Consider the following 108,874-nt stretch of genomic DNA (forward strand, 5'->3'; position numbering starts at 1 on the left):
CGTTCGGCCTCGTCGGCCACGGCCAGCAGCATGTCGGCATTGGCCAGCACCTTGGCCCGGTTCGGCTCGAGCGCGTCAAACGCCCCGGCGGCGGCCAGCCCTTCCAGCTGGCGGCGGTTCATGCTGCCATAGGGGACGCGGCGGAACAGGTCTTCCAGGCTGGCGAAGCGGCCGTTCGCCTCGCGCTCGGCCACGATCGCGTCCATCGCCTTTTCGCCGACGTTGCGGATGCCGGCCAGGGCATAGCGCACCGCCAGCCCCTCGTTGGTGCGCTCGACCGAAAATTCGGCCTCGCTGTGGTTGATGTCCGGCCCGGCGAGCGCCAGCCCGGCGCGGCGCATATCGTCGACGAACACCGCCAGCTTTTCCGACTGGTGCATGTCGAAGCACATCGAGGCGGCATAGAATTCGTGCGGGTAATGCGTCTTCAGCCAGGCGGTCTGATAGGCGAGCAGCGCATAGGCGGCCGCGTGAGACTTGTTGAAGCCGTAGCCGGCGAACTTGTCGATCAAGTCGAACAGCTCGTTCGCCTTGGCCGCGTCGATCCCCGACACTTCGCGGCAGCCATCGACAAAGCGCTGGCGCTGCGCGTCCATTTCCGCCTGGACCTTCTTGCCCATCGCGCGGCGCAGCAAGTCCGCGTCGCCCAGCGAATAGCCGGCCAGAATCTGCGCGGCCTGCATCACCTGTTCCTGGTAAACGAAGATCCCGTAGGTTTCCGAGAGGATCCCTTCCAGCTTGGGATGGGGATATTCGATGCTTTCCAGCCCGTTCTTGCGCCGACCGAACAGCGGGATGTTGTCCATCGGGCCCGGACGGTAGAGCGAGACGAGCGCGATGATGTCGCCGAAATTGGTCGGCTTCACCGCCGCCAGAGTGCGCCGCATCCCTTCGGATTCCAGCTGGAACACCCCCACCGTGTCGCCGCGCTGGAGCAGCGCATAGACTTCCTGATCATCCCACGGCAGCGCCGACAGGTCGATCCGGATCTCGCGCCGCTGCATCAGCTGAAGCGCCTTCTTCAGCACCGACAGCGTCTTCAGACCCAGGAAGTCGAACTTGATCAGGCCCGTATCCTCGACATATTTCATGTCGAACTGGGTCACCGGCATGTCCGAACGCGGATCGCGGTAGAGCGGGATCAGCTGTTCCAGCGGGCGATCGCCGATCACCACGCCCGCCGCGTGGGTCGAGCTGTTGCGCGGCAGCCCTTCCAGCTGGACCGCTAGGTCGATCAGCCGCTTGACCTCGGGCTCGTTGTCATACTCGCGCTTCAGTTCCAGCACGCCGTTCAGCGCGCGCGGCAGGGTCCACGGGTCGGTCGGATGGTTGGGCACCATCTTGCACAGCCGGTCGACGTGGCCATAGCTCATTTGCAGGATGCGGCCGGTATCGCGCAGCACCGCGCGGGCCTTCAGCTTACCGAAGGTGATGATCTGCGCCACGTGGTCCGCGCCGTACTTGCGCTGGACATAGCGGATCACCTCGCCGCGGCGGGTTTCGCAGAAGTCGATATCGAAGTCGGGCATCGACACGCGTTCGGGGTTGAGGAAGCGTTCGAACAGCAGCCCCAGCCGGATCGGGTCGAGGTCGGTGATGGTCAACGCCCAGGCAACCAGCGAGCCCGCGCCCGAACCGCGCCCCGGCCCCACCGGAATGTCGTTCTGCTTGGCCCACTGGATGAAGTCGGCCACGATCAGGAAGTAGCCGCAGAACCCCATGCGGGTGATGATGCCCACTTCGAAATCGAGCCGGTCGAGATAGGGCTGGCGCTCCTCCTCGCTCATTTCGCCATAAGGGGCGAGCCGCGCTTCAAGCCCTTCGCGGGCAAGCTGCGCCATCATCGCCGCTTCGCCTTCCTTGTCGCCCGCCAGGCTGGGCAGCAGCGCCTTGCGCTTGGGCGGGCTGAAGGCGCAGCGCTGGGCGACGACCAGCGTGTTGGCCAGCGCTTCGGGCAGGTCGGCAAACAGCTCGGCCATCACTTCGGCCGGCTTGACCCAGCCTTGCGCGCCCGAACGCGGGCGCTCCGCCGCGTCGATGTGGGTCGAATTGGCAATGCACAGCATGGCATCGTGGGCGGCGTGAAAGCTGCTTTCGGCGAACTGCGCGGGGTTGGTGGCGACCAGCGGCAGATCGCGGGCATAGGCCAGGTCGATCAGCGCGTCTTCCGCCGCTTCCTCGACCGGGTCGTCGCGCCGGGCGATCTCGATGTAGAGGCGCTGGGGGAACAGTCGCTCCAGCCGCTCGCAATAGCCTTGCGCCTCGTCCCGCTTGCCATCGGCGAGCAGGCGGGCCAACGCCCCCTCGCCCGCGCCGGTCAGCGCGATCAGCCCTTCGGTGCCCGCTTCAAGATCGGCAAAAGTGACGTGCGGATCCAGTTCCAGCGGCCGTTCCAGGTGCGCGCGGCTGACCAGTCGGCACAGGTTGAGCCAGCCGGCATCGTTCTGCACCAAGAGGCCCAGCCAGTCGATCGGGCCATTGCCGTCCCGCCACAGCCCCAGGAACGTGCCGATCAGCGGCTGGATGCCCATGTCCTTGCAGGCCGAGGCAAAGGCCATCGCGCCGTACAGCCCGTTGCGATCGGTCATCGCAATGGCGGGAAAGTGCCGTTCCTTCGCCAGCTTGGCCATCGCCTTGGGGTCGATCGCCCCGTCCAGCATGGTGAAGCTGGAAAACACGCGCAGCGGAACGAAGGGAGCATGGGCCATCGGGCCAAACTAGGCATCGCGGCGGGATTCGCAAACCGGGGCGGCGCGCCTTTTCCACCAGTGCCCGCCGGGGCGCGATTGTGCTGGCCAAGCCGGGCCTGATATGATTGTCTGACAAGAAAAATAGGCCGGGTCGAATTCCGTTTCCGAGAGGGGAATTACGATGGACGACAATAGCAACGCCGCGGCGATGAATGGCCTGGTCCAACGGATCAAGGCACTGGTCACCAAACCCGCCGAAACCTGGCCCCTGATTGCCGCCGAACCCGACAGTCCGGGCGCGCTGATCCGGCGCATTGCCGTGCCGCTGGCCGCAATCGGCCCGGTGGCGACGCTGGTGCACGGCCAGCTGTTCGGCTTTGGCGCGCTGGGCTTCAACTACAAGCCGGGGCTGGCGATGGGGCTGACCACGGCGCTGGTCAGCTATCTGCTGGCGCTGCTGGGGGTGGCGGTGCTGGCGCTGATCGCCGATGCGCTGGCCCCGAAATTCGGCGGCACGGCGGACCGCACCAGCGCGTTCAAGCTGATCGTCTGGGGGGCGACCCCGGCCTGGGTGGTGGGGATTGCGCAAGCGATCCCGGGCCTCGGTATCCTTGGCTTGCTCGGCCTTTACAGCCTGTACCTGTTCTACACCGGCGCCGCGCCGCTGATGAAAGTGCCGCAGGACAAGGCCGCCGGTTATACCGCCGTCACGATCCTGGCGGCCATGGTGCTGTGGCTGGTGGTCGGCGCGCTATCCACGCCGATTGTCGCTCTGCTGGGCGGCGGCATGGCGGGCAGCACGATCAGCGGATCGGACGGCGGCGGCACGGTCACCCTGCCGGGTGGCGGCGCGCTGGACACTGGCAAACTCGAACAGGCCGGCAAGCAGTTGGAAGCCGCCGCCAACGGCCAGAAGGTCGCGGTCGACGCGGCCAGGCTGCAGGCGCTGCTGCCCGGCTCGATTGGCGGGTTTCAACGCACCGCGGTGGAAAGCCAGGCGCTGGGCGGCATGGGCAGCCAGGCCGAAGGCACCTATACCCAGGGCGAACGCAGCTTCCGGCTGAAAGTGGTCGACATGTCGGGCCTGGGCGCAATCGCCGGGATCGGCGCGGCGATGGGCGTGCAGGAAAGCCGCGAGGACGCCGATGGCTACAGCAAGACCAGCACGGTCAACGGCCAGATGCAGGTTGAGGAATGGAACAAGACCGACAGCAGCGGCAAGTTCGGCACGATGGTCGGCAGCCGCTTCATGGTCGAGGCGGAAGGCAATGCCGGCAGCATCGACGAGCTGAAAGCCGCCGTCGCCGCAATCGACGCGGGCGCGCTGGCGGGACTGGCGAACTAGGCCGCACGGCATCTCCCCCGGTTCGCCGGGGGAGAGCCGGCGTTTACAGCAGCGCCTGGATGTCCTTTTCCAGGCCTTCGGGCTTGTCGGTGGGGGCATAGCGGCGCACCACCTTGCCTTCGCGGTCGATCAGGAACTTGGTGAAGTTCCACTTGATCGACTTGGTCCCCATCAGCCCCGGGGCTTCGGCCTTGAGCCAGTCATAGAGCGGCGCGGCCTTGTCACCGTTGACATCGACCTTGGCCATCAGCGGAAAGGTCACGTCATACTTCAGGCTGCAGAAGTTGGCGATTTCCTCGGCATTGCCGGGTTCCTGCGCGCCGAACTGGTTGCAGGGAAAGGCAATCACTTCAAACCCCTGGTCGGCATACTTCTTGTAAAGCGCCTCCAGCCCTTCGTACTGCGGGGTGAAGCCGCACTTGCTGGCGGTGTTGACCACCAGCAGCACCTTGCCCAGCTTTTCGGCCAGGCTGATTTCTTCCCCGCCGGGCAGCTTCGCACTGAAATCGGCAATCGTCTTCATTCCAGGACTCCCTCGTGCAGCCGGACTACGCGGTCCATCGCGCGTGCCAGTCTTTCGTTATGGGTAGCGATCAGCGCCGCGCTGCCCTCGCCCCGCACCAGTTCGAGGAACTGGGCAAGCACGCGGTCGGCGGTTGCTTCATCCAGGTTGCCGGTCGGCTCGTCGGCCAGCACCAGCGCGGGCTTGTTGGCAAGCGCGCGGGCCACGGCGACGCGCTGCTGCTCCCCGCCCGAAAGCTGGCTTGGCCGGTGATCGAGCCGCGCGCCAACGCCCAGCGCGTCGAGCAGCTCACGCGCCCGTGCCTCGGCCTCGGCCCGCGCCCGGCCCGCCACCAGTTGCGGCAGGATGACGTTTTCCAGCGCGCTGAAATCGGGCAGCAGGTGGTGGAACTGGTAAACGAAACCGATCCGGTCGCGGCGCAAGGTGGTGCGCTCGTCCGCCGACAGGGCGCTCGCCTCGGTCCCGGCGATGGCGATGGAGCCGCCGAACCCGCCTTCGAGCAGGCCGACTGCCTGGAGCAGCGTGCTCTTGCCCGAACCCGAAGGCCCCAGCAGGGCGACGATTTCGCCCGGCGCGACAGTCAGGTTGACGCCGCGCAGCACGTCGATCCGCACCCCGCCCTGCTCGAAACTGCGGGTCACCCCGCTCAACCTGACGATCATGTCACTCATAGCGCAGCACCTGCACCGGATCTGTGCTCGCCGCGCGCCAGGCGGGGTACAGCGTGGCAAGGAAGCTGAACAGCATGGCCATGCCGCAGATCGCCGCCACCTCGACCGGGTCGGTGCGGCTGGGCAGCTCGGTCAGGAAGCGGATCTTGGGATCCCACAGGTTCTGCCCCGTGACGAATTCGATTCCGCGCACGATCGGCTGGCGCAGGAACAGCACGAGGAAGCCCAGCGCGAGACCCGAAAGCATCCCCGCCAGGCCGATGGCCGAGCCGGTCGTGACGAAGATCTTCAGGATCGAACGCCGCGTTGCCCCCATCGTGCGCAGGATCGCGATGTCGCGGGTTTTCGAGCGCACCAGCATGATCAGCGATGACAGGATGTTGAACGCGGCCACCAGCACGATGATGGACAGCGCGAAGAACATCGCCACGCGTTCCACCTGCAAGGCTTCGAACAGGCTGGAATTCATCTGCTTCCAGTCCACCACCACGGCCTGCCCGGACAGCTTCTGCGCCAGCGGGGCCATGGTGTCGCTCACCTTGTCGGGATCGGTCACCTGCACTTCGACCATGCCCACCGTATCGCCCAGCAGCAGCAGGGTCTGCGCATCCTGCATCGGCATGACGACGAAGCGTTCATCCAGGTCATAGACCCCGATTTCGAAGATCGCGCCCACCCGGTAGCCGATCTGCCGCGGCACCGTGCCGAACGGGGTGCTCTGCCCTTCGGGATTGATGATGGTGATCGTATCGCCCACCCGCGCGCCCAGATTCGAAGCCAGCTCGCTGCCCAGCGCCACCACGCCGGCATCGGGCTTGAGCCCGGACAGCGCGCCGGCCTGAACCTTGGGGGTCAGGCGGTTGATGTCTTCCTGAGTCTGGCCGCGGGCGAAGATCGCCTCGACCCGGCCGTTGAAGCTGGCCAGCAGCGGCTGTTCGATCAGCGGCGAGGCGCGGGTCACGCCCGGCACGGCGCGGGCCTCCTTCAGCACGTCGCGCCAGTTGTCGAGCCGCCCGCCATAGCCCTGGATGATCGCGTGGCCGTTCAGTCCCACGATCTTGTCGAACAGTTCGGCGCGAAAGCCGTTCATCACGCTCATCACGATCACCAGCATGGCGACCGAGAGCATGACCACGCCCACGCCGATCCCGGCGACCACGGCAATCACCGCCTCGCCGCGCCCGGGCAGCATGTAGCGCCTGGCGATGGTCCATTCGAAGGGAGAGAGGATCAAGCGGAACGTCCGGCAAACAGCGTCATCGCCGCAGGATGTAAGCTGCCCCCCGGCGCGTGGCAAGGCTTCCCGCGCCGCCCCGCCGGTGATGGCCAAGACGAATGGAAGGCCGTCCGGACGGGGGACCGGACGGCCTTCGCCTGGCCCATGCGCAAGGCTCGTTGGGGTTTAGTTGCGCACGGGTTTGGTTGTATCGGGTCCGCTTGCCGGCAGGATCGGCACCAGCACCTTGGGCTGATCGCCTTGCAGCGAACCAAGGAAGGCTGCGATCCTGTCGACTTCCTGGTTGCTCAGATCCTGGCCCAGCTGCGCCTTGCCCATGACCCGGATCGCCTCCTTCAGGTCCCAGGCGGAACCCGTGTGGAAATAGGGCGCGGTCAGCGTCACATTGCGCAGGGTCGGCACCTTGAAGCTGAATTCGTCAGCCGTATCCCCGGTTACCGCCATGCGGCCCTTGTCGGCTGCCGGCCGATACTTTTCGCCCGGATCGGTCGCCACGCCGAACTTGGCATACATGCCGCCGCCCACGTTGATGCCGCTGTGACAAGCGGCGCAGCCCTTGTCCATGAACAGCTTCAGGCCGTCCTTCTGCTCGGCCGTCAGGGCATCCGACTTGCCCTGGAGGAACTGGTCGAACGGCGCATTGGGCGTGATCAGGGTGGATTCGAACGCGGCGATCGCGGTCTGGACGTTTTCCAGCGTGATCGGGCTGGCCTGCCCTGGAAAGGCATCGGCAAACGGCCTGGCATAACCGGGGATCGAGCGCAGCTGCTCCGCCACGTGGTCCTTGGGCGAATTCATCTCGATCGGGTTGACCATCGGCCCGCCAGCCTGTTCGAACAGGTTCCTGGCGCGGCCATCCCAGAACTGGGCGAAGTTGAAGGTCGCGTTCAGCACGGTCGGCGCGTTGCGTCCGCCCTGCTGGAAATTGTGGCCAACGGAAGTGGACGCATCGTCACCCCCGCCAAGGCCGATGTTGTGGCACGAAGCGCAGCTCAGCGCGTGGCTGCCCGACAGGCGCGGATCATGGTACAGCATCGCCCCGAGCGCGACCTGCGCATCGCTGGCCTGGTTTCCGGGGATGTCCTTGTAGGACGCGGGGATTGCCTTGAACTGCTGCTGGGCAGAAATGACCAGCGGATCAGCGGAAACGGCAACCTTTCCCGCTCCATCCTTGTTGCAGGCAGTGGCCAGCAGCACGAGCGCCGTGACACCGATAAGTCGAAATCTGGACATTGGACCACCCCATCCGCCGAATCGTTCAATTCTAATATAATCGCAATCTAACATACCCCTGACGTTTGGACGGGCGCAGCGAATCGCCCAGGCATCGGGTGGTGCGGCAATAAGCGCCGCAAAACGCCGCGCGGCCGCTTGCTTTCCCGCGCGACTGGGGCCAAAGGCGCTGCACCACTGGCCCGGGTAAGCACCATGAACTTTACACACCCCTTCCTCGACGCGGACGGCGACAAGCTCCGCGAGGAATGCGGCATTTTCGGCGTGATCGGATCGCCCGAAGCTGCCGCGATGACGGCGCTGGGGCTGCATGCCCTGCAGCACCGCGGGCAGGAGGCCTGCGGCATCGTCAGCTGGAACGGCAGCGAATTCTTTGCCCGGCGCGGGCTTGGCCACGTCGCCCAGGTCTTTTCGGACGGGGCGATCCTGTCCGAACTGCCCGGCGCGATGGCATCGGGCCACGTGCGCTATTCCACCACCGGCGGCCAGGGGCTGCGCAATGTCCAGCCGCTGTTCGCGGACCTCGCGCGCGGCGGCTTCTCGATCGCGCACAACGGCAACATTTCCAACGCCATGCACCTCAAGCAGGAGCTGGTGAACAAGGGCGCGATCTTTCAGTCCACTTCGGACACCGAAGTGATCATCCACCTGATCGCGACCAGCCGCTATCCCACCCTGCTCGACCGCTTCGTCGATGCGCTGCGGATGGTCGAAGGCGCCTATTCGCTGATCTGCATGACCCCCAAGCGGATGATCGCCTGCCGCGATCCGCTGGGCATCCGCCCGCTGGTGATGGGCAAGATCGGCGACGCCACGATCTTCGCCAGCGAAACGGTCGCGCTCGACGTGGTCGGGGCCGAATTCGTGCGCGAGATCGAACCGGGTGAACTGGTCGAAGTGCGCCAGGACGGCCGCATTTCCAGCCACCGCCCGTTCGGCAACCTGCCGGCCCGGCCGTGCATTTTCGAACACGTTTACTTCAGCCGCCCGGATTCGGTGATGGGCGGGCGCTCGGTCTATGACGTGCGCCGCCGGATCGGCGCGGAACTGGCGCGCGAAGCCCCGATCGAGGCGGACCTGGTGGTTCCCGTGCCCGACAGCGGCGTGCCGGCGGCCATCGGCTATGCCCAGGAAAGCGGCATTCCGTTCGGCCTGGGGATCATCCGCTCGCACTATGTCGGGCGGACCTTCATCCAGCCGAGCGATGGCGCCCGCCATGCCGACGTTAAGCGCAAGCACAACGCCAACCGCGCGCTGGTGGAAGGCAAGCGGATCGTGCTGATCGACGATTCGATCGTGCGGGGCACCACCAGCATGAAGATCGTGCAGATGATGCGCGATGCCGGGGCGGCCGAAGTGCATTTCCGCGTCGCCAGCCCGCCGACCAGCCATTCGTGCTTCTACGGCGTCGATACGCCCGAACGGCACAAGCTGCTCGCCGCGCGGATGGACATCCAGGAGATGACCAAGTTCATCGTCGCCGATAGCCTGGCCTTCGTCTCGATCGACGGGCTCTACCGTGCGGTGGGCGAACAGCAGCGCAATGCCGGCTGCCCGCAGCACTGCGACGCCTGCTTCACGGGCGACTATCCCACCAGCCTGACCGACATGGCCGAGCGCGGGGCCGATGCGGACCAGCTGCCGCTCCCGGTCGGGACCGCGGCATGACCCGGTTTGCCGGACAGCTCGCGCTGGTCACCGGCGCCAGCCGGGGCATCGGCGCCGCCATTGCCGAAGCGCTGGCGGCCGAAGGCGCGCACGTGGTCCTGACGGCGCGCGACGTGAAGGCGCTGGAAGCGGTCGAGGAACGGATCTTCGCGGCTGGCGGCGCGGCCACCATCGCGCCCGTGGACCTGGGCGAAGGCGACGGCATTTCGCGGCTGGCCACGGCGCTGGCCGGGCGCTGGGCGGCGCTGGATATCCTGGTCCACAGCGCGGCGATCCTGCCGCAGCTGACGCCGGTGACCGACATCGACCAGACGGCCTTTTCCAAGGCGCTGACCACCAACACCCTGGCCGCCCAGGCCTTGATCGGGGCGTTCGATCCGCTGCTGCGCCGCAGCGCCGATCCGCGTTTCGTTTACCTTACCACCAGCGTCGCCACCGCGCCGCGCCCCTATTGGGGCGCCTATGCGGCCAGCAAGGCGGCGGGCGAAGTGCTGGTCGATTGCTACGCCCAGGAAGTGCGCAATATCAGCAAGGTGCGCGTCGCGATCGTCGATCCCGGCGCCACCCGCACGGCGATGCGCGCCAAGGCCTATCCGGGCGAGGATCCGAACACTGTGAAGCTGCCGCAAGTGGTCGCGGACAGTGTGGTTTCCCTGCTTGGTGAACAATTCGCCAGTCCGCACCGGCTGCGGGTTAACCAGCCCCGGTAAACCCCACGAAACCAGCGTCCGCCATTCTTTGCAAAGCCTGACCGGAAAGACTTCGGCAGGATTGGCATAGAGGGCAGCGGACCATGAGCGATTACCTGATCAACACCAGGGACCCCTATTTCGCGGCGGCGCAGGAAGATCGCTGCGCCCCGCGCACGCGCATTTCGATCCCGGCCACACTGCGGGTTTCGGGTGGACGCGGCTTTCAGACCGTGGTCCATGACCTGTCGCTGAGCGGGTTCTGCGCCGCGGCGGTCAACCGCCTGCAACCGGGCACGCTGTGCTGGCTGACCCTGCCCGGGCTCGAATCGCTGCAAAGCGAAGTGGTGTGGTGGGATAACAGCCTGACCGGCTGCGCCTTCGAGCAACTGCTCAGCCCGGTCGTCCACGACAATATCCTGGTCCGCTTCCGCAACGACCCGGTCTATCGCCCGCTGGCCTGATACCCGTCCCGTTACCTCGGTCCCGAGGTAGTTCCCGTCCGGAAGGTCCAGCGCGCACCTGCCCCTGTGCCCCCCAAGACAGGCGCCGCGCGCATGGTCCCTTCCGGGCGGGAACTCATTGCTTGACCAGGGTCACCTGGGCAACGGTGATCCCGCCGCCACGAAACCCGCCTTCGCAGTACATCAGGTAATAGCGCCACAGCCGCACGAAGCGTTCGTCGAACCCGGCGGGCAAACGCCCGGCCGCCACCGCCCCGTCGAAGGTTTCGCGCCACATTCGCAGCGTTTCGGCATAGTCCAGCCCGAAGTCGTGCTGTTCGCGCCAGTCCAGCCCGCGCGCGGCGGCCAGTTGGCGGAACTCCGCCTCGCTCACCAGCATGCCGCCGGGGAAGACATAGGCCTGGATGAAATCGGCGCTGGCGGCATAGGCGGGGAACAGCTCGTCGCGGATCGCGATGTACTGGATCGCGGCGCGCCCGCCCGGCTTGAGGTTGCGCGCCACGCAATCAAAGAATTCGCCCCAGTATTCGCGCCCCACCGCCTCGACCATCTCGACGCTGACGATGGCGTCGAACGGGCCGGTGACGTCGCGGTAATCCTGCTTGCGAAAGTCGATCGAGCGGTCCTGCCGCGCCCGCGCCCAGTCCAGCTGTTCGTCCGACAGGCTGATCGCGGTAACCCGCGCGCCCTGCTGCGCCAGCCGATTGGCCAGCGCGCCCCAGCCGCAGCCGATTTCCAGCACGCTTTGCGCCCCGGTCACGCGCGCGGCGATGGTGTCCAGTTTGGCCTGCTGGGCGGCGGCCAGGTCGGCCGCGCCGCTATCGAACCGCGCGCTGGAATAGACCATCGCCGGATCGAGCCACAGCGCGTAGAAATCGTTGCCCAGATCATAGTGGGCATGGATGTTGCGCCGTGCGCCGGCCTTGCTGTTGCGGTGCAGGCGGTGCAGCGCGCGGGCGACCAGGCGCCATGGCCCATGCGCCCGCGCCGTTCCGCCCAGGCTGGCCGCATTGGCCATGAACAGCGCGAACAGCGGCACCGGATCGGGGCTGGACCATTCGCCCGCCTCCCACGCCTGATACCAGCCGATCGACCCACCCGTGGCCAGGCGCAGCAGCGCCCGCCAATCATGCAGGTCAACCTGCGGTTCAAAGCCGGGCGCGCGGCCGCCAAGCACGCGGCTGGTGCCATCGGGCAAGCGCGCATGGATTGCCCCGGTGGCCAGGCCCCGGTCGATCCGGTCGAGCAATTTGTGAAAGCCGCCGGCCCAGAGGCGCGCAAGCCACTGCGGGCCAATGCCGAGTGGCTGACCCCCGGCGACCAGTTGCGCCCCCCTGCCGTGCTGCGGTTGTGCAGTCATGGGGGGCTTATGGCGCTACCTTGCCAAAGGGGCAACGCCGTTCAGCGCGATCAGTGCGCGCGGCGCATCAAGGCTTCGAGAATGACCGGGCTGAGCGGTTTGGCGAATTCGCAGCCGAATTCGAAATCGGTCACCCAGGCGACGCGCGCCTCGATCGATTCCAGTCCCGGCAGGGTCAGGAAGAACCGGTCATCGACATGGACCAGGTAAACACCCGATATCCGCGCGCCCAGGGGCGATATGTCGCGCACCCGCACGGCCGCCTTGCGGGTGCCGGCACGAAACGTGACGCTGGCTTCAAACGGCGCACGATCGGCCCGGCGTCCGCCGGTCGTCGTGAACTGTTGCTGGTCGGGCATTTCCATGGGGTCGCATCCGGAACTGCACTGGTTTTACCTGTCCGCAACCTGACAGATCAGAGTAAATCAGTCGTTAAGCACAATTTCCGTGGAATTTCATAAACATCGCAATTCCGGCACGAAAACGGGGGCGCAGCCGTGGCCGCGCCCCCGAATCAGTGCCGCCGAATCTGGCGTCAGAACTTCACTTCGGCCGAGACGGTGAAGCTGCGTCCGCGCGGGTCGGCCACGCGCGGCTCCCACGAGCTGCCCGCGCCGGTGTTGCCGTCATAGGTGATGGCGAACGGCGGCTCGGTGTTGAAGATGTTCTTCACCCCGGCGGTCAGCTTGAAGCCCTGGTCCATCAGACCCAGGTAGCTGACCTGGAAGTTGTAGGTGACGTAGTTATCGACCCGCGGATTGTAGTCGGGACGAGTGATCGTGCCCGCCGCGATGCCCGGCAGCGCCTGGTTCTGGTAGCCGTTGCGGAAGATCTGGGTCAGCGTGGCCGAAACCTTGTCGTTGCGATAGGTCAGCCAGGCGTTGTGCTTCCACTTGAGGCCGAGGTCGCCGGCAAAGCTGAACACGCCGATCTGGCTGGCGCTCCACGCGGCGGTCGGGGTCAGCTTTTCCTTCTTGCGCAGCAGCAGGGTGCCGTCGAAGCCCAGATCCAGCTTGGTCGCGCCCCATAGGTCGAACCCGCCGCGCACGGCGAATTCCATGCCCTGGGTATCGCGCGCACCGGCATTGGCCCAGGTGTTGTCGATGGCGATGACATTGCCCGCCCCGTCACGAACGAAGCGTTCGGGGAACAGGGCGGCATTGTCGATCAGCTGGCGCAGCGACAGCAGCTGGATCGTGTCCTTGACCTTGATCGACCACCAGTCGGCCGACAGCATCCAGCGGTTGGTCGGCCGCAGCACCACGCCCAGGCTGGCCATCTTCGACGTTTCGGGGCCGAGGTCCACCTTGCCGCCGGTGATCACGTCCGGGCGGATGAAGGCGCAGGACGGGTTGGACAGGTTCGGCACGCCGCCCGGACACTTCACCGGATCGGCGATATCGCTGCCCGAATAGGGCGAGACCGTCTGGCCGTTGAAGATCTGGTTGAAGCTGGGGACGCGGAAGCCGGTCGAATAGGAGCCGCGCAGCATGAAGAAATCGACCGGCTGGAACTTGGCCGTGACCTTGGGATTGGTGGTCGAACCGAAGCCCGAATAATCGTCGATGCGGACCGCGCCGGTCACTTCGAGCATGTCGAACACCGGCACGTTGACTTCGGCATAGGCCGCCTTGACCGTGCGGTTCTTGGGCAGCAGTGCGTTGACGTTGTCGAAGGCCGCGTTGAAGATCACCGGCGCGGTCGCCGCAGCGGCGGCCGATCCGTTGAATTCGTACGTTTCGCGGCGATAGTCGACCCCCACGGCCAGCTGCACATCGCCGCCCGGCAGCGCGAACAGCGGACCCGAGATCGAGGCGTCGGCCTGCAGCGTCTTGTAGCGGCCGCCGTACAGCGAGGTGCCATCAGCCGAAATCGCCGCGAGGCCAGCCAGCGCGGCCGGGGTCTGGGTCAGGCTGAAGGGGTTGAGGAGCCCGCTGTTGATCAGCCCGACGATGCCCGGGCTGGTGGCGCCCGGCGCGGTCGGCGCGTTGGGATCGTTCGCGCCGTTGGCCAGCGTGCCGCGATAGAAATAGCCGGTGCCCAGCACCGAAGTCACTTCCGAACGCGCCCACGACACCCCGGTGCGATAGTCCCAATTAGCCAGCGGCAGCGGCCCTTCGAGGCCGGCGGCGGCGCGCAGCGTCTTGGAATCGGTCACGTATTCACGCACGTCGCAGGGCATGCAGCGCCAACGGAAGGCGATCGGGCGGCCATAGCGGGCCTGCAGCGCGGCGGCCTGCGCGGCATTGCCGCTGAACGCCGACTTGATCGCGTTGAACACCGAATTGTAGGTATCGGTGGTCAGGCTGTTGAGCGGATAGGCCAACGGCAGGCTGGTGGCGTTGGCCGACAGCTGGTTGTGCGAAAAGCTCTTGGCCGAATGGGCGTCAGAGCCGGTCACTTCGGCGTAGAGCTCGCTTGCCCCCACTTCCACCGTCGCGCGGCCGTAATAGGTCAGCGTGCGGATCGGCTGCTGGAGCACCGCCGCGCGGCCCGTGTCCCAGGCGCAGGCGTAATAGTTGTTCGGCGCGTTCCACAGCGCATAGTCATAGGGCAGCCCGCCATCCATGCTGGTGCAGCCCGCCTGGCCCGGCAGCGCCAGGGTGTTGATCCCGCCCGCAGCGGCATTGCCGCCGTTCGGCGCGGTCAGCGTCAGGCCCTGGGTCAGCGTGCCCAGCGGGGTCTGAAAAGCGTTGGCGCCGATGTTGAACACGGTCGCGATCGGGGTGCCGCGGGTATCGACCGACAGGCCGCGACCCGGCTGGTTGGTGTTGACGAAGCCGCGGTCATCCCCGCGCAGCGCTTCGTTCCAGCGCATCGACACGGCAGCCATGACGTTGAAGCCCTGGCTCTTGAGGTCGCCATAACCGGCGATGCCCGACAGGTTGTAGATGTTGCCGCCCGACTGTTCGGTAAAGTCGGTGAAGCCCTGCAGGCCGATGCCGGTATAGTTCTTCTTGGTGATGTAGTTGATCACCCCGCCGATCGCGTCGGTGCCGTAGATGGCCGACGCACCGTCCTTGAGGATTTCTACCCGCTCGATCGCGGCGAAGGGGATCTGGTTGACGTCAACCGCGCTGCCCGACAGGCCGTGCGCGGCAACGCGGCGGCTGTTGAGCAGGACCAGCGTGGCGGCGCTGCCCTGCCCGCGCAGGTTCGCGCCCGACAGCCCGTTGGTGCCGCGCTGCGCGCCGGTGGTGACGTCCGCGTTGGATGCCAGGTTGTCCGCGCCCGTGCCGTTCGACGGCAGGAACATGGTCAGCTGTTCGGGGCTGGAAATGGCGTTCTGCTTCAGGTCATCGTTGGTGATGATCGTCAGCGGCAACGCGCTCTTGCCCGGGTCCTGCTTGATCCGCGAACCCGTGACGATGATCGCCTTGTCGCCGCCCTGATCCTGCGGGCCGTTGGCCGAAGTGATGTCGGGCGCGCTTTGCGCCATGGCCGGGGCGGCAAAGGCCCCCAGAGCGACACTGCAAGCCAGGATCGAGCGGGCGATAGAGCGTGAATTCATGGAATACCCCCAGGCAATAATTTGAATCGGCCCCCCCTTGGGCCAGCGCGGCGAGATTAGCGCAGGCGGGCCGATGCGCCAGAGTTGAAGCAAGTTTCAACTTGCTGGCCATGCGCGATTTTGCCGCAAGCGGGCCAATCTGTTGCCGCGCTGCAACAATCTTGCCGGAAGCGCTTTCAGTTCGCAGCCGCGATCACGCCCAGAGCAGCATCGATCACCGCGCTGGCGCCCTTGTCGCCGGGGACGTCGTTGGCGAAAGCGGCAAAGGTCAGCTCGCGCCCGCTGGCTGCGATCAAGTAGCCTGACAGCGCGTTGGTGGCATTGAGCGTGCCGGTCTTTGCCAGCAGCTTGCCCTGCAGCGGCGTGCCGGCAAACCGGCGCTTCAGCGTGCCGTCCACCCCGCCGACCGGCAGCGAGGCACGCCACTGGCCGCCCCACGGTTGCCCCGCCCCCCAGCGCAGCAAGCCCACGGCGGCGCGCGGCGAAACCCGGTTGTAGCTCGACATGCCCGAGCCATCGGCAAATTCGAACCCGCCCGGCGGCAGGCCCGCGCCTTCGAACAACTGGCGCGCGGCGAGCAGGCCATCGGCCAGCGATCCGGTGCCGGAAATCCGCCCGATCCGCCGCAGCAGCAGTTCGGCGTAAAGGTTCTGACTGTCCTTGTTAACGCGGGTCACCACCTGCGCCAGCGGGGCGGCGCCCTGCCCGCCCATGAAGGCGGCGCGCGGCATCCGCACGCGGGCATCACGCCCTTCGCGCATGGCCGGATCGTCGATCAGCGCCAGCGGGCGGTAGCGCGAGCGAACCTGCCCCGACACCTTGACCCCGGCGGCTTCCAGCTGGCGGCGCAGCTGCCAGGCGGCGTAGTGGGCCGGATCGTCGATCCCCAGCAGGTCCTTGAACGGCGCGGCATCGACGGCGATTTCGCCGTAGAGGCGCAATTCGTTGCCATGCGGTGCGCGTTCGAAGGCCAGCGTGGTCTTGCTGCCCGCCGCAATCGTCACGGCTTCGTTGCGCAGGGTGTAATAGGGCGGGATCTCGACCACGGGCGGCTGCCCCTCCGCACCCGGTGCAACCTTGACCGGCAGCTCGTTGTTGTCGAGCGAGAGCGCGGCGATCGCCGTGCCGGAATCGGTGCCGATGTTGTTCCAGCTCATCCCCGGGCTCCAGCGCTGGTCGGGGAACCAGCTGGCATCGCCAATCACATCGTGAACCTTGCGCGCCTTCTTCGCGACATAGCCGGCCAGTTCGGCCAGGCAGTCCGTCTTGCAGTCCGCCGCGCTCGACAAGGCGGCATCGCCCCGGCCCAGCAGCACCACGTCGCGCCCGCCGTCCTCGCGCTCGGCCAGGCCGATGAAGGCCCCCGGCGCATAGCGGCCGAAATCCTCGGTCCCCAGCTTTGCGCCCGCCTCCTTCGGGGCGAGCAGCGCCAGCGCGGCGGCGGTGGTGAACAGCTTGGTGTTGCTGGCCGGAATGAACCGCTGGTCGGGATTGATCGCCACCACCTCGCGGCCCTGGGCATCCACCACCAGCAGGCCAAAGCGCGTGCCGGCCGGGGCGGCAGAAAGGACTGCTTCCACCTGCTGGCGCAGCGCCGCGGGATCGGCGCTTTGCGCCGCAGCCGGCGCGGCAAGGGTCAGGGCGATGATGGCAAGGGTCTGGCGCATCGGCCAAACTTGCCGCGCGGCAGCGCTTATCGCAAGTCCACGAATTCCACTGGCGGCAGCGGCGCCGCGCCGGGCTGTTCGGCCCAGTGGCGCAGGTTCAGCACCCCGCCATCGGCGCGCAGGTCCGCGACCAGGGCCAGGTCAAGATCGGCAAAGACCCAGCCCGGCTGGTCCAGTTCGCCCACGGCCACCACGCCATCGGCCGGTACGCCGCGATCGGGCGGGCCATAGATGGCGGCCGCGCCCCGGTTGACATCGACCGCCGGGGACCACTCGGCCAGCCCCACGGTGGGGGAATGGACGGCAAAGCACTGCCCCTCCAGCGCGCGGGCCTGCGCGCCCAGCCGGACGCGCCAGTAGCCATGCAATGTATCGGTGCAGCTGGGCACCAGCAGCAGTTCCATCCCCGCTTCGCACAGCGCGCGGGCCAGCAGCGGGAATTCGCTGTCATAGCAGATGGTTATCCCAATCTTGCCAAGCGATGTCTCAAACAGGCGCAGCGGCGCGCCGGCGCTGACGTGCCATTGCTCGCGCTCGAACCGGGTCATCACCAGCTTGTCCTGCACGCCCACCTTGCCCCCCGGCGTGAACAGCCGCGCGCGGTTGACGTAAGCCCCGTCCGCCCGCCGGAACGGCGCGCTGGCGGCCAGGATGTGCAGGCCATGCCGCGCGGCCAGTTCGGCATGAAGCGCGTCCACCTGCTCCAGCAGTGCATCCACGCTGGCGAGCGATCCGGCCAGATCGCCCATGCTGGCCGGGTCGAGCGAGGCCAGCTCCATCGCCCCATATTCTGGAAACACCGCCAGATCCGCCCCGCCCACAGCGGCTTCGCCAACCCAGCGCGCCAGCTTGGCGGCATAGTGGTCCCAATCGCGCAATTGCTCGATCGGATATTGCGCAGCGGCGACACGCAGGGTCACAGCGCGTGCATCCAGTATTGCATCGGCTTCGCGCTTTCCCCGGCCTCGCCGTGTTCCTGCCAGTGGAACTCACCGGTCAGTCCCGGCACCGGGGCATAGCCGCGCCGCTGCCAGAACGCGTCGAGCGACACATAGTCCGCCGGGCGCTGGGGATGGTCAGCCTGGCGGACCACGGCGCAGAAGCTGGTGTGGGTCGCGCCGTAAGCACGCGCTGCCGCCTCGCGCTGGTCGAAGAAGGCGTGGCCGATCCCCTGCCCGCGGTATTCGGGCAGCAGCACGCTTTCGCCAAAGTAGAACACCGGGGCGGGATCGATCCCCAGCCGCTCGAACGGCGCGCAAATATAGTCGTCCTGCGCGATCAGCGGCGATGCGGTGGCCGCCCCGACGATCCGCTCCCCATCAAACGCGGCGACCAGCACCGCATCCGGCGCGGCGGTGAATTCGGCGAGGTATTCGCGCTCGTAGTCCTCGCTGCCGGAATATAGGTAGGGGAACGCGGCAAAGATCGCGATCCGCAGCCGCGCCAGATCGCCCAGCGCCGCGCGCAGTGCATCGCCGGTCAGCGGGCGGACCGCCAGGGTCACCCCGCCACCTGCGCGGTCCAGTCCGCCAGGTTGTAATAGACCGTCACCCGCACGATCTTGCCGCCCGCCATGCCGAAGAAGGCCCCGGCGGGCAGGACATAGGTCTGCCCCTTGGCTTCGGGCAGGCCTTCGTCGGTGGCGAGGTATTCGCCGTGGACGGTGAATTCCGCCGCGCCGCGCAGGCCGTCTTCGCTGGCCATCAGCACGATCCCGTCCAGCCGCTCACGATAGCAGCGCTCCATGTGCGCCAGGAACGCGGCGAAGGCGGCCTTGCCGTGCTGGCGCTCGCCCTGGTTGATGTCGTGGACCACCGCGTCATCCAGGCAGTCGAGCATGCCCTGCCAGTCGCCCGCGTTGAACGCAGCGTAGTAACGGGTCAGCAGGGCAAGGGCTTCGGCGCGGTCCATCGCAGTCTCCGGCGGCAGGAATTGCAGTTCGCCGGGCGGACTAGCCCGAAGCGCAGCGTGCCGCAACAGGCGCCACCTGTCGCTCGTCAGGCCGGGATCGGCCCCTGATCGAGAGGGCAGTTGATCGCGCCGCAGCGCCGCGCCAGACTGCCGCCAGCTCAAGCCCTTGCTCAAGGATAGCCCGATGCGCTCCACCCTGCTTGCCTTTACCGCCCTGACCCTGGCCGCCAGCCCGGCCCTGGCCGAGGATGCCCCCACCCCCATGCCCAAGCCCGCCGCGATCGAGGCGGACGGCGTGCCCCCCGTGCCGCAGGTGCTGGCCCAGGCGACGCGTCCCTACATGGAATTCCGCACCGCCGGTTTTCTGGATTGGGACCCGCAGAGCAAGGCCATGCTGGTCGCCACCCGGTTCGGCAATGTCAGCCAGCTGCACAGCGTGGCCGGGCCCCTGATGATGCGACGCCAGATCAGCTTCGAGGCTGAGCCGATGGGCGGCGCCTATGCCCCCAATGACGGCACGCTGGTGGTCAGCAAGGACCGCGGCGGGGACGAATTCTGGCAGCTTTACACGCTCAAGAACGGCCGGCTGACGCTGCTGACCGATGGCAAGAGCCGCAACGGGATGGGACCGTTCAGCAAGGACGGCAAATGGCTGGCCTACAGCTCGACCCGCCGCAACGGCACCGACAGCGACCTGTACGTGGTCGATCCGCGCGATCCTTCGACCACGCGCATGGTCGCGCAGGTCAAGGGCGGCGGCTGGGCGATCACCGGCTTCGCGCCCGATGGCAAGTCGGCGGTGGTCGTCAATTATGTCTCGGTCCAGAAAAGCGATCTCTACTCGCTCGATCTGGCCAGCGGGAAGCTGACCCCGATTGGCGATCACAAGCAGAAGATCGCGCACGGCGGCGCGAAATTCGCCCCCGATGGCACTCTGTGGGCGGCGAGCGACGCGGGGTCCGATTTCCAGCGGCTCGGCACGCTGGACCCGAAAACCGGCAAGTTCACCGCCCGTTCGCCCGAGGCGAAGTGGGACGTCGAAAGCTTCGACATTGCCGCCGATGGCAGCTTCATCGCCTATGTGGTGAACGAGGCGGGCGTATCGAAGCTGCGCCTGCTCGATCCGGCCAGCGGCACGGTGCGCGAAGTAACCGGCCTGCCCAAGGGCGTGATCGGCGGCGTCAGCATTGCGCCCTGGGGCACGATCGGGCTGACCGTCTCGTCCGCCCGCGTGCCGACCGATGCCTTCGCGGTCGATCCCAAGTCGCTGGCGGTGACCCGCTGGACCGAAAGCGAAACCGGCGGGCTGGACCCGGCGGCCAATGTCGATCCGGAACTGGTCGAAGTGAAAAGCTTCGATGGCGAGCCGGTGTCCGGTTTCCTCTATCGCCCCGATCCGGCGAAGTTCCCGGGCAAGCGGCCGCTGATCGTCAACATCCACGGCGGGCCGGAAGGGCAATCGCTCCCCGCGTTCCGGGGGCGGACCAATTACCTGATCAACGAGCTGGGGATCGCGGTGTTCTATCCCAACGTGCGCGGCTCGACCGGGTTCGGCAAGCGCTTCGTCGCCCTCGATAACGGCCCCTTCCTGCGCGAGAATTCGGTCAAGGACATCGGCGCGTTCCTCGATCGGCTGGCGGGCGATGCGGCGATCGATCCGGCGCGCATGGCGGTTCAGGGCGGATCCTATGGCGGCTACATGTGCTATGCCAGCGCGATCCGTTACGGCGACCGCTTCAAGGCAGCGGACTGCATCGTCGCGATCAGCAATTTCGTCACGTTCCTGGAAAACACGCAAAGCTATCGCCGCGACTTGCGCCGGGTCGAATATGGCGACGAGCGCGATCCGAAGCAGCGCGCCAAGCTGATGGAAATCTCGCCGCTGAGCAGCGTCGACAAGCTGTCGATCCCGCTGCTGGTGGTGACCGGCGGCAACGATCCGCGCGTGCCCAAGAGCGAGGCCGACCAGATGGTTGCCGCCGTGCGGGCCAAGGGCCGCACCGCCTGGCACCTCGTCGGGCTGAACGAAGGCCACGGCTTCGGGAAGAAGGAAAACCAGGACTACCAGTTCTGGACCGAGCTGCAGTTCTGGCAGCAGCACCTGCTGGGTGGGAAGTAACCCCCTTCCCGCGTCGCCCCGGACTTGATCCGGGGTGACGGGTTGGGTGAGATGGGAACAGGACCGGGGCGGATCACGCGATCCGCCCCGGCTTTGGTTTACCCGAACAACTTGTTCGCGGTTTCCGCAACACGGCGACCCAGGTGGCGCGCACCGTCGAGTTCGGTTTCGCTCGGCTGGCGGCTTCCGTCGCCGCCAGCAATGGTGGTCGCGCCATAGGGCGCGCCGCCAACCACTTCGTCATGCCGCATCTGCCCGGCGTGGGCATAGTCGAGCCCGACAATGGTCATGCCGAAGTGCAGCATGTTGGTGATCAGGTTGAACAGGGTGGTTTCCTGCCCGCCATGCTGCGTGGCCGAGGAGGTGAAGGCCGCGCCAACCTTGCCGATCAGCGCGCCGCGCGCCCACAGCCCGCCGGCCTGATCGAGGAACGCCGCCATCTGGCTGCTGATCCGGCCAAACCGGGTGCCGGTGCCCAGCACGATCGCGTCATAGCTTTCCAGTTCGGCGACAGTGGCGATCGGCGCCGCCTGGTCGAGCTTGAAGTGCGCGCCGCGCGCCACATCCTCGGGCACGGTTTCGGGAACGCGCTTCACGTCCACTTCGGCCCCGGCGGCGCGGGCGCCTTCGGCAATGGCGTGGGCCATGGTTTCGAGGTGACCATAGCTGGAATAGTACAGGACAAGGACCTTGCTCATCGCAATTCTCCGCTGCGGGGCGGCATGGAGAGGGGGAGCCGCCCGGGGTTGACGCAGCCGATATGGCACTGCTTCACATTTCTGTTCAGTCGGATAATATAGATCAGTCTTTTCTACAGAATCGAAATGTTCAAACCCGGCACCCCGACCATCGAACAGATCCGCACCTTCCTCGCCGTGGTCGAGGAAGGCAGCTTTGCCGCGGCCGGACGGCGGTTGCGGCGGGCAACTTCGGTGGTCAGCTACTCGGTCGCCAACCTAGAAAGCCTGCTCGGCGTCACTCTGTTCACGCGCGAGGGCACGAGGAAACCCCGGCTAACCCCGGCAGGCGAAGCCGTGCTGGAGGAACTGCGCCAGGTCGAACGCACTCTGGAATCGTTGCGCGCGCGGGTTGGCGGACTCGCTGCCGGGCTGGAACCGCGCGTTGCGCTGGTGGTGGACGTGATGTTCCCGATGCCGTGCCTCGCCGCCGCGCTGCGCGATTTCGCCCGCGAATACCCCAGCGTTGCGCTGGCACTGCGGATCGAGGCGCTGGGCGCGGTGGCCGACCTGGTGCTGCGCGATGAAAGCGGCCTCGGCGTGGCCGGGCCGCTGGCCGCCGAGCAGGCCGGGCTGGAGCGCAGCGTGCTTGGCCGGGTCGAATTGATCCCGGTGGCCGCGCCGCACCACCCCCTCGCCCACGGCGGACAGGTGCGCGACGAAGTGCAACTGGTCCTGTCGGACCGCTCGAACCTGTCCGCAGGGCAGGATTTCTCGGTCATGTCGCCGCGCACCTGGCGGCTGGGCGATCTTGGCGCGAAGCACGAATTGCTGCGCGAGGGCCTGGGCTGGGGCACCATGCCGCGCTGGATCGTGGCCGATGACCTCGCGCGTGGACGGCTGGTCCAGCTCGCCCTGCCCGAAGGCCCGGGCGGGGCCTATCCGCTCTATGCGATCCGCCGCGCCGACCGTCCGCTTGGCCCGGCGGCGCAGTGGCTGGTGGCCCGTTTGGGCGACCTGGCCGCCTCGTTTGCACCGGCGGGCATTTTGGCGTAGAGGCGCCCCAATTCGCCCCGGCAACGCTGTCAAGTCCGACTCGCCCTGGCCGAGGCCCGATTTTTCGAGGAACGTGATGATGTCTCGTCGCCGCCAGATCTACGAAGGCAAGGCCAAGATCCTGTACGAAGGCCCCGAACCGGGCACCCTAATCCAGTATTTCAAGGACGATGCCACCGCCTTCAACGCGCTCAAGAAGGGCACGATCAACGGCAAGGGCGTGATCAACAATCGCATCAGCGAATATGTCTTCACGCGGCTCAGCCACATCGGCATCCCCACCCACTTCATCAAGCGCCTGAACATGCGCGAACAGCTGGTGCGGCAGGTCGAAATCGTGCCGATCGAAGTGGTCGTGCGCAATGTCGCCGCCGGCTCGATCAGCAAGCGCCTCGGCATCCCCGAGGGTGAGCCGCTGCCCCACACCCTGATCGAATATTACTACAAGGACGATGCGCTGGGCGATCCGCTGATCGCGGAAGAACACATCGCCTGCTTCGGCTGGGCCAGCAACGAAGAGATGCAAGACATCTCGTCGATGGCGATCCGGGTGAACGATTTCATGTGCGGGATGTTCGCCGCGATCAACATCCGCCTGGTCGATTTCAAGCTGGAATTCGGCCGCATCTGGGACGGCGATTACAGCCGCGTGATCCTGGCTGACGAGATCAGCCCCGACGGCTGCCGCCTGTGGGACATGACCACCGGCGAAAAGCTCGACAAGGACCGCTTCCGCCGCGATCTGGGCGGTGAGGAAGAAGCCTACCAGGAAGTCGCGCGTCGGCTTGGCCTGCTCGATACCGACAGCGGGCCGAGCGAAGTGGCCGATCTGTCGGCCCACCGCAAGCTGCGCGGCAAGTAAGGGCGCGCGGGGCCATGGCCCTGCCCGCCGCGGCCGAGATCGTCGCTTTCTGGCGCGAGGCCGGCCTTCCCGCCTGGTTCGCCAAGGACGACGCCTTCGACGCCGCGCTTCGCACGCGGTTCGAAGCTGCGCATCACGCCGCCGCGCGCGGCGAGTTGAGCCACTGGGCACAGGACTGGCAGGGCGCGCTGGCGCTGCTGCTGCTGCTCGACCAGTTCCCGCGCAACCTGTTCCGCGGCTCGGCCCATGCCTTTGCCACCGACGGGCTGGCACTGCACCTTGCCCGGCAGGCGATTGCTGCCGGACTGGACCGGCAGGCCCCGATGGACCTCAGGGTGTTCTTCTACCTGCCGCTCGAACACAGCGAGGCGCTGGCCGATCAGGAAGACTGCGTTGGGCTGTGCGAGGCGCTTGATGCCGAAGGCGGCGACTGGACGCCATGGGCGCGGATGCACCGCGATATCATTGCCCGCTTCGGCCGCTTTCCGCACCGCAACGCCATGCTTGGCCGCGCCATGACCGACGAAGAACAGGCCTATATCGACGAAGGCGGCTTCACCGGCTGATCGCCCCCTTGCCGCCCGCGACGGTTTCTTGCACCAAGGCGCGATGCGCCGCGCCAAGTTCCTGATCGCCCTGCCCCTTTCCGCCCTTGCCCTTGGCGCCTGCGCTCCGCAGCAGCGCACGGTGGCGAGCGCCCCGCCCCCCGCCGCCAAGCCGGTCTGGGCGTTCGAGGCCAGCGACGTTCCGCTCGATCCGGCCTGGCGGTTCGGCCGGCTCGACAACGGCATGCGCTATGCCATCCGGCCCAACCAGACGCCCAAAGGCACGGTCATGGTGCGGATGCAAGTCGATGCCGCCTCGCTCGATGAAGGTGACAGCGAACGCGGCTTTGCCCACTTCGTCGAACACATGGCTTTCAACGGCAGCACCAACGTGCCCGAGGGCGAAATGGTCAAGCTGCTGGAACGCGACGGGCTGGCCTTCGGCGCGGACACCAACGCCAGCACCGGGTTCGACCGGACGACCTACATGCTCGACCTGCCGCGCAATGATCCCGCGCTGATCGGCACGGCGCTGATGCTGATGCGCGAAACCGCCAGCGAGCTGACCTTCTCGCCCGAGGCCGTTGCGCGCGAACGCGGCGTGATCCTCGCGGAAAAGCGCGATCGCAACAATTTCGGGCTGCGCAACTTCGTCGACCAGACCGAGTTCCTGTTCCCAGGCTCGCGCTTTTCGCAGCGCCTGCCGATCGGCACGGACGAAACGCTGAACGGCGCCACCGCCGATGCGCTGAAGGCCTTCTGGCAGCGCGAATACGTGCCCGCGCATACCACGCTGATCGTGGTCGGTGATGTCGATCCTGCGACCGTGGAAGCGGCGATCAAGGCGCGCTTTGCCGATTGGCGCCCTGCCCCGGCGGAAGACCAGCCCCGGCCCGGCCCGGTCGATGCGAAGCTGGCAGGCAAGATCGACATCCATATCGACCCAGCCCTGTCCGAACGGATCACCGCCACCCGTCATGGCAAGTACCAGGACGAACCCGACAGCCAGGCCGTGCGGCGCGAACAGCTGCTGCGCCAGATCGGCTATTCGATCATCAACCGCCGCCTGCTGCGCCTGACGCGCGAGGCCGATGCCCCGTTCCGCGCGGCGGGCCTGGTCACCAGCGACGTGTTCAAGGACGGTCGTTCGACCACGCTGTCGGTCGATACGGTCGATGGCAAGTGGTGGCGCGGGTTGGTCAGCGCGGGCAGCGAATACCGCCGCGCACTGAAATTCGGCTTCACCCCGGCGGAAGTGGCCGAACAGGTCGCCGCGATCCGCACCGCCGCCCGCAACGAAGCGCAGAGCGAGGCGACCCGCCCCAACGCCGCGCTGGTCGGCGCGGTGCTGGCGCTGATCAATGCCGACCGGGTGCCGGATACCCCCACTCGCTCGCTCGAACGGCTGGAAGCCTTCATTCCCGAAATCACGCCCGAACGGGTGCTGGCTGCGCTGAAGGTGGAACTGGTCCCGCTCGACCAGCCGCTGCTACGCTTCCAGGGGCGGCGCGAGCCGGCGGGCGGCGCGCGGGCCATCGCCGTCGCCTGGTCCCAGGCGCTGAGCGCGCCGATCAAGCCGCTGGACGCCAAGGCCGCCGGGCAGTTCGGCTATACCGAGTTCGGCCCGGCCGGCAGCGTGGTCAGCGATACCCGAGAAAGCGTGCTGGGCATTCGCCAGCTGCGCTTTGCCAATGGCGTGCGGCTCAACCTCAAGCGCACCGATCTCGACAAGGGCAAAGTGTTGGTCCAGCTGTCGGTCGATGGCGGGGACTTCCTGCAAACCAGGGACAATCCCGATGCGACCAAGCTGGTAGCCGTGCTGGCGCAGGGCGGCCTGGGCAAGCACAGCAAGGACGAATTGGACAGCCTGCTGGCCGGGCGCACCGTCTCGGCCAATTTCAATTCGACCGACGAGACCTTCGTGGCCACCGCCGCGACGACCTCGGCCGACCTTGAACTGCAATTGCAAGTGCTCGCCGCGCAGCTGACCGATCCCGGTTATCGCCCCGAAGGCGAAGTGCTGTTCCGCCAGACGATCAACAATTACTTCCAGTCGCTGCGCGCCACACCGGGATCATCGCTGGCGGCAGACCAGGGCCGGATCCTGTCCGGCGGCGACCCACGCTTCAGCCTGTCCGACGTCGAATCCTTCCGCAAGCTGACCTTCGCCAAGCTCAAGACCGACATTTCCGAGCGCCTGCAGAAGGGCGCAATCGAAATCGGCCTGGTCGGCGATTTCGACGAGGATCAGGCGATCGCGCTGGTCGCTCGCACCTTTGGCGCGCTGCCCGCGCGCGAGGCGGAGTTCCGCCCTTGGACCGAGCAGCGCCAGCGCCCCTTCACCGCCGACCGTGCCCCGCGCGTGCTGCGCCACACCGGGGCCAAGGACCAGGCGCTGGTTACTTTCACCTGGCCGACCCGCGACGGCGAGGATCCGGTGGCGGCGATGGAACTGCAACTGCTTGACCGCGTGTTGCAGATCGAACTGACCGACACGCTGCGCGAAAAGCTGGGCAAGGCCTACAGCCCCGGGGTGGGCAGCAACCTGTCGCGCACTTTCCGGGGCTACGGCGTGCTGATGATGCGCGCCTCGGTCGACGCCAAGGAAGTGGCCGCCACCCGCGCCGCGATCCTCGAAACGCTGGCCGAACTGCGCGACAAGCCGGTCAGCGCCGACGTGCTGCTGCGCGCCCGCGCGCCGATGCTGGAAAACTATGACAATGCGCTGAAAAGCAACGGCGGCTGGCTGGCCTTCGTCGACCGCGCCCAGACCGAAGCGGACCGGATCGAACGCTTCACCAAGGCCAAGGAACGACTGAACGCCGTGACGGCCGAACGGCTGCAGCAACTGGTGCGGCAATACCTGACCATGCCCGGCGGGCTGGAAATCACCGTCCTGCCCGAAGGGGTCGAGCCGGGCTGAGCCGGCTTACTTCTTCTCGGCCGCCAGCCCTGTCGCGCAGAGCGCGGCGCTGCTGGCGGTGACCTGCAGCGCCTCGGCATCGCCGACCCGGCGCACGGCGCTGACATAGTCCATTAGCCCGCGCTTCTCGCCCTTGAGCTGCTTGAGCTTGTTGAGCTGGCCCAGGGTCAGCCGGTCGGTCATGCGGGTGGCCATGCAGGCAGCGTTGGGCTCGCTCAACCCCGCGTCGATCATCGCGCTTTTCACCTGGCCATAGGCCAGTTTGCTGGGCGAACAGGCGGCCAGCGCCGCAATCAACAGGACAGGCACCAGGGGCTTCATCGCGATCCTCGTCAGCAAAGGAGGCGGGCCACTAGGCCCGCCCGCCTGAACGATCAATGAGCAAGCGACTTGTTGATGTCTTCGACCATCTTCTTTGCGTCGGCCAGCAGCATCATGGTCTGGTCCATGTAGAACACGTCGTTGTCGACCCCGGCATAGCCGACCCCGCCCATCGAGCGCTTGATGAAGAACACCTGCTTGGCCTTGTCGACGTCGAACACGGGCATGCCGTAGATCGGGCTGCTCTTGTCAGTCTTGGCCGCCGGATTGACCACGTCGTTCGCGCCGATGATGAAGGCGACGTCGGCGGTGGAGAATTCCGAATTGATGTCTTCCAGCTCGAACACCTCGTCATAGGGGACGTTGGCTTCGGCCAGCAGCACGTTCATGTGCCCGGGCATGCGCCCTGCCACGGGGTGGATCGCGTACTTCACCTCGACGCCCTTGGCCTTGAGCAAGTCGGCCATTTCGCGCAGCGCGTGCTGCGCCTGGCTGACCGCCATGCCGTAACCGGGGATGATGATGACCTTCTCCGCTTCGCCCAGCATGTAGGCCGCGTCTTCGGCGCTGCCGCGCTTCCACGGGCGCTGTTCGCGCGCTTCGCCGCCGCCCGCCGCCGCATCGGCGCCGAAGCCGCCGGCGATGACCGAGAAGAACCCGCGGTTCATCGCCTTGCACATGATGTACGACAGGATCGCGCCCGACGAGCCGACCAGTGCGCCGGTGATGATCATCGCGGTGTTGTGCAGCGTGAAACCCATCGCCGCCGCCGCCCAGCCCGAGTAGGAGTTGAGCATCGAGACGACCACCGGCATGTCCGCCCCGCCGATCGGGATGATCAGCAGGAAGCCGATCAGGAACGACAGCGCGGTGATCGTGGCGATCACCCACAGGCTCTGGTCCTGGGTGAACCAGGCGGTCAGCCCCAGGATTGCCAGCAGAGTGCCCAGGTTGATCACGTGGCGCAGCGGCAGCAGGATCGGCGCGCCGCTCATCTTGCCGGCCAGCTTGAGGAAAGCGATGACCGAGCCCGAGAAGGTGATCGCGCCGATGGCGATGCCCAGGCCCGCCTCGACCCGGCTGACCGGGTTGATCAGGCCGTCAGCCCCCAGGATCCCGAAGGCTTCGGGGTTGAGATAGGCCGCCCAGCCAACCAGCACGGCGGCAAGGCCAACGAGGCTGTGGAACGCGGCGACAAGCTGCGGCATGTCGGTCATCGCGATCTTGCGGGCAATCACCCAGCCGATCGCCCCGCCCAGCGCCAGCGCGGCGAGGATTTCGGGCAGGCTGGCGATTTCATGCGTGACCAGCGTCGTGACCACGGCAATGGTCATCCCGATCATGCCATAGCGGTTGCCCGCACGGCTGGTCGAAGGCGAGGACAGCCCGCGCAGCGCGAGGATAAACAGCACGCCCGAAGCGAGATAGGCCAGCATGGCCCAGGCCGGCACTGCGGCGTGCGCGGCGCCGGCCGCGGCGGAAAGCAGCGCAAGCGTCATCAGTTGCGCTCCTTCTTCTTGTACATTGCGAGCATGCGCGCGGTCACGGCAAAGCCGCCGAAGATGTTGACGCTGGCCAGCACCACCGCCAGCAGCCCCAGCCACTTCGACGAGGCCGAGCCCGCCGCCGCCGAAGCGATCAGCGCGCCGACCACGATCACCGAGGAAATCGCGTTGGTCACCGCCATCAGCGGCGTGTGCAGCGCCGGGGTAACCGACCACACCACGTAATAACCCACGAAGCAGGCCATCACGAAAATCGAGAGGATCGAGATAAAGTCCATCTTATGCCCCCAGCAGCCGCTCGTTGACCACCTTGCCCCCTTGGGTCAGGCGGATCGCATCGCCGATTTCCGCGTCCAGCACGGGCTTGCCCTGTTCCTTGTCCCAGAAGGCGGACAGGAGGTTGTAGAGATTGCGCGAGAACAGCGCCGAGGCATCGGCGGCCAGATGGGTCGCGGTGTTGGAAAAGCCGATGATCTTCACCCCGTGACTGACCACCACTTCATCCGGCTTGCTGCCTTCGACGTTCCCGCCCTGCGCCACGGCCAGGTCGAAAATCACGCTGCCCGGCTTCATCGTCGCAATCTGCGCATCTGTGATCAGGCGCGGCGCGGCGCGGCCCGGGATCAGCGCGGTGGTGATGACAATGTCCTGCTTGGCGATGTGGCTGCTGACCAGTTCGGCCTGGGCCTTCTGGTATTCCTCGGACATTTCCGTAGCATAGCCGCCCGCGCCCTCACCCTCGATCCCGGCGACGCTTTCGACGAAGATCGGCTTGGCGCCGAGCGACTGGATCTGTTCCTTGGTGGCCGAACGCACGTCGGTGGCCGACACCTGCGCGCCGAGCCGGCGGGCGGTGGCGATCGCCTGGAGTCCGGCAACGCCGACCCCCATGACGAAGCACTTGGCCGCGGCAACGGTGCCGGCGGCAGTCATCATCATCGGGAAGGCGCGGCCATACTGGCTGGCCGCCTCGATCACCGCCTTGTAACCGGCCAGGTTCGACTGGCTGGACAGGATGTCCATGCTTTGCGCGCGAGTGATGCGCGGCATGAATTCCATCGCCAGGGCTTCGAAACCCGCCTTGGCATATTCATCCACGCGGGCGCGCTGGCCGAACGGGTCAAGCCCGGCGACGATCCACGCGCCGTCGGCAGCGCCGCTCAACGCCTTGGGATCCGGGCCTTGCACCCCCAGCACGATCTGGGCGCCCTTGACCGCATCCGTGGTGACATCTGCCCCGACGGCGGCGTAGTCGGCGTCGGCAATCGACGCTCCCTCGCCAGCACCGGGCTGAACGGCAACAGTGGCACCCAAAGCGATGAATTTCTTCACCGTTTCGGGCGTAGCCGCGACACGGCTTTCCCCGCTCGCGGTTTCCTTGAGGACCGCGATCCGCATGGAGGCGCTCACCAGCCCGTCAGGCGATCAGGTACACGACCAGCGCGGTCACCAGCACGCATGCGATGGTGCCCCACTTGGCCAGACCGATGAAGCCTTCGTAGGTCGCGTTGTGTGCCTTCATGTCGTTGCCGCTGGCCATCGTCATTTCCCCGGTATTGTTGTGGATCAGGAAGCTCGTGGCGCTCCTCTATCGCCGCATTTCCCCTTGCTCAAGCGGCAAAGCCCGAAACCGGGGATAGAAAGGCTGCATGAGCCTTAATCCCGTCTTTACCGAACCTGGCTATGTCGGCTGCGAACCGAGGGGGCCACGTAGACGACAATGGCGGACATCGAACAGCGCCTGCTGATGCTGATCGACGATGAACCGGCGCAAAGCCGGCTGATCTCCGCGCTAGCCGCGCGGGACGGCTGGCGCACGCTGGTGGTGCGCGATTCCGAAACCGCGATTGCCACGCTGGGCACGCGCCAGGGCATGCAGCTCAGCGCGATAATCCTCGACCAGTGGGTGCCGGGCGACGATGCCTGCAACCTGATCGCGGAACTCAAGGCCCGCCGTCCCGCCCTGCCGATCCTGATGCTGACGCACAGCGCCTCGCCGCTCCTGGCGGTCGAAGCGATGCGCGCCGGGGCCACCGATTACCTGGTCAAGCCGGTCGCGCCTGATCGGCTGATGCACGCGCTGCGCATGGCCACCACGCGCGAGGCCCCGCGCGACGAATTGCAGCCGCTGACCGAAAAGATGCCCTCGACGCCCGATTTCGACGCGATGATCGGCGCGGCGCCCACCTTCCGCGCGGCGCTGGCCGTGGCGGCCAAGGCGGCGCGCGGGCACGGCCCGGTGCTGATCGAAGGCGAAAGCGGCACCGGCAAGGAAATGCTGGTCCGCGCGATCCAGGCAGCCAGCCCCCGCGCCAAGGCGCCGCTGCGCGTGCTCAACGTCGGCGGAATTCCGGCCAACTCGGTCGAAAGCGCGCTGTTCGGCCATGAAAAAGGCGCCTTTCCGGGCGCGTTCGACCGGCACATCGGCGCCTTGCAGCACGCCGATGGCGGCACCCTGGCGCTTGACGAGATCGACCGCCTGCCGATGGCGGTGCAGCACCGCCTGCTCGAATCGATCCAGCGCGGCGATGTCCGCCCGATCGGCGCGCGCCATTCCTTCCGGATCGACGTGCGGCTGATCGCGGCCAGCAACCTGCCGCTCAAGGACATGGTCGCCGCTGGGCACTTCCTGCCCGAGTTGCACCAGGCGATTGCCGGCACAGTCGTAACCGTGCCGCCGCTGCGCGCCCGCGCGGGTGACATTCCCGCCCTGTCGCGGCACTTCCTGGCCCGCATCGGCGAACAGCCGGGCCTGCGCGCGCTGGGCATCACCGATGGCGCGCTGGCGCTGCTGTCGGCCTATGACTGGCCGGGCAACGTCCGCCAGCTCCAGGCCGTCCTGTTCCGCGCCGCCGTGTTCTGCGACGGCGATGCCCTCACTGCCGACGATTTCCCGCAGCTGTCCGACATGCTGGGCAGCGAAGGCGCGCAGCAGCAGCCGGTGCAGGAAGGGGTCGGCGTGATGCTCTACACCCCCGATGGCAACCTGCGCCCGCTGGAAGACATCGAAGCCGACGTGATCCGCCTGGCCATCGGCCACTATCGCGGGCGGATGACCGAAGTCGCCCGCCGGCTCGGCATCGGCCGCTCGACGCTGTACCGCAAGCTCAGCGAACTGGGGATCGGCGACGCCGCCTGAGGCAGGCGCCCCGGCCTAACGCTTGCCCTTGGGCTTGCGGAATTTCAGCAGAAACTGGTCAGTCTTGCCGCGCACCGCGCCTTCGAACACTTTCTGGGTGTGGTCGTCGGCGGGATGGGCGAGCAGCGCGCTTTTCGCTTCCAGCTTGAACCCGGCCGCCTCGACCTCGCGGATCACGCTGGCCTCGTCGATGCGGTGCAGCGTGGAAGTGACATCGGCCGGCGCGCCCACTGCGGCGGCGTGGTCGCTGACGATATAGACCCCGCCCGGCTTCAAGGCGGCAAAGGCCTGGGCATTGGTCACTTCGGCCAGGTTCCGGTCGCCCACCTTGGCGTTCTTGAAATCGTGGTAGTTGAGCGTGGTCCAGACCACATTGACCGCTTCGGGCACGGCCAGCCCATCGGCGCTCGACAATGCCGGGCGGGTGTTGGGATGGCTCTTGGCCCACTCCTCCACCGCCGGGGAAATGCGGGCGCCGCGCGGATAGAGCGTGCCCTTCTGCCCCAGCGCCAGGCTGAGGACGCGGGTGTAATAGCCGCCACCGGGGGCCAGTTCGATCACCTTCATGCCCGGCTTGATCCTGGCAAAAGCCAGGACCGCGCCCGGCTTGCGGTCCGCATCGCGCACCTTGTCGGCCTCGGGGCGTTCGGCGCTGGCCAGCTGCGCGGCCTGGGCGGCGTCCGGCTTGGCGCCAAGCGGTGTCAGGGCGGCCGTGCCGATCAGCGCGGCAAGGATCAGGGGCATGGTTCGCTGCATGGTGCTCTCCCGGGGAATGAGCGGCGCAGACTAGGCCGCCTGCAGCGCTTGGCAAGCCGCGCTCGCCGCCGCCAGTCAGCCGTTCGTCGGCTGCTGCCCCTGCGCAATAGGCCCGATGGCATGGTTTGCGCGGCGTTAACCATGCCCGGCGATAGTGCGGCGCAGCGACAAGGAGGGCACATGGACAACCTGGCACTGGCAGACGAACGGCGCGGCGCGCAGCGGCATTCGCTGATGTTGCGGGCGGCGAAGGTGCTGGCCCCCACCGGCGAATTCGTGTGCAGCGTGCGCGAGGTTTCCGCCACCGGGCTGCGGCTGCGCTTCTATCATGCCCAGCCGCTCGATCCGTTCCTGCTGCTCGAACTGGGCAATGGCGAGCGCTATCCGCTCGAAGTGGTCTGGCGGCGCGACGACTTGCTGGGCGCGCGGTTTGGCGAGCCGATCGACGTCAGCGACTTCATGGCCGAACCCAGCCCGTTCGAGCGGCGCAAGCTGCGCGTGCGGCTCAACCGGGGCGCACTGCTGACGTCTGGCGGGCGCGATTACCGGGCGCGCTTGCTTGACCTGTCACAGCAGGGCGCGCGGATCGAACTGGGCAGCCAGATCGATCCGCTGGCCACGGTCCGGCTGGAAGTGCCCGGCATGCCGCTGCGCTTTGGCCACGTGCGCTGGCGCGATGGCTTTGCCCACGGGCTGTTCTTCGATCACGCCCTGCGGTTGGATGAATTTGCCCGGCACGTCTTCGCGCTGACCCAAGGCACCGCCCCCGATCCCGCCGGCGCGCCGGAGCGCCGCTACGCCTGATCAGGCCAGCTGGCTGAAATCGGTCAGCGCCGCATCGCGCAAGCCGCGCCAAACGCGCAGCGCCTGAACCGTTTCGGGCACGTCGTGGACGCGCAGCAACTGCACGCCGGCCTCCATGCCCTTCACTGCCAGCATCACCGAACCGCCCAGCCGCTGGTGCGCCGGCGCCTCGTTCGACAGCGCGCCGATCATGCGTTTGCGGCTGGCGCCCAGCAGCAGCGGCTGACCCAGCGCGTGGAACAGCGGCAGCGCGTTGAGCAGCGCGAGGTTGTCAGCCATCGACTTGCCAAAGCCGATCCCGGGATCGAGCACGATCCGGTCCTGCGCAATTCCCGCCGCCAGCGCCGCATCGCGCCGCGTCGCCAGCCAGTCGAACACGTCAAGCACGACATCGGCATAGTCGCCGCCGCCGTGCAGGTCCTCGCCTTCGCCCGGGGCGTGCATCAGCACCACTGGCGCGCCGCTGCGCGCGGCGAATTCCAGGCTGCGCGGATCGTGGCGCAGCGCCGAAACATCGTTGATGATGTGCGCGCCGGCGGCCAGCGCTGCTTCCATCACTGCCGGACGGCGGGTGTCGACGCTGATTGCCGCGCCCATCGCCGCCAGTCGTTCGACCGCCGGAATCACGCGCTTCAACTCGTCGCCTTCCCACACCGCGGCCGCGCCCGGACGGGTGCTTTCCCCGCCGACGTCGATCACGGCCGCACCGGCTTCGAGCATGGCGGCGGCGTGGGCGTTGGCCACGGCCGGATCGTCCATGAACTGGCCGCCATCCGAAAAGCTGTCAGGCGTAACGTTGAGAATGCCCATCACCTGCGGCTGATCCAGCCGCAGCGTGCGCGCGCCGCATTGCAGCGGCGCATGGCTGCGCTGCAGGTTGGCCCACTGCTGCCCGACCGCATCGGGCAAGCCCGGCAGTTCGCGGCGCAGTTCGGCCACGCCCAGCCGGCTGCGGGCGACCACTTGCGCCCCTTCCCGCTCGATCAGGGCAAAGCGGCTGGCATAGACCAGCCCCCCGCCCAGCCGCACCGCCTCGCCCTCTTCGCTTTGCGGGCTGTCGCACAGGGCAATCGGGCGCAGGTAGAAGGAGCGGGCCAAGGGTCAGTCCTCGGTGGCAAGGAGGTAGAGCTGGCGGATCGCGTCGATCGGCTTCAATTCGCCCTCGTGCTCGATATGCCAGAAGGTCCAGCCGTTGCAGCTGGGCGCACCTTGCAGCTTCGCCCCCAGTCCGTGGATCGAACCGGTATCCGTCCCCGCCACCAGCGAGCCATCGGCACGGACCGTCGCGCTCAGGCGGCGCTTCTTGTCCATCAGCATGGTGCCCGGCACGATCATGCCGGTTTCCACCAGCGCCCCGAACGCCACCTTGGGCGCGGCCTTGGGGCTTTGCATCGTGGTGATCGCGGATTCATCGAGCGGCAAGGCCAGTTCAATCCGCTCCAGCGCGGCTTCGCGGTAATTACTCTCGCGCTCGCAGCCAATCCATTCGCGGCCCAGGCGCTTGGCCACCGCTCCGGTCGTGCCGGTGCCGAAGAACGGGTCGAGCACCACGTCGCCCTTGTTGGTCGTCGCCAGCATCACGCGGTAGAGCAGCGCTTCGGGCTTTTGCGTCGGGTGGACCTTGTGCCCGCCCTTCTTGAGCCGTTCCTGCCCGGCACAGATCGGCAGGACCCAGTCCGAGCGCATCTGCAATTCGTCGTTCAGGGTTTTCATCGCGCGGTAGTTGAAAGTGTACTTCGCCTTTTCGCCCATCGAGCACCAGATCAGCGTTTCGTGCGCGTTGGTGAACCGGGTGCCCTTGAAGTTCGGCATCGGGTTGGATTTGCGCCAGACGATGTCGTTGAGGATCCAGAACCCCATGTCCTGCAACATCGCGCCCAGGCGGAAGATGTTGTGATAGCTGCCGATCACCCACAGCGAACCATTGGGCTTGAGCACGCGGCGCGCCTCGGTCAGCCATTCGCGGCTGAACTTGTCATAGGCGGCGAAGCTGTCGAACTGGTCCCAGTGGTCGGTCACCGCATCGACATGGCTGCCGTCCGGGCGCGACAGGTCGCCGCCCAGCTGCAGGTTGTAGGGCGGATCGGCGAAGATCATGTCGACGCTGGCCGAAGGGATGGTCCGCATCGCTTCCACGCAGTCACCATCGAGGATCCGCCCCAAGGGCAGATCCGGGCGCGCAACCTCTTTCACGGCGCGCAGCCGCGCCTTCTCACCAACCAGCATCTGACCCATAACGCGCGTTCAAACCCCCTGAAACTTATCCACAGGGTGAGTCATCCGGAGTCCCGCGTCAAGTCGCGACTCCGCAGGAATCCTTGCGATTCCGGGTTTTGATCGGGCCAATTAAGGCGGAACAGAACGAGTCCCCCACCAGATATTGAGTCCCCGCACCCTAGCGGGACTCGATATGTGGTGGTGTGGCGCGGCGGACTCGGGCCGCGAAAAAATTCGGCCTAGAGCAGCACCAGTTGCGCAACGGGGGCAAAACTGCGGCGGTGGATCGGGCTGGCACCATGCTCGCGCAGCGCCGCCAGATGCTCGGCCGTGCCATAGCCCATGTTGCGTTCCCACCCGTAATGCGGGTGCGCCAGGGCGTGATCGCGCATCACCCGGTCGCGGTGTTCCTTGGCCAGGATCGAGGCGGCTGAAATGCAGGGCTCCAGCGCGTCCCCGCCCACGATCGCGCGGGCCGGCCAGCGCCATTCCGGCACCCGGCCCTGCGGGGTCTTGTTGCCGTCGATCAGCACTTCGTCAGGTTCAGCCCTCAGCGCAGCAACCAATTCACCCACCGCGCGGGTCATCGCCAGCATGGTCGCGGCAAAGATGTTGATCCGGTCGATCTCGTCCGCCTCGACCACGCCCAGCGCCCAGTGACACGTTGCCTGGATTTGCGGTTCCAGTGCGGCGCGGCGCTTGGCCGACAGCTTCTTGGAATCGTCCAGCCCGCCCGGCGCATCCGGGCCCAGCAGGCAGGCGGCGGCGACCACCGGCCCGGCCAGCGGACCACGCCCAGCCTCGTCCACGCCAATTACCAGCGGCGCCCCCTTGGCAAGCCGATGTGCTGTCCCCACAATGCCAGCCATGCGCAAAAAACTCCTCACCGCCCTATTCCCGCTCGGCCTGTTCGCCGCAAGCTGCACTCCGTCCGCCGCTGGGGATAGCCCGACTGTCGCCGCGCCCGACGTCGCCGATGCTTTCGTCATCGCCGACGTGGCGAAGCTGGACGAGCCCTGGGCAATGGCCCTGCTCCCCGGCGGCCAGCAGGCGCTGGTTACCCAGAAGAGCGGCAAGCTGTGGCTGGTCGCGCTGCTCGACGGCAAGCTGACCGAAGTGAGCGGCGCGCCGCAGGTGGCCTATGGCGGCCAGGGCGGACTGGGCGATGTGCGCCTGGCCCCCGATTTCGCACAGTCGGGCAACGTCTACCTGACCTGGGCCGAAGCGGGCGCGGACGAAACGCGCGGCGCGGTGCTGGGCCGGGCCAAGCTGGTGATGGGGGCCGCCCCTCGCCTTGAAGGCCTGCAAGTGATCTGGCGGCAGACGCCGAAAGTTACCGGGCGCGGCCACTATTCGCACCGCATCGCCTTTTCGCCGGACGGCAAGTACCTGTTCCTCGCCTCGGGCGATCGGCAGAAGTTCACGCCCGCGCAGGACCTGACGGTCAACTTGGGCAAGGTGCTGCGGCTCAACCTCGATGGCACGCCGGCCTCGGGCAATCCCTTTGCCGACAAGGGCGGGGTGAGCGCGGAAATATGGTCCTATGGCCACCGCAACGTGCTCGGGCTGGCCTTTGACCGCCAGGGCCGGCTGTGGGACCTGGAACACGGCCCCGCCGGCGGGGACGAGATCAACCTGGTCAAGCCCGGGCAGAACTATGGCTGGCCGCTGGTATCGAACGGCGATCACTATGACGGCAAGCCGATCCCGCGCCACGCCACCCGGCCCGATCTGGCCGCCCCGGCGATCAGCTGGAACCCGGTGATCGCGCCCGGCGACATGCTGTTCCATTCGGGCCGGATGTGGCCCGAATGGCAGGGCCAGGCGCTGATCGCGGGGCTGGGCAGCGGCGGGCTGGTGCGCGTCTCGATCCAGGGTGAAACCATGCGCGAGGAAGCGCGCTATCCGCTGGACAACCGCATCCGCGAGGTGGCCGAGGCATCGGACGGCTCGCTCTATGTGCTGGAAGACGGCAAGGACGCGCGGCTGCGCCACCTGACGCGCCGGCAGAAACAGAAATAGCATTCGACATGGCCGCCCCCCTGCCCTAACGGGCGCGGCCATGTCTGCGCAGCCCACCCTGATCCCGCTTGACCAGATCGATCCCCAGTGGATCGAAGATCTGCTCGACCGCGCGTTCGAGCCGGGCCGCCAGCAGCGCACCGCCTATCGGCTGCGCGAAGGGATGGACTGGCTGCCCGGCCTGTCCTTCGCCGCGCTGGACGAAGCGGAACACCTCGTCGGCACGATCCAGTGCTGGCCGGTGGCGCTGACCGACGCGGAAGGGCGCCGTCACCCGATGATCATGGTCGGTCCGGTCGCCGTCGTGCCCGAAGCGCAGGGCATGGGCTATGGCCAGGCGCTGATGACTGCCAGCCTCGCCGCGCTCAGCCCCTCGGCGCCGTTGCCGCAGGTGATGATCGGCGATCCCGAATATTACGGCCGGTTCTGGGGCTTTACCAATGCCCACACCGCCGGGTGGGACCTGCCGGGCCCGTTCGAGCAGCGCCGCCTGCTGGTACGGTGCGACAATCCCGCCGTCCTCCCCCGCGAAGGCATGCTGGGGCCTTGGAAAGCCTGACCTGATCTGGCATCGCCGCTGGGCCATGCCTTATGATCCCCCGCCCGATCTGGCCACCCTCTCGCTCGATGCAATTGCCGAGCTGGCCGCCGCGCGCAAGCTGCCCCCGCTCGACCAGTGGCAGCCGCAGACCATCAGCGACAGCCTGATGACGATCCGCGCCGATGGCCGCTGGTTCCACGATGGCGGCGAAATCCGCCGCCCGGCGATGATCCGCGCCTTTTCCAGCCTGCTGCGCCGCGACGGCGATGGCCAGCACTGGCTGGTTACCCCGTTCGAACAGCAAAGCATCACGGTCGAGGACGCCGCCTTCATCGCCACCGATGTGGCGCGCAGCGGCGATGCGCTGACCTTCCGGCTGAATACCGACGATGTGGTGGTGGCCGGGCCGGATCATCCGCTGATCGCGCGCGGCACCGCTGACCTGCCCGCGATCTACCTCGCCGTGCGCCACGGCACCGAAGCGCGGATCAACCGCAGCACCTGGCTGCAACTGGTTGACCTGGCCGATGCGGACCTGGCCGTGACCAGCCAGGGCGCGCGCTTTTCGCTGGTGCCGGCATGAGCCTGATTGAACGCCTCGCCCGCCTCCATGCCGAAGGCCACGCACAGGAGCTCGAACTGGCCAACGAGGTCGACCGCGCCGAGCATGAATTGCGCCCGGCTGCCGTTCTCGCGGCGATCACCGAACGCAACGATCGGCCCGGCTTCCTGCTGATCCACCGCCCCTCCAACATGCGCTCGCATCCGGGGCAAGTCGCCTTTCCGGGCGGCAAGATCGACCCGGGCGAAACCCCGATCGAGGCCGCATTGCGCGAAGCCTATGAGGAACTGGGCATCCACCAGCGCGACGTGACCGTGATCGGCGCAAGCGACGTCTACCGCACCAACAGCGGCTATGCGATCACCCCTGTCATTGCAGTGATCCCGCCCGATCTCGAACTCAATCCCAGCCCGACCGAAGTGGCGCAATGGTTTGAGGCCCCGGTCGATCACGTGTTCGACACCCGCAATCACAACCATCAGTCGGCCTTCTGGCAGGGTCGCGAGCGCCGCTACATCGAGATCATGTGGCAGCAGCACCGCATCTGGGGGGTGACCGCCGGGATCATCAGCAACCTGGCGCGGCGGATCGCGTGGTGATCCCCGATCGCCTTGTCGCGCCGTGGATGGAGCGCACCGACCTGCACGCGCTGGTCGCCGCGCTGGGGCCGGGCAATGCCCGCTATGTCGGCGGCGCGGTGCGCGACACGCTGCTGGACCTGCCGGTCAAGGACATCGACATGGCGACCCTGCTGCCCCCGGCCGAGGTCATCGCCCGGCTGGACGCGGCGGGCATTCGCAACGTGCCCACGGGACTTGAGCATGGCACAGTCACTGCCGTTCTGCCCGGCGGCCCGGTGGAAATCACCACCCTGCGCCGCGACGTGTCCACCGATGGCCGCCGTGCCACCGTGGCCTTCTCGACCGACTGGCGCGACGATGCGGCGCGGCGCGATTTCACCATCAACGCGCTTTTTGCCGATCCGGCCAGCGGCGAGCTGTTCGACTGGTTCGGCGGGCGCGATGATCTGGCCGAGCGCCGCCTGCGATTCATCGGCGATGCCCGCCAGCGCATCCGCGAGGATCACTTGCGCATCCTGCGCTATTTCCGCTTCCAGGCGCGGTTCGGCGGGACGCCCGCCGATGCCGAGGCGGAAAGCGCCTGCGCGGAACTGGCTCCGACGCTCAAGGGCTTGTCGCGCGAACGCGTGGGGATGGAGATGATGAATCTCCTCGGTCTGCCCGATCCCGCGCCGACTGTGGCGCGCATGGCGCAGCTGGGCGTGCTGGCCGTGGTCCTGCCCGAAGCCGACCCCGCTCCGCTCGCCGCGCTGGTCGCCGCCGAAGCGCGCGAGCAGGCCGCGCCCGATGCGCTGCGCCGCCTGGCCGCGCTGCTGCCCGCCAATGTGCCGCTGGCCGAGGCGGTCGCCAGCCGGTTCCGCCTGTCCGGCGCGCAGAAGAAGCGCCTCGCAGCCGCAGCGGCGCGCAGCGAGACACCGGGCGATGCCCGCGCCCTCGCCTATCGCCTGGGGCGCGAAGCCGCGCTGGACCGGCTGTTGCTGGCCGGCGCGAGCATTGCCGCGCTGGCGGGGTGGGATATTCCCGCCTTCCCGCTCAAAGGCGGCGAGATCGTCGCGCGCGGGGTGCACGCTGGGCCGGAAGTGGCGCGGGTGCTGCAAGCGGTCGAAGCGCGCTGGATCGCCGCAGGCTTCCCGGATGCGGCCGCGACCAGCGCAATTCTCGACGCCGTGCTGGCAAAAAAGCCTGAGCAATGACGTCCAGCCCCCTCACGGCGGCGCAGCGTCAGTCGTTCGAGCAGGACGGCTTCGCGCACTTTCCCGGCTTCGTTCCTCCGCCGCTGCTGGCGCGGCTGCGCGAGCTGTTCGACCAGTTGCTGGTGCCCGATGCCCAAACCTGCAAGGTGATCGCCGCCGCACCGTCCGGGCCGGTGGTTACCAATGTCGACCTGCTGTGCCACCGCGGCAACCTCGCCGCGCTGGAGCTACTGGGCTATCCGCCGTTGCTGAAACTCGCCCGCGCGCTGTGCGGGGATGACCTGTTCCTGATCCAGGAATTCGCGGTAATCAAGCACGGCGGCGATGGTGTGCCGGTGCTGTGGCACAAGGACATGGTCCATCGCCGCAGCGGCACCTGCTTTACTGCCGGGATCTATCTCGACCCCTCCTTCGCCGGGGACGGTGCGTTGCAGGTCGTGCCGGGCAGCCACCACGATCCGCGCGACATCTGTGCGCTGATGCACGAACCGCATATCGAATTGCCAATGCAGGGCGGCGACATACTGATCCATGACATGATGCTCGCCCATGCCTCTCCGCCGATGCACCACGGACTGCTGCGCCGGGTGATCTATTTCGAATTCCTCTCTGCCGCGCAGGTCGCCGCAGAGCGGATCTATCCGCCAGAGGTCGTCGCGCGCCGCACCCGCCTGAGCCATGTCGCGGCGCGGCTCTATGCCGAGCGCAACCCGGGCCAGGCGGCCTTTGCCTTCCCCGCCCCCTCGCCCCGGCCCGAAGATGCCGAACTGCCGATTGAGCAGGTGCTCGCGGAAATCTACGCCGAACCGATCGGCGCGCGGCCATCGTCCTATTGCGTCAACGGCACCGCGATCTTCGCGCAATTCGATTGAGGGAACGGCCTAGGCCATGATCAAGCTGATCTTTCCCTGGGCGTTCGATCATCCGTGGGTCTGGCCGCTGATCGGCCTGCCGCTGGGCTGGCTGGTCTGGCACATGCGCCACACCGGCGCGAAGATCGCTCTGCTGTTGCTGCTGGGCGCGGTGCCCTATGCCATGCTGATCATCGGCGGGATCGAGGACGGCTGCACCAGCGCCGATCCCCCGGCGCGCTGCGTGGGCTGGTCGCTGTCGGTGGTCTTCGTGATCGTTGGCATCACCCCGCTATGGCTGGGCAGCATGGCGGCGGGGGCATGGCTGCGCCGCCGTCAGACCGGCCCCGGGGACTGAAGCCGGGGCTGATCCGGCTCAGTCGAACTTGTTGTCGCGCGGGAAGCCGGTGGGCGGCATCCGCCCGGCGGCACCGCGCGCCACCTTCCACAGCCGCATGTCGCCTTCGGTGCGGGTCCGCCCGGTTTCGCCGCCCATCTTCCAGCTGAGGCCATCGTCCAGCTTGAGCGTGGTCGCATCGGCCAGTCCGCCGTCGCGGTAGCGTTGCAGGGTCACCCCCTGCCCCTTGGCCAGCACCGGCAGTTCTTCCAGGCTGAACAGCACCAGCTTGCGGTTGTCGCCGCAGACGGCAACGTGATCGTGCTCGGGCGGGATTTCGCGCACTACGGTCAGCTTGACGCCTGGCTTGGTGGTCATCACGCCGCGCCCCTTGCGGGTTTCGGCCAGCAATTCGTCCGCTTCGGCGGCAAAGCCGCGCCCGACATTGCTGGCCAGCAGCAATTGCGCCTTGGGCTTGTAGACCAGCACGGCGACAATCTCCGCCCCGGCATCAATGTCCACCATGGTGCGGATCGGTTCGCCAAAACCGCGCGCGCCGGGCAGCTTGTCCGCGCCCAGGGTATAGAACCGGCCGTTGTCGCAGGCGATCAGCAACTTGTCGGTGGTCTGCGCGTGGAGCGCAAAGGCCGGGCCGTCGCCTTCCTTGAACTTGAATTCCTTGTCGAGCGCCTCGTGTCCGCTGGCCCCGCGGATCCAGCCCTTGGCCGAGAGGATCACCGTGACCGGCGCTTTCTCGATCATCGCGTCCATGCTGAATTCGACCGTGGGGGCGGCTTCGGCAATGGTCGTGCGGCGACGGCCCAGCGCCGTATCCTCGGCGTAATCCTTGCGCAGCGCCGCCAGGTCACGCTTCAACCGGGTGCGCTGGCGGGCCGGACTGTCGAGCAGCTTCTGCAGTTCCTCCTGCTCGGCCACCAGATCGTCGCGCTCGCGCCGCAGCTCCATTTCCTCAAGTTTGCGGAGGCTCCGCAGCCGCATGTTGAGGATCGCTTCGGCCTGCCGGTCGGTCAGCATGAATTCGGCCATCATCACCGGTTTGGGCTCGTCCTCGGTGCGGATGATCTCGATGATCCGGTCGAGGTTGAGGTAGGCGATGATGTAGCCATCAAGCAGTTCCAGCCGGCTGGCGATCTTTTCCAGCCGGTGCCGGGCGCGGCGCAGCATGATGTCGATCTGCGCGATCACCCATTCCTGCAGCAGCAGCTTCAGCCCCAGCACCCCCGGCGTGCGATTGGCATCGAGCACGTTGAGATTGAGGCTGAAGCGCGTTTCCAGGTCGCTGAGCTTGTACAGCGATTCCTTGAGCAGTTCCGGATCGACGTTGCGGCTTTTCGGCACGAACACCAGGCGGATCTGTTCGTCCGATTCGTCGCGGATGTCCTCCAGGATCGGCAGCTTCTTGTCGGCGATCAGCTGCGCGACCTGCTCGATCAGCTTGCCCTTGGGCAGCATGTAGGGGATCTCGCTGATGACGAGCTGCCATTGCCCGCCGCCCAGCTTTTCGATGCCCGTTTCTTCCCAGGTGCCGTCTTCCAGCCGCCCGGTCGAAAAGCGCCCGCGCACGCGGAACGCGCCCTTGCCGGTTTCATAAGCGGCGCTGATCACCGCCGGGCTATCGACCACCACCCCGCCGGTCGGGAAATCGGGGCCCCTGAACACTTCCATCAGCTGGCTGTGTTCGACATGCGGATTGTCGATCAGCAGAAGGGTCGCGTCGATGATCTCGGCCACGTTGTGGCTGGGGATATTGGTGGCCATGCCCACCGCGATCCCGCTGGACCCGTTGGCCAGCAGGTTGGGGAACAGCCCGGGGAAGATTTCCGGCTCTTCCTCCTCGCCATTGTAGGTCGGGTTGAAGTTGACCGTGCCTTCGTCAAGGCCCGCCATCAGCTGGATCGCGGTCTTGGTCAGGCGCGCTTCGGTATAACGATAGGCGGCAGCGTTATCGCCGTCGATGTTGCCGAAATTGCCCTGCCCTTCGACCAGCGGATAGCGCAGGCTGAAATCCTGGGCGAGGCGGACCATCGCGTCATAGACCGATTGATCGCCGTGCGGGTGATACTTGCCGATCACGTCGCCGACCACGCGGGCCGATTTCTTGTAGGCCTGGCTGGGATCAAGCTTCAATTGCCGCATCGCCCACAGCAGTCGGCGGTGGACCGGCTTCAGCCCGTCGCGCAGATCGGGCAGCGAGCGCGCGGTGATCGTCGACAGGGCATAGACAAGATAGCGCTCGGACAGCGCGGCATCGAACGGCGCGTCGACGATGGTGTCGAAGGGATCGGGTTCGGTGGTGTCTGATGCGGCCATTGGGCACAAGCAACTAGCAAGTGGCCCGCCCGGTTCAAGTCCCCGGCGCGATCAATCCCCCGCGCCGTGATGGTTTTCGCCAGGTTCGGCCGGCGCGGTCGCCTCGGGCGCGGCTTCGGCTGCGGGTTGTTCCGCAGGCTCGCCGGGTGTCTCCGGCGATGGCGCGGGCCTTGGCGGCGGCGCGGCGCCGACGCAGTGGCTGACTTCCTGCATCCCTTCGGCATCGTAGAGGTAGGACAGGCTGGCCCCGCTGGCGAAAGGCGCGGTCTGGCAGACCCACACCGCGCGGCTGTGCTGGTCATACCGCACCTTGTATGCCTCGCGCTCGCAGGCGGCGGGGTTGCAGGCGCTCGCCTCCACCAGGTCGCCGTGGCGCGTGACGGGGCCAAGCGAGCGCAGGCTGCGGGAAAAGCGCGTCATGGCGTCGGCCAGGGCCTGCCCGCCGGCCAGTTCCAGCACGGCCTCGCGCACTTCGGGGCTGGTGAAGATCACCTGCCCGTCAATCTTCGCATCGGCCTGCTGGCCGACATAGCGCAGCACCCCTTCCAGCTTGACTTCGCCTTCGCCGTGGGCGGCGGCTTCGCCGTGGCCCGCCCCGCTCCCGCCCAGCCAGTAGCCCAGGCCAAACAGCGCGCCGTGGCTGGCCAGGGCCGCGCCGAGCAGCAGCAGGCGGCGCGCACGCGGCGGGCGCGGCAGAGGCAGCGCTTCTGCAGGCATTACCGCTTGCGGCTCAAGCAGCTCCTGCATCTCAAGCCCATCATCTTCTGGGGGATCAAGCACGCCGAGATCGCCCAGCAGGCTATCCAGATCGTCGGCGGCGGGCGCAGGTGGCGGCGGGAGCGCGCTGGACATGGCGTCAAGCTCGCCCAGCAGGCTGTCGATGCCTTCGTCGGCTTGCTGCTTCTTCGCCATGCCATGCCCCAGTCAACCGGGCGCAGAGGCGCCCTTGGCCGACGGACTTAGCCAAACAGGGTTAACCCCGCCGCGCTGGGGCTATCAGGGATGCTGCGTAGTCCTGCCGCGCTCAGCGCCGCTGCATGTCGCGGCTTTCGCCGGGAATGCGCACTTCCAGCCCGTCGAGCACCTCGGTCAGCACGATCTGGCACGACAGGCGGCTGGTGCGGGTGACCCCGGCGGCCAGATCGAGCATGTCTTCCTCGTCCTCGCTGGCACGGGGCAGCTTGGCGAACCATTCGGGCGCGACGATCACGTGGCAGGTGGAACAGGCCATCTGCCCTTCGCAGGTCCCTTCCAGCGGCATGTCGGCGTTCTGACCCACGGCCAGCAGGCAGTCGCCCGCCGCTGCCTCGGCGGTAACGCGTTCACCATTGGCCGTCACGAAAGTCACATTCATTGTCAGACGCCTTGTTCCCTGGCTGCCGCATCGATTTGCCGGCACGCCGATAGCAGGTCTTCGCGCGAGGTATAGCGCCCGAAGCCCAGCCGGATCGAGGTTTTCGCCTCGGCCGGGTCCAGCCCCAGCGCGCTCAGCACGTGGCTCGGCCGGCCCGAGCCGCTGGCGCAGGCCGATCCGCCCGCGAACATCACGCCGCGGCATTCGCTGATCAGCCGGTTCACGTTAAGCCCGGCCAGCCGCAGGTTGAGATTGCCCTTCCAGCGATGTTCGGCGCTTCCGTTCAGCGTCCAGCGCGACAGCACATCGCGGGCCGCATCCCACAGCATGGCGACGTGGGCCGCGTCTTCGTCGATCCGCTGCGCCGCAACGGCCGCCGCCGCGCCAAAGCCCGCGCACAGCGCCGGGCTGAGCGTGCCCGAACGCAGCGCCCCTTCCTGCCCGCCGCCCCTGATCAGCGGGAACAGCTTCACGCCGTCGCGAATCCACAGCGCGCCGATCCCCTTGGGACCGTGGATCTTGTGCGCGGAAATCGCCACCAGGTCGACGCAATCGGGAATGGCGATCCGGCCATAGCCCTGAACTGCATCGCACAGCATGACCGCGCCCAGATCGTGCGCCGCCGCCGCGATTGCGGGGATCGGGTTGATCGTGCCGATTTCATTGTTGACCTGCATCGCCGCAACCACCTGCGGCGGGCGCTGCCCGGCCAGCGCGGCGGCATTGGCGCGGCCATCAGCGCTGACCGGCAGCACTTCGAAGCGGAAGCCATGGCGGCGGGCATGGCGCTCGCAGTCCAGCACCGCGGGATGCTCGGTGGCAAAGGTCAGCACATCGCCGCTGTCATAAAGCGCCAGGTTCAGCGCTTCGGTGGCCGATCCGGTAAACACCACGCGCCCGCCCGGCGGCAGCAGCGCGGCAACCTGCTGGCGCGCCACGTCGACCGCGGCTGCCGCCGCGCGGCCCATGCGGTGCGGGCTGTGCGGATTGCCGAAGCTGTCATCGCCCAGCCAGCGTAGCATCGCCTCGCGCGCTTCGGGGGCCAGCTGCGTGGTCGCCTGGTAATCAAGATAGATCATGCGCCTGCCACTTCCCGCCAGGCGGCGATGAAGCGGTCGATCTCAGCCTCGCTCGTCTCGCGCCCGATGCTGACCCGGATCACTTCATTCGCCCCCTCAACACCCATCGCCTGCAACACGTGGCTGGTCTTGAGCGAACCCGACGAACAGGCACTGCCCGCCGACACCGCAATACCCATGCCGTCGAACCGGATCAGCTGCGCATTGGCCGATTTGCCCGGCATCCGGTAGGCCGCGATCGAGGGCACGCGCGCGGTTTCCTCGGCGATGGAAATGCCCCCCGCCGCCGCGATTGCCTGGTCCAGCCGGTCGCGCAGCGCGACCGCGCGGCCAAGCCATTCGGCCCCGGCGGCCAGGGCCGCCACCATCGCCAGCACGCCGGGCAGGTTCTCGGTCCCGCCGCGATAGCCGCGTTCCTGCCCGCCAGTCGGGCGCAGCATCGCCCAGTCGCGCACCAAGAGCGCGCCCACCCCCACCGGCCCGCCGAACTTGTGCGCCGACAGCGCGATCAGGTCGGCATCCGGCAGGAACAGTTTGCCCGCGCCCTGCGCGGCATCGGCCAGCAGCAGCCCGCCCGCGCCGCGCGCCGCATCGGCAATCGCTTCCATCGGCTGCATCACGCCGGTTTCGTTGTTGGCCTGCTGCACCGCGACCAGCCCCGGCAGCGCGCAATCGGCCGGGCGGACCAGCCCCAGCGGATCGACCGCCAGCCGCCGCGCATCACCGGCATGGCGCAGCACCGCCTCATGCTCGACCGCGCTGACCGCGACGAGCGGCAGGATGCAGCGCTGGATCGCCAGGGCCAGCGCCTCGCTCGCCCCGCTGGTGAACACCACTTCCCCGCTCCAGCCGAGCAGATCCTTCAGCCGCGCCCGCGCATCTTCCAGCGCGGCGCGCGCCCTTCGCCCCGGCGCGTGCGGGCTGCTGGGATTGGCCCACAGCGCGAACCCTTCGAGCATGGCATCGCGCGCGGCGGGCAGCAGCGGCGTGGTGGCGGCGTGATCGAGATAGAGGGTTGGAGCGCTCATGTTCGCAAATGTTGCTTTTCGGACCTTCGTTTCTATATAGCGCCTGCTTCCCGATCATAGCCCCATCCGGACCGGCAAGCCGAATTCATCGGACGCCGCGGCGGGGGCGCCAGCAGGAACAGGTACGCACCCATGCCTTCCGTGATTTTCCCCGGACCCGAAGGCCGTCTCGAAGGCCGCTTCCAACCCGCCTCGCGCCCGCGCGCGCCGGTGGCGATGATCCTGCACCCGCACCCCCAGGCGGGCGGGACGATGAACGATCGCATCACCCAGGCGCTCTACAAGACGTTCCAGGCGCGCGGCTTTGCCACGCTACGCTTCAACTTTCGCGGTGTCGGCCGCAGCCAGGGCAGCTTCGACAACGGCATCGGCGAGCTGAGCGACGCCGCCGCCGCGCTCGACTGGGTCCAGTCGATCCACCCAGAAGCCAGCACCACCTGGATCGCGGGCTACAGCTTCGGCGCGCTGATCGGCATGCAGCTGCTGATGCGCCGCCCGGAAATCCGCGGCTTCATCTCGGTCGCGCCGCCGGCGAACATGTACGATTTCAGCTTCCTGGCGCCCTGCCCGGCGTCCGGCATCATCGTCCAGGGCGCGGCCGACACGGTGGTGACGCCGAACGCCGTGCAGAAGCTGGTCGACAAGCTGCGCACGCAAAAGCACATCACCATCCACCACGAGGAAATCCCCCGGGCGAACCACTTCTTCGAGAACGAACAGGAAGACCTGATGCGTTCGGTGGACAATTACCTCGACATGCGCCTGTCGCCGGATTGCCCGATCCGCTGATTACTTGCGCAGTTCCTGCGCCACCGGGCTGGTCCCGCTGGCGTCGGGCAGCGTCCAGATCGCGACATTGACCGCGGCCACCAGCGCCAGCACCGCCATCAGCATGGCCTGGCGGCGATCCCCCTTGCGCCACATCAGCCAGGCGGCAATCGGCAGGCCCAGCACGGCCAGGACCATGATAGAAAGTACGGTTTCCATAGCGGACAAGTAGCACGTCGAACGGGGTTTGACAGGCCCCGCCGTCGCCACCACTCTGATTCGCATGACCAAATCGCTCATCACCACCCGGCGCGAGGCGCTGGCCCTGCTTGGCGCGGGCAGCGCCGCCCTGACTCTCAACGCCTGCGCGCCCGGCGCGGCCCGCTCGATCCCGCTGCCGGGCGATGCGGCAGCCACGCTGGATGCCATCGCCTGGCAGCTGCTGGCGGAAAATCCCGAACAGGCGACCGGGCTGGGCATCGATACCGGCGCCCACGCCGCGCTGCGCAGCCAGCTGGGGGATCGTTCGCCCGCCGGGCAGGCCAAGCTCGTCCGCCTGCTGCGCGACGGCCTGCGGCAAGTGAGCGCGATCGACCCCGCCCCGCTTGACGCAGCCACCCAGACCAGCCTGGCCGTGGTCAAGAGCGCCTTTGCCGTCGCACTCGATGGCTTTGCCCTGCCCTACGGCGATGTCGCCATCGGCGGCTGGCGCAATACGCCCTACGTGGTGATCCAGAATGTCGGCGCCTATCTCGACACCCCGCGCTTCCTCGATGGCGACCACCCGGTGCGCGATGCGGCGGACGCCGAAGCCTATCTGGCCCGCCTCGGCGCCCTGCCCGCCCAGCTCGACGGCGAGCTTGAGCGCCTGCGCGAGGCCGGGCGGATCGGGGCCATCGCCCCTTCGTTCCTGCTCGACAAGGCAATTGCCCAGATGGAACTGGCGCTGAAGGACGCCAGTGCCGGGGGTGACATCGTCCAGTCGCTGGTTCGCCGCACCGGCACGATCCCCGGCGAATGGGGCCGCCGCGCAAAGGAACTGGCCACCGGGCCGGTTGCCGCCGCGCTGGGCCGCCAGCTGGCCGAACTCAAGACCCAGCGCGCCCGCGCCAGCGATCATGCCGGGCTGTGGGCGCGTCCGCGCGGGGATGAATGGTATGCCTGGGGCCTGCGCGCCAGCACCACCACCCGCCATTCGCCGGACGAGGTGCACCGCATGGGGCTGGAACAGCTTGAACTGCTCCACGCGCGGATGGACCCGCTGCTGCGCGGACTGGGTTTCACCAGCGGCACCGTGGGCGAACGGATGACCGCGCTGGGCAAGGACCCGCGCTTCCTGTTCAGCAACGACGACAAGGGCCGGGCCGAAATCATCGCCCTGATGCAAAGCAAGATCGCCTATATCCGCACCCGCCTGCCCGATGCCTTCCGCACGCTGGTCAAGGGCAACCTCGAAATCCGCCGCCTGCCCCCGGCCGAGGAAGCCGGCGCGCCCGGGGCCTATGGCGGGGCAGGCTCGATCGACGGCACGGTGCCGGGCAAGATCTGGCTGAACCTGGGCGATACGGACCGTCACAGCCGCTACAGCCTGCCCACCCTGGCCTTCCACGAAGGGATTCCCGGCCACGTCTGGCAGGGCGAATATGCCAACCGCCTGCCGCTGATCCGCACCCTGTTGGCCTTCAACGCCTATAGCGAAGGCTGGGCGCTCTACGCCGAAACGCTGGGGGATGAACTCGGCACTTACGAGGGCGATCCGGTCGGCCAGCTGGGCTATCTGCAATCCATCGCTTTCCGCGCCTGCCGCATGGTGGTGGACACCGGGCTCCACGCCAAGCGCTGGACGCGCGAACAGGCGGTGCAATGGTTCGCCAGCACGAACGGTTCGGGCCTGTCGGAAGTCGCGCCGGAAGTGGACCGCTATTGTTCGTGGCCGGGCCAGGCCTGCGGCTACAAGATGGGTCACAGCGAAATCCTGGCCCAGCGCAGCCGCGCCCAGACCGCGCTGGGCGCAGCCTATGACCTGCGCGATTTCAACGATGCGGTGGTCACCGGCGGCAACGTGCCGCTGGACGTGCTGGCGCAGAACGTGTCGCGCTACATCGCGGCCAAGCGGGGATAATCCGGCTTACAGATCAAAGATTTGCTGATAAACTGACGCCATCAGGGGGAACTGGCGGGCCAATCCCGGCCCGCCACCTGTTGAGGAGTCGCATCCCGTGTCCATTTTCAGCAAGATCAAGAACGCCATTTTCGGCCACAAGGAGGAAGCCCCTGCGGCCGCCGCCGCGCCCACCGCAGCCCCGGCCATTCCGCTGGGCGATCCCGCCCCCGCCCCGGCTGCTCCCGCCGCGCTGAGCGAGATCGATGTCGAGGCGAGCCTCAACGCCATGCCCGGCGCGGGCGACCTCAACTGGCAGGGCTCGATCGTCGACCTGATGAAGCTGGTCGGTATCGACGCCAGCTATGAGAACCGCAAGGACCTGGCGCATGAGCTTGGCGATGCCGACTATTCCGGCAAGGCCGAGGAAAACATCGCCCTGCACAAGGCCGTGATGAAGGCGCTGGCCGAAAACGGCGGCAAGGTTCCGGCCAACCTGCTCGACTGAGCGGCGCGTCCGGCGCAAGAAAAAGGGGCGCGGAACCGCTTGGTTCCGCCCCCTTTCCTGTCCAGGTTTGCCCGGCCTATTTCTTGCCGAACAGGCCGGCGGCCATGCCGGCAATATCGTCCAGCGGATTGCCGTCGCCATCGCGGTCCAGCATGTTGGCCACGCCCGCCAGCGCGCTGTTGCCCTTGAGCAGTTCCGACAGCTGGCCCAGCGCGCTCTCGCCACCCAGCTGCTGCGCGATCTGGCCCAGCTGGCCGATGTCCAGCCCGGTCTTGGCCGCGGCCCCTTCCAGCGTATCGCCCGGTTCGGCGTGGCTCTGCCCCAGCGCGGCAACCGCCTGCTCCGCCAGTTCCTTGGGGATGCCGACCTTTTCCGCAATCGCGTCAATCGCGCCCGCGCCGCCGATCTGCCCCAGAATTCCGTCCAAAAGACCCATGATGATGCGACTCCTCGATAAATGAAGGACTTAGCATGGGCCGCGCGGCGCGGCCTGCCAAGTCAAATCGCGGCCAGGTCCGGTTCCACCCAGCCCCGCCGCGCCGCCACCGAGAACAGCAATTCGCGTGAATAGAAGCTGAGCGGCCAATCGCGCGGCGCCATCGGGCTTGCCAGTAGGGCGTTGACCGCGCCCAGCAGATCGCCTCCGCCGTGATCGGCCAGGAACCGGCGCGTGCCCCGGATATACAGCTGGGTCAGCGTTTCGTGATAGCCTTGGCTATCGTCGTTCACCCCGCCCACCGCCACGTTGTGGTGGCGGATGATGCCGGGCAAGTCGCGCTCGGCCACGATGTCGGGGCGTTCCAGCAGCAGCCAGGCGCAGGCGGCCAGGTGTGCCTCGTGCGTCCATTCGGACTTGGGCAGGCTGCGGGCCAGCAAGCTTTCGCCGATATGGCGAACGGCAGCGGCGCTGGCAAAAAATCGGATCGGGTGGTCGGACATGAACGGAAACTCCGGGTCACTTGCGACCCGGAGTTTCCGGATCAGGTCAGGCTGCGGCCCGCGGGGCCGAGTCGAGCACGCTTTGATCGACGTGATCGGCAAACTGGGCGAAGTTCTCGACGAACTTGGCCACCAGCTCATGCGCGGTCTTGTCGTATTCGGCGCCATCGGCCCAGGCACCGCGCGGATCGAGCAGCTTGCTGTCAACGCCCGCCACAGCGACCGGCACTTCGAAGCCGAAGTTCGGGTCCTTCTTGAATTCGACTTCGTTCAGGCTGCCGTCGAGCGCGGCGTTGAGCAGCGCGCGGGTCGCCTTGATCGGCATGCGGCTGATCCCCGGCATGGTCGCCTTGCCGCCGCTCCAGCCGGTGTTGACCAGCCAGCACTTCACGCCGCCCTTGGCGATGCGTTCCTTGAGCAGGTTGCCATAGACCGACGGGTGACGCGGCATGAACGGCGCGCCGAAGCAGGTGCTGAAGGTCGCTTCCGGTTCGGTCACGCCAATTTCGGTGCCCGCGACGCGCGCGGTGTAGCCCGACAGGAAGTGATACATCGCCTGATCCGGGGTGAGCCGCGCGATCGGGGGCAGCACGCCATAGGCATCGGCGGTGAGGAAGATCAGGTTGGCGGGAACCGGACCCAGGTTTTCTTCCGAAGCGTTCGGAATGAAGTCGATCGGGTACGAACCGCGGCTGTTTTCGGCCAGGCTGTTGTCGTCCAGATCGATTTCGCGGGTCGCGGGATCGATCACCACGTTTTCCAGCACCGTGCCGAACCGCTTGGTGGTGGCAAAGATTTCCGGTTCAGCTTCGGCCGACAGGCGGATCATCTTGGCATAGCAGCCGCCTTCGAAGTTGAACACGGCGGTGTCCGACCAGCCATGTTCGTCGTCGCCGATCAGGGTGCGGCTGGCATCGGCCGACAGCGTGGTCTTGCCGGTGCCCGACAGGCCAAAGAACACGGCGGTCTTGTTGTCCGGGCCGATGTTGGCTGAGCAGTGCATCGGCATGATGCCCTTGGCCGGCAGCAGGTAGTTGAGGATGCCGAACACCGACTTCTTCATTTCGCCGGCATACTTGGTGCCGCCGATCAGGATCAGCTTTTCGGTGAAGTTGACTGCGATCACGGTTTCCGACCGGGTGCCGTGGCGCGCCGGATCGGCAACGAAGCTGGGCAGGTCGATGATGGTGTATTCCGGCACGAATTCGGCCAGGTCGGCCGCTTCGGGGCGGACCAGCAGGGTGCGGATGAACAGGTTGTGCCAGGCTAGTTCGTTGATCACGCGCACGTTGACGCGGTGATCAACCTGCGAACCGCCGAACAGGTCGGCGACATAGAGCGTGTTCTTTTCGGCCAGCGCGGCCAGGAAGTCGGCCTTGAGCGCAGCGAACTGCTCGGGGCTCATCTCGACGTTGGTCTTGCCCCACCACACGGTGCTTTCGGTCACGCCGTCGCGGACGATGAACTTGTCCTTGGCGCTGCGGCCGGTGTGCTTGCCGGTTTCGACGACCAGCGGTCCGTCCTTGGAGAGCACGCCCTCCCCGTTCTTGACGGCATGTTCCACCAGCGGTGCGGTGCCAAGGTTGGCAAAGATCTTCGCGCTGGTATCAATGCCCTGCTTTTCAAGCGGATAGGAAAGCGAACCGGTCAAGGTCATCTCCGTCAGTCGGGTTACGGGGGCGCGCCACTGCGCCGCCGGTTCCTCCGCATACGAATGCAAAGGAGTCGAGGCGCGCATAGTCGAGCCGGACGATTCCGTCAAACAAGCAAGAGTTGCGCGGCAAAAAGGCACACATTCAACGGTTTGCACAGGCGCTCTTCTGGGCATTTGCCAGTGCCCGCGTTACCCGCTAACCCATTGGTCCCGCACCGCAACCAGCCAAGAGCCTGATGGCCGAGCCCGCCCCCGCCCCGCAACAGACGATCGCGCTGGTCGATGACGACCGCAACATCCTGACCACGGTTTCGATCGGCCTCCAGGCCGAAGGCTTTGCCACGCGCGTCTATTCGGACGGGGCGGCCGCGCTGAAGGCGCTGCTCGAAAATCCGCCCGACCTGGCGGTGTTCGACATCAAGATGCCGCGCATGGACGGGCTCGAACTGCTGCGCCAGCTGCGCGAGAAAAGCGCACTGCCGGTGATCTTCCTGACCAGCAAGGACGAGGAACCGGACGAGGCGCTGGGCCTGGCGATGGGTGCGGACGATTACATCACCAAGCCGTTCAGTCAGCGCCTGCTCGTCGCCCGGATCCGCGCCATTCTGCGCCGGGCGGAGCTGATCAAGGGCGTGGTCGAAAGTGTGCCGAGCGAACCGGCCAGCGAGGTGATCGAACGCGGCCGGCTGGAAATGGACCCGGCGCGCCATCACGTGACCTGGCTGGGCAAGCCGGTTTCGCTGACCGTGACCGAGTTCCTGATCCTCGAAGCGCTGGCCGCCCGCCCCGGCGTAATCAAGAGCCGCAACCAGCTGATGGACGCAGCCTACAGCGACGACGTATTCGTCGACGACCGGACGATCGACAGCCACATCAAGCGGCTGCGACGCAAGTTCCGCGCGGTCGATCCCCACTTCTCCGCGATCGAGACGCTCTACGGCGCGGGCTATTCGTTCACCGATGGCTGACGAGATCCCGCCACGCGAACGACCGGCGCGGTCCGCCTGGACCCGCCGCACTTCGCTCACCGCGCGCATCCTGGCGGTCAACATCATTGCCCTGGGGCTGATGGCGGGCAGCCTGTTCTACCTCGACAGCTACCGCAAGCAGCTGCTGGCCGAACGCTTCCGCCTGGCCCGCGCCGAGGCCGAGATTACCGCCGATGGCCTGTCCGAAACGCCTATTTCCGGACGCAAGGCGCTGATCGACCGGGTTTCGCGCGAACAGTCGCTGCGGCTCAGGCTCTACAATTCCAAGGGCAAGCTGCTGCTCGACAGCTTCACCATCGCCGGGGCGACCTTCACGTTCGCCGATCCCTCCAGCGAGAGCCTCTACCTCCAGGGCGGGCGGCTGCTCGACCGGGGGATGAACTATCTGCTCGGCACGCCGCCGCTGCCGCCCTACCGCGATCCCGAGGTCGAGGAAGCCGCAGCCTGGCCCGAATTGGCCCAGGCCCTGGCCAGCAATGGCAGCGTGGTGGTGCAGCGCGCCGCGCCGGATGAAACCCCGGTGATCAACGCCGCCGCCCCGGTTGGGGTGCGCGGCGAAATGCTGCTGGCCACCCGCAACGCCGCCGACATCACCCAGTCGGTCCGCGATGCCCGCCAGACCCTGGCGATCGTGCTGGCGGTCACCCTGATCATCTCGATCCAGCTGTCGCTGTTCCTGGCGCGGACCATCGTCCAGCCGCTGCGCACCCTGGTGCGTGCGGCCGTGCGGGTGCGGCTGGGCCGCGACCGCGCCGTGGTGGTCCCGCGCCTGCCCGAACGGCGCGACGAGATCGGCCTGCTCGCCCGCGCCATTTCCGACATGACTGCCGCGCTGCGCCGCCATATCGACGGGGTCGAAAGCTTTGCCGCCGATGTCGCGCACGAAATCAAGAACCCGCTCGCCAGCCTGCGCAGCGCGCTCGAAAGCCTCGAGAAGGTCGATGATCCCGAATTGCGGCGCGAGCTGACCCGCATCGCCACTCACGACGTGCGGCGGATCGACCGGCTGGTCAGCGAAATCGCTGAAGCGAGCCGGATCGACGCGGAGCTGAGCCGCACCCAGTTCGAGCCGGTGAACCTGCGCGCGCTGGCCGCAGCCCAGGTCCGCGCGCGCGACGAACGCGCCGGCAATCTCGATTGCCGGGTCAGCGTGGACCTGCTGGACGACGGCCCGTTCGAAGTGCCCGGCGATGCCGCGCGGCTGGAACGCGTGCTCGAAAACCTGCTCGACAACGCGATCTCGTTCTCGCCGCCGGGCGGATCGGTCGCGATCCAGCTGGTTCGGCACGAGGACCGCGTCGAACTGGCGGTGATCGACCAGGGCCCCGGCATCCCGCAGGAAGCGCGCGAGAAGGTGTTCGAACGGTTCCACTCGCTCCGCCCGAGCGAGGAGGATTTCGGCAGCCATTCCGGCCTGGGCCTGGCCATCGCCCGGACCATCGCCGAAGCGCACGACGGCACGCTGACCGCCAGCGACCGGCGCGATGGCCAGCGCGGCGCGCGGCTGGTCCTGGACCTGCCCGCCGTGCTGGAAGACGAGGACGAGGCATGAGCCTGGTCCACCCCGCCACCTGCGTCGCCGTCCAGGGCCGCGCCGTGCTGATCCAAGGCCCCAGCGGCAGCGGCAAGAGCGCGCTGGCACTGGCCCTGATCGATCGCGGCGCCGTGCTGATCGGCGATGACGGGGTGACGCTGGAGCAACGCGGCAATGCCCTGCTTGCCAGCCCCCCGCCCCGCATCGCCGGCCTGCTGGAAGTGCGCAATCTTGGCTTGCTGACCTTTCCCGTGGCGCAAGGCGTGCCGGTGGCGCTGGTCCTGCGGCTCGATCCCGACGCGCCGCGCTTTGTCGATGCGGCCGAAGCGGCGGAACTCGCCGGGGCCAGCCTGCCCATGCTGCGGCTGTGGCCCGGCGATCCACTCAACGCGATCAAGGCCGAACTGGCACTGGCCCGTTACGGGCTTGGGACAAGCTGATCGCCCCCCCTTCCAATTGCCGCGCGCAAGGCCCATCTAAAGTGCAGAGATGATCGAAGCCCTCGCCCCTACCCGCCAGCGCGTGCTGCTGGTCACCGGCCTGCTCGGCGCGGGCAAGACCACTGCGCTCAAGGCGCTGGAGGACCTGGGCTGGGAGGTAATCGACAATTTCCCGATCCGCCTGCTGCCCCGCCTGATCGACAGCCCTGACATGCCCGCGCCCGACCTGCGTCCGCCGCTGGCGATCGGGTTCGATTCGCGCACCCGCGGGTTCGATGCGACTAAGGTGATCGAGCGGGTGAAACATCTGGTCGAACGCCCCGACATCGAATTGACCACCCTGTTCCTGGACTGCGCCGGCCAGGAACTGGAACGCCGCTACAACGAAACCCGCCGCCGCCACCCGCTGGCGCAGGACGTGCCCGCCGCTACCGGGATCGCCGCCGAACGCGAACGGATGGAGCCGCTGCGGCGCTGGGCCGACATGGTCATCTCCACCACCGATTACACCACCAACGACCTGCAGCAGACGATCCGCGAACGCTTTGGCAACGATGCACCGCGGGCCACCACGATCACGATCACCAGTTTCGGCTTCGCCCGGGGCATGCCGCCAATCGCCGACCTGGTGTTCGACATGCGCTTCCTCGACAACCCGCACTGGGATCCCGAGCTGCGCCCGCAGACCGGGCAGGACGAACCGGTCGGGGCCTACATCCGCAAGGACCCCGCCTGGGACGAAGCCTTCACCCGGATCCGCGACCTGGTGCTGCTGCTGCTGCCGCGCTACCAGGCGCAGGGCAAGGCTTACGTCAACGTCGCCTTCGGCTGCACCGGGGGACGGCACCGCTCGGTGTTTACCGCCGAACAGTTTGCCGCGGCGCTGCGCGCGGCCGGGTATGAACCGTCCGTCATCCACCGCAACCTGACCAGCCGCGCGGCCGACGCGGTAGAAGGCCAGAAAGACATAAGGCATTGACCGCGCGCAGCTACACGGGCATGCCCCGGCGCCACTTTCCGGCGGGATTCGCCGGGTCGCACTTGCGGAGACACGGTCCCCTATGATCGGTCTGATCCTGGTTACCCACGGCAAGCTTGCCGAGGAATTTGTCAATGCCATGCAACACGTCGTCGGCCGGCAGGACGGCGTTGCGACCGTGTGCATCGGCCCCAACGACGATGCCGAACTGCGCCGCCGCGAAATCGCTGACGCGGTCAAGGCGGTTGACACCGGCAGCGGGGTGATCATCCTGACCGACCTGTTCGGCGGCACCCCGTCGAACCTGGCGATTTCGCTGATGCAGGCCGGCAAGGTCGAAGTGATCGCCGGGATCAACCTGCCGATGCTGATCCGCCTGGCCAAGGCGCGTGGCTGCATGGAGCTGAAGCAGGCCGTGGCCGCCGCGCGCGATGCCGGGCGCAATTACATAACGATCGCGTCCGAATTTCTGGGGCAGGACGCGTAAAACGGGGGAAGCGCCAATGCCGGATCAACGCGAAAGCGTGGAAATCGTCAATAACCGGGGGCTGCACGCGCGCGCCAGCGCCAAGTTCGTGAACGCCGTGGCCAAGCTGGGCGATGGCCTCAGCGTCAAGGTGTTCAAGGACGGGGCCGAAGCGGCCGGCGGGTCGATCCTGGGGCTGATGATGCTCGGCGCGGCCAAGGGCGACACGATCGAGATCGCGGTAGCGGGCGACGGCGCGGACCTCGCGCTGCTCAAGCTGGTCGGGCTGGTCAAGGACGGCTTCGGCGAGGACTGAACGCTTGTCCCGCCGCACGATCACCGGATTTTCCAACCCCACGGTCAAGTACCTGCGGGGCCTGCGCGAAAAGAAGCACCGCAAGGCGGCGGGCGAGTTCCTGGCCGAAGGGCTGCGGCTGCTGACCGATGCGCGCGAATGCGGCAAGCTGCCCGAAGTGCTGGTCATGGCCACCGGGCGCGATCCCCACCCCCTGCTTGACGCGCTGGAAACCGACGTACTGGCCGCCGGCGGCGAAGTTCTGGAAATGGCCGAGGACGTGCTGGCCAAGGTCACCGGCAAGGATAACCCCCAGGCCGTGGCCGGGGTCTTTGCCGAATTCGACACCAGCCTCGCCGCGCTGGACCGCTCCTCGGCAAAGATCTGGCTGGTCGCCCAGGCGCTGCGCGATCCGGGCAACCTTGGCACCATGCTGCGCACCGGCGACGCGGTCGGCGCGGGCGGGCTGATCCTGATCGACGATTGCGCCGATCCCTTTTCGGTCGAAGCCGTGCGCGCCAGCATGGGCGCGGTGTTCACGCAAGGCATCGCCCAGGCGCGGTGGGAGGAATTCCTGCCGTGGCTGCGTTCCGGCCCCGGCCAACTGGTCGCCGCCTCGCTGCGCGATGCCGTGCCCTATCGCGGCGCACCCTATGCCGCGCCGTGCTTCATCATGGTCGGCAACGAAAGCCGCGGCCTGCCCGAGGAATACGAGCTGGCCTGCGACCTGCGCGTCACCATGCCGATGAAAGGGCGCGCCGACAGCCTAAATGCCGCCGTCGCCGGGGCCGTGCTGGCCTACGAAGTGCTGGACGCGCTGGGCGGATAATTCGTTCAGCCTCCAGCCAGCCGATGCCCGGCAAACTGCGGGCATGACACGGAACCTTCTTTTCGCCCTGGCCGCGCTCTCGCTTGCCGCCAGCGCCTCTGCCGGCGTCCCGCGCGCCGCCGCGCTGACCGGCACCAATTGGAAGATCGTCAGGATCGACGGCAAGGCCCCTGCCTCGCCCCGCGCCGAACTGCGCTTCCTGCCCGAACGGCTCAGCGCCACCGCCGGCTGCAACGGCATGGGCGGGTCATGGCAGGTCAAGGGCGGCCGGCTGGTCGGCGGACCGTTCATGTCGACCATGATGTACTGCCAAAGCGTGACCGGCGATGACAGCCTGATGGCCCAGGAACGCGCCCTCGCCGACCTGCTGGCGGCCAAGCCGACGCTGGACCTGCGGGGCAAGCGGCTGGTGCTGCGCTCGCTCGGCCACTCGCTCGAACTGGTGCGGATGCCCTAGCCTGCCGCCTCGTCATTGCGAGCGTAGCGAAGCAATCCAGGGATCGGCGCGCAGCCCTCTGGATTGCTTCGCTACGCTCGCAATGACGGCTGATTCGGGGCCTTGCCCTATCCGGCGGTTTCCCCCGACCCGTCCGGCAGCGCCAGCGCCGCCTCGCCGCCAGTCTCGCCATAGCGCGGGGCGCTTTCGATCAGCGGCACGTCCTCGATCTCGCGCTTGCCGATCTCGATCCCCTTGTCGCGCAGACGGCGGCCCGAGCTCATCACGTTGCGTTCGAAGCTGGAGACGAATTTGTTGTAGTTGTTGACCGCGCTGTCGAGCCCGCTGCCCACCCGCTTGAGGTGCTCGGCGGCCACGGCCAACCGGTCATACAGTTCCGCCCCGGCCTTGCCGATTTCCACCGCCTCGCGCGCCAGCTGGTCCTGCTTCCAGACCATCGCCACGGTCCGCGCGATTGCCACCAGGTTGGTAGGAGTGGCCAGCAGTACCTTGTTGTGAAAGGCGAAATCCCACAGCTCCGGATCGTTTTCCAGCGCCGCGGCAACGAAGTGTTCGCCCGGCACGAACATCACCACATAGTCCGGCGCTTCATCGAACTGGCTTTGATAGCTTTTCGCCCCCAGCGCGGCGACGTGCTGGCGCATGGCGCGCGAGTGGAGGTCGAGGTGGCGCTTGCGTTCGGCATCGTCGCTCGCCTCGAAGGCAGCCTGGTAGGCGTTGAGCGAGACCTTGGCGTCGATCACCAGCTTCTTCTGCCCCGGCACCCGCACGATCGCATCGGGACGCAGGCGCCCGTCCTCGGTTTCAAGCGAGTGTTCGAGGATAAAGTCCGTGTGTTCCGACAAGCCGCACTGTTCGAGCACGTTCTGCAGCGCGCGCTCACCCCAGCGTCCGCGCGCCTTGGGGGCGTTGGTCAGCGAATTGCCGAGCCGCGCCGCTTCGGCACGCACCGCGTCCTGTCCGTCACGCAGCGACTGGAGCAGCCCGGTCAGCTGGCCAAAGGCATCGACGCGCTGCTTTTCGAGCGATTGGACCTGTTCTTCATAGCTTTTCAGCCGCTGGTCGACCGGGGCGAGCATCGCCTTCAATCGTTCGGCGCTCTTTTCCTCGGAATGGGCGAAGCGCTGCTGGGCCTGGGCCAGGAACTGTTCCTGCGCGGCGGCCAGCACCTTGGCCCCGGCGGCTTCGAACTCGCGCTTCAGGCTGTCCTGCGCCTGGATCAACGCATGGCGCTGTTCGGCAAAGTGCGCGGCATTGGCCTGCAGCGTCGCCACTTCGATCCGGGCATCGCCCAGTTCCTTGACCGCCTGGCGGAACCGGGCGTCCAGTTCCTTCGCCTCGCCCTCATGCTCAGCCAGGCGGGTGCGCAGTTCGGCCGCCGGGCGCGATCCGGCGAACCAGCCGAACGCCGCCCCGATCAGCAGGGCAAGGATCAGCAACAGGGCAGTGACAAAGTCCATGAGCGCTTTCGATATAACTGGAACGAAGTGCGAACATAGCGCGCTTGCCGAAGCTGCACAAGCAGGCCGCGCAACTTGTCCTCAGCACGAAATTATTGGTTTGCAGCATCCAGCCAAGCTGTATGTTTCGCTTGAAGAATTTCCGCGCACCGGGGGCGGTGCGGACGCACGAGGGGCCATGCCGACAGATATCGAAATTGCCCGCGCGGCGCAGCTTGCACCGATTGGCGAAGTGGCGCGTGCCGCCGGCATCCCGGATGCGGCGCTGGTGCCCTATGGCCGCTACAAGGCCAAGCTGGACCTGGCCGAACTGCCGCCCGCGCAGCGCCAGGGCAAGCTGATCCTGGTCACCGCGATCAACCCCACTCCGGCGGGTGAAGGCAAGACCACCACTTCGGTCGGCCTGGCGGACGCGCTCCACCGGATCGGCAAGCGGGCCATGCTGTGCCTGCGCGAACCCAGCCTCGGGCCGTGCTTTGGCGTCAAGGGCGGCGGCGCGGGCGGCGGCCATGCCCAGGTCATGCCGATGGACGAGATCAACCTGCACTTCACCGGCGATTTCCACGCGATCACCGCCGCGCACAACCTGCTGAGCGCGATGATCGACAACCACATCTACTGGGGCAACGCGCTCGACATCGACCTGCGGCGCGTCACCTGGCGGCGGGTGCTGGACATGAACGACCGGGCGCTGCGCCAGATCGTGGGGCCCCTGGGCGGGGTCAGCAACGGTTTCCCGCGCGAAACCGGGTTCGACATCACCGTGGCGAGCGAGGTGATGGCGATCCTGTGCCTGGCGGCCGACATGGCCGACCTGGAACGACGGCTGGGCGACATCATCATCGGCTACCGCCGCGACAAGAGCGCGGTGTTCTGCCGCGACATCAAGGCCGACCGGGCGATGGCCGTGCTGCTGAAGGATGCGATGCTGCCCAACCTGGTGCAGACGCTGGAACACCGCCCGGCGATCCTGCACGGCGGCCCCTTTGCCAATATCGCCCATGGCTGCAATTCGGTGATCGCCACCCGCACCGCGCTGGGCCTGGCCGACTATGTGGTGACCGAGGCCGGGTTCGGCGCCGACCTGGGCGCGGAAAAGTTCATGGACGTGAAGTGCCGCAGCGCCGGGCTGAAACCCGATGCGGTGGTGCTGGTCGCCACGGTCCGCGCGCTCAAGATGAACGGCGGCGTGGCCAAGGCGGACCTTGCCGAACCCGATGCCGAAGCGGTCCGGCGCGGCGCGGTCAACCTGCGGCGCCATATCGAGAACCTGCGCAAGTTCGGCCTGACGCCAACCGTGGCGATCAACCACTTCCACCTCGACACCTCCGAGGAACTCGCGGTGATCGAGCAGGCGGCGGGCGAAGCCGGGGCGGAAGCGGTGATCTGCCGCCACTGGGCCGAAGGCGGCGCGGGAGCCGAGGATCTGGCGCGGATCGTTGCGGCCCGGGCCGATGCCGGCGCGCCGGATTACGCTCCGCTCTATGCCGACGCCATGCCGCTGGCCGACAAGATCGAGACAGTCGCGCGCGAAATCTACCGCGCCGGCGAAGTGGCGATCCCCGCCGCGGTGCGCGCCCAGCTGCGGCAATGGGAAGCAATGGGCTATGGCCACCTGCCGGTGTGCATGGCCAAGACCCAGTATTCGTTTTCCACCGACCCGGCCAGATTGGGCGCGCCGGACGGGCACGAGGTGGCGGTCCGCGAAGTGCGGCTGTCAGCCGGAGCGGGCTTCGTCGTCGCGATCTGCGGCGATATCATGACCATGCCCGGCCTGCCCCGCGTGCCGAGCGCCGAGGGCATCTACCTCGATGGAAACGGCGCGATCGAGGGGCTGTTCTAGGCCCGAGCGATCACGCCGCCTTGCGCAGCTTTTCCAGCTTCTTCAGCGCCATGTTGCGCTTCAGGCGCGACAGGTGGTCGATGAACAGGATGCCTTCGAGGTGATCCATCTCGTGCTGCAGGCAGGTTGCCAGCAGGCCGTCCATGTCTTCCTCGTGGACCGTGCCGTCCAGGTCCTGCCAGCGCGCGCGGATCCGGGCCGGGCGTTCGACTTCGGCGTAGATTTCCGGCACCGACAGGCAGCCTTCGGAATAGACCGACAGGTCATCCGAAGGATTCAGGATTTCCGGGTTGATAAACACCCGGGGTTCCTTCTTGGTCGGCTGGTGATGATGGTGGTGGCCATCGTGATCGCAGGCCACCGGCTCCGCATCAGGATCGTCGGGCTGCAGATCGATCACCAGCACGCGCAGCGGCACGCCGACCTGGATCGCGGCCAGGCCGATGCCCGGGGCATCGTACATCGTCTCGAACATGTCGGCGACCAGCGTGCGCAGCTCGTCATTGAACTCGGTCACGGGCGCCGACACCTGCTTGAGCACGGGATCGGGAACTTCGATGATTTCGCGGATAGCCATGAGGGGGCAGATAGTCGCGGTTTGCCCGCTTCGCAAGGATGGCAAGGCGATTGCCGTAATCGCCTATCCCACCGGCCTTCTCGCCCGCAGCGCTTGGGCGAGCGTGCCTTCGTCGAGGTAGTCCAGTTCGCCCCCCACCGGAAGGCCGTGGGCCAGCTGGGTGATCCGCACCGGATAGGCTTCCAGCCGTTCGGCGATGTAATGCGCGGTGGTCTGCCCCTCCAGCGTGGCGTTCATCGCCAGCACCACTTCGTCGATCCCGCCCTGCGACACGCGTTCGATCAGCTTGCCGATGGTCAGGTCCTCGGGCCGCACTCCGTCGAGCGCGGAGAGCCGCCCGCCGAGCACGTGGTAGCGCCCGGTGAACAGGTGCGCCCGGTCCAGCGCCCAAAGGTCCGCGACGTCCTCCACCACGCACAGTGAGCGCTGGTCGCGGCGCGGGTCGGTGCAGATCGGGCAGGGATCGCTGGTATCGACATTGCCACAGGTCTGGCATTCGACCAGGCTTTGCTGCACCCCTTCCAGCGCGGCGAGCAGCTGGACCAGCGCGGTTTCGCGCCGCTTGACCAGCCACAGCACCGCGCGCCGGGCCGAACGCGGCCCCAGCCCCGGCAGGCGCGACAGCGCGGTGGTCAGTGCTTCGATCTCTTGCGATGCCATGGGTGGACAGATAGGGCGCGCTTTCAGGAAAGGCAAAGCAGCCATGCGCATTATCTTCATGGGCACTCCGGACTTCGCCGTCCCGGCGCTGGCCCTGCTGGTCGAGGCGGGACACGAAGTGGTCTGCGTCTATACCCAGCCCCCCCGCCCCGGCGGCCGGCGCGGCAAGGAGCTGACCCCCACCCCGGTCCACCGCAAGGCCGAGGAACTGGGCATTCCCGTGCGCCATCCCGCCAGCCTGAAAGGGGCAGAGGAGCAGGCCGAGTTCGCCGCGCTGGGCGCGGACGTGGCCATTGTCGCCGCCTATGGCCTGATCCTGCCGCAGGCGGTGCTCGACGCGCCGCGCCAGGGCTGTCTCAACATCCACGCCAGCCTGCTGCCGCGCTGGCGCGGCGCGGCGCCGATCCAGCGGGCGATCCTGGCGGGTGACAAGGAAACCGGCGTCACCATCATGCAGATGGAAGCCGGGCTGGATACCGGGCCGATGCTGGCCATGGCGCGCACCCCGGTGGACGGCAAGACCGCGGGCGAACTGACCGCCGAACTCGCCGAAATCGGCGGTGCGCTGATGATCGAGGTGCTGGCCGACTTGGCCAGCCACGCCGCGCAGGTCCAGCCGGAAGACGGCGTCACCTATGCGAAGAAGATCGACAAGGCGGAAAGCCGGATCGACTTTGCCCAGGATGCGAGCGTGATCGACCGCCAGGTCCGCGCCTTTGCCCCCAGCCCCGGCGCCTGGTTCGAACTGGCGGGCGAACGCTACCGCGTGCTTGCGGCCGAAGTGGTGGACGGCGCGGGCGTGCCCGGCACGGTGCTGGACGATGGCCTGAGCGTGGCTTGCGGCGCAGGCGCGCTGCGCCCGGTGCTGATCCAGCGCGCCGGCCGCCCGGTCATGTCCGTGGCCGAACTGCTGCGCGGCAAGCCGATCCCGGCGGGGACTGTGCTCGCTTGACCCGCTTCGCCCTCACCCTCGAATTTGATGGCACCCGCTTCATGGGGCTGCAGCGCCAGGCCCACGGCCCCAGCGTGCAGCAGGCAGTGGAAGAAGCGGTCGAGCGCGTCACCGGCGAGCGGGCGACGCTCCACGCCGCCGGGCGCACCGATGCCGGCGTCCATGCGCTGGCCATGCGCGTCCATGTCGACGTGGCCAAGCCGATCGCGCCGTTCCGCCTGATGGAGGCGCTGAACTTTCATCTCAAGCCCGATCCGGTTGCGGTGCTGGCCTGCGAGGAAAAGCCGGATGACTGGCACGCGCGGTTTTCCTGCGTGGGCCGCGAATACCTCTACCGCATCGCCAACCGCCGCGCGCCGCTGACGCTGGACCTCAACCGCGCCTGGCAGGTGCCCCAGCCGCTGTACGAAGCAGCCATGCACCGCGCCGCGCAAGCCCTGGTTGGCCGCCACGATTTCACCACCTTCCGCTCCACCCAGTGCCAGGCGCAAAGCCCGGTCAAGACGCTGGACCGGCTGAGCGTGGAGCGCGTCGGCGAGGAAGTGCATGTGCGCGCGGCCGCACGCAGTTTCCTGCATCACCAGGTCCGCTCGATGGTCGGCTGCCTGGCGCTGGTTGGCATGGGCCGCTGGCGCGAGGAACAGATCGCCGAGGCATTGGCCGCGCGCGATCGGCAGGCGCTGGGCTATAATGCCCCGCCCGACGGGCTCTATTTCACCCGGGCGCTTTACCCCGACGATTGAGGCATTAGGTTGCATTCCGAAACAAGAATCGGGAGACAACCATGACCTACACCGGCAAGCAGCTGACCACTCAGCTTGACGCGGACGGCACCCTGACCGTCCAGCTCAACGAGCACAGCTGGGACGCGCCCAGTGGCACGCAGCTGCTGGTCAAGATCGAGGCGACGCCGATCAATCCATCGGACCTCGGCCTGCTGTTCGCCAGCGCCGATGCCGACAATGCCGTCTACACTCCCGGCAAGGTGGTGGCGCGGATGCCCGATGGCGCGACCCGCGCGTTCGCGGCGCGCCACGGCATGGCGATGCCGGCGGGGAACGAGGCCGCCGGGATCGTGGTTGCCGCGGGCGAGGCCCCGGCCGCGCAGGCGCTGCTGGGCAAGCGCGTGGCCTGCGTGCCGGGCACGGCCTATGCAACATACGCCACGTGCGATGCCAGCATGGCCTTTGCCGTGGATGACAACGTGTCGGCGGAACAGGCCGCCAGCAGCTTCGTCAACCCGATGACCGCGCTGGGCTTTACCGAGACGATGAAGCTCGAAGGCTATACCGGCCTGGTCCACGCCGCCGCCGCATCGAACCTGGGGCAAATGCTGGTCAAGATCTGTCAGGAAGACGGCATTCCGCTGGTCAACATCGTGCGCAGCGCCGACCAGGTGAAACTGCTCAAGGATCTGGGCGCGACCCATGTGCTCAATTCCACCGACGCCGATTTCATGGCCCAGCTGACCGATGCGATCCACGAAACCGGCGCCATGCTGGGCTTCGATCCGATCGGCGGCGGGACCATGGCCAGCCAGATCCTGTCCGCGATGGAAGCCAGCGCCAGCCGGGGCGCCGCCTTCAGCCGCTATGGCTCGTCCACTCCGAAGAAGGTCTATATCTACGGCGCGCTGGACATCGGGCCGACGATCCTCAACCGCGCCTTTGGCCTGACCTGGGATCTGGGCGGCTGGCTGCTGACCCCGTTCATGATGAAGGCGGGCATGGAAGTGGTCGGGCGGATGCGCGCGCGGGTAATGAAGGACCTGACCACCACTTTCGCCAGCCACTATGCCCGGCGCGGCTCTCTTGAGGACATGCTGACCAAGGATGCGGTCGCGATGTACAACGCCCGCCGCACCGGCGAGAAGTATCTGGTGGTGCCTAACTAATAAACGTCTGCCTGGGAATTCGCCGGCACGGCGAATTCCGGGCATCACCGGCCCGCCCCCCCGGCCCAAACACCCGCTGAAGGTATCCTATGGATGGTTGGGCCGGGGGAGCGGGCCGGTGATGCCACCTTCCGGATAAAAGCTGTTCGCCGCCCAGCCGATGCCGTTCGCAGAACCCGCCGTTGACGGACGGCGAGGCGCGGTGCTGTTTGCCCGCAACAGGGAGTCTTGCCTTATGAACCGTTCGATCCGCGCCGCCTCGCGCCTCGCGCTTGCCGTTGCCCTTGTGGGCACCGCCGCCCCCGCCCTGGCCCAGGATGCCAAGGACGCGCCCAAGTGGGACGTTGCCGCCCCGCCGGGGTTGAAGCTGCGCGATATTCCGATCACGGTCGAGGAAGGCACCTGGATGAACCTGGACGTCAGCCCCGACGGCCAGACAATCGCGTTCGACCTCTTGGGCGATATCTACACCCTGCCGATCACCGGCGGCACGCCGACCCGGATCGCCGAAGGGCTGCCCTATGAAACCCAGCCGCGCTTTTCGCCCGATGGCAAGCGCATCGCCTTCACTTCCGACCGGGGCGGCGGCGACAACATCTGGATCATGAACCGCGACGGCAGCGACAAGCGCCAGCTGACCAAAGAAAGCTTCCGCCTGCTCAACCAGCCGAGCTGGAGCCCGGACGGCCGCTTCATCGCCGCCAAGAAGCACTTCACCACCGGCCGCTCGCTCGGCACGGGCGAAGTCTGGCTGTATCACGTGGCGGGCGGCGACGGGGTGCAGCTGGTCAAGCGCCCCAGCGAACAGCACCAGAAGGAACTGGGCGAACCGATCTTCGCCCCCGATCGCAAGCACATCTACTTCACCCGCAACACCACGCCGGGGCCGATTTTCGAATATGCGCAGGACAGCAACACCCAGCTGTTCGCCATCGAGCGCTATGACCTCGACAGTGGCAAGACAGACAGCGTGATCGGCGGCGAAGGCGGCGCGGTGCGCCCCACTCCGTCGCCCGATGGCAAGAAGATCGCCTATGTCCGGCGCGAACGCACGCAGTCGAAGCTCTACATCCGCGATCTGGCCACGGGCGAGGACCGCAAGGTCCATGACGCGCTGGATATGGACGTGCAGGAAACCTGGGCTGTCACCGGGGTCTATCCCAACATGGCCTGGACGCCGGATTCGGCCAGCGTGGTGTTCTGGGCGGGCGGCAAGCTCAACCGGGTCGACCTCGCCTCGGGCAAGGCCAGCGTGATCCCGTTCAAGGTGGCCGATAGCCGCGCGGTGATCGATCCGCCCCGCCCCTCCGTGGCGGTCGCGCCCGACACGTTTGAAACCAAGATGCCGCGCGGCGCAACCGTCTCGCCCGATGGCAAGATGGTGGTGTTCGAAACGCTGGGCAAGCTGTGGATCAAGCCCGCCGCAGGCGGCGAAGCCCGTCGGCTGACCAGCGACGCAGAGGCGATGGAAGCCTATCCCTCGTGGTCGGCTGACGGCAAGAAGATCGCCTTTGTCCGCTGGACCGATGCCGGGCTGGGCCAGGTCCAGGTGGTCGGCGCGGGCGGCGGCAAGGCCACGGCGATTACCCAGCAGGCCGGCCACTATGCCCGCCCGCGCTTCTCCCCCGATGGCAAGACCGTGGTGTTCGAAAAGGACAGCGGCGGCTATCTCACCAGCCCGCGTGGCGGCGGGCAGCCGGGTATCTACCGCGTGCCTGCCAGCGGCGGCACGATGACCCGCATCACCGACAATGGCCGCTCGCCCCAGTTCGGCGCGGACAACGACCGCCTGTTCGTGATCGAGGGAGATGCCAAGGAAAGCCGCCTCGTCAGCGTCGATCTGAACGGCGAAGCGCGCCGGGTCCACGCCAAGGGCGAACTGGTCAACGATTTCCGCGTCTCGCCCGATGGCCAGTATCTGGCTTACCGCCAGAACTACCAGGCCCATGTCACGCCGCTGCTGCCCGGCACGCAGGAAGTGTCGCTCGGCACCAAGAGCGGCGCCTTGCCGGTGACCAAGGCCAGCGGCGACGGGGCGGACTGGATCCACTGGAGCGGCGATGGCCAGCGCCTGTACTGGACGCTTGGCCCCACGCTGTTCACCGCCCAGCGCGCGGCAATGTTTGCTGCGGCCCCGGCGGCCAAGGATGCCAAGGCCCCGGCCTATCAGCCGCCGTCAAGCGGCCTGTCGCTGTCGATGAAGGTCACGGCTGACAAGCCTGCGGGCCGCGTCGCGCTGGTCGGCGCGCGCGTGGTCACCATGGCCGGCGCCGATGGCGGGACGATCGACGGCGGCGTGGTGCTGGTCGAAGGCAATCGCATCAAGGCCGTGGGCAAGCGCGGCGAAGTGGCGATTCCCGCCGGTACGCCGACGCTGGATGCCACCGGCAAGACGATCATCCCCGGTCTGGTCGATGCCCACGCCCACGGCCCCTACGGCGTGGACGAGCTGACCCCGCAGGCCAACTGGGCGGAAATGGTCAACCTGGCGCTGGGCGTGACCACCCGGCACGACCCGTCGAGCAGCGCGCGCACCGTGTTCCCGGCGCTGGAAATGGTTCGCGCCGGCAAGATCATCGGTCCGCGCAGCTTCTCCACCGCCGAAATCGTCTATGGCGCGAAGGCCGCCGGGGTCTATGCCCAGATCGACAGTTACGAGGATGCCCTCGCCCATGTCCGCCGCCTGAAGGCGCAGGGCGCGCACAGCCTCAAGAACTACAACCAGCCGCGCCGCGACCAGCGCCAGCAGGTCACCGCCGCCGCGATTGCCGAAGGGATCCGCTCGGTCGCCGAAGGCGGATCGCTGTTCGGTTTCGACATGACGCTGATTGCCGATGGCAACACCACGGTGGAACACAACCTCCCGCTGGGCGTGTTCTATGATGACGTGCTGCAGTTCTTCAGCAAGTCGAAGACCGGCTATACCCCCACCCTGGTGGTCACCTATGGCGGCCCGGCGGGCGATCCGTACTGGCGCGCGCATACCGATGTGTGGAAGCACCCGCTGCTGCAAAAGCACGAACCTTCGGCCCTGCTGACCGCAAACAGCGCGCGGCGCGTGATCGCCCCGGAAGAAGACTACCGCGACGATGACAGCGCGCGCGAAGCGGCCAAGCTTGCCCGGCTGGGCGTGCCGGTGGCGATTGGCGCACACGGACAGGAAGCGGGCATCGCCGCGCATTGGGAACTGTGGTCGTTCGTGCGGGGCGGCATGACCCCGGTCGAGGCGCTGCGCGCCGGGACGATCGAAAGCGCGCGTTCGCTGGGCTATGATCAGGACATCGGCTCGCTCGAACCGGGCAAGCTGGCCGACCTGGTGGTGCTCGACGGCGATCCGACCAAGGACATCCGCAATTCGGACAAGGTTGCGAAGGTCATGCTGGGCGGCCGCCTCTATGACGCCGCGACGCTGAACGAGGAACTGACCGGCAGCCGCAAGCGGCCCGCCTATTGGTGGGAAGGCAAGGACGGCGCCAGCGGCTGGTCCGACCCGGCCGGCGGCGGCAGCACCGCCCACGCGGACGAAGACGACGGGTAATGGCTAATGCTGGGCGCGCTTGGCGGCGAGCGCGTCCAGCCAGGCCAGCAGGGCCGCTTCGCCCCGGCTGTCGGCATTGCGCCATGACAGCGCATCGCGCTTGCCGCTGAGCAGCTTGCCCCGCGCGCCAATGGCGAACAGCGCGGGCGTGCTCTTGAGCGACCGCACTCCGAACCGCGCGACCTGGTCGAGGTTCCGCCCCTGCCCGGTCTGGGGCTTGCCGACATCGATGAAGGTCACGCCGTAACGCGCGCCGAACCGGGCCTTGAACGCCTCGCCGGTCAGCCAGCGGGCCAGTGCGCGGCTATCGTGGCACCAGTCGGCCCCGAACACGATCAGCGCGGTGCGGTGCCCGCTGGCGGCATCGGCCAGCGCTGCATCCACTGCCACGCGAGCATCGGCTTCGGCGGGATAGAAATGGGTGGCTGCTTCGGCCTTGCGCGGTGCTGCTTGGCAGACTTCCGGCACAGGCGCCGCCGCAGCGGGCGCGGCCTGCGGTGCCCCCGCCGCCAGCAGCAGCGGCGCGAGGCACAGCGGCATCGCGGATCAGGCCTTGCCGACCACGCTTTCGGGCAGGTCCTGCCCGAACACGCGCTGGTAGTATTCAGCCACCAGCATGCGTTCCGTCTCGTCGCACTTGTTGAGGAACGAGAGGCGGAAGGCGAAGCCCGGATCCTTGAAGATCGCGGTGTTCTGCGCCCAGGTGATCACGGTGCGCGGGCTCATCACGGTCGAGATGTCGCCGCCGATGAAGCCCTGGCGGGTCAGGTCGGCAACCTTGACCATCTTGTCCACGGTGTCGTCCGGCACGCCGGCGACCTTCTTGAGCACGATTTCGCTTTCGACCGCGGCGGGCAGGTAGTTCAGGCCGACCACGATGTTCCAGCGGTCCATCTGGCCCTGGTTGATCGCCTGCGTGCCGTGATACAGCCCGCTGGTATCGCCCAGGCCCACGGTGTTGGCCGTGGCGAACAGGCGGAAATACTTGTTCGGGCGGATCACGCGGTTCTGGTCAAGCAGGGTCAGCTTGCCTTCGGTTTCCAGCACGCGCTGGATCACGAACATCACGTCCGGGCGGCCGGCGTCGTATTCGTCGAACACCAGCGCCACCGGGTGCTGGAGCGCCCAGGGCAGCAGCCCTTCGCGGAATTCGGTGACCTGCAGGCCGTCGCGCAGCACGATCGCATCGCGCCCGATCAGGTCGATACGGCTGATATGCGCATCGAGGTTGATGCGGATGCACGGCCAGTTAAGCCGGGCGGCGACCTGTTCGATGTGAGTCGACTTGCCGGTGCCGTGATAGCCCTGGACCATCACGCGGCGGTTGAAGGCAAAGCCGGCCAGGATCGCCAGCGTGGTATCCGGATCGAACACATAGGTGTCGTCGCGGTCGGGCACGCGTTCGTCGGCCACCGAGAAGGCCGGAACCTTCATGTCGATGTCGATGCCGAAGGTTTCGCGCACATCGAGCAGCAGATCGGGTTCCGCCAGGACGGTGTTGCTACGGGTGTCGAGCTGGATATCAGGGATCTGGGTCATCGCAGGCACTCGCCTAACCGGGCGCGCGCCGTGGTGCAACAGGGTTTGCGTTGCAATCTGCGACTCGAAATGCGGCAAACGCCGTTCAGGCGCTGGCGGCGGCCGGCGCAGTGGTGAAATCGGTCGCGCGGCAGGCGCGGTTCCGGCCATCGGCCTTGGCGCGGTAGAGCGCCGAATCGGCCAGCCGGTACAGCCGCTTCCAGTCATCGGCGGTGGTCACCCAGCCATCGGCAAAGCCCAGGCTGACAGTCGCGCGGATGCCGAACGGCATGGCGTGCTGCCGGACCGTTTCAAGGATGCGTTCGGGCGGGCAGTCCTGCATCCGCGCCAGCGGCACCAGCAGGGCAAATTCCTCGCCGCCCAGCCGCACGGCCAGGCTTTCGGGCGGGCGCAGGTCCTGCAGCAGGCGGGCCACCGCGCACAGCACTTCATCGCCGATGTCATGGCCGACGCGGTCGTTGATCGCCTTGAACCGGTCGATATCGACCAGCAGCAGGCGGTGCGGCTGGTCGCGTCCGATCGCCAGGTCAAGGAAAGCGCGGCGGTTGAGCAGGCCGGTCAGCGGATCGGAATTGGCCAGCCGGATCGCGCTGCGCTCGCCGGCGCGGGCCTTGTCGCGCTCGGCGCTGAGATCGCGCAGGCGGGTGACGATCAGCAGGGTGGACAGCAGCGATTCGACCGACAGGGCGATCATGTTGCCGTTGTCCAGCCAGAAGCTGTAGGGGACCAGCCCCAGCCCATGGGCCGCGCGGACCAGCGAGGCGGCAACCGGTGCGCTCCACGCCAGCACGAACAGCCAGAAATGCCGGACCCGCGCCTGCCAGGCCTGGGCCACGACCGGGATCAGCAAGCCCAGCCAAATCGCGCCGGACAGGAAATAGGCATTGTCGAGCAGGTGCCCCAGCACCGGGGCATAGGCGGCAAAAGCCAGGCTGATCGCCAGGGTAGTCAGGCCCATCAGGTTGATCCAGCGGCGCAGCCGGGCCGACAGGACCTCGGCCCCGAAGAAGTCGACGATGAACCGGAATGCCGCCAGCCCGGCCAGGACCAGCATGACATAGTTGATTCGCATCCGGTCGTTGTTGTCGAGCGCGGGAACGGCCAGCAGCAGCGCGCCCGAGGAACTGAAGGTATAGGCCGCCAGCGCCCCGACCATCGCGCAGTAATGCAGCTGGAAACGGTGCCGCAGCGCCGACCACAGCGCCAGGTTGTAGATCACCAGCGCCAGCGCCAGCCCGCCGAACGCGGCATAGAGCGCGATCAGCCAGGCCTGTTCGCGCGCGGCTTCGCTGCGCCGGACCAGCGACACCCCTTGCAGCACGCTGCGCCAGTTGGCGCTGCCGCGGATTTCGACATAGGCCCCCACCAGCGGCGCGGCGCGCGGCGGCACGGGAAATTCGAGCATCGCCCCGATCGTCATGTAGCGCGCGGCGCTGCGCGAATCCCACTCGATCCGGGCGCTGGTGCCATCGGCGTAGCGCAGCACGATCCGCTCGGCCTCCTGCCACAGGCTGGAATGGCGCAGGACCAGCGGATCGGCTGGGTCCGAGTGCTGCGGCACAAAGTCAAGCCGCACGCCGAAATTGCCGCCGCCCAGGGCATGGGGATCGCTGGCGCAGGCCACCGGCGTGGCCTGGGCAATCAGCCGCCCGGCCGATGTGGCGCCCGCCTCCAGCGGGAACACGCAGGTGCCAACCGGCACGCGGGCATGCGCCGCCGTGCCCGCTCCCAGCGCAAGCAGCAGCGCGGCGAGCATCCGCAGGACCCGGGACAACACCTTCTCCATCCCTGCCTTCCGTAACGGCAACAGGCCAAGAAGGCGTTAATGGGCGGCCCGGCGACTTTGCCATGTTTTCAACGGGCCATGCCCCCGGCCCCGCCAGCACGGTTAACCCTGCCTCGCGAGGGCATTGCGCACAGCGCAGGCGGGTCTATCCTCCCTCACCGAAGTGGAGAGAGGAACCCGATGTACGAGCTGTCCGTTACCCGTCTGGTCGATGCCGATCCCGCCCGCGCCTGGGACGTGCTGGTCAACCGCAGCAACGAATGGTGGTGCCCCAAGCCGTGGCGGGCCGAAGTGGACTGGGGGCCGCGCCGCCCGGGCGGATCGACCCATAACGTGATGCACGGGCCGGAGGGCGAGCGGAACGAACATTCCGGCTTCATCCTCGCCTGGGACGAAGGCCGCCGCATCGCCGTTACCGACGCGATCGAGGGTGACCTTGAACCAGCCGGGCCGTTCATGCTGGGCATCTGGGAAGTGACCGCCGAAGGCAGCGGCACCCGCTTTACCGGGCGCGCGCGGCACTGGACCGCCGAAAGCATGGCCCACCACCGCGAAATGGGTTTCGAGCAAGGCTGGGGGATCATGGCCGACCAGTTCAAGGCGCTGTGCGAGGCGGGTTGAGCGCACCCATGCCCCGGACCTGGCTGCAACTGACGCTGCTGTGCGGCGCGCTGGACGCGGTCTGGGCCAGCCTGGTCGGCGTGATCCACGCCGGCAGCGATCCTGCGGCGCTATGGCGCGGCGTGGCGGCCGGCCCGTTCGGCGAGGCGGCGCGAAGCTGGGGCGCGGGCGGCGCGGTACTGGGGCTGGCGGTGCATTTCGCGCTGATGGCCGTGATGGTCGCGGGCGGGCTATGGCTCGCCCGCCGCACCATGCTGGGCGAGGTTGCGCCGTGGAAGGCCGGCGCGCTCTATGGCATCGCGCTGTACAGCCTGATGTACGGACTGGTGCTGCCCTGGCGGTTCGGCACGGCGTTTCCCGATCCCGACCGGCTGCGGACGGCGCTGACCCTGTTCCCGCACGTGGCCTTGGTGGGCATTCCGGTATTCTGGCTGGTCAGGCGAAAGCCGCCGCTTTCCTGAGCAGCTGGTAAGCGTCGATCACCCCCTGCAGGCGCATTTCGAAGCTGCGGTCCCCGCCGTTGCGATCGGGGTGATAGCGTCGCACCAGTTCCAGATAGCGCGCCCGCAGCGCCTTGCGATCGGCATCGAGCGGCAGCCCCAGCACGTCGAGCGCGCGGCGCTCGTCCGGCGTCACCGCGCGGCCATCGCTGCGCTGCGCGGGCTGGCGCGCGCGGGCGCGCTGGCTGATCGCCTCAAGCGGGTCGCTGAAATCAGCCCAACGCGGGGCCTGATCGACCCCCGCCGTGGGGGAGAAGGCCCGCGTTTCCCGCTCCCAGCCGTGAACCGGGTTTTGCGCGCGCAGGATTTCCTCGGGCGTCATTCCGGCGAACCAGTCATACCCGGCGTTGAATTCGCGCACGTGTTCGAGGCAGAACCAGCGATAATCGCCCGGCCCGTCAAAGCCGGGACGGCGCGGCCCGGGGGCGCGGAATTCGCCCGCTTCATGGCAGCCGGGCCGCTCGCAGCGGCGCCCTGTGCCGCTGACGCGGCCGTGGAAACGGTCACCGGACATCGGCTTCGGCCCAGTCCAGTTCCAGCCGCCCGCCCTGCCATTCGGCGGACAGCCGCGCCACTTCGGCGCGGACCGCGGCGATGCACAGATCGTCCAAGGGCAGGCACGGCACGTGCGAACTCGCGCAGGCGGCGTCATAGACACTGCGCAGCGTGTCGCCATCGCTTGGCCCGCCCCACAGATCAGCCTCGAAGCATTCGACCAGCCGTTCGGCCTGGAGCAGTTCGACAATGTGGGCTTCAGGCACGCCCGCGCGGCTCGCGCTGGCATGGCCGGCGGCCTTGGCCATGGCGGCCAGGTCATCGGGATGATGGCCGTCCGCGACCAGGCCCCAGAAGCCCCGCGCCAGCCCCAGTTCGCGTTCGACCGCATAATGCATCGCATCGTGCGGGAACGGCCCCTTGTGCGGGATACTGGTATCCGCGCGGCTGCCGTCGGCCCGCTCGATGGCGATCCGGCATTCGCGGGGGGTATGGACGATGGTAGCGCGCATCGCGGCGCATATAGTGCCTTCGCGGCGCTTGTCGAATAGCCGGCGCCGACCTAGCTTGGCCCCATGACCGGACCCCTTGCCGCCGAAATGGAACGCCTGCTGACCCAGGCCTTCGCCCCCAGCCACCTTGCCGTGATCAACGACAGCGCGCGCCATCACGGCCACGCGGGCGACGATGGCTCGGGCGAATCGCACTTCACGGTGGAGATCGAAAGCGCCGCCTTTGCCGGGGTCTCGCGGCTGCAGCGCCAGCGCATGGTCAACCGCGCGCTGGGCGACATTCCCGGGCAGCGCGTCCATGCGCTCGCGATCAAGGCCCGGGCGCCGGGGGAATGACCCCTGCCCCCAGCCGCCGGATTCGCCGCGCCGCGCGGCTGCTGGTGCTTGATCCCGAAGATCGCCTGCTGCTGTTCCGTTTCCACGTCGCGGGCCGCTCGCCGTTCTGGGCGGCGGTCGGCGGGGAATGCGATCCGGACGAGCCGTTTGAGCTTGCCGCGCGCCGCGAGTTGTTCGAGGAAACCGGGCTAAGTGCCGATCCTGGCAGTGAATTCGCCGCACGCAGCTATGACTTCACCTCGCTCGAGGGTGAGGACGTGACAGCGGACGAACGCTTCTTCCAGGTGCGGGTTACGCAGACCCGGATCGACACCGCCGGGCATACCGAGCTGGAACGCGCGGTGATGCAGCAGCCCCGCTGGTTCACCCGCGCCGAACTGGCCGACTGGCCCGAACGGATCTTTCCCGCCGATGTGCTGGACCTGCTCGACCTGGCCGAGGAACTGGCATGAGCAGCGCGATCCTCCACACGATCACCCCCACCAGCCATGACCTGGGCGGGATGATGGTCCGCCGCGCCCTGCCCGCGCCGCGCTTTGGCATGGTCGGCCCGTTCATCTTCGTCGACCAGTTCGGCCCGGCTGAATTTCCCGCCGATGCGGCGCTGGACATCGGCCCGCACCCACACATCGGCATTGCCACCGTGACCTGGCTGTTCGACGGCGCGATCCACCACCGCGACAGCCTGGGGACCAGCGCGGTGATCCGCCCGGGCCAGGTCAACCTGATGACTGCCGGACGCGGGATCACCCATTCCGAGCGCACGCCCGACGAGCTGAAGGGCCAGCCCAAGCGGATTTACGGGATGCAGACCTGGCTGGCCCTGCCCGATGGGCTGGAGGACATGGCCCCCGCCTTCGAAAGCCATGCCGACCTGCCGCTGGTCGAGGATGGCTGCGCCAGCGCGCGGGTAATCATCGGCAGCCTGTGGGGCCGCACGGCGCCCACCACCCAGCACAGCCCAGCAATCTATGCCGACATCGTGCTGGCCCCGGGCGGCGCGATCCCGATCGACCCGGCGGCGACCGAGCGGGCGGTGATGCTGGTCGGCGGCGGGGCAGAACTGGACGGCACCCCGCTGACGCTGTTCACGCTCAACCTGCTGAACGCCGGCAGCACGCTGCGGCTTTCGTCCGAAACCGGCGGACGGGTGATGCTGCTGGGCGGCGAACCGCTTTACACGCCCCGGCACATCTGGTGGAATTTCGTTTCAAGCAGCACGGAACGGATCCGGCAGGCGGCGGCGGACTGGCAGGCGGGGCACTTCCCGCCCGTCCCCGGCGATCCCGGCAACTGAACCGGCAAGACAACACAAACAACATACAGGAGAGGCATGGACATGAGCGGCAAGGCAGTGTGGATCACGGGCGCATCATCGGGCATCGGCGCGGGACTGGCGCGGGCCTATGCGAAGCGCGGTTGCCGCCTGATCCTGTCGGGCCGCAACGAGGCCGCGCTGGCCGAAGTGGCGGCGCAGTGCGGCACCGAGCACCTGATCCTGCCGTTCGAGGCGAGCGACTTTGCCGCCGCCCAGGCCGCTGCGGACAAGGCGTGGGACTGGAGCGGCGGGATCGACGTGCTGGTCAACAACGCCGGGATCAGCCAGCGCAGCCTGGCGGTGGACACCGACTTTGCGGTCTACCGCAAGATGATCGACATCGACCTGCTGGGCCCGATCGCGCTGACCCAGGCGCTGCTGAAGCGCATGGTGGCGCGCAAGTCCGGGCAGATCGTGATGATCTCAAGCCTCGCCGGCAAGATCGGCTCGCCGCTGCGCTCGGCCTATTGCGCGGCCAAGCATGGTCTGATCGGCTATGCGGATTCGCTGCGGATCGAACTGAGCCCGCACAATATCTCGGTGATCGGCGTCACTCCCGGATCGATCCGTACCGACGTGTCGCGCAACGCGATCACCGCCGATGGCGGCCGCCGCGGGGTGAGCGACGAGGCGATCGACACCGGGATCGACCCGGATGAATTCGCCGAACGGATGCTCGCCGCGATCGACGCGGGCCAGCGCGAAGTGGCGATTGCCGAGCACGGCATGGAACAGATGATCGCCGAGGCCCGCCGCACGCCCGAAGAACTGTTCGACAGGATGATCGCCACGTTCAATTCCGGCTACGCCGCGAAAATGGGGGTTAGCGAGCAGTGAGCATGGACCAGATCCGCGTCACCCTGCCCAGCGGGATTGAGCTCGACGTGGTCGATACTGGCCCGCGCGATGCGCCGGTGCTGATCTTCCTCCACGGCTTTCCCGAAAGCCACCGCACCTGGCGCCACCAGATCGCCCACCTGTCGGACCGCTATCGCTGCATCGCGCCCGACCAGCGCGGCTATCGCGGCTCGTCCAAGCCGCAGGATGTGGCGAGCTACACCCCCGACAAGCTGATCGGCGACATCTACCAGCTGGCCGACGTGCTGGGCGTGGGCAATTTCACCATCGTCGGGCACGACTGGGGCGGCGCGATTGCCTGGGGCGTGGCCTTGACCGGGCAGATGTCCGGGCGGGTCAAGCGCGCGGTGATCGCCAATGCGCCGCACCCGGTGGGCTTTGCCCGGCTGGTCTGGACCAACCGCCACCAGCGCGAATCGAGCCAGTACATGCGCATGTTCCGCGATACGGCGAACGATGCGCTGGTGCGCGAGCATGGCCTGGGCGGGATCCTGGCCAAGGCGTTTGGCGACCGGCTGACCGGCACCGACCGGATGGAGCCGGAGGAACGCGCCAAACTGACCGCCGAATGGGCCAATGTCGATGCCGCCTTCGCCATGCTCAACTGGTATCGCGCCAGCCCGATGTACGTGCCGACGATGGACGAACCTTATGAAATTCCGGCCGATGGCGGCCCGCCGCCGCTGTCGCCGCTGACCCTGCCCACGCTGGTGATCTGGGCACTGGAAGACATCGCCCTGCCGCCCGAAAACCTCGATGGGCTGGACGAACTGGTGCCCAACATGGAACTGGTGAAAGTGCCCGATTCCGGACACTTCGTGCCGTGGGAAGCGCCGGACGCGGTCAATGCCGCGATGGATGCGTTCCTGGCCCGGACCGCCGATGCCGCCTGACGCGCCCCGCCCCGGCGGGATCGGCGCGGCGGTTGCCGCCGCCGAACGCCGGGCGAGGGAATCGCTGCTGCGCGGCCATGGCGGGGGCCATGCTCCGGTCAGCTATCTCGAACTGTTCTTCGACCTGGTGTTCGTATTTGCGATCACCCAACTGTCGCACACCCTGCACCACCACCTGTCGTGGCACGGCTTTGCCGAAGCGCTGGTGATGTTCCTGGCAGTGTGGTGGGGCTGGATCTACACGACCTGGGTCGCCAACTGGGCCAACCCTGATCGGCTGCCGGTGCGCTTGCTGCTGCTGGCGGTGATGCTGGCCAGCCTGCTGATGGCAGTCGCGATCCCCGAAGCGTTCGGGCGGCACGGCTTGGTCTTTGCTGTGGCCTATATCGCGCTGCAACTGGGCCGCTCGGCCTGGACCACCTGGATCTTTCGCCGCGAAGGGGCGGACCGGATGCGCAACATGGCGCGGATCGCGGCATGGTTCTGCCTGTCCGCGCCGCTGTGGCTGGCCGGCGGGCTGAGCGCGGATGCGAACCAGCGCCTGGCGCTGTGGGCGGCGGCGCTGGCCATCGAATATGCCGGGCCGTGGCGGATGTTCTGGTTCCCCGGCCTGGGCCGTTCGAAAGCCGCTGACTGGGACATTTCCGGCAGCCACATGGCCGAACGCTGCGCGCTGTTCGTCATCATCGCGCTGGGCGAAGGCATCGTGGTAACCGGCACCGCCGTGGCCGATGCGCCGCTGGAACCGGGGCTGATCACGGCCTTCGTCACCGCCTTTGCCGGATCGGCGCTGATGTGGTGGCTCTATTTCGACATGGGCGCGCAGCGCGGGGCACAGTTCATTTCCGGCCATTCCCAGGCCGGGCGGGTGGCGCGCAATGCCTTTACCTATCTGCACATGCCGATCGTGCTGGGCGTGGTGATCGGCGCGGTGGGCGATGCGCTGCTGCTGGAACAGTGGAACCGGCCCGCCAGCCCGGCGATGGTCGCCACCAATGCCGGCGGCCTGCTGCTGTTCATGGGCGGGCTGGGGCTGTTCAAGCGGTTTTCCAATACCATTGGCAACTTCCCGCTGTCACACGGCGTAGCCATGGCGGCGCTCAGCCTGATCGCTCTGGCCGCGCTGCGCTGGCCGGTCTCGACGCTGGATTTCGCGCTGCGCTGCGTGGCGGTCCTGCTGGTGACGGCGGTGTGGGAATGGGTCAGCTACCACGGCGGCTGGATGGAACGGCTGGAGCGGCTGGGCGTGCCCTATCCACGGCGGATGCGCGAGCGGTTCGAGCGCCGCCGCGCCGAGATCGAGGCGCAGCGCCGCTAGCCGCGCCAGCCCACCCAGGCGCCATGGGCATGGGCCTCGCCCAGCAGCACCGGCTCTGCCCCGCCCGGCCAGTAACGGGTGCGCAGCTCGTGCTTGAAGGTCTGGCGATTGGTTTCGACCGTGACCCAGGCCAGCGGGCGCTCCTTCGTGGCGGCTGCCCCGGCCTGCTCCATCGCCTGCACGATCCGCTCGCGCGAGGCGGCGGGGACATATTGCCAGACGACCGTGTGAAACAGCACCCGCGTCACCCCGCTGGCCTGCGGCACGGCCAATTGCCGCTCCACCCAGTCGCCCGCGTCGGCGCGCTCCACTTGCGGCGGGCGCTGCGCCGCCAGCGCCGCGGCCGCGTCGATCCGGTCCAGCCGCTGGGTCACTTCTGCCCAGACATAGCTTTTCAGGCGCAGCGCGGCGGCGGGATCGGTCAGGTCGATCGGGGCAATGTCGCAGCCCCGGATCGCGCTGATCTCCACCCCGGTCCGGGGCGGCGGCGCACCGCGCCATTCCGGCGCGATCCGCATCGGGCTGGCCGGATCGCCCAGTTCCACCCCGCCAAGGTCGAAATGGAACCGGTCCATCATGGTGTTGATCCCGGCGCTGGCGCCCAGTTCCAGCAGCTCGAACCGTGGCCCCAGCCGCTCTGCCAGCCACAGCAATTGTGCCATGACGCTGGCCGAGCGGCCCGCCTCGTTGGTTTGCGGCGGGCCATCGAACCAGGTCAGCAGATCGGCATCGTGCGCCAGGGTAAGCTGCGCCACCAGCGCGTCGATCGCTGTCTGGTCGGTCACTTCGCCGCGGTAGACCGCGCCCAGTTGCTGCGCCCGGCCGGTCAGGAACAGGTTGTGCAAGCCCCCGGCAAAGCGCAGCGGCATCGCGTCTTCAAGGCTGAGCCCCGGCCAGCTCCGCATCTGCGCGGCGCAGCGGCTCGGCCCGTCCAGCAGCGGGATCATCGCCCGGATCACCCGCCCGGTGGCCGGGGCGCCGTTCTTCGCGGCGTGATCGGCCTGCCATTCCAGCGCATGGAGGACATTGCCGATTTCCATGATCGCATCATTGCTGCCGCTCATCCGGTTGCCCTTTCGCTCTGCCGCGCCTAAACGCCGCGCATTATGTCCCGTCCGCTGACCTTCGCCGTGCCCAAGGGCCGTATCCTTGACGAAGCGCTGCCCCTGATGGCGCGCGCCGGAGTTGTACCCGAGGCCGAGTTCCACGACAAGAAAAGTCGCGCCCTGTCCTTCGCCTGCGAAAACAGCGACATGCGGCTGATCCGCGTCCGCGCGTTCGACGTGGCGACCTTCGTTGCCCACGGCGCGGCGCAGTGCGGCATCGTCGGCTCCGACGTGGTCGAGGAATTCGCCTATCCCGACCTTTACGCGCCGGTCGATCTCGACATCGGCCACTGCCGCCTGTCGGTCGCGGAACCCACCGGGCAGAGCGAGGATCCGGCCCGCGTCAGCCACCTGCGCGTCGCCAGCAAGTATCCCAACCTGACCCGCAAGCATTTCGAGCAGCTGGGCATCCAGGCCGAAGTGGTGAAGCTGAACGGGGCGATGGAACTGGCGCCGGGCCTGGGCCTGGCCAGCCGGATCGTCGACCTGGTTTCCACCGGCAAGACGCTGAAGGACAACGGCCTGGTCGAAACCAGCCAGATCCTGCAGATTTCCGCGCGCCTGATCGTCAACCGCGCCGCGCTCAAGACCGACGAACGCGTTGCCGCGCTGGTCGAGAATTTCCGCGCGCTGGTCAGCCAGCAGCAGGCTGCCTGATGCTGCGCCTGAAAACCAGCGACAAGGGCTTCGAGCAGGCCTTCCGCCGCCTCGTCGCCGACCGGCGCGAGAGCGACGAGAACGTCGCGCGCGATGTCCAGGTGATCCTGAACGACGTGCGCACCCGCGGCGATGCGGCGCTGGCGGAACTGACCGCCAAGTTCGACGGCCACGCCCTGACCGGCGAGGACGACTGGCGCATTTCGCCCGAGGCCTGCCGCGAAGCCTTCGACGCGCTGAAGCCGGAACTGCGCGCCGCGCTGGAACTGGCGGCGCAGCGCATCCGTGCATATCATCAGGCGCAGCTGCCCGCGAACCGCGACGCGGTGGACGAAGTGGGCGTGCGGCTGGGTGCGCGCTGGCGGGCGGTCGATGCGGCCGGGCTCTATGTGCCTGGCGGCCGCGCCGCCTATCCCTCCAGCCTGCTGATGAACGCGATTCCGGCCAAGGTCGCCGGGGTTGACCGGCTGGTGGTGGTGACCCCGACGCCCAAGGGCCAGGTCAACCCGCTGGTGCTCGCCGCCGCGCATCTCGCCGGAGTGGACGAGCTGTGGCGCGTCGGCGGAGCGCAGGCCGTGGCCGCGCTCGCCTATGGCACGCAGCGCATTCGGCCGGTCGATGTCATCACCGGCCCGGGCAATGCCTGGGTCGCCGAAGCCAAGCGCCAGCTCTACGGCGTGGTTGGGATCGACATGGTCGCCGGGCCGAGCGAAATCCTGGTGATCGCCGATGGTCGCAACGATCCCGAATGGACCGCCGCCGACCTACTCAGCCAGGCCGAACACGATCCCAGCGCGCAATCGATCCTGATCACCGACGATCCGGTGTTCGCCGATACCGTGGCTGACCGGATCGGCGTGGAACTGGCCATGCTGCCAACCGCGCGGGTCGCGGCGGAAAGCTGGAACACCCACGGCACGATCATCGAAGTCGCCAGCCTGGACGAAGCCCCGGCGCTGGCCAATGCGCTGGCCGCCGAACACGTCCAGCTGGCAGTCGAGAATCCCGAGCCGCTGCTCGACGCGATCCGCCACGCCGGATCGGTGTTCATGGGCCGGATGACGCCGGAAGCCGTGGGCGATTACGTTGCCGGGCCGAACCATGTGCTGCCCACCGGGCGCCGCGCGCGGTTCTCGTCCGGCCTGTCGGTGCTGGATTTCATGAAGCGTACCAGCTTCATCCAGCTGGATGACGCCGCGCTGCGCGCCATCGGCCCCGCCGCGATCGAGCTGGCCGAGGCCGAGGGCCTGCCCGCCCATGCGCGGTCGATCGAAGTGAGATTGGGAATATGAAAAGCAACAACAGCGCCCGCGCCGCAGCCCGCCTTGCCGCCGTCCAGGCGCTCTACCAGCGCGACATGGAAGGCACCCAGCTGCCGACCCTGCTCGACGAATTCCACCGCCACCGGCTGGGCGCGGAGATCGAGGGCGACCAGTACGCCCCGGCCGAAGTCGCTTTCTTCGATGACGTGGTGCGCGGCGTCGATGCCCGCCGCGACGAGATCGACGCGCTGCTTTCCGCCCGCCTCGCCGAAGGCTGGAGGCTGGAACGGCTCGACAAGACCATGCTCCAGGTCCTGCGCGCCGGGGTCTGGGAACTGCTTGCCCGAGCCGACGTGCCGACCGGCACCGCAATCAGCGAATATGTCGATGTCGCCCACGCCTTCTTCGATCAGCGCGAGGCGAAATTCGTCAACGGCGTGCTCGATGCCGTGGCGAAGGACGTGCGCTGAGCGCATGAGGCGCCCTTCTCCCAGCTCAGGGGAAGGACGATGACCACCGAGTCCACCTTCATCGCCGCGCTGCGGGCGCTGGCCACGCATCCTGCCGCGCGCGGGCTCGACGATGATTGCGCCGTGCTGGACCTCGGCGGCGAAGCGCTGGTGCTGACCCACGACATGTTGGTCGAAGGGGTGCATTTTCTCCCCGAACAGGACCGCGCGGACGTGGCCTGGAAGCTGGTTGCCACCAACCTGTCGGACCTCGCCGCCAAGGGAGCGGAGCCGCTCGGCGTGCTGCTTGGCTACCAGCTCGGCCACGATGACGCGCGCTTCCTTGATGGGCTGCACGAGGTGCTGGACCATTACGGCGTGCTGCTGCTGGGTGGCGATACCGTGGGCGGCGCCGGGCCGCAGGCGATGGGGCTGACCGCGCTGGGCCGCGCCACGCACCGCCCGGTGCCTGCGCGCAGCGGCGCGCGCGCGGGTGACCGGCTGTGGCTGACCGGCCCGGTCGGCGGGGCGATGATCGGGCTGGAAGCGCTGCGCGGCGGCACGGGCGGCGACAGCACCGCCTATCGCCGCCCGATGGCGCTGCTGGCGCAAGGCTGGGCGCTGGCCCCGCAGGTGACCGCGATGATGGACTTGTCCGACGGGCTGCTGCTCGACGCCAGCCGGATGGCACGGGCCAGCGGGGTGACGATCGACGTCGACAGCGCCGCAGTCCCGCTCGCCTGCCCCGAGGAGCGCCGGCAAGAGGCGCTGCGCTGGGGCGACGATTACCAGTTGCTGTTCACCCTGCCGGGCCAAGCCGAACCGCTCGTGCCGGCCCACTGCGTTGGCCGCGTCCTGCCCGCTCAGGGCGCCGCGCTGCTGGTCGATGGCGCGCCCCCGCCAGACGGTGCCGCGCTGGGTTTCGAACACCGCTGATTTATCCCCGTTTGCGCGGAATTCCGCTGAATTTGATGGGTTGCGCGCGGGCTTTGCTGCCCTATACCTTGTCGCTGTCAAAAATGAGAGCCGCGCACCAAGCACGGCCGATTGGGGACATCGAAAGTAGGATAGCCAGAAAAGGGGGTACCCTCACGTGAGTCTTGTCACAATTTCCATCGCCTTGGGGGCGCTGGCCGTAGTTTACGGCTTCGTCACCAGCCGGCAGGTGCTTGGCGCCTCGGCCGGTAATGAAAAGATGCAGGAGATCGCCGGCGCGATCCAGGAAGGCGCGCAGGCCTACCTGAAGCGCCAGTATACCGCCATTGCCGTGGTTGGTGTGGTGGTCGCGGTGATCATCATGGCCACGCTGGGGGGGATTTCCGCCACCGGCTTCGTGCTGGGCGCGGTGCTGTCGGGCGCAGCGGGCTTCATCGGCATGAACGTGTCGGTGCGCGCGAACGTGCGCACCGCCGCTGCCGCGCAGCAAGGCTTGCAGCAGGGCCTCACCCTGGCGTTCCGCGCCGGGGCGATCACCGGGATGCTGGTGGCCGGCCTCGCGCTGCTCGCGATGGCTGTGTTCTTCTGGTACCTGACCGGTCCGGCTGGCTATGCCGCCAATGACCGCGTGGTGGTAACCGGGCTGACCGCGCTGGCGCTGGGCGCTTCGCTGGTGTCGATCTTCGCGCGCCTGGGCGGCGGGATCTTCACCAAGGCGGCCGACGTGGGCGCGGACCTGGTCGGCAAGGTCGAAGCGGGCATTCCCGAGGACGATCCACGCAACCCGGCCGTGATTGCCGACAACGTGGGCGACAACGTGGGTGACTGCGCCGGCATGGCTGCCGACCTGTTCGAAACCTATGTCGTGACCGTGGGGGCAACCATGGTGCTGACCGCGCTGCTGGTGAAGGGCGTGGCCGACATCATGCCGCTGATGGCGCTGCCGCTGCTGATTGGCGGCGTCTGCATCGTCACATCGATCATCGGCACCTATTTCGTTAAGCTGGGCAAGTCGAACAACATCATGGGCGCGATGTACAAGGGCTTCCTTGTCACCGCCGTGCTGTCGATCCCGGCGATCCTCTATGTCATGCGCATGGCGCTGGGTGACATGACCCTGCCGATCGGGGATTCCAACTACACCGGCGAAGCGCTGTTCTACTGCGCGCTGCTGGGTCTGGTGATCACCGGGCTGATCATCTGGATCACCGAATACTACACCGGCACCAACTATCGCCCGGTGAAGTCGATCGCCAAGGCTTCGGTCACTGGCCACGGCACCAACGTGATCCAGGGCCTGGCCATCAGCCTTGAAGCCACCGCCCTGCCGACCCTGGTGATCGTCACCGGGATCATCGTGGCGTTCAAGCTCGCGGGTCTGCTGGGCATCGCCTATGCCGCCACCGCGATGCTGGCCTTGGCCGGCATGGTCGTCGCGCTCGACGCTTACGGCCCGGTCACCGACAATGCCGGCGGCATTGCCGAAATGGCCGGCCTCGACGATTCGGTCCGTGAAAAGACCGACGCGCTCGACGCCGTGGGCAACACCACCAAGGCCGTGACCAAGGGTTACGCGATCGGTTCGGCGGGCCTGGCCGCGCTGGTGCTGTTCGCTGCCTACACCACCGACCTCAGGGAATTCTTCCCTGACCTGAAGGTCGATTTCAGCCTTGAAAACCCCTACGTCATCGTTGGCCTGCTGCTCGGCGCGCTGCTCCCGTACCTGTTCGGTGCGATGGGCATGACCGCCGTGGGCCGCGCCGCCGGCGACGTGGTGGTCGACGTGCGCGACCAGTTCCAGAACAACCCGGGCATCATGGCCGGCACCAGCCGTCCCGACTATGCCCGCACGGTCGACCTCGTCACCAAGGCGGCGATCAAGGAAATGATCGTGCCGTCGCTGCTGCCGGTGCTGGCGCCGATCGTGGTGTTCTTCGTGATCGGTGCGGTCGCGGGCCGTGACAACGGCTTCGCCGCGCTGGGCGCGCTGCTGCTGGGCGTGATCGTGGGCGGGCTGTTCGTCGCCCTGTCGATGACCTCGGGCGGCGGTGCCTGGGACAACGCCAAGAAGTACATCGAAGACGGCAACCACGGCGGCAAGGGCTCTGACGCCCACAAGGCCGCCGTCACGGGCGATACCGTGGGCGATCCCTACAAGGACACCGCCGGCCCGGCCGTGAACCCGATGATCAAGATCACCAACATCGTCGCGCTGCTCCTGCTCGCGGCGCTGGCGCACGGCGCGGCGTAACGCCAAGCCACCCGCCGGGTGAAACAGACCCCGTCCGGAGCAATCCGGGCGGGGTTTGTGTTTTTGGGCGATACTCGCTCCCCTCACAGCGTCACCCCGGGCTTGACCCGGGGTCCAGCTTTACCTTCGGGCGGCACCGCAATGACGCGAGGCGGCGAAAGGTAGCTGGACCCCGGATCAAGTCCGGGGTGACGGTGGTTGTGCGGGGGCGACACTGGCTCCCCCCCACGTTAGCCTTTCCTTGGCATTTCAGCGCTAAAACCCGCACCGGCAGCGGCAATCCGCCGTGTGCAAGGGACAAGGCCAGTGGCAACCAGGGCAGAGCGCGCGCCGGTCGCAGCGACGCAGCAGCAGGCTGCGCCCTCCCCCCTGCCCGCCGCATGCATCCGGGTGCAGGACTGGCGCCTGTTCGAAGATCCCGAGGCGCGCCATGCCTGGGACGCGCTGGCGCGCTGCGCGGCCGAGCCCAATCCGTTCTTCGAAAGCTGGTATCTGCTGCCCGCCCTGCGCGCCCATGACGCGGACGGCAGCGTCGCTTTGCTGTGCTTCGAATACGACGGCGAACTGGCCGGCCTGCTGCCGCTGCGGCGCGAGCCGAAGTATTACCGCTGGCCAATCCCGCAGCTGACCACCTGGATTCATGGCAACTGTTTCCTCGGCGCGCCGCTGGTCGCTGCCGGGCTGGAACGAGCCTTCTGGCGCGCGCTGCTCGACTGGGCGGATCGCTCGGCCGGGCTCGCGCTGTTCCTGCACCTGCCCAGCGTGCCGCTGGAAGGCCCCCTGCACGCGGCGCTGGCCGATGTGCTGGCGCAGCAGGGCCGCACCGCCGGGCTGGTCCACGCCGAACAGCGCGCCATGCTGTGTTCCGACCTTACGGCCGAAACCTATTTCGAAGCGTCGATGTCGGGCAAGAAACGCAAGGAGCTGCGCCGCCAGTTCGCCCGCCTGTCGGACCTGGGCGAAGTGCGGATCGAGCGCACCACGGGTGATGAGCACCTGGGCCGCTGGATCGACGATTTCCTGGCGCTGGAGCATTCCGGCTGGAAAGGCGGCGCCGGCTCGGCCCTCGCCTCGCACCAGTCCACCACCCGCCTTTTCCGCGAGGCGCTGTCCGGCGCGGTCAGCCATGACCGGCTGGAGCGGCTGACCCTGACGCTGGATGACGAACCGATCGCCATGCTGGCCAGCTTCGTCACCCCGCCCGGCGCCTTCAGCTTCAAGACCGCGTTCGACGAACGCTATGCCCGCTACAGTCCTGGCGTGCTGCTCCAGCGCGAGAACCTGGCCCTGCTGGACCATCCAAAGGTCCATTGGACCGACAGCTGCGCCGCCGCCGACCATCCGATGATCGACCACATCTGGCGCGAACGCCGGGCCATCGGCCGGCTGTCGATCGCCATCGGTGGTGCGCTGCGCCGCGCACTGTTTCGCCAATTGCTCAAGGCCGAACTCGGCCGCAATCCCAGTGGGGTAACGCCATGACCGTGTTTTCCAGCGAAGACCGCGCGCTGTTCGCCGCCAACTATCCCGAAGTGCCGCACAAGCTGCACCACCGGCTCGGCCGCCATCCCCTATTGGAAATCGATGCGCTGGCCCGGCTGGCCGAAGCCCTGCCCGCCGCCTCGATCGAATATAACAAGGCCGACCTGCCGATCGGACTCACCGAAAAGCCCGAAGCTTCGGGGCTGAGCGTGGGCGAAACGATCCGCCGGATCGAGGAAACCGGCAGCTGGGCCGCGCTCAAGAACATCGAGCAAGTCCCAGAATATGCCGCGCTGCTGGCCGACCTGCTGGCCGAAATCCAGCCGCAGATCGAAGCGAAGACCGGGCGGATGATGAAGACCCAGGGCTTCGTGTTCATCACCAGCCCGGGCGGGGTGACGCCCTATCACTTCGATCCGGAACACAACATCCTGCTGCAGATCCGCGGGACCAAGGTGATGACCCAGTTCCCGGCCGGCGACGCGCGGTTCGCGCCCGATGAGGTCCACGAAACCTATCACACCGGCGGCGGGCGCGAGCTGGTCTGGCGCGACGAATTGCGCAGCGGCGGCACCGAATTTCCGCTCAGCCCCGGCGAAGCGCTGTTCGTGCCGGTGATGGCCCCGCATTTCGTGGTAACCGGGCCGGACAGCTCGGTTTCGCTGTCGATCACCTGGCGCAGCGAATGGTCGTTTGCCGAGGCTGACGCGCGGGCGTTCAATTCCGTGCTCCGCCGGATCGGCATGAAGCCCGCCAGCACCGGGCGCTGGCCGCATGGCAACCAGGTCAAGGCGCTCGGCTGGCGGCTGATCCGCAAGCTGCGCGGCGCCGGTTGACGCGGGCGCCATCCCCCCGCAAAGGTTTGGGGATGGAGAAGGAACCGACACCCGAAGAACTGGTCCGCTGGCTGGTCAAGCTGCTGGACGTGAAGCCTGGCGAGGACGGGCACTTTGCCGGTCGGCGCAAGCGCGGCGGCGTTGGCCGCGTATTCGGCGGACAGGTGATCGCCCAGGCGCTGGCCGCCGCCGAACGCACCGTGGCCGATGACCGCCCGGTCCATTCGCTCCACGCCTATTTCCTGCGCGGCGGGAGCGAGGATCACGAGATCGACTTCAAGGTGGAACGCGACCTTGATGGCGGCAGCTTTTCCAACCGCCGCGTCGTGGCCAGCCAGGTCGGCACGCCGATCCTCAACCTCGTCGCCTCGTTCCACCGGCGCGAACCGGGCGTCCATCACCAGGATCCGATCCCCGATGTGCCCCGGCCCGAGGACCTGCCGAGCGAGGCGGACCTGCGCCGCCAGTTCCTCCACCTCGTGCCCGAGGACAAGCGCGCGCAGATGACCGCGCCGCGCCCGATCGAACTGCGCCCGGTCGAAAGCCGCCACTGGATGGGTGCCGAACCGCGCGATCCGGTCAGCCACACCTGGTTCCGCGCCTGCGCGCGCCTGCCCGACGATCCCAAGATCCACCGCGCGGTGCTGGCCTATGCCAGCGACATGTCGCTGCTCGGCACCTGCACCCTGCCTCACGGGATGAGCTGGACCGTGGGCAACGTGATGGGCGTCAGCCTGGACCACGCGGTGTGGTTCCACGACGATTTCCGCGCCGACGAATGGCTGCTCTACGCCACCGACAGCCCCTGGGCCGGCAATGCCCGCGGCATGAACCGCGGCCGGATCTACAGCCACGATGGCCGCCTGGTCGCCGAAACCGCGCAGGAAGGTCTGATCCGCAAGATCGAGCCTAATGGCTGAGCGGCTTGGCCGCGCTGGCACGGGATTTGACAAGCCTGGCAATGGGTTGAATGCAGGGCCGATGACCCAGCCCGCCAGATACGACGCTATCGGGATCGACTATGCCCGCCTGCGCCAGCCTGATCCGCGCATCGCCGCGCAGATCGAGGCGGCGCTGGGCGAAGCGCGCAGCGTGCTGAATGTCGGCGCGGGCAGCGGTTCCTATGAACCGGCGGACCGCGCAGTCACTGCGCTGGAACCATCGGCCGTGATGATCGCCCAGCGCCCGTCCGGCAGCGCCCCGGTGGTGCAAGGCCGTGCGGAGGAGCTGCCTTTTGCCGACCAGTCGTTCGACGCGGCCATGGCGGTCCTGACCGTCCATCACTGGACCGACCAGCCGCGCGGCCTGGCCGAGTTGCGCCGGGTCGCGCGCGGGCCGGTGGTGATCGTCACCTATGACCCGGATTTTCCCGGGTTCTGGCTGCACGACTACCTTCCCGAACTGGCGGCACTGGACCGGGCGCAGATGCCGCCGCTCAGCGCTTATGGCGCGGCGCTAGGGCCGGTGCGGATTGCTCCGCTGCTGATCCCGCACGACTGCCGCGACGGGTTCCTGGCCGCCTATTGGCGCCGCCCAGCGGCCTATCTCGACCCGCGCCTGCGCGCGGCGATGTCATCGTTCCGGATATTGGGTGATGTCGCCCCGGCCCTCGCTCGACTCGAAGCCGACCTGGCGAGCGGCGCGTGGGAGCGCCGCCATGGCCACCTGCTGGACCAGGACAGACACGATTGCGGCTACCGACTGGTCATTGCCGACTGAGCCACCGCACTACCCGCCGGGGTGGTAGAAATCGTAGACCGCCTGGGCCACCGCCGCACTGACGCCGGGCGCACGTTGCAGGTCTTCCAGGGCAGCCGCGCGGACCCGGCTGGCGGTGCCGAAGTGCAACAGCAGCGCGCGTTTACGCGCCGGGCCGATGCCGGGAATCTCATCGAGCGGACTGGCGGTGATCGCGCGGCTGCGCTTGTCGCGGTGGGCGCCGATGGCGAAGCGGTGAACCTCGTCGCGCAGGCGCTGGAGGTGGAACAGCAGCGGCGAATTGACCGGCAGCATCTTTTCCCGGCCGTCGGGAAAGTGGAACACCTCGCGCCCTTCGCGCCCGTGGTGCGGGCCCTTGGCAATGGCGATCAGGGGCACGTCCTCGATCCCCATTTCTTCCAGCGTGTCGCGCGCCGCGCTCATCTGCCCCTTGCCGCCGTCGATCAGCACCAGGTCGGGCCACTGGCCGCCGTCACGGTCCGGGTCTTCATCAGCGGCGCGGGCAAAGCGGCGCTGGAACACTTCGCGCATCATGGCGAAGTCGTCGTTGGTCTGGGCCTGCTTGATGTTCCACTTGCGGTACTGGCCCTTGATGAACCCTTCGGGGCCCGCCACCACCATCGCGCCCAGCGCATGGGCGCCCTGGACGTGGCTGTTGTCGTACACCTCGATCCGCTGCGGCACTTCGGGCAGTTCGAGGAATTCCGCCAGCTCGCGGTTGATCTTCGCCTTCGCCCCGCTTTCGGCCTGGCGCCGTTCGAGCGCCTCGACCGCGTTGCGTTCCGCCTGTTGCATCAGGCGGCGACGGTCGCCGCGCTGGGGCACGGAGATTTCCACCTTGCCGCCCGCCGCGCCGGCCAGCGCTTCGGCCAGCAAGTCGGCTTCGGGCAGCGCGCGGTCGACCAGGATCAGGCGCGGTGGCGGCACTTCCTCGTAGAACTGGGCCAGGAAGCTGGTCAGCACTTCGGCCTCGTCTAGGCCGTCGGTATGGCTGGGGAAGAAGGCGCGGTGGCCCCAGTTCTGCCCGCCGCGAATGAAAAAGGCCTGCACCCCGAACTGGCCATTGCGCGCGGCGATGGCAAAGACATCGGCGTTGCCCACCCCTTCGGCATTGATCGCCTGGCTGCCCTGGATGAAGGTCGCGGCGCGGAGGCGATCGCGCAGCATTGCGGCACGCTCGAAATCCAGCGCTTCGGCGGCTTCGGCCATCTGGCTTTCGATCTTCTTCTGCACCGCGCTGCTCTTGCCGCCGAGAAAATCCTTCGCCTCGCCCACCAGTTCGCCATAGCCCGCCGCGTCGATCCGCCCGACACAGGGGGCCGAGCAGCGCTTGATCTGGTAGAGCAGGCAGGGCCGGTCGCGCCGGGCGAAAAAGCTGTCGGTGCAGGATCTTAGCAGGAACAGCTTCTGCAGTGCATTGATCGTGGTGTTGACCGATCCCGCGCTGGCGAAGGGGCCGTAATAGTTGCCCTTGGCCCGCCGTGCGCCGCGGTGCTTCGTGATCCGGGGAAAGTCATGATCGGCGCGCAGCAGGATGAAGGGGAAGCTTTTGTCGTCGCGCAGCAGCACGTTGTAGGGCGGGCGATAGCGCTTGATCAGCTGCGCTTCGAGCAGCAGCGCCTCGGCCTCGCTATTGGTGGTGACGATGGTCATGCTGCGGGTCTGCGCGACCATGCGCTTCAGCCGCAGCGGCAGCCGCTCGACCTGGGTATAGTTGGCCACCCGGTTCTTCAGCGCCCGCGCCTTGCCGACATAGAGCACGTCGCCGCGCGCATCCTGCATCCGGTAGACGCCGGGCTTGGGCTTCAGCGTGGCCAGCACTTCGCGGATCGCGGCCAGCCCCGCCTCAAGGTCAGGCTGGCTGCCCTTGATGGTGTAAGTCGCCTGGTCTTCGTTGAACCGCTCGGCACCCTGGGGGTGCGGCGGGGTTCCGGCGGGTGAACGGGCCATGAGGCGCGCTCTAGCGCCTTTGCCGGTCTGCGTCACCCGCCTGTCGATCCGGTGGTTGTCTTCACACACGCTTGCCCGCAAGCTGGCGCGAAGTTTAGCCACAGGGGACAGACATGACCAGCAAGCTTCTTGCCGCCTTGCTCGCCGGAGCGGCCTTCGCCTTCACACCGGGCGCGGCACTGGCGGGCGATGGCCCGCAAACCGCCTTTACCGGCGACGACCTGTTCAAGCTGGAAGCCGTCGCCGATGCCCAGATCAGCCCGGATGGCAAGACTGTGGCCTATGTCCGGCGCAGCGCCGACGTGATGAGCGACCGCAATCGCGGCGCGATCTGGCTGATCGACGTGGCCAGCGGACAGCAGCGGCCGCTGGTCGCCGGGCCGGGATCGCACGGCTCGCCGCGCTGGTCGCCCGATGGCACGCGGCTGGCCTATGCCTCTGCCGACGAAAACGGCAGCCAGCTGTGGGTGCGCTGGCTGGATAGCGGCGCGGCGACGCGGATCACCAACCTGCCCGACGCGCCCGGATCGATCACCTGGTCGCCCGATGGCCAGACCATCGCCTATACCATGCGCGTGCCGGGCGAAGGAATGAAGCTGGGCAACGCGCCCAGCCGGCCCGAAGGCGCCAAGTGGGCCGAACCGCTCGAAATCATCGACCGCGTCACCTATCGCGGCGATGGCCACGGCTATTTCCCGCCGGGCTTCGAGCACATCTTCACCGTGCCCGCCGATGGCGGCGCGCCCCGCCAGCTGAGCTTCGGCGATTTCGACGATGGCGGGCCGCTCTCGTGGACGCCGGACGGGCGCTCGATCCTGTTTTCAGCCGTGCGCAAGGACAATTGGGAACGCGAACCGCAGGACAGCGAAGTCTATGCGCTTGACGTGGCGAGCGGGGCGCTGACCACGCTGACCAGCCGCTATGGCCCCGATGCCGCCCCCGCCGTCTCGCCCGATGGCAAGCAGGTCGCGTACATGGGGTTCGACGACAAGCACCGCACATACGAGAACCTCGAACTCTACGTGATGAACCGCGATGGCAGCGGCGCGCGCTCGTTGTCAGCGCGGCATGACATCAGCGTGGACAATTTCCGCTGGTCGCCAGACGGGCGCAGCCTGGTGGTGCAATACGACGACAAGGGCACGGCCAAGCTGGCCCGGCTGGGGCTGGACGGCGCGCTGGCCGAAGTGGCCGCGGGCCTGTCGGGCACCGGCTTTGACCGGCCCTATACCGGCGGCAGCTTCAGCATGTCGCGCAGCGGGGTGATTGCCTTCACCGGCGGCAGCGACCAGCGCCCGCCCGATGTCCGCGTGGTGCGCGGCAAGGGCGCGGAACGGCTGACCCGTCTCAACGAAGGCTGGCTGGCGGCCAAGGCGCTGGCCCCGGTTAGCAAGCTGGCGGTGACCGCGCCCGATGGCCGCCCGATCGACGCCTGGCTGGCCCTGCCGCCGGGCCGCAAGCCTGGTGAGCGCGTGCCGCTAGTGCTGGAAATCCACGGTGGGCCGCATTCGGCCTATGGCCCGTGGTTCGCCACCGACGTCCAACTCTATGCGGCGGCGGGCTATGCGGTGCTCTACACCAACCCGCGCGGCAGCACGTCCTATGGCGAGAAGTTCGCCCAGCTGATCGACCGGGCCTATCCGGGCGAGGATTACAACGACCTGATGGCCGCGGTGGATGCCGCGGTCGCCGCCGGAGTGGCCGATGCCGACAACCTGTTCGTCACCGGCGGATCGGGCGGCGGGGTGCTGACCGCGTGGATCGTGGGCAAGACCCAGCGCTTCCGCGCCGCCGCCACCCAGAAGCCGGTGATCAACTGGACCAGCGAGGCGCTGACCATGGACGGTACGACCTTCACGTCGCGCTACTGGTTCGATGCGCCGCCGTGGAAGGACGTGACCCCCTATTGGCAGCGCTCGCCGCTCAGCCTGGTCGGCAACGTCAAGACGCCGACCCTGGTGGTGGTCGGCAGCGAGGATTACCGCACCCCGGTGAGCGAATCCGAGCAGTACTATGCCGCGCTCCAGATCGCCGGCGTGCCGACCGCGCTGGTCAAGGTGCCCGGCGCCAGCCACGGCGGCTTCACCGCGCGGCCCTCGCAATCGGCGGCCAAGGCTTCGGCGATCATTGCCTGGTTCGAGAAATTCCGCACCAAGAAGCCCTGAAGCCAGCGCGTTGACGGGCCGCGCCGCCCTGTTACCTTCCCCGCCGCGATAGCTGCGGGGAGGAACGGCGCTTGCGGGCAACTGCCTGGGGTGTGGCCCCGCGGTGATCGTCCGGGTTTGCCCGGCCACCTCTTCACTCCGGGCCGGTCCACCGCTGGCTGAGCCCCAGAAAGAAAGCGCCCAGATGTCCACCCGCCACCTCGTCGATCCCGAAGTCCTGCCGCTGCTCGACCTGATGCAACCAATGGGCTTTGCCATCGAAGACCTGCCCCGCATCCGCGCCGAAAGCGAAGCGCGCTTTGCCTTCCTGGGCGACGTGCCGCTGGCTGCGGAGGTCAAGGTGATCGACGGGCCCGGCGGTCCGCTGGAAATCCGCTGGTTCGATCCCGATCCGGGGCAGACCGGCCGCGCCGCGCTGTATCACATCCACGGCGGCGGCATGATCATCGGCTCGGCCCGCTCGATGCAACATGGCCCGTCCAGGATCGCTCATGCGCTGGGGATTCCGGTCGCCTCGGTGGAATACCGGCTTGCCCCGGAACACCGCTTCCCCGCCCCGCACGAGGATTGCCTGACGGGCCTGCGCTGGCTGGCGGACAATGCCGCCGAACTGGGGGTCGATCCGGCCCGGATCGGGATCATGGGTGAAAGCGCAGGCGGCGGGCTGGCGGCGGGCGTGGCGCAGATGGCGCGCGACCTGGGCGGCCCCGCGCTGGCGGCGCAGTTGCTGACCTTCCCGATGCTGGATCATCGCACCGGCGGCCCGGATTGCCCGTGGCGCAACCCGTCGACCGGGGAATTCATCTGGACGCGCCCGTCCAACCAGTTCGGTTGGGAAGCGCTGCGCGGCAGCTACCAGCCGGTCGATGCGCGCAAGGGCTGGTTCAGCCCCAGCCTGGCGGAAGACCTGTCGGGCCTGCCGCCCTGCTGGATAGGAACCGGCAGCATCGACCTGTTCTTCGATGAAAACCTGGATTACGTGCGCCGGCTGTGCGCCGCCGGGGTGCCGGTGGAACTGCATTCCTATCCCGGCGCGCCGCACGCTTTCAACGTGATGCCCGATGCGGCCAGCGCAAAGGCCTATTCGCGCGACCTGCTGGCCGCGGCGACCCGCCTGCTGGCGCTGTAACCGTAAATCGCAACGAGCCTCGCGGCGGGGCGCCGCGCAGCTCGTCACAGTTACCGGGGCGCTACGCTCAGATCGCGCGCCCGGCGATCGACACCTGGCGGATCCGGCCGTCGCCATCCACCGCGCAGGTGAAATTGTCGCCGCTGGTCACCCGACCCTGGACGCGCCAGCCATCGCCTTCGCGCGTGACATTGTCGACCGTGTCGACCCCGGTCTTGCCGCGCGACACTTCATCGATGCAGCGATTGACCGCGCCGTTGATGCCGGTGCCTTCGTTCCACTGCGGACGGTCGTCATTGCCGGCATAACCGCGCGAATCCGGCCGGGCGGGCGCATCGGGATAGCGGTATTCCGGTTCGGCCCGCTTCTGCTTGTTGTTGCTCGCCGCGCTGGCAATGGCAGCGATCCCGCCGATGATCAGGATCCCGGCCAGCACATCGCCGGCATCGACCCGGTCATGGTGGTGCCGCCCCCAGCCGCCACCCCAACCGCCGCCCCAGCCGCGATCCCGGGCCATCGCCGGCGAAGCCATCATCGCCAAGGCAGCAACGCTGGCCAGCACGCTGGCCCCACGCGAAATCCTGCGCGTCATAATCCGACCCTCCTGCCGCACCGCCGCGCCGCCTGTGCGCGCGGAAGACTCGGTGCGAATATGCTGATGGGACTAGGCGGCCCAGGCTGTCTCCAGTCTGAACCGCCCGTCGATGGTCAGGCACGGCTCGCCGTGCCGGGCCGGTTACAGCCCGCGCAGCCCCGAGAAGTCCATGTCGACCACCCGGCCCTGCTCGATCCGGCACTTGAAGCTGCCGCTGTCATAGCCGCGCAGCCCCGCGTTCCAGCCGCGATAGTCACCGCCCCAGCCCCGGCCATACTGGCCGTCGCCGTGGCGCCAACCGCGTCCCATCGCGTTGACCGCGATCCGGCCACGCACTTCATAGCCAAAGCGGGTGTCGCGCACTTCGCGGATGTCGGTCACGTCGGCCCGGCCATAGCTGTAGCGCGCGGCGCTGCGTTCGACGGCAAAGACGCACTGTTCCACCGCCTGGCGCGGATTGCCCCGCCAGCCAGCGTCGCGGTTGTAGCCGCCGCCCCAACCCCGGCCATAGTCGCCGTAACCGGCACGGTCATAACGGTAGTCGCGGTCATAGCGGTAGTCGCGATCATTGCTGCCGGCCGCGGCGGCCACCGCCGCGATGCCGCCGATCACCAGCGCACCGGCAATCACGTCGCCCGCGCTGATGCCGCCGCGATCATGATAGCCGCGCGCATCGGCCAGCGCCGGACTTGCCGAGGAAGCCACCATCGCACCAGCTGCGACAGTGGCGAGCGTGCCCTTGGCCAGAGCTTTCGAAAGGGTCTTCATGGCAACTCGTCCTTCAATCTGCCGGACGGGATAGTCCGGCGTTGAGGATGAGATAGCGAATCGAGCTTGGCGCGATGCTGAACCCGGGCGACAGCATCCATTCATGTTGAGCGGAACTTTTCTGAACGGCGAGGCAAGGCGACGACCTGCGCTGGCCCTGCCCGCGCTGTGCCGTTCTCAACTCCTGCCAACTCGGGTTGTGCCACCTCTAGCTCGACTGGTGCTCGCGCCGAGCCTTCGCGCGAAAGTTGCAGGGTCCAGCCGATGCAACTCCCGCCAGGACCACCTACGGCTGCGGTACTTTCAGGCCGCTCCAGTGCGCCAGGAAGGCCAGAACGTCGGCATTTTCGGCCACGGCCTTGTCGGTCGGCTTGCCTGCGCCGTGCCCGGCCCGCGTCTCGATCCGGATCAGGCGCGGCTTCGCCCCCAGCGCCGCGGCCTGCAGCGCGGCGGTGTACTTGAAGCTGTGCCCCGGCACGACGCGGTCATCCGTGTCAGCAGTCGTCACCAGCACGGCGGGATAGTCCCGTCCGGCCTTGATGTTGTGATAGGGCGAATAGGCCCGCAGCACGCGGAAATCGGCCTCCTTGTCAGGATAGCCATAGTCATCGACCCAATACCGCCCCGCCGTGAACCGGTCGAAGCGCAGCATGTCCATCACCCCGACGGCCGGGCTGGCGGCAGCGAACAGATCGGGCCGCTGATTGACCACCGCGCCGACCAGCAGGCCGCCGTTGGACCCGCCCTGGATGGTCAGCCCACCCTTTGGCGTGACCCCTTCGGCAATCAGGTATTCGCCCGCCGCGATGAAATCATCGAACACGTTCTGCTTGTTGTGCAGCCGCCCGGCATCGTGCCATTCCTTGCCATATTCCCCGCCGCCGCGCAGGTTGGCCAGGGCAAAGGCCCCGCCCGCTTCCAACCAGGCCATCCGCGCCGCCGAAAAGGCGGGGGTCAGCGATATGTCGAACCCGCCATAGCCATAAAGCAGCGTCGGCACGGCCATGCCCGCCGCGGCCGTCTCGCGCTTGCGCACCAGGAACAACGGCACCCGGGTCCCGTCCTTCGAGGTGTAGAAGCGCTGCTCGATCGCGTAGTCTTCCGGCTTGAAGCCCAGCTTCGGCAGGGCAAAGGGCACGGTCTTGCCGTTGCTGCTGTCATAACGATAGACCGCGCTGGGCTGGTTGAAGCTGGAGAAACTGTAGAACGTTTCCGGATCGCCCGGCTGCCCGGTAAAGCCCGATGCCGTGCCGATCGCGTTGAGCGCGATCGTCTGGACCCGGCTGCCGTCGAGCGAGACCATCTCGGCCATCGACGCCGCATCCTTGAGGTAGTTGAGGATCAGCTGGTTGCCGACGATCTGGGCCCGCTCCAGCGTCTCCTCGCGCTCGCGGATCACGTCCACGAAGCCGCGTTCGGGCTGTTTCAGGTTGGTCGCCACCACTTTCAGGCGCGGCGCATCCTTGTTGGTGACGAACCAGAGCGTGTCACCCATGCCTTCAATCAGGCGCCAATCATGGTCCAGCCCCTTGACCAGCGGCTGCGCTGCCCAGCTCTTGGCCTTGGCCCCCCGCTTGCCCAGCGGGATCACGTGCAGCGCGAACCGGTTGTCAGTGCCCCGGGACGTGGTGATCAGCGCCCAGCGCTGATCGTGAGTGACCTGCGCAAAGTGCCCCAGGTCGGGCTGATCAGGCGTGGCATAGACCAATTCGTCCGCCGATTGCGGCGTGCCGATGCGGTGAAAGCGCACTTCCTGGTTGCGGTTGAGCTGCTGAAACGCCTGCCCCGCCTGCGGTTCGGGAAAGCGGGAATAGAGGAACCCGATCGAACCGATCCAGGCGATGCCAGTAAATTTGGCCCACTTGATCTCGTCAGTCAGCACCTTGCCCGTCGCGACGTCCAGCACGCGAATCGTGCGCCAGTCCGAACCGCCGTCCTGCACCGAATAGGCCAGCAACGAGCCACCATGCGCCGGCTCCCAGGCATCCAGCGCGGTCGCCCCATCCTTTGCCCAGGCATTGGGATCGATCAGCAACCGTGGGTCACCGTCCAGACCCTGCCGCACGAACAACTGCGCCTGGTTCTGCAGGCCCGAATTGCGGGTATAGAAATAGGCCTTGCCCGCCTTTACCGGCAGACCGAACCGCTCGTAGTCAAGCAGTTGGCGGATCCGCTGCGCGAACCAGGCGCGTTCAGGCAACTTGGCAAGGTAATCCTGGGTGACACGGTTCTGCCGCCCGACCCAGTCCGCCACTTCGGTATCGCTGCGCACATCGTTCTCGAGCCAGCGATAGGGATCTGCAACCTGCTCGCCGAACTTGCTCTCGACCAGCGCTTCACGCCGGGTTTCCGGATAGGAAATCGCCATTCCGTCCTCTGCCAGCGCCGCACCTGCCGTCGTAAGAAGCATGGCACCCAACAAGGTGCGGGACACGCGGCGCATCATATTCTCCCCAAACGAAAAGGCGGGGGCAAGCCTACCGCCTGCCCCCGCCTTTGCAATCGGTCCGTCGACCAGCGACGTTACCGTTCGACTTATTCCTCGTCGGCCGAGAACACCGGACCCGAATCCTGGCCCTTGGCCGAAGTGTCGCGGTCAACCAGTTCAATCACGGCCATCGGCGCGGCGTCCGAAGCGCGGATGCCGGCCTTGATCACGCGGGTGTAGCCACCCTGGCGATCAGCGTAGCGCGCGGCCAGCACGTCGAACAGCTTCACCAGCTGCGCATCGTCCAGCAGACGGGCGTGGGCGAGACGACGGTTCGAAAGACCGCCGTGCTTGGCCAGCGTGATCAGCTTTTCGATGTAGGGGCGCAGTTCGCGCGCCTTGGGCAGGGTCGTGGTGATCTGCTCGTGCTTGATCAGCGCGGCCGACATGTTGCGCAGCAGCGCGCGGCGGTGGCTGGAAGTGCGGTTGAGCTTACGACCGCCGTATTTGTGACGCATGGTTCATTCCTTCGTTCGTAGGGGGCCCGTGTCAGGTAGCCCGATCCTGGCGGCTGTCGCGGTCGCCGCCATTCACCGTGTGCGAGGGACGCCCTGGGGCGCCCCCGCCGTGCCATCAGCCGAGCAGTTCCTGCTCGAGCTTCTTGGCCATTTCCTCGATGTTCTCGGGCGGCCAGCCCGGGATGTCCATGCCGAGACGCAGGCCCATCGAGCTCAGGACTTCCTTGATCTCGTTGAGGCTCTTGCGGCCGAAGTTCGGCGTACGGAGCATCTCGGCCTCGGTCTTCTGGACCAGGTCGCCGATGTAGATGATGTTGTCGTTCTTGAGGCAGTTGGCCGAACGGACCGACAGTTCCAGCTCGTCCACCTTCTTGAGGAGGTAGCGATTGAGCTGGTTGGTGTCGCCTTCTTCCGCCGCCGGAGCCGCCATGCCGATCATCGGCGAAGCGCCCATCGGCACCGCATCTTCGAAGTGCACGAACAGCGCCAGCTGGTCCTGGAGGATGCGCGCGGCATAGGCCACGGCGTCTTCCGGAGTGACAGTGCCATCGGTTTCGACCGACAGGCTGAGCTTGTCATAGTCAAGCTCCTGGCCGATGCGGGCGTTGTCGACCTTGTAGCTGACCTGACGGACCGGCGAGTAGAGCGAGTCGACCGGGATCAACCCGATCGGCGCATCGACCGGACGGTTCGACACGGCCGGGACATAGCCCTTGCCGGTGTCGGCGGTCAGTTCCATGTTCAGCGTCGCACCTTCGTCGAGGTGGCAAAGCACGAGGTCCTTGTTCATCACCTCGATGTCGCCCGAAACGGCGATGTCGCCGGCGGTTACGGCGCAGGGACCGGTCGCCGAAAGCTGCAGACGCTTGGGGCCTTCGCCCTGCATCTTGAGCGCGATCTGCTTGACGTTGAGCACGATGTCGGTGACGTCTTCACGCACGCCGGCGAGCGAGCTGAACTCGTGCAGCACGTTTTCGATCTTGATCGAAGTGATCGCGGCGCCCTGCAGCGAGGACAGCAGCACGCGGCGCAGCGCGTTGCCCAGCGTCAGACCGAAACCGCGTTCGAGCGGTTCGGCCACGAAGGTCGCGCGCCGCTTGGGGTCGTTGCCCGGCTTCACCTCGAGGGCGTTGGGCTTCTTGAGTTCCTGCCAGTTCTTGATGTTGACAGTCATGGACTTCCCCTAGGGTCTTGTTTTGGCGGAAAGGCCGCTGCCCCTTGCGGGACCGCGGCCGAACCGGAACTGCGGCGGGATCGCCCCACCGCGGTGCATTCGATCAGACGCGGCGACGCTTCGAGGGCCGCACGCCGTTGTGCGGGATCGGCGTAACGTCGCGGATCGAAGTGATGGTGAAGCCCACCGCCTGCAGCGCGCGCAGCGCGCTTTCGCGGCCCGAACCCGGCCCCTTCACTTCGACTTCCAGAGTGCGCACGCCGTGTTCGGCGGCCTTCTTGCCGGCGTCGTCCGCAGCCACCTGAGCGGCATAGGGGGTCGACTTGCGGCTACCCTTGAAGCCCATCATGCCCGCGCTGGACCAGCTGATCGCATTGCCCTGGGCGTCGGTGATGGTGATCATGGTGTTGTTGAAGCTGGCATTCACATGCGCGATGCCGCTGGTGATGTTCTTCCGCTCGCGGCGCTTAATGCGCTGGGGTTCGCGTGCCATGGTTCTTATCCTGTCAAAAGAAACGAAGGGACGGCGTTAGGCTGAAACAGCCGCCCGCTTACTTCTTCTTGCCGGCGATCGGCTTGGCCTTGCCCTTGCGGGTGCGGGCGTTGGTGTGAGTGCGCTGACCGCGAACCGGCAGCCCCTTGCGATGACGCAGGCCGCGATAGCAGGCCAGGTCCATCAGGCGCTTGATGTTCATCGCGGTTTCGCGGCGCAGGTCACCCTCGACCGTGTGGTCGGCGTCGATCGTCTCGCGGATGTGCAGGACTTCCTGGTCAGACAGGTCCTGGACGCGGCGGGTATGGTCGATACCCAGCTTGTCGGCGATCTGGCGGGCCTTGAACGGGCCGATACCATGGATGTAGGTGAGCGCGATGATCACGCGCTTGTTGGTGGGGATATTGACCCCGGCAATACGAGCCACTTAGTTCTCCATGCTCCACAGGGAAACGCCTGCGCGCCCCCCTATCTCAACGCTTCACTCACAAAAAACGGCAAAACGCCCGGTTGGCGCGCACAAAGGCTATCGCCTGCCGGACTGACCCGCATTTCGAGTGAAGGGCGCGCTTAGGGCGATTCGTCCAGCATGTCAACGCCGCCGAACCGAGAAGGCCGGGAAGGCTGCCGAAACCCGAAGGCGATTGGTCATTGTCTAAGGGAAAAGCGCATACCAGTCAAAGCCCCGGCGCCACCTTAGTTGCCTGTGTCCTTGGCGCCAGGCTCGACCGCCGGCTTCGCCTTGCCCTGGACTGCCGCTGGCACGGGCTTGTCTTCACCCTCCAGCGCAGTCGGCTTGTCTTCGCTAGGCGTAAGGCGCTGAGCCAGGCGAGCGAGCTGCTGGCCAAGCATCCCATCGACTGCGGGGGCGATTTCACTGACCTTGGTGCGGAAATAACCGCCGACCACGTATTCCCAGAAGATCCTGGTTTTGCCCTCATCGCCGGGCTTGAGGATGATGACCAGCTTGCCGGTAACCGCCTCGCCCTGCAGTGGCCCCAGCCCACCTTCCATAAGCAGCACCTTGTTCGGATTCACGTGGACAACGTGCATATGCTCGACGCTGCCCCGCCGCGTGCCTTCGGGCGCCTTTGGCTCCTTGGGCATCAATTCACAGAAGCAGCCCGTGGCCTGGGCATCGATATAGAGGCCGGACGCATCCTTCGACCAGGTGTGCGCCTTGTCCCACCATTTCGCGGGCGCCAGCAATTCCGCCCAAACCTCCGACGGGCTGCGCGGCACCTCGACGCTCTGCCTTACGACGAAGCCATTTTCGGCCTGCTCGACCACTTCAGCCCCGCCTGCACTGGGCACTCCAAGCGCGAGGCCAGCCAGGACCGTTCCGATCCGATTGCGCATAGTCGTGGTTCCCCTGCGGCACCCGGTCCGCAGCGAACCTGGGTCAGACTGAAATAGTACGTTCGATCGCCGCCGTCACGTGGTCCATTTCGGCCATGCCGTTGACGCGGGTGACGATGCCTCGGGCGTCATAGATTGGCAGGATCGGCGCGGTCTTGGCGCGGTATTCGGCCATGCGGGTACGCACCGTTTCCTCGTTGTCGTCCGGACGGCGTTTGAATTCATGGCTGCCGCACTTGTCGCATACGCCGGGCTGGCGCGGCTGTTCGAACTTGTCGTGATAGCCCTTGCCGCAATTGGCGCAGGTGAAGCGGCCCGTGATCCGTTCGACCAGGGCATCCTCGTCGACGTCGAGTTCTATCACGTGATCCAGCTTGCGACCGCGCGATGCAAGGATCGCGTCAAGCGATTCCGCCTGGGCAGCAGTGCGCGGATAGCCATCGAAGATTGCGCCGACCGCGGCGCCCATGGCATCAAGTTCGTCCCCGATCAGGGCCGAGACGATCTCATCCGAGACAAGTTCGCCGCGCTCCATCACCGCCTTGGCCTGCAGTCCGACCGGCGTGCCGGCCTTCACTGCGGCGCGCAGCATGTCGCCGGTCGAAAGCTGGCGCATGCCATGCGCTTCGACGAGCCGCTGTGCCTGGGTGCCCTTGCCCGCTCCCGGCGGGCCCAGCAGGATGATGTTCACTTTGCAGGTCCCCTCTGTCCTTGTGGCCGAGCCCCTCAGCTCAGCGCAGGCGGCCTTTCAGCTTCGCCTTCTTGATCAGATCGCCATACTGGTGCGCCAGTAGGTGCGACTGGATCTGGGTGATAGTGTCGACGGTGACGTTGACCACGATCAACAGACTGGTGCCGCCCAGGAAAAGGGCACTGACACCGGTCTGCGCCAGGACCCACTCGGGCACGACGCAGACGATCGTGAGATAGAGTGCGCCGATCACCGTTATGCGGGTCAGGACATAATCCAGATAGGTTGCCGTGTTCTTGCCGGGGCGAATGCCCGGGATGAACCCACCGTTGCGCTTGAGGTTCTCCGACGTTTCCTCGGGATTGAAGACTACCGCGGTGTAGAAGAAGCTGAAGAAGATGATGCCCGCCGCATAGAGCAGCATGTAGACCGGCTTGCCATGCGCCAGATACTGGTTGAGGCTGATAACAAAGCTGCCAACCGCCGTGTCCGGAGAGACCGAATTGCCGGCAAACTGGGTGATGGTCAGCGGCAGCAGCAACAGCGAACTGGCAAAGATCGGGGGAATTACGCCTGCGGTGTTGAGCTTGAGCGGCAGGTGGCTGCGATCCGCCTGCATCATGCCCTTCTGGCTGGCCCGCTTTGGATACTGGATCAGCAGCCGCCGCGTTGCACGTTCCATGAAACAGATCAGCAGAATCAGAGCCACGAGCAGGACGATCAATCCAACAATCGTACCGCCGCCGATCGAGCCGGTACGCCCGCCTTCGAACAGGTTGGCGACGAAGGTCGGCATCTGGGCGACAATCCCCGCCATGATGATCAACGAAGTGCCGTTGCCGATCCCGCGCGAGGTGATCTGTTCACCCAGCCAAAGCAGGAACATGGTGCCGCCGATCAGGCTGACCACCGCGCCGACCCGGAACATCACGCCGGGATTGACCACGGCCTGCAGCCCGCTCGACGCGCCATAGGCTTCCAGGCCAGAGGCGACGAACCAGCCCTGCACCGCGGTCAGCAGCACCGCGCCATAACGGGTGTACTGGTTGAGCTTCTTGCGTCCGCTTTCGCCTTCCTTCTTCAGCGCACCCAGCGCCGGATGAAGCGATGCGGCCAGCTGCACGACGATCGACGCCGTGATGTAGGGCATGACGCCGAGCGCGATGAGACTCATGCGTTCAAGGCTGCCGCCCGAGAAAGTGTTGAACAGGTCGAGGATACCGCCCTGGGTCTGCTTGTAAAGCTGCTGCAGGATGAGCGGATTGACGCCCGGCAGCGGCACGAAGCTGAGGAAGCGGAACACGATCAGGGCACCGACAGTGAACCAGATGCGGTTCTTCAGCTCGGTGGCCTTGGAAAAATTCGCGAGGCTGAGATTGCTCGCGATGTTGTCGGCGCGTGATGCCATTGTCTGGTCAAGCCTTGCTTGGAAACGCCGGTGCGGCCCGGCTTCCCCCTATACCCGTGGGAAGCCCATATAGGTGTCGGGCGGGGATAGACAAACCCCCGCCCGAACTTGTCCTGGGATTATTCAGCAGCAGCCGCCTTGGGGGCCGGCACTTCGACCGAACCGCCGGCCTGCTCCACCGCAGCCTTCGCACCGGCGGAGACGCCGGCGACCACGAACTTGGCCTTGGCCGAGAACGCGCCCTTGCCCAGCAGGCGAACGCCGTCCTTGCCGCCGCGCGCCAGACCGGCCGCCTTCAACGCAGCATGGTCGATCACGCCGCTTGCGTCGAGCTTGCCCGCGTCGATCGCCTTCTGGACGAGACCCAGGTTCACTTCGGCATAGTCCTTGGCGAAGATGTTGTTGAAGCCGCGCTTCGGAATGCGCATGTGCAGCGGCATCTGGCCGCCTTCGAAGCCATTCACCGAAACGCCCGAACGCGCCTTGGCACCCTTCTGGCCGCGGCCCGAAGTCTTGCCCTTGCCCGAGCCGATGCCGCGGCCCACGCGCATGCGGGACTTACGGGCACCATTGTTGTCGGAGATTTCGTTCAATTTCATAGTATGCACTCGCTTTCGCTTTGGTCGCGCTGACAGGAAGGCGCGCCCTTAGGCGAAGCAGGCGCCAATGTCACCCCTGAAAACGCAACGGTGCAAAGCCGGCGGTCCGGTCTTGTTCCATACCCATGATGGTCGATAGCAGTCGTTCGCGATGAAGCGCCCTGCCCTGATCGATCTTGGCCTGTTGCTGGCCCTCTCACTGATCCTGCGGGCCGCGCTGCTCGGTCACCCCAACCTGTTCATCGACGAAGCGTTCTACACCAGTGTCGGCGCGGCAATGCATCAGGGCGCGCTGCCATATGTGGACGTATGGGATCGCAAGCCGTTCGGTCTCTTTGCGCTCTATTGGCTGTTCACGACCTTCTCCCCATTTCCGCTCGGCTATCAACTCGCGGCGATTGTCTTCTCGGGCGCGACCGGGTGGGTGGTCAGCCGGATCGCGCTATTGTGGACCCCGCGCCGCGCCGCGCTGAGCGCAGGGGCGCTCTATGTGCTGTCCCTGGGGCTGTTCCAGGGTTTCGGCGGCCAATCACCCGTCTTCTACAACCTGCCGATGGCCCTGGCGGTGCTGCTGGTACTGCGCTCGCGCCAGACCTTGCGTGCCTGCGGACCAGACGGTGCAACCTACCTGGCGATGGTGCTTGCTGGACTGGCCATCACCATCAAGACCACCGCCCTGTTTGAAGCTGGTTTCCTCGGCCTTTATGCTGCATTCCTGCTCAATCACGCAGATCAGGCGCCAGCAAGCAAGCTGCGCCAAGTATTCAACCTGGCCTTCGCCGGAGCAACGCCAACCCTGCTCATTGCCGGGGGATACGCGCTGGCCGGACACTTCCCCGAATGGTGGCAGGCCATGGTTGGCGCAAACCTGGTAGAAGGCAAGTGGCAGGCCGCTGCCGCCTTCGCTCAGGGCAGGACTCTCGGCATAGTGCTGATCCCCTTCGCGGCCATGGCTAGTTTCGGTATGGCGGCAATGGCCAACGATGATCGGCACTTCATGCTAGGATGGATGAGCGCGGCATTGGTCGGGCTCATCTCGGTACCATACTTCCACGCCCACTATGCGCTGCCGCTGCTGGTGCCGCTGGCCGCCGCGAGTTCCAAGGCCTTTGCCCACCCTCGGCTCGGCCCGGCTCTGCTCGCCGCCTGCGCGGTCCTGCTCGCTCCCGCTTTCCATCCCCTTGACCGGCGCGCCACCCAACAGGCCCGCCAACAGATGGACGAAGCGGCCAGTTTCATCAGCCAGAACGGGAGCAAGCGGGGCCTGCTGGTCTACCAAGGCCCACCCTACCTCTACGTCGCCAGCGGAGCCCCCTTCCCCTCGCCGCTGGCCTTCCCGCCACATCTCAACCATGCAATCGAGCGCAATGCGAGCACGCTCGACACCGCTGCCGAAGTCCGTCGGATCCTGGCCGCCAAACCAGGCGTCGTGGTGATTGCCCGGTACGTCCGAGATGCCCCGCTCAACGACGAGACGGCAGGTATGGTTTCAGCCTATGCCCTTGGCCATTGCCGGAAAGTTACGGAAATCGACGTACCAGAACTGCTGCGCAGCGATCGCCTGATCATTTGGGGCGACTGCCGATAAGCCCCCCTCAGACAGCGAAAGGGCCCCGGTCTTGCGACCGGAGCCCCTTGCGCCTGTCCAGCACTGGAAGCCGGGTCAGTCGACCACGGCAACCATGTGCGGCAGCTTGGCGATCGCGCCGCGCACTTCGGGAGTGTCTTCCACTTCCACCACGCGATGCATCTTGCCCAGACCCAGACCGATGAGGGTCTTCTTCTGGCTTTCGGGCCGACGGATCGGCGAACCGATCTGCTTGATCTTGATCTTCGCCATGATCTGTTACTCCGCAATCGCTTCGGCGGCAGCTTCCGCTTCCGCCGCGCTCGCGCCGCCGCGACCCAGCAGGTCGGCAACCTTCTTGCCACGACGCTGGGCAACCGACTTCGGCGAAGTCTGGTCGGTCAGCGCGTCAAAGGTGGCGCGGATCATGTTGTAGGGGTTGCTGGTGCCGACCGACTTGGTCACCACGTCCGCCACGCCCAGGCTTTCGAAAACGGCACG

Annotated in this window: 108 protein-coding genes (2 of these 108 only partly in view); 54 read left to right on the forward strand and 54 right to left on the reverse strand. The window is 67.3% G+C overall.

Annotated features, from left to right (window positions below; all coding sequences use genetic code 11):
- Window positions 1-2,708 carry the 5' portion of a DNA polymerase III subunit alpha gene (gene dnaE, locus ACE3N9_RS01070; protein ID WP_374279984.1) on the reverse strand. 763 nt of this gene lie to the left of the window's left edge, so the window shows 2,708 of its 3,471 coding nt (coding positions 1-2,708); its start codon is at window positions 2,706-2,708; the stop codon falls past the left edge of the window.
- Window positions 2,709-2,871: 163 nt separating this feature from the next.
- On the opposite strand from dnaE, the gene ACE3N9_RS01075 reads away from it, so the two are divergent.
- On the forward strand, window positions 2,872-4,035 hold the full coding sequence (locus tag ACE3N9_RS01075) for a Yip1 family protein (protein ID WP_374279986.1): 1,164 nt from the start codon (window positions 2,872-2,874) through the stop codon (window positions 4,033-4,035).
- A gap of 43 nt (window positions 4,036-4,078) precedes the next feature.
- On the opposite strand, the gene ACE3N9_RS01080 is transcribed toward ACE3N9_RS01075, so the two are convergent.
- From ACE3N9_RS01080 to ACE3N9_RS01095, 4 genes are all read right to left on the reverse strand, one after another.
- Entirely contained in the window at window positions 4,079-4,558 is a 480-nt protein-coding gene (locus tag ACE3N9_RS01080) for a glutathione peroxidase (RefSeq protein ID WP_374279988.1), read from the reverse strand.
- Complete coding sequence (locus tag ACE3N9_RS01085; protein ID WP_374279990.1) at window positions 4,555-5,229, reverse strand: ABC transporter ATP-binding protein; 675 nt, start codon at window positions 5,227-5,229, stop codon at window positions 4,555-4,557. The genes ACE3N9_RS01080 and ACE3N9_RS01085 overlap by 4 nt, the downstream gene beginning before the upstream one ends.
- Window positions 5,222-6,463, reverse strand: a complete 1,242-nt coding sequence (locus tag ACE3N9_RS01090) for a lipoprotein-releasing ABC transporter permease subunit (protein WP_374279992.1) — start codon at window positions 6,461-6,463, stop codon at window positions 5,222-5,224. The genes ACE3N9_RS01085 and ACE3N9_RS01090 overlap by 8 nt, the downstream gene beginning before the upstream one ends.
- Window positions 6,464-6,631: 168 nt before the next feature.
- Window positions 6,632-7,699, reverse strand: a complete 1,068-nt coding sequence (locus tag ACE3N9_RS01095; protein WP_374279994.1) for a cytochrome-c peroxidase — start codon at window positions 7,697-7,699, stop codon at window positions 6,632-6,634.
- A 195-nt stretch (window positions 7,700-7,894) separates the two neighbouring features.
- Here ACE3N9_RS01095 and purF point away from each other — a divergent pair, with 195 nt between their 5' ends.
- The 3 genes from purF to ACE3N9_RS01110 all read left to right on the forward strand — a co-directional run bounded on the left by purF (window position 7,895) and on the right by ACE3N9_RS01110 (window position 10,520).
- Window positions 7,895-9,367, forward strand: coding sequence for an amidophosphoribosyltransferase (gene purF / locus ACE3N9_RS01100; protein ID WP_374279996.1), 1,473 nt, complete (start codon window positions 7,895-7,897; stop codon window positions 9,365-9,367).
- Window positions 9,364-10,077: an SDR family NAD(P)-dependent oxidoreductase gene (locus tag ACE3N9_RS01105; RefSeq protein ID WP_374279998.1), complete on the forward strand. Its 714-nt coding sequence runs from the start codon at window positions 9,364-9,366 to the stop codon at window positions 10,075-10,077. The genes purF and ACE3N9_RS01105 overlap by 4 nt, the downstream gene beginning before the upstream one ends.
- Before the next feature lie 83 nt (window positions 10,078-10,160).
- Complete coding sequence (locus tag ACE3N9_RS01110; RefSeq protein WP_374280000.1) at window positions 10,161-10,520, forward strand: PilZ domain-containing protein; 360 nt, start codon at window positions 10,161-10,163, stop codon at window positions 10,518-10,520.
- A gap of 115 nt (window positions 10,521-10,635) precedes the next feature.
- Here the strand turns inward: ACE3N9_RS01110 and ACE3N9_RS01115 are convergent, their stop codons facing one another.
- The 7 genes from ACE3N9_RS01115 to ACE3N9_RS01145 all read right to left on the reverse strand — a co-directional run bounded on the left by ACE3N9_RS01115 (window position 10,636) and on the right by ACE3N9_RS01145 (window position 18,969).
- On the reverse strand, window positions 10,636-11,880 hold the full coding sequence (locus ACE3N9_RS01115) for a class I SAM-dependent methyltransferase (RefSeq protein ID WP_374280002.1): 1,245 nt from the start codon (window positions 11,878-11,880) through the stop codon (window positions 10,636-10,638).
- A gap of 50 nt (window positions 11,881-11,930) precedes the next feature.
- Window positions 11,931-12,245 (reverse strand): PilZ domain-containing protein, encoded by a 315-nt coding sequence (locus ACE3N9_RS01120; protein ID WP_374280004.1) that lies wholly within the window; start codon window positions 12,243-12,245, stop codon window positions 11,931-11,933.
- Window positions 12,246-12,415: 170 nt separating this feature from the next.
- Window positions 12,416-15,391 carry a TonB-dependent receptor domain-containing protein gene (locus ACE3N9_RS01125; RefSeq protein ID WP_374280006.1) on the reverse strand — a complete coding sequence of 992 codons (2,976 nt, stop codon included), beginning with the start codon at window positions 15,389-15,391 and terminating at the stop codon, window positions 12,416-12,418.
- Window positions 15,392-15,567: 176 nt separating this feature from the next.
- Window positions 15,568-17,058 (reverse strand): D-alanyl-D-alanine carboxypeptidase/D-alanyl-D-alanine-endopeptidase, encoded by a 1,491-nt coding sequence (gene dacB / locus ACE3N9_RS01130; protein WP_374280008.1) that lies wholly within the window; start codon window positions 17,056-17,058, stop codon window positions 15,568-15,570.
- Between the two features lie 26 nt (window positions 17,059-17,084).
- Window positions 17,085-17,978 carry a carbon-nitrogen hydrolase family protein gene (locus tag ACE3N9_RS01135; protein ID WP_374280010.1) on the reverse strand — a complete coding sequence of 298 codons (894 nt, stop codon included), beginning with the start codon at window positions 17,976-17,978 and terminating at the stop codon, window positions 17,085-17,087.
- Window positions 17,975-18,562, reverse strand: a complete 588-nt coding sequence (locus ACE3N9_RS01140) for a GNAT family N-acetyltransferase (RefSeq protein WP_374280012.1) — start codon at window positions 18,560-18,562, stop codon at window positions 17,975-17,977. Before ACE3N9_RS01140 ends, ACE3N9_RS01135 begins: the two co-directional genes overlap by 4 nt.
- Window positions 18,559-18,969 (reverse strand): ketosteroid isomerase-related protein, encoded by a 411-nt coding sequence (locus ACE3N9_RS01145; RefSeq protein WP_374280014.1) that lies wholly within the window; start codon window positions 18,967-18,969, stop codon window positions 18,559-18,561. Before ACE3N9_RS01145 ends, ACE3N9_RS01140 begins: the two co-directional genes overlap by 4 nt.
- Window positions 18,970-19,153: 184 nt before the next feature.
- On the opposite strand from ACE3N9_RS01145, the gene ACE3N9_RS01150 reads away from it, so the two are divergent.
- Window positions 19,154-21,088 carry a prolyl oligopeptidase family serine peptidase gene (locus ACE3N9_RS01150; protein ID WP_374280016.1) on the forward strand — a complete coding sequence of 645 codons (1,935 nt, stop codon included), beginning with the start codon at window positions 19,154-19,156 and terminating at the stop codon, window positions 21,086-21,088.
- A gap of 98 nt (window positions 21,089-21,186) precedes the next feature.
- Here the strand turns inward: ACE3N9_RS01150 and wrbA are convergent, their stop codons facing one another.
- Window positions 21,187-21,786 carry an NAD(P)H:quinone oxidoreductase gene (wrbA, locus tag ACE3N9_RS01155; protein WP_374280018.1) on the reverse strand — a complete coding sequence of 200 codons (600 nt, stop codon included), beginning with the start codon at window positions 21,784-21,786 and terminating at the stop codon, window positions 21,187-21,189.
- A gap of 126 nt (window positions 21,787-21,912) precedes the next feature.
- On the opposite strand from wrbA, the gene ACE3N9_RS01160 reads away from it, so the two are divergent.
- From ACE3N9_RS01160 to ACE3N9_RS01175, 4 genes are all read left to right on the forward strand, one after another.
- Window positions 21,913-22,821, forward strand: coding sequence for a LysR family transcriptional regulator (locus tag ACE3N9_RS01160; protein ID WP_374280020.1), 909 nt, complete (start codon window positions 21,913-21,915; stop codon window positions 22,819-22,821).
- A gap of 79 nt (window positions 22,822-22,900) precedes the next feature.
- Window positions 22,901-23,683 carry a phosphoribosylaminoimidazolesuccinocarboxamide synthase gene (gene purC / locus ACE3N9_RS01165; protein WP_374280334.1) on the forward strand — a complete coding sequence of 261 codons (783 nt, stop codon included), beginning with the start codon at window positions 22,901-22,903 and terminating at the stop codon, window positions 23,681-23,683.
- A gap of 14 nt (window positions 23,684-23,697) precedes the next feature.
- Window positions 23,698-24,249, forward strand: a complete 552-nt coding sequence (locus ACE3N9_RS01170) for a DUF924 family protein (protein WP_374280022.1) — start codon at window positions 23,698-23,700, stop codon at window positions 24,247-24,249.
- A gap of 43 nt (window positions 24,250-24,292) precedes the next feature.
- Window positions 24,293-27,151, forward strand: a complete 2,859-nt coding sequence (locus tag ACE3N9_RS01175) for a M16 family metallopeptidase (RefSeq protein ID WP_374280024.1) — start codon at window positions 24,293-24,295, stop codon at window positions 27,149-27,151.
- Between the two features lie 6 nt (window positions 27,152-27,157).
- Here the strand turns inward: ACE3N9_RS01175 and ACE3N9_RS01180 are convergent, their stop codons facing one another.
- From ACE3N9_RS01180 to ACE3N9_RS01200, 5 genes are read right to left on the reverse strand one after another with little or no spacing between them, the layout of a single operon-like run.
- Window positions 27,158-27,472, reverse strand: a complete 315-nt coding sequence (locus ACE3N9_RS01180) for a hypothetical protein (RefSeq protein ID WP_374280026.1) — start codon at window positions 27,470-27,472, stop codon at window positions 27,158-27,160.
- A 53-nt stretch (window positions 27,473-27,525) separates the two neighbouring features.
- A complete protein-coding gene (locus ACE3N9_RS01185; RefSeq protein ID WP_374280028.1) occupies window positions 27,526-28,971 on the reverse strand; it encodes an NAD(P)(+) transhydrogenase (Re/Si-specific) subunit beta in 1,446 nt (481 codons plus the stop codon).
- Window positions 28,971-29,255 carry an NAD(P) transhydrogenase subunit alpha gene (locus ACE3N9_RS01190; RefSeq protein ID WP_374280030.1) on the reverse strand — a complete coding sequence of 95 codons (285 nt, stop codon included), beginning with the start codon at window positions 29,253-29,255 and terminating at the stop codon, window positions 28,971-28,973. Before ACE3N9_RS01190 ends, ACE3N9_RS01185 begins: the two co-directional genes overlap by 1 nt.
- A gap of 1 nt (window position 29,256) precedes the next feature.
- Complete coding sequence (locus ACE3N9_RS01195) at window positions 29,257-30,375, reverse strand: NAD(P) transhydrogenase subunit alpha (protein WP_374280336.1); 1,119 nt, start codon at window positions 30,373-30,375, stop codon at window positions 29,257-29,259.
- A gap of 19 nt (window positions 30,376-30,394) precedes the next feature.
- On the reverse strand, window positions 30,395-30,523 hold the full coding sequence (locus tag ACE3N9_RS01200) for an aa3-type cytochrome c oxidase subunit IV (protein ID WP_374280032.1): 129 nt from the start codon (window positions 30,521-30,523) through the stop codon (window positions 30,395-30,397).
- Between the two features lie 174 nt (window positions 30,524-30,697).
- On the opposite strand from ACE3N9_RS01200, the gene ACE3N9_RS01205 reads away from it, so the two are divergent.
- Entirely contained in the window at window positions 30,698-32,116 is a 1,419-nt protein-coding gene (locus ACE3N9_RS01205; RefSeq protein ID WP_374280034.1) for a sigma-54-dependent transcriptional regulator, read from the forward strand.
- 15 nt (window positions 32,117-32,131) lie between these two features.
- On the opposite strand, the gene ACE3N9_RS01210 is transcribed toward ACE3N9_RS01205, so the two are convergent.
- Complete coding sequence (locus ACE3N9_RS01210) at window positions 32,132-32,872, reverse strand: class I SAM-dependent methyltransferase (protein WP_374280036.1); 741 nt, start codon at window positions 32,870-32,872, stop codon at window positions 32,132-32,134.
- Between the two features lie 180 nt (window positions 32,873-33,052).
- On the opposite strand from ACE3N9_RS01210, the gene ACE3N9_RS01215 reads away from it, so the two are divergent.
- Entirely contained in the window at window positions 33,053-33,676 is a 624-nt protein-coding gene (locus tag ACE3N9_RS01215) for a PilZ domain-containing protein (protein ID WP_374280038.1), read from the forward strand.
- Here the strand turns inward: ACE3N9_RS01215 and folP are convergent, their stop codons facing one another.
- The 3 genes from folP to ACE3N9_RS01230 all read right to left on the reverse strand — a co-directional run bounded on the left by folP (window position 33,677) and on the right by ACE3N9_RS01230 (window position 36,762).
- Window positions 33,677-34,774, reverse strand: a complete 1,098-nt coding sequence (gene folP, locus ACE3N9_RS01220; protein ID WP_374280039.1) for a dihydropteroate synthase — start codon at window positions 34,772-34,774, stop codon at window positions 33,677-33,679.
- A gap of 3 nt (window positions 34,775-34,777) precedes the next feature.
- Window positions 34,778-35,911 carry a site-specific DNA-methyltransferase gene (locus ACE3N9_RS01225; RefSeq protein WP_374280041.1) on the reverse strand — a complete coding sequence of 378 codons (1,134 nt, stop codon included), beginning with the start codon at window positions 35,909-35,911 and terminating at the stop codon, window positions 34,778-34,780.
- Window positions 35,912-36,132: 221 nt separating this feature from the next.
- Entirely contained in the window at window positions 36,133-36,762 is a 630-nt protein-coding gene (locus ACE3N9_RS01230) for a ribonuclease HII (protein WP_374280043.1), read from the reverse strand.
- Between ACE3N9_RS01230 and ACE3N9_RS01235 the strand changes: the two genes are divergently transcribed.
- Genes ACE3N9_RS01235 through ACE3N9_RS01265 form a run of 7 tightly spaced genes read left to right on the forward strand, consistent with a single transcriptional unit; the run spans window position 36,761 to window position 42,001 of the window.
- The gene (locus ACE3N9_RS01235; protein ID WP_374280045.1) at window positions 36,761-37,915 is read left to right on the forward strand and encodes a PQQ-dependent sugar dehydrogenase; all 1,155 of its coding nucleotides are present in this window, start codon (window positions 36,761-36,763) and stop codon (window positions 37,913-37,915) included. The two genes, ACE3N9_RS01230 and ACE3N9_RS01235, sit on opposite strands and share 2 nt — an antisense overlap.
- Before the next feature lie 40 nt (window positions 37,916-37,955).
- Window positions 37,956-38,474, forward strand: a complete 519-nt coding sequence (locus tag ACE3N9_RS01240) for a GNAT family N-acetyltransferase (protein WP_374280047.1) — start codon at window positions 37,956-37,958, stop codon at window positions 38,472-38,474.
- 25 nt (window positions 38,475-38,499) lie between these two features.
- Window positions 38,500-39,039 (forward strand): DUF1285 domain-containing protein, encoded by a 540-nt coding sequence (locus ACE3N9_RS01245; RefSeq protein ID WP_374280049.1) that lies wholly within the window; start codon window positions 38,500-38,502, stop codon window positions 39,037-39,039.
- A complete protein-coding gene (locus tag ACE3N9_RS01250; protein ID WP_374280051.1) occupies window positions 39,036-39,617 on the forward strand; it encodes a CoA pyrophosphatase in 582 nt (193 codons plus the stop codon). Before ACE3N9_RS01245 ends, ACE3N9_RS01250 begins: the two co-directional genes overlap by 4 nt.
- On the forward strand, window positions 39,617-40,792 hold the full coding sequence (locus ACE3N9_RS01255; RefSeq protein ID WP_374280338.1) for a CCA tRNA nucleotidyltransferase: 1,176 nt from the start codon (window positions 39,617-39,619) through the stop codon (window positions 40,790-40,792). The genes ACE3N9_RS01250 and ACE3N9_RS01255 overlap by 1 nt, the downstream gene beginning before the upstream one ends.
- Window positions 40,789-41,664, forward strand: a complete 876-nt coding sequence (locus ACE3N9_RS01260; protein WP_374280053.1) for a phytanoyl-CoA dioxygenase family protein — start codon at window positions 40,789-40,791, stop codon at window positions 41,662-41,664. Before ACE3N9_RS01255 ends, ACE3N9_RS01260 begins: the two co-directional genes overlap by 4 nt.
- Before the next feature lie 16 nt (window positions 41,665-41,680).
- Window positions 41,681-42,001, forward strand: a complete 321-nt coding sequence (locus ACE3N9_RS01265) for a hypothetical protein (protein WP_374280055.1) — start codon at window positions 41,681-41,683, stop codon at window positions 41,999-42,001.
- A gap of 18 nt (window positions 42,002-42,019) precedes the next feature.
- On the opposite strand, the gene parC is transcribed toward ACE3N9_RS01265, so the two are convergent.
- The 5 genes from parC to ACE3N9_RS01290 form a co-directional block, all read right to left on the reverse strand.
- On the reverse strand, window positions 42,020-44,311 hold the full coding sequence (gene parC / locus ACE3N9_RS01270; protein ID WP_374280057.1) for a DNA topoisomerase IV subunit A: 2,292 nt from the start codon (window positions 44,309-44,311) through the stop codon (window positions 42,020-42,022).
- A 51-nt stretch (window positions 44,312-44,362) separates the two neighbouring features.
- Window positions 44,363-45,223: a hypothetical protein gene (locus ACE3N9_RS01275; protein WP_374280059.1), complete on the reverse strand. Its 861-nt coding sequence runs from the start codon at window positions 45,221-45,223 to the stop codon at window positions 44,363-44,365.
- 112 nt (window positions 45,224-45,335) lie between these two features.
- Window positions 45,336-45,665 (reverse strand): 2Fe-2S iron-sulfur cluster-binding protein, encoded by a 330-nt coding sequence (locus ACE3N9_RS01280; protein WP_374280061.1) that lies wholly within the window; start codon window positions 45,663-45,665, stop codon window positions 45,336-45,338.
- A 2-nt stretch (window positions 45,666-45,667) separates the two neighbouring features.
- Window positions 45,668-46,744, reverse strand: coding sequence for a cysteine desulfurase family protein (locus tag ACE3N9_RS01285; RefSeq protein ID WP_374280063.1), 1,077 nt, complete (start codon window positions 46,742-46,744; stop codon window positions 45,668-45,670).
- Window positions 46,741-47,772 carry a cysteine desulfurase family protein gene (locus ACE3N9_RS01290; RefSeq protein WP_374280065.1) on the reverse strand — a complete coding sequence of 344 codons (1,032 nt, stop codon included), beginning with the start codon at window positions 47,770-47,772 and terminating at the stop codon, window positions 46,741-46,743. The genes ACE3N9_RS01285 and ACE3N9_RS01290 overlap by 4 nt, the downstream gene beginning before the upstream one ends.
- Window positions 47,773-47,904: 132 nt before the next feature.
- On the opposite strand from ACE3N9_RS01290, the gene ACE3N9_RS01295 reads away from it, so the two are divergent.
- A complete protein-coding gene (locus ACE3N9_RS01295; RefSeq protein WP_374280067.1) occupies window positions 47,905-48,561 on the forward strand; it encodes an alpha/beta hydrolase in 657 nt (218 codons plus the stop codon).
- On the opposite strand, the gene ACE3N9_RS01300 is transcribed toward ACE3N9_RS01295, so the two are convergent.
- The gene (locus ACE3N9_RS01300; RefSeq protein WP_374280069.1) at window positions 48,562-48,759 is read right to left on the reverse strand and encodes a hypothetical protein; all 198 of its coding nucleotides are present in this window, start codon (window positions 48,757-48,759) and stop codon (window positions 48,562-48,564) included.
- Window positions 48,760-48,823: 64 nt separating this feature from the next.
- Between ACE3N9_RS01300 and ACE3N9_RS01305 the strand changes: the two genes are divergently transcribed.
- The gene (locus ACE3N9_RS01305) at window positions 48,824-50,662 is read left to right on the forward strand and encodes a DUF885 family protein (protein ID WP_374280071.1); all 1,839 of its coding nucleotides are present in this window, start codon (window positions 48,824-48,826) and stop codon (window positions 50,660-50,662) included.
- Between the two features lie 97 nt (window positions 50,663-50,759).
- Entirely contained in the window at window positions 50,760-51,149 is a 390-nt protein-coding gene (locus tag ACE3N9_RS01310) for a DUF3597 domain-containing protein (protein WP_374280073.1), read from the forward strand.
- Between the two features lie 76 nt (window positions 51,150-51,225).
- Here ACE3N9_RS01310 and ACE3N9_RS01315 read toward each other — a convergent pair whose 3' ends face one another.
- The 3 genes from ACE3N9_RS01315 to ACE3N9_RS01325 form a co-directional block, all read right to left on the reverse strand.
- On the reverse strand, window positions 51,226-51,585 hold the full coding sequence (locus ACE3N9_RS01315) for a hypothetical protein (protein WP_374280075.1): 360 nt from the start codon (window positions 51,583-51,585) through the stop codon (window positions 51,226-51,228).
- A 62-nt stretch (window positions 51,586-51,647) separates the two neighbouring features.
- Entirely contained in the window at window positions 51,648-52,088 is a 441-nt protein-coding gene (locus ACE3N9_RS01320) for a hypothetical protein (protein ID WP_374280077.1), read from the reverse strand.
- Between the two features lie 46 nt (window positions 52,089-52,134).
- Window positions 52,135-53,745: a phosphoenolpyruvate carboxykinase gene (locus tag ACE3N9_RS01325; RefSeq protein ID WP_374280079.1), complete on the reverse strand. Its 1,611-nt coding sequence runs from the start codon at window positions 53,743-53,745 to the stop codon at window positions 52,135-52,137.
- A gap of 233 nt (window positions 53,746-53,978) precedes the next feature.
- Here ACE3N9_RS01325 and ACE3N9_RS01330 point away from each other — a divergent pair, with 233 nt between their 5' ends.
- The 8 genes from ACE3N9_RS01330 (at window position 53,979) to ACE3N9_RS01365 (ending at window position 59,731) form a co-directional block, all read left to right on the forward strand.
- Entirely contained in the window at window positions 53,979-54,710 is a 732-nt protein-coding gene (locus tag ACE3N9_RS01330) for a response regulator (protein ID WP_374280081.1), read from the forward strand.
- Window positions 54,703-56,283, forward strand: coding sequence for a stimulus-sensing domain-containing protein (locus tag ACE3N9_RS01335; RefSeq protein WP_374280083.1), 1,581 nt, complete (start codon window positions 54,703-54,705; stop codon window positions 56,281-56,283). The genes ACE3N9_RS01330 and ACE3N9_RS01335 overlap by 8 nt, the downstream gene beginning before the upstream one ends.
- The gene (locus ACE3N9_RS01340; protein ID WP_374280085.1) at window positions 56,280-56,705 is read left to right on the forward strand and encodes an HPr kinase/phosphorylase; all 426 of its coding nucleotides are present in this window, start codon (window positions 56,280-56,282) and stop codon (window positions 56,703-56,705) included. The genes ACE3N9_RS01335 and ACE3N9_RS01340 overlap by 4 nt, the downstream gene beginning before the upstream one ends.
- Before the next feature lie 49 nt (window positions 56,706-56,754).
- Window positions 56,755-57,684: an RNase adapter RapZ gene (gene rapZ / locus ACE3N9_RS01345; RefSeq protein WP_374280087.1), complete on the forward strand. Its 930-nt coding sequence runs from the start codon at window positions 56,755-56,757 to the stop codon at window positions 57,682-57,684.
- An 82-nt stretch (window positions 57,685-57,766) separates the two neighbouring features.
- Window positions 57,767-58,171 carry a PTS sugar transporter subunit IIA gene (locus ACE3N9_RS01350; RefSeq protein ID WP_374280089.1) on the forward strand — a complete coding sequence of 135 codons (405 nt, stop codon included), beginning with the start codon at window positions 57,767-57,769 and terminating at the stop codon, window positions 58,169-58,171.
- A gap of 16 nt (window positions 58,172-58,187) precedes the next feature.
- Window positions 58,188-58,466, forward strand: coding sequence for an HPr family phosphocarrier protein (locus tag ACE3N9_RS01355; RefSeq protein ID WP_374280091.1), 279 nt, complete (start codon window positions 58,188-58,190; stop codon window positions 58,464-58,466).
- Window positions 58,467-58,470: 4 nt separating this feature from the next.
- Window positions 58,471-59,274: a TrmH family RNA methyltransferase gene (locus tag ACE3N9_RS01360; RefSeq protein WP_374280092.1), complete on the forward strand. Its 804-nt coding sequence runs from the start codon at window positions 58,471-58,473 to the stop codon at window positions 59,272-59,274.
- A 43-nt stretch (window positions 59,275-59,317) separates the two neighbouring features.
- Window positions 59,318-59,731: an META domain-containing protein gene (locus ACE3N9_RS01365; protein ID WP_374280093.1), complete on the forward strand. Its 414-nt coding sequence runs from the start codon at window positions 59,318-59,320 to the stop codon at window positions 59,729-59,731.
- A gap of 107 nt (window positions 59,732-59,838) precedes the next feature.
- Here ACE3N9_RS01365 and ACE3N9_RS01370 read toward each other — a convergent pair whose 3' ends face one another.
- The gene (locus ACE3N9_RS01370) at window positions 59,839-61,191 is read right to left on the reverse strand and encodes a DNA recombination protein RmuC (RefSeq protein WP_374280095.1); all 1,353 of its coding nucleotides are present in this window, start codon (window positions 61,189-61,191) and stop codon (window positions 59,839-59,841) included.
- A gap of 178 nt (window positions 61,192-61,369) precedes the next feature.
- Between ACE3N9_RS01370 and ACE3N9_RS01375 the strand changes: the two genes are divergently transcribed.
- Window positions 61,370-63,034: a formate--tetrahydrofolate ligase gene (locus ACE3N9_RS01375; protein WP_374280098.1), complete on the forward strand. Its 1,665-nt coding sequence runs from the start codon at window positions 61,370-61,372 to the stop codon at window positions 63,032-63,034.
- Window positions 63,035-63,044: 10 nt separating this feature from the next.
- Here the strand turns inward: ACE3N9_RS01375 and def are convergent, their stop codons facing one another.
- Both def and recR read right to left on the reverse strand, forming a co-directional pair.
- The gene (gene def, locus ACE3N9_RS01380; RefSeq protein WP_374280100.1) at window positions 63,045-63,611 is read right to left on the reverse strand and encodes a peptide deformylase; all 567 of its coding nucleotides are present in this window, start codon (window positions 63,609-63,611) and stop codon (window positions 63,045-63,047) included.
- A 63-nt stretch (window positions 63,612-63,674) separates the two neighbouring features.
- Window positions 63,675-64,271, reverse strand: coding sequence for a recombination mediator RecR (gene recR, locus ACE3N9_RS01385; RefSeq protein ID WP_374280101.1), 597 nt, complete (start codon window positions 64,269-64,271; stop codon window positions 63,675-63,677).
- Window positions 64,272-64,314: 43 nt separating this feature from the next.
- On the opposite strand from recR, the gene fmt reads away from it, so the two are divergent.
- The 4 genes from fmt (at window position 64,315) to ACE3N9_RS01405 (ending at window position 70,655) form a co-directional block, all read left to right on the forward strand.
- Entirely contained in the window at window positions 64,315-65,223 is a 909-nt protein-coding gene (fmt, locus tag ACE3N9_RS01390) for a methionyl-tRNA formyltransferase (RefSeq protein ID WP_374280103.1), read from the forward strand.
- Complete coding sequence (gene truA / locus ACE3N9_RS01395; protein ID WP_374280105.1) at window positions 65,220-65,966, forward strand: tRNA pseudouridine(38-40) synthase TruA; 747 nt, start codon at window positions 65,220-65,222, stop codon at window positions 65,964-65,966. Before fmt ends, truA begins: the two co-directional genes overlap by 4 nt.
- Window positions 65,967-66,007: 41 nt before the next feature.
- Window positions 66,008-67,117, forward strand: coding sequence for a zinc-binding dehydrogenase (locus ACE3N9_RS01400; RefSeq protein WP_374280107.1), 1,110 nt, complete (start codon window positions 66,008-66,010; stop codon window positions 67,115-67,117).
- 235 nt (window positions 67,118-67,352) lie between these two features.
- Window positions 67,353-70,655, forward strand: coding sequence for an amidohydrolase family protein (locus ACE3N9_RS01405; RefSeq protein ID WP_374280109.1), 3,303 nt, complete (start codon window positions 67,353-67,355; stop codon window positions 70,653-70,655).
- 3 nt (window positions 70,656-70,658) lie between these two features.
- Here the strand turns inward: ACE3N9_RS01405 and ACE3N9_RS01410 are convergent, their stop codons facing one another.
- The 3 genes from ACE3N9_RS01410 to ACE3N9_RS01420 form a co-directional block, all read right to left on the reverse strand.
- Window positions 70,659-71,195 carry a thioredoxin family protein gene (locus tag ACE3N9_RS01410; protein ID WP_374280111.1) on the reverse strand — a complete coding sequence of 179 codons (537 nt, stop codon included), beginning with the start codon at window positions 71,193-71,195 and terminating at the stop codon, window positions 70,659-70,661.
- 6 nt (window positions 71,196-71,201) lie between these two features.
- Window positions 71,202-72,194 (reverse strand): cobaltochelatase subunit CobS, encoded by a 993-nt coding sequence (gene cobS, locus ACE3N9_RS01415; protein WP_374280113.1) that lies wholly within the window; start codon window positions 72,192-72,194, stop codon window positions 71,202-71,204.
- An 85-nt stretch (window positions 72,195-72,279) separates the two neighbouring features.
- Entirely contained in the window at window positions 72,280-73,971 is a 1,692-nt protein-coding gene (locus ACE3N9_RS01420) for a diguanylate cyclase domain-containing protein (protein ID WP_374280115.1), read from the reverse strand.
- Between the two features lie 189 nt (window positions 73,972-74,160).
- Between ACE3N9_RS01420 and ACE3N9_RS01425 the strand changes: the two genes are divergently transcribed.
- Together ACE3N9_RS01425 and ACE3N9_RS01430 are read left to right on the forward strand one after the other, a co-directional pair.
- Window positions 74,161-74,601: an SRPBCC domain-containing protein gene (locus tag ACE3N9_RS01425; RefSeq protein WP_374280117.1), complete on the forward strand. Its 441-nt coding sequence runs from the start codon at window positions 74,161-74,163 to the stop codon at window positions 74,599-74,601.
- An 8-nt stretch (window positions 74,602-74,609) separates the two neighbouring features.
- A complete protein-coding gene (locus ACE3N9_RS01430; RefSeq protein ID WP_374280119.1) occupies window positions 74,610-75,062 on the forward strand; it encodes a hypothetical protein in 453 nt (150 codons plus the stop codon).
- Here ACE3N9_RS01430 and ACE3N9_RS01435 read toward each other — a convergent pair.
- Window positions 75,037-75,615 (reverse strand): J domain-containing protein, encoded by a 579-nt coding sequence (locus ACE3N9_RS01435; RefSeq protein WP_374280121.1) that lies wholly within the window; start codon window positions 75,613-75,615, stop codon window positions 75,037-75,039. The two genes, ACE3N9_RS01430 and ACE3N9_RS01435, sit on opposite strands and share 26 nt — an antisense overlap.
- Window positions 75,605-76,108, reverse strand: a complete 504-nt coding sequence (locus tag ACE3N9_RS01440; RefSeq protein ID WP_374280123.1) for a hypothetical protein — start codon at window positions 76,106-76,108, stop codon at window positions 75,605-75,607. Before ACE3N9_RS01440 ends, ACE3N9_RS01435 begins: the two co-directional genes overlap by 11 nt.
- Before the next feature lie 63 nt (window positions 76,109-76,171).
- Between ACE3N9_RS01440 and ACE3N9_RS01445 the strand changes: the two genes are divergently transcribed.
- From ACE3N9_RS01445 to ACE3N9_RS01470, 6 genes are read left to right on the forward strand one after another with little or no spacing between them, the layout of a single operon-like run.
- Window positions 76,172-76,444, forward strand: coding sequence for a BolA family protein (locus ACE3N9_RS01445; protein WP_374280126.1), 273 nt, complete (start codon window positions 76,172-76,174; stop codon window positions 76,442-76,444).
- The gene (locus tag ACE3N9_RS01450; protein ID WP_374280128.1) at window positions 76,441-76,896 is read left to right on the forward strand and encodes an NUDIX hydrolase; all 456 of its coding nucleotides are present in this window, start codon (window positions 76,441-76,443) and stop codon (window positions 76,894-76,896) included. The genes ACE3N9_RS01445 and ACE3N9_RS01450 overlap by 4 nt, the downstream gene beginning before the upstream one ends.
- Entirely contained in the window at window positions 76,893-77,741 is an 849-nt protein-coding gene (locus ACE3N9_RS01455; RefSeq protein ID WP_374280130.1) for a pirin family protein, read from the forward strand. The genes ACE3N9_RS01450 and ACE3N9_RS01455 overlap by 4 nt, the downstream gene beginning before the upstream one ends.
- A gap of 42 nt (window positions 77,742-77,783) precedes the next feature.
- A complete protein-coding gene (locus ACE3N9_RS01460; RefSeq protein WP_374280132.1) occupies window positions 77,784-78,599 on the forward strand; it encodes an SDR family NAD(P)-dependent oxidoreductase in 816 nt (271 codons plus the stop codon).
- Between the two features lie 2 nt (window positions 78,600-78,601).
- Entirely contained in the window at window positions 78,602-79,513 is a 912-nt protein-coding gene (locus ACE3N9_RS01465; protein ID WP_374280134.1) for an alpha/beta fold hydrolase, read from the forward strand.
- Window positions 79,503-80,831, forward strand: coding sequence for a low temperature requirement protein A (locus tag ACE3N9_RS01470; RefSeq protein WP_374280136.1), 1,329 nt, complete (start codon window positions 79,503-79,505; stop codon window positions 80,829-80,831). Before ACE3N9_RS01465 ends, ACE3N9_RS01470 begins: the two co-directional genes overlap by 11 nt.
- Here ACE3N9_RS01470 and ACE3N9_RS01475 read toward each other — a convergent pair.
- Window positions 80,828-81,895, reverse strand: coding sequence for a DUF2332 domain-containing protein (locus ACE3N9_RS01475; protein WP_374280138.1), 1,068 nt, complete (start codon window positions 81,893-81,895; stop codon window positions 80,828-80,830). The two genes, ACE3N9_RS01470 and ACE3N9_RS01475, sit on opposite strands and share 4 nt — an antisense overlap.
- 42 nt (window positions 81,896-81,937) lie before the next feature.
- On the opposite strand from ACE3N9_RS01475, the gene hisG reads away from it, so the two are divergent.
- The 9 genes from hisG to ACE3N9_RS01520 all read left to right on the forward strand — a co-directional run bounded on the left by hisG (window position 81,938) and on the right by ACE3N9_RS01520 (window position 91,529).
- The gene (gene hisG / locus ACE3N9_RS01480; protein ID WP_374280140.1) at window positions 81,938-82,594 is read left to right on the forward strand and encodes an ATP phosphoribosyltransferase; all 657 of its coding nucleotides are present in this window, start codon (window positions 81,938-81,940) and stop codon (window positions 82,592-82,594) included.
- Entirely contained in the window at window positions 82,594-83,886 is a 1,293-nt protein-coding gene (gene hisD, locus ACE3N9_RS01485; protein ID WP_374280142.1) for a histidinol dehydrogenase, read from the forward strand. Before hisG ends, hisD begins: the two co-directional genes overlap by 1 nt.
- The gene (nusB, locus tag ACE3N9_RS01490) at window positions 83,883-84,326 is read left to right on the forward strand and encodes a transcription antitermination factor NusB (RefSeq protein WP_374280144.1); all 444 of its coding nucleotides are present in this window, start codon (window positions 83,883-83,885) and stop codon (window positions 84,324-84,326) included. The genes hisD and nusB overlap by 4 nt, the downstream gene beginning before the upstream one ends.
- A 39-nt stretch (window positions 84,327-84,365) precedes the next feature.
- Window positions 84,366-85,241, forward strand: a complete 876-nt coding sequence (thiL, locus tag ACE3N9_RS01495; RefSeq protein WP_374280146.1) for a thiamine-phosphate kinase — start codon at window positions 84,366-84,368, stop codon at window positions 85,239-85,241.
- Window positions 85,242-85,398: 157 nt separating this feature from the next.
- Window positions 85,399-87,492, forward strand: coding sequence for a sodium-translocating pyrophosphatase (locus ACE3N9_RS01500; RefSeq protein ID WP_374280148.1), 2,094 nt, complete (start codon window positions 85,399-85,401; stop codon window positions 87,490-87,492).
- Between the two features lie 306 nt (window positions 87,493-87,798).
- Entirely contained in the window at window positions 87,799-88,974 is a 1,176-nt protein-coding gene (locus ACE3N9_RS01505) for a GNAT family N-acetyltransferase (RefSeq protein WP_374280150.1), read from the forward strand.
- Entirely contained in the window at window positions 88,971-89,810 is an 840-nt protein-coding gene (locus ACE3N9_RS01510; protein WP_374280152.1) for a transcriptional regulator, read from the forward strand. The genes ACE3N9_RS01505 and ACE3N9_RS01510 overlap by 4 nt, the downstream gene beginning before the upstream one ends.
- Before the next feature lie 32 nt (window positions 89,811-89,842).
- Window positions 89,843-90,730, forward strand: a complete 888-nt coding sequence (locus ACE3N9_RS01515) for an acyl-CoA thioesterase (protein WP_374280154.1) — start codon at window positions 89,843-89,845, stop codon at window positions 90,728-90,730.
- Window positions 90,731-90,791: 61 nt separating this feature from the next.
- A complete protein-coding gene (locus tag ACE3N9_RS01520) occupies window positions 90,792-91,529 on the forward strand; it encodes a class I SAM-dependent methyltransferase (RefSeq protein WP_374280156.1) in 738 nt (245 codons plus the stop codon).
- Between the two features lie 9 nt (window positions 91,530-91,538).
- Here ACE3N9_RS01520 and uvrC read toward each other — a convergent pair whose 3' ends face one another.
- Window positions 91,539-93,479: an excinuclease ABC subunit UvrC gene (gene uvrC, locus ACE3N9_RS01525; RefSeq protein WP_374280158.1), complete on the reverse strand. Its 1,941-nt coding sequence runs from the start codon at window positions 93,477-93,479 to the stop codon at window positions 91,539-91,541.
- Window positions 93,480-93,592: 113 nt separating this feature from the next.
- Here uvrC and ACE3N9_RS01530 point away from each other — a divergent pair, with 113 nt between their 5' ends.
- Window positions 93,593-95,644 (forward strand): prolyl oligopeptidase family serine peptidase, encoded by a 2,052-nt coding sequence (locus ACE3N9_RS01530; RefSeq protein WP_374280160.1) that lies wholly within the window; start codon window positions 93,593-93,595, stop codon window positions 95,642-95,644.
- Window positions 95,645-95,828: 184 nt separating this feature from the next.
- Window positions 95,829-96,773: an alpha/beta hydrolase gene (locus ACE3N9_RS01535; protein ID WP_374280162.1), complete on the forward strand. Its 945-nt coding sequence runs from the start codon at window positions 95,829-95,831 to the stop codon at window positions 96,771-96,773.
- 67 nt (window positions 96,774-96,840) lie between these two features.
- On the opposite strand, the gene ACE3N9_RS01540 is transcribed toward ACE3N9_RS01535, so the two are convergent.
- The 11 genes from ACE3N9_RS01540 to rplO form a co-directional block, all read right to left on the reverse strand.
- Window positions 96,841-97,365, reverse strand: coding sequence for a hypothetical protein (locus ACE3N9_RS01540; protein ID WP_374280164.1), 525 nt, complete (start codon window positions 97,363-97,365; stop codon window positions 96,841-96,843).
- 144 nt (window positions 97,366-97,509) lie between these two features.
- A complete protein-coding gene (locus ACE3N9_RS01545; protein WP_374280166.1) occupies window positions 97,510-98,136 on the reverse strand; it encodes a hypothetical protein in 627 nt (208 codons plus the stop codon).
- 286 nt (window positions 98,137-98,422) lie between these two features.
- Window positions 98,423-100,546 (reverse strand): prolyl oligopeptidase family protein, encoded by a 2,124-nt coding sequence (locus tag ACE3N9_RS01550; RefSeq protein ID WP_374280168.1) that lies wholly within the window; start codon window positions 100,544-100,546, stop codon window positions 98,423-98,425.
- Window positions 100,547-100,671: 125 nt separating this feature from the next.
- A complete protein-coding gene (rplQ, locus tag ACE3N9_RS01555) occupies window positions 100,672-101,082 on the reverse strand; it encodes a 50S ribosomal protein L17 (RefSeq protein WP_374280170.1) in 411 nt (136 codons plus the stop codon).
- Between the two features lie 115 nt (window positions 101,083-101,197).
- Complete coding sequence (locus ACE3N9_RS01560) at window positions 101,198-102,256, reverse strand: DNA-directed RNA polymerase subunit alpha (protein ID WP_374280172.1); 1,059 nt, start codon at window positions 102,254-102,256, stop codon at window positions 101,198-101,200.
- Between the two features lie 103 nt (window positions 102,257-102,359).
- Window positions 102,360-102,749: a 30S ribosomal protein S11 gene (gene rpsK, locus ACE3N9_RS01565; protein ID WP_088307824.1), complete on the reverse strand. Its 390-nt coding sequence runs from the start codon at window positions 102,747-102,749 to the stop codon at window positions 102,360-102,362.
- A 58-nt stretch (window positions 102,750-102,807) separates the two neighbouring features.
- A complete protein-coding gene (rpsM, locus tag ACE3N9_RS01570) occupies window positions 102,808-103,176 on the reverse strand; it encodes a 30S ribosomal protein S13 (RefSeq protein ID WP_374280175.1) in 369 nt (122 codons plus the stop codon).
- 269 nt (window positions 103,177-103,445) lie between these two features.
- Window positions 103,446-104,108, reverse strand: a complete 663-nt coding sequence (locus ACE3N9_RS01575; protein WP_374280177.1) for an SRPBCC family protein — start codon at window positions 104,106-104,108, stop codon at window positions 103,446-103,448.
- A gap of 43 nt (window positions 104,109-104,151) precedes the next feature.
- On the reverse strand, window positions 104,152-104,799 hold the full coding sequence (locus ACE3N9_RS01580) for an adenylate kinase (protein ID WP_374280179.1): 648 nt from the start codon (window positions 104,797-104,799) through the stop codon (window positions 104,152-104,154).
- A gap of 40 nt (window positions 104,800-104,839) precedes the next feature.
- Complete coding sequence (secY, locus tag ACE3N9_RS01585) at window positions 104,840-106,207, reverse strand: preprotein translocase subunit SecY (protein ID WP_374280181.1); 1,368 nt, start codon at window positions 106,205-106,207, stop codon at window positions 104,840-104,842.
- 119 nt (window positions 106,208-106,326) lie between these two features.
- The gene (rplO, locus tag ACE3N9_RS01590) at window positions 106,327-106,806 is read right to left on the reverse strand and encodes a 50S ribosomal protein L15 (protein WP_374280183.1); all 480 of its coding nucleotides are present in this window, start codon (window positions 106,804-106,806) and stop codon (window positions 106,327-106,329) included.
- Window positions 106,807-106,957: 151 nt separating this feature from the next.
- On the opposite strand from rplO, the gene ACE3N9_RS01595 reads away from it, so the two are divergent.
- Complete coding sequence (locus ACE3N9_RS01595) at window positions 106,958-108,394, forward strand: hypothetical protein (RefSeq protein WP_374280185.1); 1,437 nt, start codon at window positions 106,958-106,960, stop codon at window positions 108,392-108,394.
- A gap of 75 nt (window positions 108,395-108,469) precedes the next feature.
- Here ACE3N9_RS01595 and rpmD read toward each other — a convergent pair whose 3' ends face one another.
- Entirely contained in the window at window positions 108,470-108,646 is a 177-nt protein-coding gene (rpmD, locus tag ACE3N9_RS01600) for a 50S ribosomal protein L30 (RefSeq protein ID WP_374280187.1), read from the reverse strand.
- 6 nt (window positions 108,647-108,652) lie between these two features.
- A protein-coding gene (gene rpsE, locus ACE3N9_RS01605; protein ID WP_374280189.1) for a 30S ribosomal protein S5 crosses the window boundary here: on the reverse strand, window positions 108,653-108,874 show its 3' end. Its footprint extends 510 nt past the window's final position; the window shows 222 of its 732 coding nt (coding positions 511-732); its start codon lies off the right edge, out of view — the gene reads right to left on this strand; its stop codon occupies window positions 108,653-108,655.

Source organism: Novosphingobium sp. (genome assembly GCF_041905565.1).
Taxonomy (GTDB): Bacteria; Pseudomonadota; Alphaproteobacteria; order Sphingomonadales; family Sphingomonadaceae; genus Novosphingobium.

What these genes read in the sequence shown, in the direction of transcription:
- ACE3N9_RS01075 (WP_374279986.1), top strand. Translation starts at nt 2,872, where the DNA reads ATGGACGACAATAGCAACGCCGCGGCGATGAATGGCCTGGTCCAACGG.
- ACE3N9_RS01080 (WP_374279988.1), bottom strand. Translation starts at nt 4,558, where the DNA reads ATGAAGACGATTGCCGATTTCAGTGCGAAGCTGCCCGGCGGGGAAGAA.
- ACE3N9_RS01085 (WP_374279990.1), bottom strand. Translation starts at nt 5,229, where the DNA reads ATGAGTGACATGATCGTCAGGTTGAGCGGGGTGACCCGCAGTTTCGAG.
- ACE3N9_RS01095 (WP_374279994.1), bottom strand. Translation starts at nt 7,699, where the DNA reads ATGTCCAGATTTCGACTTATCGGTGTCACGGCGCTCGTGCTGCTGGCC.
- purF (WP_374279996.1), top strand. Translation starts at nt 7,895, where the DNA reads ATGAACTTTACACACCCCTTCCTCGACGCGGACGGCGACAAGCTCCGC.
- ACE3N9_RS01105 (WP_374279998.1), top strand. Translation starts at nt 9,364, where the DNA reads ATGACCCGGTTTGCCGGACAGCTCGCGCTGGTCACCGGCGCCAGCCGG.
- ACE3N9_RS01110 (WP_374280000.1), top strand. Translation starts at nt 10,161, where the DNA reads ATGAGCGATTACCTGATCAACACCAGGGACCCCTATTTCGCGGCGGCG.
- ACE3N9_RS01115 (WP_374280002.1), bottom strand. Translation starts at nt 11,880, where the DNA reads ATGACTGCACAACCGCAGCACGGCAGGGGGGCGCAACTGGTCGCCGGG.
- ACE3N9_RS01120 (WP_374280004.1), bottom strand. Translation starts at nt 12,245, where the DNA reads ATGGAAATGCCCGACCAGCAACAGTTCACGACGACCGGCGGACGCCGG.
- ACE3N9_RS01125 (WP_374280006.1), bottom strand. Translation starts at nt 15,391, where the DNA reads ATGAATTCACGCTCTATCGCCCGCTCGATCCTGGCTTGCAGTGTCGCT.
- dacB (WP_374280008.1), bottom strand. Translation starts at nt 17,058, where the DNA reads ATGCGCCAGACCCTTGCCATCATCGCCCTGACCCTTGCCGCGCCGGCT.
- ACE3N9_RS01145 (WP_374280014.1), bottom strand. Translation starts at nt 18,969, where the DNA reads ATGGACCGCGCCGAAGCCCTTGCCCTGCTGACCCGTTACTACGCTGCG.
- ACE3N9_RS01150 (WP_374280016.1), top strand. Translation starts at nt 19,154, where the DNA reads ATGCGCTCCACCCTGCTTGCCTTTACCGCCCTGACCCTGGCCGCCAGC.
- wrbA (WP_374280018.1), bottom strand. Translation starts at nt 21,786, where the DNA reads ATGAGCAAGGTCCTTGTCCTGTACTATTCCAGCTATGGTCACCTCGAA.
- ACE3N9_RS01160 (WP_374280020.1), top strand. Translation starts at nt 21,913, where the DNA reads ATGTTCAAACCCGGCACCCCGACCATCGAACAGATCCGCACCTTCCTC.
- purC (WP_374280334.1), top strand. Translation starts at nt 22,901, where the DNA reads ATGTCTCGTCGCCGCCAGATCTACGAAGGCAAGGCCAAGATCCTGTAC.
- ACE3N9_RS01170 (WP_374280022.1), top strand. Translation starts at nt 23,698, where the DNA reads ATGGCCCTGCCCGCCGCGGCCGAGATCGTCGCTTTCTGGCGCGAGGCC.
- ACE3N9_RS01175 (WP_374280024.1), top strand. Translation starts at nt 24,293, where the DNA reads ATGCGCCGCGCCAAGTTCCTGATCGCCCTGCCCCTTTCCGCCCTTGCC.
- ACE3N9_RS01180 (WP_374280026.1), bottom strand. Translation starts at nt 27,472, where the DNA reads ATGAAGCCCCTGGTGCCTGTCCTGTTGATTGCGGCGCTGGCCGCCTGT.
- ACE3N9_RS01185 (WP_374280028.1), bottom strand. Translation starts at nt 28,971, where the DNA reads ATGACGCTTGCGCTGCTTTCCGCCGCGGCCGGCGCCGCGCACGCCGCA.
- ACE3N9_RS01190 (WP_374280030.1), bottom strand. Translation starts at nt 29,255, where the DNA reads ATGGACTTTATCTCGATCCTCTCGATTTTCGTGATGGCCTGCTTCGTG.
- ACE3N9_RS01195 (WP_374280336.1), bottom strand. Translation starts at nt 30,375, where the DNA reads ATGCGGATCGCGGTCCTCAAGGAAACCGCGAGCGGGGAAAGCCGTGTC.
- ACE3N9_RS01200 (WP_374280032.1), bottom strand. Translation starts at nt 30,523, where the DNA reads ATGACGATGGCCAGCGGCAACGACATGAAGGCACACAACGCGACCTAC.
- ACE3N9_RS01205 (WP_374280034.1), top strand. Translation starts at nt 30,698, where the DNA reads ATGGCGGACATCGAACAGCGCCTGCTGATGCTGATCGACGATGAACCG.
- ACE3N9_RS01210 (WP_374280036.1), bottom strand. Translation starts at nt 32,872, where the DNA reads ATGCAGCGAACCATGCCCCTGATCCTTGCCGCGCTGATCGGCACGGCC.
- ACE3N9_RS01215 (WP_374280038.1), top strand. Translation starts at nt 33,053, where the DNA reads ATGGACAACCTGGCACTGGCAGACGAACGGCGCGGCGCGCAGCGGCAT.
- ACE3N9_RS01225 (WP_374280041.1), bottom strand. Translation starts at nt 35,911, where the DNA reads ATGGGTCAGATGCTGGTTGGTGAGAAGGCGCGGCTGCGCGCCGTGAAA.
- ACE3N9_RS01235 (WP_374280045.1), top strand. Translation starts at nt 36,761, where the DNA reads ATGCGCAAAAAACTCCTCACCGCCCTATTCCCGCTCGGCCTGTTCGCC.
- ACE3N9_RS01230 (WP_374280043.1), bottom strand. Translation starts at nt 36,762, where the DNA reads ATGGCTGGCATTGTGGGGACAGCACATCGGCTTGCCAAGGGGGCGCCG.
- ACE3N9_RS01240 (WP_374280047.1), top strand. Translation starts at nt 37,956, where the DNA reads ATGTCTGCGCAGCCCACCCTGATCCCGCTTGACCAGATCGATCCCCAG.
- ACE3N9_RS01245 (WP_374280049.1), top strand. Translation starts at nt 38,500, where the DNA reads ATGCCTTATGATCCCCCGCCCGATCTGGCCACCCTCTCGCTCGATGCA.
- ACE3N9_RS01250 (WP_374280051.1), top strand. Translation starts at nt 39,036, where the DNA reads ATGAGCCTGATTGAACGCCTCGCCCGCCTCCATGCCGAAGGCCACGCA.
- ACE3N9_RS01260 (WP_374280053.1), top strand. Translation starts at nt 40,789, where the DNA reads ATGACGTCCAGCCCCCTCACGGCGGCGCAGCGTCAGTCGTTCGAGCAG.
- ACE3N9_RS01265 (WP_374280055.1), top strand. Translation starts at nt 41,681, where the DNA reads ATGATCAAGCTGATCTTTCCCTGGGCGTTCGATCATCCGTGGGTCTGG.
- parC (WP_374280057.1), bottom strand. Translation starts at nt 44,311, where the DNA reads ATGGCCGCATCAGACACCACCGAACCCGATCCCTTCGACACCATCGTC.
- ACE3N9_RS01275 (WP_374280059.1), bottom strand. Translation starts at nt 45,223, where the DNA reads ATGGCGAAGAAGCAGCAAGCCGACGAAGGCATCGACAGCCTGCTGGGC.
- ACE3N9_RS01280 (WP_374280061.1), bottom strand. Translation starts at nt 45,665, where the DNA reads ATGAATGTGACTTTCGTGACGGCCAATGGTGAACGCGTTACCGCCGAG.
- ACE3N9_RS01285 (WP_374280063.1), bottom strand. Translation starts at nt 46,744, where the DNA reads ATGATCTATCTTGATTACCAGGCGACCACGCAGCTGGCCCCCGAAGCG.
- ACE3N9_RS01290 (WP_374280065.1), bottom strand. Translation starts at nt 47,772, where the DNA reads ATGAGCGCTCCAACCCTCTATCTCGATCACGCCGCCACCACGCCGCTG.
- ACE3N9_RS01295 (WP_374280067.1), top strand. Translation starts at nt 47,905, where the DNA reads ATGCCTTCCGTGATTTTCCCCGGACCCGAAGGCCGTCTCGAAGGCCGC.
- ACE3N9_RS01300 (WP_374280069.1), bottom strand. Translation starts at nt 48,759, where the DNA reads ATGGAAACCGTACTTTCTATCATGGTCCTGGCCGTGCTGGGCCTGCCG.
- ACE3N9_RS01305 (WP_374280071.1), top strand. Translation starts at nt 48,824, where the DNA reads ATGACCAAATCGCTCATCACCACCCGGCGCGAGGCGCTGGCCCTGCTT.
- ACE3N9_RS01315 (WP_374280075.1), bottom strand. Translation starts at nt 51,585, where the DNA reads ATGGGTCTTTTGGACGGAATTCTGGGGCAGATCGGCGGCGCGGGCGCG.
- ACE3N9_RS01320 (WP_374280077.1), bottom strand. Translation starts at nt 52,088, where the DNA reads ATGTCCGACCACCCGATCCGATTTTTTGCCAGCGCCGCTGCCGTTCGC.
- ACE3N9_RS01325 (WP_374280079.1), bottom strand. Translation starts at nt 53,745, where the DNA reads ATGACCTTGACCGGTTCGCTTTCCTATCCGCTTGAAAAGCAGGGCATT.
- ACE3N9_RS01330 (WP_374280081.1), top strand. Translation starts at nt 53,979, where the DNA reads ATGGCCGAGCCCGCCCCCGCCCCGCAACAGACGATCGCGCTGGTCGAT.
- ACE3N9_RS01335 (WP_374280083.1), top strand. Translation starts at nt 54,703, where the DNA reads ATGGCTGACGAGATCCCGCCACGCGAACGACCGGCGCGGTCCGCCTGG.
- ACE3N9_RS01340 (WP_374280085.1), top strand. Translation starts at nt 56,280, where the DNA reads ATGAGCCTGGTCCACCCCGCCACCTGCGTCGCCGTCCAGGGCCGCGCC.
- rapZ (WP_374280087.1), top strand. Translation starts at nt 56,755, where the DNA reads ATGATCGAAGCCCTCGCCCCTACCCGCCAGCGCGTGCTGCTGGTCACC.
- ACE3N9_RS01350 (WP_374280089.1), top strand. Translation starts at nt 57,767, where the DNA reads ATGATCGGTCTGATCCTGGTTACCCACGGCAAGCTTGCCGAGGAATTT.
- ACE3N9_RS01355 (WP_374280091.1), top strand. Translation starts at nt 58,188, where the DNA reads ATGCCGGATCAACGCGAAAGCGTGGAAATCGTCAATAACCGGGGGCTG.
- ACE3N9_RS01365 (WP_374280093.1), top strand. Translation starts at nt 59,318, where the DNA reads ATGACACGGAACCTTCTTTTCGCCCTGGCCGCGCTCTCGCTTGCCGCC.
- ACE3N9_RS01370 (WP_374280095.1), bottom strand. Translation starts at nt 61,191, where the DNA reads ATGGACTTTGTCACTGCCCTGTTGCTGATCCTTGCCCTGCTGATCGGG.
- ACE3N9_RS01375 (WP_374280098.1), top strand. Translation starts at nt 61,370, where the DNA reads ATGCCGACAGATATCGAAATTGCCCGCGCGGCGCAGCTTGCACCGATT.
- def (WP_374280100.1), bottom strand. Translation starts at nt 63,611, where the DNA reads ATGGCTATCCGCGAAATCATCGAAGTTCCCGATCCCGTGCTCAAGCAG.
- recR (WP_374280101.1), bottom strand. Translation starts at nt 64,271, where the DNA reads ATGGCATCGCAAGAGATCGAAGCACTGACCACCGCGCTGTCGCGCCTG.
- fmt (WP_374280103.1), top strand. Translation starts at nt 64,315, where the DNA reads ATGCGCATTATCTTCATGGGCACTCCGGACTTCGCCGTCCCGGCGCTG.
- ACE3N9_RS01400 (WP_374280107.1), top strand. Translation starts at nt 66,008, where the DNA reads ATGACCTACACCGGCAAGCAGCTGACCACTCAGCTTGACGCGGACGGC.
- ACE3N9_RS01405 (WP_374280109.1), top strand. Translation starts at nt 67,353, where the DNA reads ATGAACCGTTCGATCCGCGCCGCCTCGCGCCTCGCGCTTGCCGTTGCC.
- ACE3N9_RS01410 (WP_374280111.1), bottom strand. Translation starts at nt 71,195, where the DNA reads ATGCCGCTGTGCCTCGCGCCGCTGCTGCTGGCGGCGGGGGCACCGCAG.
- cobS (WP_374280113.1), bottom strand. Translation starts at nt 72,194, where the DNA reads ATGACCCAGATCCCTGATATCCAGCTCGACACCCGTAGCAACACCGTC.
- ACE3N9_RS01425 (WP_374280117.1), top strand. Translation starts at nt 74,161, where the DNA reads ATGTACGAGCTGTCCGTTACCCGTCTGGTCGATGCCGATCCCGCCCGC.
- ACE3N9_RS01430 (WP_374280119.1), top strand. Translation starts at nt 74,610, where the DNA reads ATGCCCCGGACCTGGCTGCAACTGACGCTGCTGTGCGGCGCGCTGGAC.
- ACE3N9_RS01435 (WP_374280121.1), bottom strand. Translation starts at nt 75,615, where the DNA reads ATGTCCGGTGACCGTTTCCACGGCCGCGTCAGCGGCACAGGGCGCCGC.
- ACE3N9_RS01440 (WP_374280123.1), bottom strand. Translation starts at nt 76,108, where the DNA reads ATGCGCGCTACCATCGTCCATACCCCCCGCGAATGCCGGATCGCCATC.
- ACE3N9_RS01445 (WP_374280126.1), top strand. Translation starts at nt 76,172, where the DNA reads ATGACCGGACCCCTTGCCGCCGAAATGGAACGCCTGCTGACCCAGGCC.
- ACE3N9_RS01450 (WP_374280128.1), top strand. Translation starts at nt 76,441, where the DNA reads ATGACCCCTGCCCCCAGCCGCCGGATTCGCCGCGCCGCGCGGCTGCTG.
- ACE3N9_RS01455 (WP_374280130.1), top strand. Translation starts at nt 76,893, where the DNA reads ATGAGCAGCGCGATCCTCCACACGATCACCCCCACCAGCCATGACCTG.
- ACE3N9_RS01460 (WP_374280132.1), top strand. Translation starts at nt 77,784, where the DNA reads ATGAGCGGCAAGGCAGTGTGGATCACGGGCGCATCATCGGGCATCGGC.
- ACE3N9_RS01465 (WP_374280134.1), top strand. Translation starts at nt 78,602, where the DNA reads ATGGACCAGATCCGCGTCACCCTGCCCAGCGGGATTGAGCTCGACGTG.
- ACE3N9_RS01470 (WP_374280136.1), top strand. Translation starts at nt 79,503, where the DNA reads ATGCCGCCTGACGCGCCCCGCCCCGGCGGGATCGGCGCGGCGGTTGCC.
- ACE3N9_RS01475 (WP_374280138.1), bottom strand. Translation starts at nt 81,895, where the DNA reads ATGAGCGGCAGCAATGATGCGATCATGGAAATCGGCAATGTCCTCCAT.
- hisG (WP_374280140.1), top strand. Translation starts at nt 81,938, where the DNA reads ATGTCCCGTCCGCTGACCTTCGCCGTGCCCAAGGGCCGTATCCTTGAC.
- hisD (WP_374280142.1), top strand. Translation starts at nt 82,594, where the DNA reads ATGCTGCGCCTGAAAACCAGCGACAAGGGCTTCGAGCAGGCCTTCCGC.
- nusB (WP_374280144.1), top strand. Translation starts at nt 83,883, where the DNA reads ATGAAAAGCAACAACAGCGCCCGCGCCGCAGCCCGCCTTGCCGCCGTC.
- thiL (WP_374280146.1), top strand. Translation starts at nt 84,366, where the DNA reads ATGACCACCGAGTCCACCTTCATCGCCGCGCTGCGGGCGCTGGCCACG.
- ACE3N9_RS01510 (WP_374280152.1), top strand. Translation starts at nt 88,971, where the DNA reads ATGACCGTGTTTTCCAGCGAAGACCGCGCGCTGTTCGCCGCCAACTAT.
- ACE3N9_RS01515 (WP_374280154.1), top strand. Translation starts at nt 89,843, where the DNA reads ATGGAGAAGGAACCGACACCCGAAGAACTGGTCCGCTGGCTGGTCAAG.
- ACE3N9_RS01520 (WP_374280156.1), top strand. Translation starts at nt 90,792, where the DNA reads ATGACCCAGCCCGCCAGATACGACGCTATCGGGATCGACTATGCCCGC.
- uvrC (WP_374280158.1), bottom strand. Translation starts at nt 93,479, where the DNA reads ATGGCCCGTTCACCCGCCGGAACCCCGCCGCACCCCCAGGGTGCCGAG.
- ACE3N9_RS01530 (WP_374280160.1), top strand. Translation starts at nt 93,593, where the DNA reads ATGACCAGCAAGCTTCTTGCCGCCTTGCTCGCCGGAGCGGCCTTCGCC.
- ACE3N9_RS01535 (WP_374280162.1), top strand. Translation starts at nt 95,829, where the DNA reads ATGTCCACCCGCCACCTCGTCGATCCCGAAGTCCTGCCGCTGCTCGAC.
- ACE3N9_RS01540 (WP_374280164.1), bottom strand. Translation starts at nt 97,365, where the DNA reads ATGACGCGCAGGATTTCGCGTGGGGCCAGCGTGCTGGCCAGCGTTGCT.
- ACE3N9_RS01545 (WP_374280166.1), bottom strand. Translation starts at nt 98,136, where the DNA reads ATGAAGACCCTTTCGAAAGCTCTGGCCAAGGGCACGCTCGCCACTGTC.
- ACE3N9_RS01550 (WP_374280168.1), bottom strand. Translation starts at nt 100,546, where the DNA reads ATGCTTCTTACGACGGCAGGTGCGGCGCTGGCAGAGGACGGAATGGCG.
- rplQ (WP_374280170.1), bottom strand. Translation starts at nt 101,082, where the DNA reads ATGCGTCACAAATACGGCGGTCGTAAGCTCAACCGCACTTCCAGCCAC.
- ACE3N9_RS01560 (WP_374280172.1), bottom strand. Translation starts at nt 102,256, where the DNA reads ATGACTGTCAACATCAAGAACTGGCAGGAACTCAAGAAGCCCAACGCC.
- rpsK (WP_088307824.1), bottom strand. Translation starts at nt 102,749, where the DNA reads ATGGCACGCGAACCCCAGCGCATTAAGCGCCGCGAGCGGAAGAACATC.
- ACE3N9_RS01575 (WP_374280177.1), bottom strand. Translation starts at nt 104,108, where the DNA reads ATGCGCAATCGGATCGGAACGGTCCTGGCTGGCCTCGCGCTTGGAGTG.
- secY (WP_374280181.1), bottom strand. Translation starts at nt 106,207, where the DNA reads ATGGCATCACGCGCCGACAACATCGCGAGCAATCTCAGCCTCGCGAAT.
- rplO (WP_374280183.1), bottom strand. Translation starts at nt 106,806, where the DNA reads ATGAAATTGAACGAAATCTCCGACAACAATGGTGCCCGTAAGTCCCGC.
- ACE3N9_RS01595 (WP_374280185.1), top strand. Translation starts at nt 106,958, where the DNA reads ATGAAGCGCCCTGCCCTGATCGATCTTGGCCTGTTGCTGGCCCTCTCA.
- rpmD (WP_374280187.1), bottom strand. Translation starts at nt 108,646, where the DNA reads ATGGCGAAGATCAAGATCAAGCAGATCGGTTCGCCGATCCGTCGGCCC.